This is a genomic window from Methyloceanibacter superfactus, assembly GCF_001723305.1.
GTDB lineage: Bacteria > Pseudomonadota > Alphaproteobacteria > Rhizobiales > Methyloligellaceae > Methyloceanibacter > Methyloceanibacter superfactus.
Map to the genome: position 1 here is coordinate 1 of NZ_LPWF01000030.1, position 112,451 is coordinate 112,451.

109 protein-coding genes, 2 tRNA genes and 18 pseudogenes (1 of these 129 running past the window's edge) are annotated in these 112,451 nt (G+C 64.9%); 62 read left to right on the forward strand and 67 right to left on the reverse strand.

The window, feature by feature from the left end; all coding sequences use genetic code 11:
* Positions 1–336 precede the first annotated feature (336 nt).
* Together AUC69_RS18655 and AUC69_RS17115 are read right to left on the reverse strand one after the other, a co-directional pair.
* Positions 337–855 (reverse strand): hypothetical protein, encoded by a 519-nt coding sequence (locus tag AUC69_RS18655; protein WP_425283539.1) that lies wholly within the window; start codon positions 853–855, stop codon positions 337–339.
* On the reverse strand, positions 806–1,753 hold the full coding sequence (locus tag AUC69_RS17115) for a hypothetical protein (RefSeq protein WP_069442409.1): 948 nt from the start codon (positions 1,751–1,753) through the stop codon (positions 806–808). The genes AUC69_RS18655 and AUC69_RS17115 overlap by 50 nt, the downstream gene beginning before the upstream one ends.
* Before the next feature lie 302 nt (positions 1,754–2,055).
* Between AUC69_RS17115 and AUC69_RS18660 the strand changes: the two genes are divergently transcribed.
* Complete coding sequence (locus AUC69_RS18660) at positions 2,056–3,039, forward strand: AraC-like ligand-binding domain-containing protein (RefSeq protein ID WP_280136651.1); 984 nt, start codon at positions 2,056–2,058, stop codon at positions 3,037–3,039.
* A gap of 360 nt (positions 3,040–3,399) precedes the next feature.
* Here AUC69_RS18660 and AUC69_RS12245 read toward each other — a convergent pair whose 3' ends face one another.
* A complete protein-coding gene (locus AUC69_RS12245) occupies positions 3,400–4,068 on the reverse strand; it encodes a class I SAM-dependent methyltransferase (RefSeq protein WP_342018587.1) in 669 nt (222 codons plus the stop codon).
* Complete coding sequence (locus AUC69_RS12250) at positions 4,065–5,348, reverse strand: BtaA family protein (RefSeq protein ID WP_083239404.1); 1,284 nt, start codon at positions 5,346–5,348, stop codon at positions 4,065–4,067. Before AUC69_RS12250 ends, AUC69_RS12245 begins: the two co-directional genes overlap by 4 nt.
* A 201-nt stretch (positions 5,349–5,549) precedes the next feature.
* On the opposite strand from AUC69_RS12250, the gene AUC69_RS12255 reads away from it, so the two are divergent.
* The gene (locus AUC69_RS12255) at positions 5,550–6,269 is read left to right on the forward strand and encodes a metallophosphoesterase family protein (RefSeq protein ID WP_158008106.1); all 720 of its coding nucleotides are present in this window, start codon (positions 5,550–5,552) and stop codon (positions 6,267–6,269) included.
* A 176-nt stretch (positions 6,270–6,445) separates the two neighbouring features.
* Here AUC69_RS12255 and AUC69_RS12260 read toward each other — a convergent pair whose 3' ends face one another.
* The 3 genes from AUC69_RS12260 to otsB form a co-directional block, all read right to left on the reverse strand.
* Complete coding sequence (locus AUC69_RS12260) at positions 6,446–7,009, reverse strand: hypothetical protein (RefSeq protein ID WP_069442515.1); 564 nt, start codon at positions 7,007–7,009, stop codon at positions 6,446–6,448.
* 205 nt (positions 7,010–7,214) lie between these two features.
* Positions 7,215–8,570, reverse strand: a complete 1,356-nt coding sequence (locus AUC69_RS12265; RefSeq protein ID WP_069442410.1) for a hypothetical protein — start codon at positions 8,568–8,570, stop codon at positions 7,215–7,217.
* A gap of 130 nt (positions 8,571–8,700) precedes the next feature.
* Positions 8,701–9,432, reverse strand: a complete 732-nt coding sequence (gene otsB, locus AUC69_RS12270) for a trehalose-phosphatase (RefSeq protein ID WP_141700767.1) — start codon at positions 9,430–9,432, stop codon at positions 8,701–8,703.
* Between the two features lie 261 nt (positions 9,433–9,693).
* Here otsB and AUC69_RS12275 point away from each other — a divergent pair, with 261 nt between their 5' ends.
* The 5 genes and pseudogenes from AUC69_RS12275 (at position 9,694) to AUC69_RS16535 (ending at position 18,680) form a co-directional block, all read left to right on the forward strand.
* Positions 9,694–11,115: an alpha,alpha-trehalose-phosphate synthase (UDP-forming) gene (locus AUC69_RS12275; RefSeq protein ID WP_069442516.1), complete on the forward strand. Its 1,422-nt coding sequence runs from the start codon at positions 9,694–9,696 to the stop codon at positions 11,113–11,115.
* Between the two features lie 167 nt (positions 11,116–11,282).
* Positions 11,283–14,585, forward strand: a complete 3,303-nt coding sequence (gene treS, locus AUC69_RS12280; protein WP_069442411.1) for a maltose alpha-D-glucosyltransferase — start codon at positions 11,283–11,285, stop codon at positions 14,583–14,585.
* A gap of 73 nt (positions 14,586–14,658) precedes the next feature.
* Positions 14,659–16,731, forward strand: coding sequence for a glycogen debranching protein GlgX (gene glgX, locus AUC69_RS12285; RefSeq protein ID WP_069442412.1), 2,073 nt, complete (start codon positions 14,659–14,661; stop codon positions 16,729–16,731).
* Between the two features lie 248 nt (positions 16,732–16,979).
* Positions 16,980–17,863: pseudogene (locus AUC69_RS16525) on the forward strand (4-alpha-glucanotransferase).
* A pseudogene (locus AUC69_RS16535) lies at positions 17,773–18,680 on the forward strand (4-alpha-glucanotransferase). The pseudogenes AUC69_RS16525 and AUC69_RS16535 overlap by 91 nt, the downstream one beginning before the upstream one ends.
* A 24-nt stretch (positions 18,681–18,704) precedes the next feature.
* Here AUC69_RS16535 and AUC69_RS12295 read toward each other — a convergent pair.
* Both AUC69_RS12295 and AUC69_RS12300 read right to left on the reverse strand, forming a co-directional pair.
* Positions 18,705–19,043 carry a P-II family nitrogen regulator gene (locus AUC69_RS12295; RefSeq protein WP_069442413.1) on the reverse strand — a complete coding sequence of 113 codons (339 nt, stop codon included), beginning with the start codon at positions 19,041–19,043 and terminating at the stop codon, positions 18,705–18,707.
* 15 nt (positions 19,044–19,058) lie between these two features.
* Complete coding sequence (locus tag AUC69_RS12300) at positions 19,059–20,276, reverse strand: ammonium transporter (protein ID WP_083239409.1); 1,218 nt, start codon at positions 20,274–20,276, stop codon at positions 19,059–19,061.
* 171 nt (positions 20,277–20,447) lie between these two features.
* Between AUC69_RS12300 and AUC69_RS12305 the strand changes: the two are divergent.
* Positions 20,448–20,819: pseudogene (locus AUC69_RS12305) on the forward strand (GreA/GreB family elongation factor); the annotation flags it as partial.
* A gap of 129 nt (positions 20,820–20,948) precedes the next feature.
* Here AUC69_RS12305 and AUC69_RS12310 read toward each other — a convergent pair.
* The 3 genes from AUC69_RS12310 to AUC69_RS12320 form a co-directional block, all read right to left on the reverse strand.
* Positions 20,949–21,332, reverse strand: a complete 384-nt coding sequence (locus tag AUC69_RS12310; protein WP_342018597.1) for a polyhydroxyalkanoic acid system family protein — start codon at positions 21,330–21,332, stop codon at positions 20,949–20,951.
* A 32-nt stretch (positions 21,333–21,364) separates the two neighbouring features.
* The gene (locus AUC69_RS12315; RefSeq protein ID WP_069442416.1) at positions 21,365–21,862 is read right to left on the reverse strand and encodes a hypothetical protein; all 498 of its coding nucleotides are present in this window, start codon (positions 21,860–21,862) and stop codon (positions 21,365–21,367) included.
* Between the two features lie 227 nt (positions 21,863–22,089).
* Positions 22,090–22,398 (reverse strand): Rdx family protein, encoded by a 309-nt coding sequence (locus AUC69_RS12320; protein WP_141700770.1) that lies wholly within the window; start codon positions 22,396–22,398, stop codon positions 22,090–22,092.
* A gap of 160 nt (positions 22,399–22,558) precedes the next feature.
* Between AUC69_RS12320 and AUC69_RS12325 the strand changes: the two genes are divergently transcribed.
* From AUC69_RS12325 to AUC69_RS12375, 12 genes and pseudogenes are all read left to right on the forward strand, one after another.
* Entirely contained in the window at positions 22,559–22,960 is a 402-nt protein-coding gene (locus AUC69_RS12325; RefSeq protein ID WP_141700771.1) for a hypothetical protein, read from the forward strand.
* 95 nt (positions 22,961–23,055) lie between these two features.
* The gene (locus AUC69_RS12330) at positions 23,056–23,532 is read left to right on the forward strand and encodes a hypothetical protein (protein WP_069442418.1); all 477 of its coding nucleotides are present in this window, start codon (positions 23,056–23,058) and stop codon (positions 23,530–23,532) included.
* 91 nt (positions 23,533–23,623) lie between these two features.
* Positions 23,624–24,762: pseudogene (locus AUC69_RS12335) on the forward strand (ABC transporter permease).
* A 7-nt stretch (positions 24,763–24,769) separates the two neighbouring features.
* Entirely contained in the window at positions 24,770–25,549 is a 780-nt protein-coding gene (locus AUC69_RS12340; RefSeq protein ID WP_069442419.1) for an ABC transporter ATP-binding protein, read from the forward strand.
* Positions 25,550–25,569: 20 nt separating this feature from the next.
* Entirely contained in the window at positions 25,570–25,809 is a 240-nt protein-coding gene (locus AUC69_RS12345; RefSeq protein WP_069442420.1) for an MlaD family protein, read from the forward strand.
* Positions 25,794–26,057: a hypothetical protein gene (locus AUC69_RS12350; RefSeq protein ID WP_141700772.1), complete on the forward strand. Its 264-nt coding sequence runs from the start codon at positions 25,794–25,796 to the stop codon at positions 26,055–26,057. Before AUC69_RS12345 ends, AUC69_RS12350 begins: the two co-directional genes overlap by 16 nt.
* 89 nt (positions 26,058–26,146) lie before the next feature.
* Positions 26,147–26,779: an ABC-type transport auxiliary lipoprotein family protein gene (locus AUC69_RS12355; protein ID WP_069442422.1), complete on the forward strand. Its 633-nt coding sequence runs from the start codon at positions 26,147–26,149 to the stop codon at positions 26,777–26,779.
* Between the two features lie 109 nt (positions 26,780–26,888).
* A pseudogene (locus AUC69_RS18665) lies at positions 26,889–27,212 on the forward strand (nitroreductase family protein); the annotation flags it as partial.
* Positions 27,213–27,603: 391 nt separating this feature from the next.
* The gene (locus AUC69_RS17125) at positions 27,604–29,133 is read left to right on the forward strand and encodes a cation-translocating P-type ATPase (RefSeq protein WP_158008107.1); all 1,530 of its coding nucleotides are present in this window, start codon (positions 27,604–27,606) and stop codon (positions 29,131–29,133) included.
* Entirely contained in the window at positions 29,130–30,212 is a 1,083-nt protein-coding gene (locus AUC69_RS19090; protein WP_204377326.1) for an HAD-IC family P-type ATPase, read from the forward strand. Before AUC69_RS17125 ends, AUC69_RS19090 begins: the two co-directional genes overlap by 4 nt.
* Complete coding sequence (locus tag AUC69_RS12370) at positions 30,205–30,438, forward strand: hypothetical protein (RefSeq protein WP_069442423.1); 234 nt, start codon at positions 30,205–30,207, stop codon at positions 30,436–30,438. The genes AUC69_RS19090 and AUC69_RS12370 overlap by 8 nt, the downstream gene beginning before the upstream one ends.
* A complete protein-coding gene (locus AUC69_RS12375) occupies positions 30,399–31,187 on the forward strand; it encodes a magnesium transporter (RefSeq protein ID WP_069442424.1) in 789 nt (262 codons plus the stop codon). The genes AUC69_RS12370 and AUC69_RS12375 overlap by 40 nt, the downstream gene beginning before the upstream one ends.
* On the opposite strand, the gene AUC69_RS12380 is transcribed toward AUC69_RS12375, so the two are convergent.
* The 4 genes from AUC69_RS12380 to AUC69_RS12395 form a co-directional block, all read right to left on the reverse strand.
* Complete coding sequence (locus AUC69_RS12380) at positions 31,184–31,603, reverse strand: DUF3775 domain-containing protein (protein ID WP_069442425.1); 420 nt, start codon at positions 31,601–31,603, stop codon at positions 31,184–31,186. The genes AUC69_RS12375 and AUC69_RS12380 overlap by 4 nt on opposite strands.
* Before the next feature lie 88 nt (positions 31,604–31,691).
* Positions 31,692–32,717: a class I fructose-bisphosphate aldolase gene (locus tag AUC69_RS12385; protein WP_069442426.1), complete on the reverse strand. Its 1,026-nt coding sequence runs from the start codon at positions 32,715–32,717 to the stop codon at positions 31,692–31,694.
* 126 nt (positions 32,718–32,843) lie between these two features.
* The gene (locus AUC69_RS12390) at positions 32,844–33,959 is read right to left on the reverse strand and encodes a patatin-like phospholipase family protein (RefSeq protein WP_083239411.1); all 1,116 of its coding nucleotides are present in this window, start codon (positions 33,957–33,959) and stop codon (positions 32,844–32,846) included.
* A gap of 186 nt (positions 33,960–34,145) precedes the next feature.
* Positions 34,146–34,961, reverse strand: coding sequence for a transporter (locus AUC69_RS12395; protein ID WP_069442428.1), 816 nt, complete (start codon positions 34,959–34,961; stop codon positions 34,146–34,148).
* A gap of 266 nt (positions 34,962–35,227) precedes the next feature.
* On the opposite strand from AUC69_RS12395, the gene AUC69_RS12400 reads away from it, so the two are divergent.
* Positions 35,228–35,563, forward strand: a complete 336-nt coding sequence (locus AUC69_RS12400) for a septal ring lytic transglycosylase RlpA family protein (RefSeq protein ID WP_069442429.1) — start codon at positions 35,228–35,230, stop codon at positions 35,561–35,563.
* Here AUC69_RS12400 and AUC69_RS12405 read toward each other — a convergent pair.
* The 3 genes and pseudogenes from AUC69_RS12405 to AUC69_RS19780 all read right to left on the reverse strand — a co-directional run.
* On the reverse strand, positions 35,560–35,937 hold the full coding sequence (locus AUC69_RS12405; RefSeq protein WP_069442430.1) for a hypothetical protein: 378 nt from the start codon (positions 35,935–35,937) through the stop codon (positions 35,560–35,562). The genes AUC69_RS12400 and AUC69_RS12405 overlap by 4 nt on opposite strands.
* 32 nt (positions 35,938–35,969) lie before the next feature.
* Entirely contained in the window at positions 35,970–36,986 is a 1,017-nt protein-coding gene (locus AUC69_RS12410) for an HAD family hydrolase (RefSeq protein WP_162273567.1), read from the reverse strand.
* A 121-nt stretch (positions 36,987–37,107) separates the two neighbouring features.
* Positions 37,108–37,985 (reverse strand): annotated as a pseudogene (locus AUC69_RS19780) (alpha/beta fold hydrolase); the annotation flags it as partial.
* 116 nt (positions 37,986–38,101) lie between these two features.
* Between AUC69_RS19780 and AUC69_RS12425 the strand changes: the two are divergent.
* The 4 genes from AUC69_RS12425 (at position 38,102) to AUC69_RS12440 (ending at position 41,377) form a co-directional block, all read left to right on the forward strand.
* A complete protein-coding gene (locus AUC69_RS12425; protein ID WP_083239412.1) occupies positions 38,102–39,070 on the forward strand; it encodes a SphA family protein in 969 nt (322 codons plus the stop codon).
* 145 nt (positions 39,071–39,215) lie between these two features.
* On the forward strand, positions 39,216–39,905 hold the full coding sequence (locus tag AUC69_RS12430; RefSeq protein WP_069442435.1) for a hypothetical protein: 690 nt from the start codon (positions 39,216–39,218) through the stop codon (positions 39,903–39,905).
* 127 nt (positions 39,906–40,032) lie between these two features.
* A complete protein-coding gene (locus tag AUC69_RS12435; protein WP_069442436.1) occupies positions 40,033–40,986 on the forward strand; it encodes an NAD-dependent epimerase/dehydratase family protein in 954 nt (317 codons plus the stop codon).
* A gap of 193 nt (positions 40,987–41,179) precedes the next feature.
* Positions 41,180–41,377, forward strand: coding sequence for a hypothetical protein (locus AUC69_RS12440; protein ID WP_069442518.1), 198 nt, complete (start codon positions 41,180–41,182; stop codon positions 41,375–41,377).
* Between the two features lie 54 nt (positions 41,378–41,431).
* Here AUC69_RS12440 and AUC69_RS12445 read toward each other — a convergent pair whose 3' ends face one another.
* Positions 41,432–42,412 carry a PQQ-dependent catabolism-associated beta-propeller protein gene (locus AUC69_RS12445; RefSeq protein WP_069442437.1) on the reverse strand — a complete coding sequence of 327 codons (981 nt, stop codon included), beginning with the start codon at positions 42,410–42,412 and terminating at the stop codon, positions 41,432–41,434.
* Between the two features lie 52 nt (positions 42,413–42,464).
* A complete protein-coding gene (locus AUC69_RS12450) occupies positions 42,465–43,700 on the reverse strand; it encodes an ABC transporter substrate-binding protein (protein WP_342018588.1) in 1,236 nt (411 codons plus the stop codon).
* Between the two features lie 369 nt (positions 43,701–44,069).
* On the opposite strand from AUC69_RS12450, the gene AUC69_RS12455 reads away from it, so the two are divergent.
* The 3 genes from AUC69_RS12455 (at position 44,070) to AUC69_RS12460 (ending at position 46,390) form a co-directional block, all read left to right on the forward strand.
* A complete protein-coding gene (locus AUC69_RS12455; protein WP_244500244.1) occupies positions 44,070–45,197 on the forward strand; it encodes a pyrroloquinoline quinone-dependent dehydrogenase in 1,128 nt (375 codons plus the stop codon).
* On the forward strand, positions 45,197–45,652 hold the full coding sequence (locus tag AUC69_RS18685) for an outer membrane protein assembly factor BamB family protein (RefSeq protein ID WP_244500245.1): 456 nt from the start codon (positions 45,197–45,199) through the stop codon (positions 45,650–45,652). Before AUC69_RS12455 ends, AUC69_RS18685 begins: the two co-directional genes overlap by 1 nt.
* 111 nt (positions 45,653–45,763) lie before the next feature.
* On the forward strand, positions 45,764–46,390 hold the full coding sequence (locus tag AUC69_RS12460) for a c-type cytochrome (protein WP_069442439.1): 627 nt from the start codon (positions 45,764–45,766) through the stop codon (positions 46,388–46,390).
* Positions 46,391–46,405: 15 nt separating this feature from the next.
* Here the strand turns inward: AUC69_RS12460 and AUC69_RS12465 are convergent, their stop codons facing one another.
* Together AUC69_RS12465 and AUC69_RS19785 are read right to left on the reverse strand one after the other, a co-directional pair.
* The gene (locus AUC69_RS12465; RefSeq protein ID WP_069442440.1) at positions 46,406–46,858 is read right to left on the reverse strand and encodes an ankyrin repeat domain-containing protein; all 453 of its coding nucleotides are present in this window, start codon (positions 46,856–46,858) and stop codon (positions 46,406–46,408) included.
* Positions 46,828–47,148, reverse strand: coding sequence for an ankyrin repeat domain-containing protein (locus AUC69_RS19785; RefSeq protein ID WP_083239415.1), 321 nt, complete (start codon positions 47,146–47,148; stop codon positions 46,828–46,830). Before AUC69_RS19785 ends, AUC69_RS12465 begins: the two co-directional genes overlap by 31 nt.
* A gap of 323 nt (positions 47,149–47,471) precedes the next feature.
* Here AUC69_RS19785 and AUC69_RS12475 point away from each other — a divergent pair, with 323 nt between their 5' ends.
* The 5 genes and pseudogenes from AUC69_RS12475 to lpxB all read left to right on the forward strand — a co-directional run bounded on the left by AUC69_RS12475 (position 47,472) and on the right by lpxB (position 51,695).
* The gene (locus AUC69_RS12475; RefSeq protein ID WP_069442442.1) at positions 47,472–48,497 is read left to right on the forward strand and encodes an agmatine deiminase family protein; all 1,026 of its coding nucleotides are present in this window, start codon (positions 47,472–47,474) and stop codon (positions 48,495–48,497) included.
* On the forward strand, positions 48,494–49,354 hold the full coding sequence (gene aguB, locus AUC69_RS12480) for an N-carbamoylputrescine amidase (RefSeq protein ID WP_069442443.1): 861 nt from the start codon (positions 48,494–48,496) through the stop codon (positions 49,352–49,354). The genes AUC69_RS12475 and aguB overlap by 4 nt, the downstream gene beginning before the upstream one ends.
* Positions 49,351–50,268 carry an aldose 1-epimerase gene (locus tag AUC69_RS12485; RefSeq protein WP_083239416.1) on the forward strand — a complete coding sequence of 306 codons (918 nt, stop codon included), beginning with the start codon at positions 49,351–49,353 and terminating at the stop codon, positions 50,266–50,268. The genes aguB and AUC69_RS12485 overlap by 4 nt, the downstream gene beginning before the upstream one ends.
* 244 nt (positions 50,269–50,512) lie before the next feature.
* Positions 50,513–50,647, forward strand: a complete 135-nt coding sequence (locus AUC69_RS19095; RefSeq protein WP_280136649.1) for a hypothetical protein — start codon at positions 50,513–50,515, stop codon at positions 50,645–50,647.
* 32 nt (positions 50,648–50,679) lie between these two features.
* Positions 50,680–51,695 (forward strand): annotated as a pseudogene (gene lpxB, locus AUC69_RS12490) (lipid-A-disaccharide synthase).
* Positions 51,696–51,717: 22 nt separating this feature from the next.
* Here lpxB and AUC69_RS12495 read toward each other — a convergent pair.
* The 3 genes and pseudogenes from AUC69_RS12495 to AUC69_RS12500 all read right to left on the reverse strand — a co-directional run bounded on the left by AUC69_RS12495 (position 51,718) and on the right by AUC69_RS12500 (position 54,004).
* The gene (locus AUC69_RS12495) at positions 51,718–52,410 is read right to left on the reverse strand and encodes a Gfo/Idh/MocA family protein (RefSeq protein ID WP_425283540.1); all 693 of its coding nucleotides are present in this window, start codon (positions 52,408–52,410) and stop codon (positions 51,718–51,720) included.
* A pseudogene (locus tag AUC69_RS17135) lies at positions 52,405–52,706 on the reverse strand (Gfo/Idh/MocA family protein); the annotation flags it as partial. The pseudogene AUC69_RS17135 and the gene AUC69_RS12495, both read right to left, overlap by 6 nt.
* Before the next feature lie 131 nt (positions 52,707–52,837).
* Entirely contained in the window at positions 52,838–54,004 is a 1,167-nt protein-coding gene (locus tag AUC69_RS12500; protein ID WP_069442444.1) for a DegT/DnrJ/EryC1/StrS family aminotransferase, read from the reverse strand.
* 288 nt (positions 54,005–54,292) lie between these two features.
* On the opposite strand from AUC69_RS12500, the gene AUC69_RS12505 reads away from it, so the two are divergent.
* Together AUC69_RS12505 and AUC69_RS12510 are read left to right on the forward strand one after the other, a co-directional pair.
* Positions 54,293–55,450, forward strand: coding sequence for an exo-beta-N-acetylmuramidase NamZ family protein (locus tag AUC69_RS12505; RefSeq protein WP_069442445.1), 1,158 nt, complete (start codon positions 54,293–54,295; stop codon positions 55,448–55,450).
* Between the two features lie 32 nt (positions 55,451–55,482).
* On the forward strand, positions 55,483–56,217 hold the full coding sequence (locus tag AUC69_RS12510) for a rhomboid family intramembrane serine protease (RefSeq protein WP_069442446.1): 735 nt from the start codon (positions 55,483–55,485) through the stop codon (positions 56,215–56,217).
* 9 nt (positions 56,218–56,226) lie between these two features.
* On the opposite strand, the gene AUC69_RS12515 is transcribed toward AUC69_RS12510, so the two are convergent.
* A complete protein-coding gene (locus AUC69_RS12515) occupies positions 56,227–57,018 on the reverse strand; it encodes a vWA domain-containing protein (protein ID WP_280136650.1) in 792 nt (263 codons plus the stop codon).
* Positions 57,019–57,024: 6 nt separating this feature from the next.
* On the reverse strand, positions 57,025–57,753 hold the full coding sequence (locus tag AUC69_RS12520; protein WP_083239418.1) for a vWA domain-containing protein: 729 nt from the start codon (positions 57,751–57,753) through the stop codon (positions 57,025–57,027).
* Positions 57,754–57,915: 162 nt separating this feature from the next.
* On the opposite strand from AUC69_RS12520, the gene AUC69_RS19415 reads away from it, so the two are divergent.
* The 4 genes and pseudogenes from AUC69_RS19415 to AUC69_RS12535 all read left to right on the forward strand — a co-directional run bounded on the left by AUC69_RS19415 (position 57,916) and on the right by AUC69_RS12535 (position 61,757).
* On the forward strand, positions 57,916–58,110 hold the full coding sequence (locus tag AUC69_RS19415) for a hypothetical protein (RefSeq protein WP_342018590.1): 195 nt from the start codon (positions 57,916–57,918) through the stop codon (positions 58,108–58,110).
* Between the two features lie 28 nt (positions 58,111–58,138).
* On the forward strand, positions 58,139–58,963 hold the full coding sequence (locus AUC69_RS12525) for an AI-2E family transporter (protein WP_342018591.1): 825 nt from the start codon (positions 58,139–58,141) through the stop codon (positions 58,961–58,963).
* On the forward strand, positions 58,960–60,732 hold the full coding sequence (locus tag AUC69_RS12530; RefSeq protein WP_069442448.1) for a metallophosphoesterase family protein: 1,773 nt from the start codon (positions 58,960–58,962) through the stop codon (positions 60,730–60,732). Before AUC69_RS12525 ends, AUC69_RS12530 begins: the two co-directional genes overlap by 4 nt.
* Positions 60,733–60,736: 4 nt before the next feature.
* Positions 60,737–61,757: pseudogene (locus tag AUC69_RS12535) on the forward strand (patatin-like phospholipase family protein).
* Positions 61,758–61,802: 45 nt separating this feature from the next.
* Here AUC69_RS12535 and AUC69_RS12540 read toward each other — a convergent pair.
* A complete protein-coding gene (locus AUC69_RS12540; RefSeq protein WP_141700777.1) occupies positions 61,803–62,222 on the reverse strand; it encodes an HdeD family acid-resistance protein in 420 nt (139 codons plus the stop codon).
* 365 nt (positions 62,223–62,587) lie between these two features.
* On the opposite strand from AUC69_RS12540, the gene fdhD reads away from it, so the two are divergent.
* On the forward strand, positions 62,588–63,406 hold the full coding sequence (gene fdhD / locus AUC69_RS12545) for a formate dehydrogenase accessory sulfurtransferase FdhD (RefSeq protein ID WP_069442449.1): 819 nt from the start codon (positions 62,588–62,590) through the stop codon (positions 63,404–63,406).
* Here the strand turns inward: fdhD and mobA are convergent.
* The 3 genes from mobA to AUC69_RS12555 form a co-directional block, all read right to left on the reverse strand.
* Positions 63,403–64,044: a molybdenum cofactor guanylyltransferase MobA gene (gene mobA / locus AUC69_RS12550; RefSeq protein ID WP_069442450.1), complete on the reverse strand. Its 642-nt coding sequence runs from the start codon at positions 64,042–64,044 to the stop codon at positions 63,403–63,405. The two genes, fdhD and mobA, sit on opposite strands and share 4 nt — an antisense overlap.
* A 112-nt stretch (positions 64,045–64,156) precedes the next feature.
* A complete protein-coding gene (locus tag AUC69_RS18695; protein WP_244500247.1) occupies positions 64,157–64,321 on the reverse strand; it encodes a hypothetical protein in 165 nt (54 codons plus the stop codon).
* Positions 64,318–64,899, reverse strand: a complete 582-nt coding sequence (locus AUC69_RS12555; RefSeq protein ID WP_069442451.1) for a transferase — start codon at positions 64,897–64,899, stop codon at positions 64,318–64,320. The genes AUC69_RS18695 and AUC69_RS12555 overlap by 4 nt, the downstream gene beginning before the upstream one ends.
* Before the next feature lie 393 nt (positions 64,900–65,292).
* Between AUC69_RS12555 and AUC69_RS19790 the strand changes: the two are divergent.
* From AUC69_RS19790 to AUC69_RS16565, 10 genes and pseudogenes are all read left to right on the forward strand, one after another.
* A pseudogene (locus AUC69_RS19790) lies at positions 65,293–66,564 on the forward strand (GGDEF domain-containing protein); the annotation flags it as partial.
* 85 nt (positions 66,565–66,649) lie between these two features.
* A complete protein-coding gene (locus AUC69_RS12570) occupies positions 66,650–67,501 on the forward strand; it encodes a putative bifunctional diguanylate cyclase/phosphodiesterase (RefSeq protein ID WP_141700778.1) in 852 nt (283 codons plus the stop codon).
* A gap of 122 nt (positions 67,502–67,623) precedes the next feature.
* Complete coding sequence (locus AUC69_RS12575) at positions 67,624–68,400, forward strand: class I SAM-dependent methyltransferase (RefSeq protein ID WP_069442521.1); 777 nt, start codon at positions 67,624–67,626, stop codon at positions 68,398–68,400.
* Positions 68,401–68,455: 55 nt separating this feature from the next.
* Positions 68,456–69,046: a lipid-binding SYLF domain-containing protein gene (locus AUC69_RS12580; protein ID WP_244500249.1), complete on the forward strand. Its 591-nt coding sequence runs from the start codon at positions 68,456–68,458 to the stop codon at positions 69,044–69,046.
* 231 nt (positions 69,047–69,277) lie between these two features.
* A complete protein-coding gene (locus AUC69_RS16555) occupies positions 69,278–69,964 on the forward strand; it encodes a response regulator (protein ID WP_083239420.1) in 687 nt (228 codons plus the stop codon).
* Entirely contained in the window at positions 69,961–70,119 is a 159-nt protein-coding gene (locus AUC69_RS17520) for a hypothetical protein (RefSeq protein ID WP_158008110.1), read from the forward strand. The genes AUC69_RS16555 and AUC69_RS17520 overlap by 4 nt, the downstream gene beginning before the upstream one ends.
* Entirely contained in the window at positions 70,116–70,958 is an 843-nt protein-coding gene (locus AUC69_RS12595) for a TackOD1 domain-containing metal-binding protein (protein WP_069442457.1), read from the forward strand. Before AUC69_RS17520 ends, AUC69_RS12595 begins: the two co-directional genes overlap by 4 nt.
* Positions 70,942–71,130, forward strand: coding sequence for a hypothetical protein (locus tag AUC69_RS12600; protein WP_141700779.1), 189 nt, complete (start codon positions 70,942–70,944; stop codon positions 71,128–71,130). Before AUC69_RS12595 ends, AUC69_RS12600 begins: the two co-directional genes overlap by 17 nt.
* Positions 71,130–72,020, forward strand: a complete 891-nt coding sequence (locus AUC69_RS12605; RefSeq protein ID WP_083239422.1) for a glycosyltransferase family 2 protein — start codon at positions 71,130–71,132, stop codon at positions 72,018–72,020. Before AUC69_RS12600 ends, AUC69_RS12605 begins: the two co-directional genes overlap by 1 nt.
* A complete protein-coding gene (locus tag AUC69_RS16565; protein WP_083239423.1) occupies positions 71,984–72,397 on the forward strand; it encodes a hypothetical protein in 414 nt (137 codons plus the stop codon). Before AUC69_RS12605 ends, AUC69_RS16565 begins: the two co-directional genes overlap by 37 nt.
* Here the strand turns inward: AUC69_RS16565 and AUC69_RS12610 are convergent.
* Positions 72,379–72,585 carry an energy transducer TonB gene (locus tag AUC69_RS12610; RefSeq protein ID WP_069442459.1) on the reverse strand — a complete coding sequence of 69 codons (207 nt, stop codon included), beginning with the start codon at positions 72,583–72,585 and terminating at the stop codon, positions 72,379–72,381. The two genes, AUC69_RS16565 and AUC69_RS12610, sit on opposite strands and share 19 nt — an antisense overlap.
* A 122-nt stretch (positions 72,586–72,707) precedes the next feature.
* Between AUC69_RS12610 and AUC69_RS12615 the strand changes: the two genes are divergently transcribed.
* Positions 72,708–73,256 (forward strand): HlyD family secretion protein, encoded by a 549-nt coding sequence (locus AUC69_RS12615; protein WP_069442460.1) that lies wholly within the window; start codon positions 72,708–72,710, stop codon positions 73,254–73,256.
* Entirely contained in the window at positions 73,196–73,459 is a 264-nt protein-coding gene (locus tag AUC69_RS12620; RefSeq protein WP_141700780.1) for a hypothetical protein, read from the forward strand. Before AUC69_RS12615 ends, AUC69_RS12620 begins: the two co-directional genes overlap by 61 nt.
* Before the next feature lie 14 nt (positions 73,460–73,473).
* On the opposite strand, the gene AUC69_RS12625 is transcribed toward AUC69_RS12620, so the two are convergent.
* From AUC69_RS12625 to AUC69_RS17525, 3 genes are all read right to left on the reverse strand, one after another.
* Entirely contained in the window at positions 73,474–74,988 is a 1,515-nt protein-coding gene (locus AUC69_RS12625) for an ATP-binding response regulator (RefSeq protein WP_069442462.1), read from the reverse strand.
* A 77-nt stretch (positions 74,989–75,065) separates the two neighbouring features.
* Positions 75,066–75,476 carry a hypothetical protein gene (locus AUC69_RS12630; RefSeq protein ID WP_141700781.1) on the reverse strand — a complete coding sequence of 137 codons (411 nt, stop codon included), beginning with the start codon at positions 75,474–75,476 and terminating at the stop codon, positions 75,066–75,068.
* Between the two features lie 198 nt (positions 75,477–75,674).
* Positions 75,675–75,833 (reverse strand): hypothetical protein, encoded by a 159-nt coding sequence (locus AUC69_RS17525; protein ID WP_158008111.1) that lies wholly within the window; start codon positions 75,831–75,833, stop codon positions 75,675–75,677.
* A 181-nt stretch (positions 75,834–76,014) separates the two neighbouring features.
* On the opposite strand from AUC69_RS17525, the gene AUC69_RS12635 reads away from it, so the two are divergent.
* Positions 76,015–76,422 carry a response regulator gene (locus AUC69_RS12635; protein WP_069442464.1) on the forward strand — a complete coding sequence of 136 codons (408 nt, stop codon included), beginning with the start codon at positions 76,015–76,017 and terminating at the stop codon, positions 76,420–76,422.
* Between the two features lie 11 nt (positions 76,423–76,433).
* On the opposite strand, the gene AUC69_RS12640 is transcribed toward AUC69_RS12635, so the two are convergent.
* From AUC69_RS12640 to AUC69_RS19800, 4 genes and pseudogenes are all read right to left on the reverse strand, one after another.
* Positions 76,434–76,510 (reverse strand) — tRNA-Met (locus AUC69_RS12640).
* Between the two features lie 47 nt (positions 76,511–76,557).
* Complete coding sequence (locus AUC69_RS12645; RefSeq protein WP_342018592.1) at positions 76,558–77,385, reverse strand: class I SAM-dependent methyltransferase; 828 nt, start codon at positions 77,383–77,385, stop codon at positions 76,558–76,560.
* A gap of 40 nt (positions 77,386–77,425) precedes the next feature.
* Complete coding sequence (locus tag AUC69_RS19795) at positions 77,426–78,004, reverse strand: tRNA methyl transferase PRC-barrel domain-containing protein (RefSeq protein ID WP_425283541.1); 579 nt, start codon at positions 78,002–78,004, stop codon at positions 77,426–77,428.
* A gap of 54 nt (positions 78,005–78,058) precedes the next feature.
* Positions 78,059–78,575: pseudogene (locus tag AUC69_RS19800) on the reverse strand (tRNA 2-thiouridine(34) synthase MnmA); the annotation flags it as partial.
* A 471-nt stretch (positions 78,576–79,046) separates the two neighbouring features.
* Here AUC69_RS19800 and sciP point away from each other — a divergent pair.
* Positions 79,047–79,325 (forward strand): CtrA inhibitor SciP, encoded by a 279-nt coding sequence (gene sciP / locus AUC69_RS12655; protein WP_069442466.1) that lies wholly within the window; start codon positions 79,047–79,049, stop codon positions 79,323–79,325.
* An 81-nt stretch (positions 79,326–79,406) separates the two neighbouring features.
* On the opposite strand, the gene AUC69_RS12660 is transcribed toward sciP, so the two are convergent.
* The 3 genes from AUC69_RS12660 to AUC69_RS12670 all read right to left on the reverse strand — a co-directional run bounded on the left by AUC69_RS12660 (position 79,407) and on the right by AUC69_RS12670 (position 81,006).
* Positions 79,407–79,898 (reverse strand): hypothetical protein, encoded by a 492-nt coding sequence (locus tag AUC69_RS12660; protein WP_069442467.1) that lies wholly within the window; start codon positions 79,896–79,898, stop codon positions 79,407–79,409.
* Positions 79,899–79,945: 47 nt separating this feature from the next.
* Positions 79,946–80,431, reverse strand: coding sequence for a YajQ family cyclic di-GMP-binding protein (locus AUC69_RS12665; RefSeq protein ID WP_069442468.1), 486 nt, complete (start codon positions 80,429–80,431; stop codon positions 79,946–79,948).
* 203 nt (positions 80,432–80,634) lie between these two features.
* Complete coding sequence (locus tag AUC69_RS12670) at positions 80,635–81,006, reverse strand: flagellar FliJ family protein (protein WP_069442469.1); 372 nt, start codon at positions 81,004–81,006, stop codon at positions 80,635–80,637.
* Between the two features lie 385 nt (positions 81,007–81,391).
* Between AUC69_RS12670 and ctrA the strand changes: the two are divergent.
* Positions 81,392–82,098, forward strand: a pseudogene (gene ctrA / locus AUC69_RS12675) (response regulator transcription factor CtrA).
* A gap of 102 nt (positions 82,099–82,200) precedes the next feature.
* Here the strand turns inward: ctrA and AUC69_RS17530 are convergent.
* From AUC69_RS17530 to chpT, 7 genes and pseudogenes are all read right to left on the reverse strand, one after another.
* A complete protein-coding gene (locus tag AUC69_RS17530) occupies positions 82,201–82,353 on the reverse strand; it encodes a hypothetical protein (RefSeq protein ID WP_158008112.1) in 153 nt (50 codons plus the stop codon).
* Positions 82,354–82,366: 13 nt separating this feature from the next.
* Positions 82,367–83,394, reverse strand: a pseudogene (locus AUC69_RS12680) (CheR family methyltransferase).
* Positions 83,322–84,415 (reverse strand): annotated as a pseudogene (gene cheB, locus AUC69_RS19805) (chemotaxis-specific protein-glutamate methyltransferase CheB). Before cheB ends, AUC69_RS12680 begins: the two co-directional pseudogenes overlap by 73 nt.
* A gap of 48 nt (positions 84,416–84,463) precedes the next feature.
* Positions 84,464–84,829, reverse strand: a complete 366-nt coding sequence (locus AUC69_RS12695) for a response regulator (protein ID WP_069442472.1) — start codon at positions 84,827–84,829, stop codon at positions 84,464–84,466.
* A 39-nt stretch (positions 84,830–84,868) separates the two neighbouring features.
* Positions 84,869–85,339 carry a chemotaxis protein CheW gene (locus AUC69_RS12700; RefSeq protein ID WP_069442473.1) on the reverse strand — a complete coding sequence of 157 codons (471 nt, stop codon included), beginning with the start codon at positions 85,337–85,339 and terminating at the stop codon, positions 84,869–84,871.
* Positions 85,336–87,971 (reverse strand): annotated as a pseudogene (locus AUC69_RS12705) (hybrid sensor histidine kinase/response regulator). Before AUC69_RS12705 ends, AUC69_RS12700 begins: the two are co-directional and overlap by 4 nt.
* Before the next feature lie 138 nt (positions 87,972–88,109).
* Positions 88,110–88,748: a histidine phosphotransferase ChpT gene (chpT, locus tag AUC69_RS12710; protein ID WP_069442474.1), complete on the reverse strand. Its 639-nt coding sequence runs from the start codon at positions 88,746–88,748 to the stop codon at positions 88,110–88,112.
* A gap of 261 nt (positions 88,749–89,009) precedes the next feature.
* On the opposite strand from chpT, the pseudogene cysQ reads away from it, so the two are divergent.
* Positions 89,010–89,755 (forward strand): annotated as a pseudogene (gene cysQ / locus AUC69_RS19810) (3'(2'),5'-bisphosphate nucleotidase CysQ).
* Here cysQ and AUC69_RS12720 read toward each other — a convergent pair.
* Positions 89,718–90,329 (reverse strand): DUF2239 family protein, encoded by a 612-nt coding sequence (locus AUC69_RS12720; RefSeq protein WP_069442475.1) that lies wholly within the window; start codon positions 90,327–90,329, stop codon positions 89,718–89,720. The pseudogene cysQ and the gene AUC69_RS12720 overlap by 38 nt on opposite strands.
* A gap of 262 nt (positions 90,330–90,591) precedes the next feature.
* Between AUC69_RS12720 and AUC69_RS12725 the strand changes: the two genes are divergently transcribed.
* Entirely contained in the window at positions 90,592–91,275 is a 684-nt protein-coding gene (locus AUC69_RS12725) for a DUF1134 domain-containing protein (protein ID WP_083239434.1), read from the forward strand.
* A gap of 187 nt (positions 91,276–91,462) precedes the next feature.
* The gene (locus AUC69_RS12730) at positions 91,463–92,542 is read left to right on the forward strand and encodes a hypothetical protein (protein ID WP_141700783.1); all 1,080 of its coding nucleotides are present in this window, start codon (positions 91,463–91,465) and stop codon (positions 92,540–92,542) included.
* Here AUC69_RS12730 and AUC69_RS12735 read toward each other — a convergent pair.
* From AUC69_RS12735 to AUC69_RS12750, 4 genes are all read right to left on the reverse strand, one after another.
* The gene (locus tag AUC69_RS12735; RefSeq protein ID WP_069442477.1) at positions 92,490–93,263 is read right to left on the reverse strand and encodes a metallophosphoesterase family protein; all 774 of its coding nucleotides are present in this window, start codon (positions 93,261–93,263) and stop codon (positions 92,490–92,492) included. The two genes, AUC69_RS12730 and AUC69_RS12735, sit on opposite strands and share 53 nt — an antisense overlap.
* A gap of 7 nt (positions 93,264–93,270) precedes the next feature.
* Positions 93,271–93,711: a hypothetical protein gene (locus tag AUC69_RS12740; RefSeq protein ID WP_141700784.1), complete on the reverse strand. Its 441-nt coding sequence runs from the start codon at positions 93,709–93,711 to the stop codon at positions 93,271–93,273.
* 28 nt (positions 93,712–93,739) lie between these two features.
* Positions 93,740–94,162 carry a hypothetical protein gene (locus AUC69_RS12745; RefSeq protein WP_069442479.1) on the reverse strand — a complete coding sequence of 141 codons (423 nt, stop codon included), beginning with the start codon at positions 94,160–94,162 and terminating at the stop codon, positions 93,740–93,742.
* Between the two features lie 625 nt (positions 94,163–94,787).
* Positions 94,788–95,180, reverse strand: a complete 393-nt coding sequence (locus tag AUC69_RS12750; RefSeq protein ID WP_069442480.1) for a hypothetical protein — start codon at positions 95,178–95,180, stop codon at positions 94,788–94,790.
* A gap of 252 nt (positions 95,181–95,432) precedes the next feature.
* Here AUC69_RS12750 and AUC69_RS12755 point away from each other — a divergent pair, with 252 nt between their 5' ends.
* A complete protein-coding gene (locus AUC69_RS12755; protein ID WP_069442481.1) occupies positions 95,433–96,053 on the forward strand; it encodes a DUF4396 domain-containing protein in 621 nt (206 codons plus the stop codon).
* 8 nt (positions 96,054–96,061) lie between these two features.
* Positions 96,062–96,265, forward strand: a complete 204-nt coding sequence (locus AUC69_RS18020; RefSeq protein WP_069442482.1) for a hypothetical protein — start codon at positions 96,062–96,064, stop codon at positions 96,263–96,265.
* A gap of 44 nt (positions 96,266–96,309) precedes the next feature.
* Here AUC69_RS18020 and AUC69_RS12765 read toward each other — a convergent pair whose 3' ends face one another.
* The 12 genes and pseudogenes from AUC69_RS12765 to AUC69_RS12805 form a co-directional block, all read right to left on the reverse strand.
* A complete protein-coding gene (locus AUC69_RS12765; RefSeq protein WP_069442483.1) occupies positions 96,310–96,789 on the reverse strand; it encodes a macro domain-containing protein in 480 nt (159 codons plus the stop codon).
* Positions 96,790–96,910: 121 nt separating this feature from the next.
* The gene (locus AUC69_RS17140; protein ID WP_141700785.1) at positions 96,911–97,867 is read right to left on the reverse strand and encodes a malto-oligosyltrehalose synthase; all 957 of its coding nucleotides are present in this window, start codon (positions 97,865–97,867) and stop codon (positions 96,911–96,913) included.
* Positions 97,868–97,935: 68 nt separating this feature from the next.
* Positions 97,936–98,646, reverse strand: a complete 711-nt coding sequence (locus tag AUC69_RS17535) for a malto-oligosyltrehalose synthase (RefSeq protein WP_158008114.1) — start codon at positions 98,644–98,646, stop codon at positions 97,936–97,938.
* The gene (locus AUC69_RS17145) at positions 98,552–99,631 is read right to left on the reverse strand and encodes an alpha-amylase family glycosyl hydrolase (RefSeq protein ID WP_244500250.1); all 1,080 of its coding nucleotides are present in this window, start codon (positions 99,629–99,631) and stop codon (positions 98,552–98,554) included. The genes AUC69_RS17535 and AUC69_RS17145 overlap by 95 nt, the downstream gene beginning before the upstream one ends.
* A complete protein-coding gene (gene treZ, locus AUC69_RS12775) occupies positions 99,618–101,282 on the reverse strand; it encodes a malto-oligosyltrehalose trehalohydrolase (protein ID WP_204377329.1) in 1,665 nt (554 codons plus the stop codon). The genes AUC69_RS17145 and treZ overlap by 14 nt, the downstream gene beginning before the upstream one ends.
* A gap of 173 nt (positions 101,283–101,455) precedes the next feature.
* Positions 101,456–103,685 (reverse strand): annotated as a pseudogene (glgB, locus tag AUC69_RS12780) (1,4-alpha-glucan branching protein GlgB).
* Positions 103,682–107,090 (reverse strand): annotated as a pseudogene (treS, locus tag AUC69_RS12785) (maltose alpha-D-glucosyltransferase). The pseudogenes glgB and treS (AUC69_RS12785) overlap by 4 nt, the downstream one beginning before the upstream one ends.
* Positions 107,087–107,482 carry a hypothetical protein gene (locus AUC69_RS19430; RefSeq protein ID WP_342018595.1) on the reverse strand — a complete coding sequence of 132 codons (396 nt, stop codon included), beginning with the start codon at positions 107,480–107,482 and terminating at the stop codon, positions 107,087–107,089. Before AUC69_RS19430 ends, treS (AUC69_RS12785) begins: the two are co-directional and overlap by 4 nt.
* Entirely contained in the window at positions 107,431–109,089 is a 1,659-nt protein-coding gene (locus AUC69_RS12790) for an alpha-1,4-glucan--maltose-1-phosphate maltosyltransferase (RefSeq protein ID WP_342018596.1), read from the reverse strand. The genes AUC69_RS19430 and AUC69_RS12790 overlap by 52 nt, the downstream gene beginning before the upstream one ends.
* 398 nt (positions 109,090–109,487) lie before the next feature.
* Positions 109,488–109,835, reverse strand: coding sequence for a hypothetical protein (locus AUC69_RS12795; protein WP_141700786.1), 348 nt, complete (start codon positions 109,833–109,835; stop codon positions 109,488–109,490).
* A gap of 188 nt (positions 109,836–110,023) precedes the next feature.
* Positions 110,024–110,099: transfer RNA gene (locus tag AUC69_RS12800), tRNA-Glu, on the reverse strand.
* Positions 110,100–110,152: 53 nt separating this feature from the next.
* Complete coding sequence (locus tag AUC69_RS12805; protein ID WP_069442485.1) at positions 110,153–110,542, reverse strand: hypothetical protein; 390 nt, start codon at positions 110,540–110,542, stop codon at positions 110,153–110,155.
* Positions 110,543–110,560: 18 nt separating this feature from the next.
* Between AUC69_RS12805 and AUC69_RS12810 the strand changes: the two genes are divergently transcribed.
* Both AUC69_RS12810 and rpoH read left to right on the forward strand, forming a co-directional pair.
* Positions 110,561–111,577, forward strand: coding sequence for an RluA family pseudouridine synthase (locus AUC69_RS12810; protein WP_069442486.1), 1,017 nt, complete (start codon positions 110,561–110,563; stop codon positions 111,575–111,577).
* Between the two features lie 107 nt (positions 111,578–111,684).
* A protein-coding gene (gene rpoH, locus AUC69_RS12815) for an RNA polymerase sigma factor RpoH (protein WP_069442487.1) crosses the window boundary here: on the forward strand, positions 111,685–112,451 show its 5' portion. 127 nt of this gene lie beyond the right edge of the window; the window shows 767 of its 894 coding nt (coding positions 1–767); the start codon lies at positions 111,685–111,687; its stop codon lies off the right edge, out of view.

The following is a 112,451-nucleotide window of genomic DNA, read 5'->3' on the forward strand; positions in this document are numbered from 1 at the left end:
CACCCGACGACCCACGCGTTACAGCGCAGGTGGGCGGAGCGGGGACCCCCGAGGCTGGTCCGTTAACCGTGGCGCGGTGGTCCGGGCCTATCGGGAATGTCGCATCCGAGATCAGCCCATCTTTACCGCGCCACCCCGGGCGCCGTGTCCCTCACCCCGAACGACAGACGGTCTGCAGCTCGCGTCCTCATGGACGAGGGATGGGGTGATTTTACCGCAGCTTCGGAGGGCGGGGATAAGCGTGCTCAACTCGGCCAGAGGCCGGTCGCGCACGACAAAGAGGACGGGGATAAGTCTGCGCTCAAGCCGCGCGAAACGCGGTAGCGCAAACGACCCCTACCAACCGAAGGTCAGTCCGGCGCGGCCGGCAACCTCTCCTTCATTCGTGCCGACACCCAAACCGGCGTCCGCCACCAAGGAGCCGAACCCGGAACTCAAAAGGTTGGTGGCGAGCACGCCCGCCGCGGTGAAGCTGACCGCGTTCGCATCGTCAAATCCGCCCCAGCCCGCGCGCACGGCAAAATGTTGACCCGGCAGCAGGATGGGCTGGGCCATCGAGGCCACCGCGGCGAGGCCCTCGGTCAGCGCCTGATCGCGGCGCCCCAACGCGTCGATCTGAGACTGCGTCGCCAGGCCAAGTTGGGACGGCGTATAGGCGGCGAGGTCACCGCTCGCATTCGAGGTGACGATATGCGTTGGCGATCCTTGCACCGATTTACTGTGGCTCGAGGTCAGGCCCGGCATGGTGTAGCTGTTCGAGGCCGTGCCGAAGACTTGCTGATTGGCGCGCGTGGTGGTGGCGCCGTTACCGAAGGCGGCGGCGTTGGCATGCGTCGCCGTCGCGTTCGGGCCGATGGCGGTGCTGTTCGTGCCCGTTGCGGTGGTGAAATCGCCGAAGGCAGCGCCGCCGTTGGAAGCGGCCGCCACATTGCCGACCGCGACTGCCGGTGGCGACCGCGCCCGAGCCGATGGCGATGGCGTTCGTGCCCGTGGCCTGGCTGTTCAGGCCAATGGCGGTGGCACCATCAGCGCTAGCGAGGGCGCCAGTGCCGATGGAAACCGTATTGGATGCGGTGATGTTGCTGCCGGCGGCAAGGCCCATGGCCACGTTGTTGCTGCCGGTCACGAACTGTCCGGCGCTGTCGCCGAAGGCTGCATTCGAGTTACCCATGACGACCCCGCCGCTGAGGTAGCCGCTTGCCGTGTTGCGGTCTCCCGTCACGAGCTCTCCGGCACTATGACCAAAGCCGGCGTTGGAACTCCCGGTCACGCTGCGGCCGCTCAGATAGCCGCTTGCCGTGTTGCTGTCGCCGAAGACCGTCGTGCCACTGCTCGCACCGTTGGCCGTATTGCGGCTGCCGAACACGTTCTGTCCGGCGACCTCGCCAAAGGCCGCGTTGGAATCGCCTTCGACGTTGAAGCCGCTGAAGAAGCCGCTTGCGGTGTTATTGTTTCCGTCGACCTGCTGCCCCGCTGATCTACCGGTCCAGGTATTGCGGGTGCCCGTAGAGCCTAAGCCACCTGCCTCGGAGCCGAGTGCAGTCGTTTGGTCACCCTGCGCACTTGCGTCCGTGCCGACTGCCAACGCGCCGCTTCCCGGCGCCGACGCCTCGCAATTTGCGCTGGAGAGCAGGTCGCTATCGGCGACATCACCGGAGTTGCATCCGGCCGCGGCGGGATCGCTTTGCAGGCCGAGCATCGCGAGTACGGCGGCGAGGAACGCCATGCGGCGCGCGATCAGGGGTCTGGCCATGGCGGTGCCTTTCAATTGGCGGGGCGGTCTATCCGCTTCTCCATCTCGCCTGAACCTTTGTCTCCGTCTTGTCCTCGTCCCTGTTCGAATTGAACATTTCCCGGCTCGCGTGATTTCCTCACGCTTGTTGCCGCAACGCCACAGCAACGGCATGGTGACTCGCTCGCCTCGCCAGCCTATCCTCGGCCAGGCGGCAGCCCCCGTCGCGAGGAGAAATCCAGCAAGATGAAGAAGCTTGTTTTCTCCTCGGGGGATCTCCCCGCCGAGCTCGCGACCGCGCCCGTTTCAATCTTTGGCGTGACATCTTTGCTTGGCGCTATGGCTCGGCGGATATCACGCGACGTGCCGATCAGCCATTCAGCGCACGATCCGAGTTCGTCCAACTCGACACGCTTGGGATTGTGAAATCGCAGTCGACGGTACGGCGCTTCCGGCGAAACGCGCAGCAAGCAGCCGACGGCACGGGGGCATGTCTGATTGCCTTCAACACGGGCGCGTCCACCACAGTCGTCAGACAACATGACCAAGAAGAAGTCTACGGAGCGGGGCAGATCTGGTTGGGCTCCACGGCGGACGCCCTCGATGTCGCGTCGGACACGGGGACAAATTGGGTCACGCTTCTCGTACCCGCTTCGCGCCTCCTCCAAGTGGTGCCGGGTGCGGAGGACATGGTCGCCAAGCCAATCGACGCAGGGCGACCGGCCGTTCGCCACCTTAGGCGCTATATGGAGTTTCTGCTTGAGACCGGCGGCACGGATGACGAGCACGCGCTGACCGGCCGTCTCGACGCCATGCTGCTCGATCTCGTCGCTCTGGCGCTAGGTGCCAATGGTGATGTGGCAGAGATTGCCGGCATGCGCGGATTGCGGGCCGCGCGAATTCGCGAAATTCTTGCGAAAATTCACCAGGGCTTCTCGAGCCCCGCCTTCTCGGCGCAGATTGTCGGTCAGTGGCTCGGGCTTTCACCACGCTACGTTCAGGAACTGATGCAGGAGACGGGCATTGGGTTTACGGCGCGCGTCCTCGAACTGCGTCTTCAGAGGCCCGCGCGATGCTCTCCGACCCGGTCTATGACGGCGTCAAGATCAGCGATCTCGCCTATGCCTGCGGGTTCAACGAGGTGTCCTACTTCAACCGCTGTTTCCGCCGCCGCTTCGGTGCCTCGCCCACGCAATTTCGCCGGTGACCTTGTGATTCCAGGGCATGAGCGGATTCGGCGCGCCCTCAGCCACTCGATGGCCCCCGACTGCCAGCCGAGCGCCAAAGCAGAAGAAGCCCCGCCCTGATAGGCGAGGCTTCCCCCGTTCCCCCGAAAATCTGATTGCCCATCTACGGGACCAAAAAGGGCAAATGTCGGGCTGCATTGACGAAATCGGAGGAAAAACGTCTTCTGTTGCCGACAGGTCACAGGCCCGACGGGTCAGCCACATGCGACAAAACGGACCGGAAGATTGCCGGCTTTTAATCTCCGGCGGATTGCCGCGGGTGTAGAGATGAGTTGTCCCCCGATGGGGATTCCCCCCTCCCCATCCCTAGGTTCCAGTCTTTCCCGGAACCCGAGAAGCCCCGTCCCCCCGTACGGGGCTTCTTATTTTCTCCACCCACGAAATTTTCGCGCCGGCCCGATTAGGCCGACTCGGCCTGGATCACACAGGCTTGGTGAGCACCGCGTAGTCGGCATAGCCGCGATACAAGCGCCGAAAGTCGAGCGCCGCACCGCTGTCGCGCGCCAAGACGGCGAGCGTCGGCTCGAGCTCCGCGCGCGGATACACCGAGAACCGGCGCAGCCAAGCGAACAGCGCCGCCTTGAACCACCGGGGCCAGCCCTCTTGCTGACCGAAATCCACGATGTGCAAGCGGCCGCCGGGACCGGCAGCCTGGAGCGCCTGCGGCAGCACCTGCCGCCATGGCGGGATCATCGACAGCGTGTAGGAGATGAACACGCGGCCCACCTGCGCCTGCCCACACAATACAGACAGATCGAACGCCGTCGCGTCCGCCTGATGCACCTCGATGCGGCTGGAGAGCCCCGCCCGCGCGATGGATGCGCGCGCCGTCTCGAGCATGGCGTGCGAAATATCGAGCCCGACGAAGCGCGCCCGCGGGTAGCGCCGTGCCGCCTGGATGAGATTCCGGCCGGTGCCGCAGCCAAGCTCGAGAATCGTCGACCCGTCCGCGGGCTGCAACTCGTCGAGCAAGCGATCGCGCCCGAGCAGATAATATTTGCGTGTCGCGTTGTAGATGTAGCGCTGATGCTTGTAGATGCCGTCCATGTGGCGGGCGGCATCCTGCGCCGCGGCGCTCACGCTGTTCACGCCCACGCCTCCGCCGGCTTGTGAACATAGAGGTGGAAGCCGCCATAGATGGACGACCGGTCCTTGGCCGCAAGCGCGCGGCACTGTTCCGCGTCATAGGTGAATTTCGCCAGGATCCGGTCCGGCACGCGCCCCGGTAGAATGCTCTCCTCTCCCGCGGTGCGGAAGATCACCCGCGCGCCCGGACGCGCCGTCCGCTCGATCTCGCGCCACAGCGCGTTCAGAATGCCGTCGTTCATCCAATCCTGCGCATCCAGCAGCACGTAGGCATCGAGCGACGCGGTGTCCTGCGAAGCGAGATATTCCGTGAGCGAGCGATGCTGCACCTCGACGTCGCCGATCCGCGACCGCAGCGTGTCGAAGTTCTCAGGCAGCAGATAAGGCGGTAGCGGGCCGGTCCCGCCCGTTGCATAGCGCCGGCCGAAGGCTTGCCACGCGAAATAATTGTCGGCGAGATCGAAACCGCAGGCGAGCCGCTCCAGCCGCTGATGCACCACGTTCGACATATGGGTCTCGTTGCCTTTCAAGGCCTCGAACTGCGACGGCGGAATTCCGAGCCCGAATAGAGCCGACGGCTTGTTGAGGAGCCAACGGATGTGCCGCTTCTCGAAGAGCGGCGAAAGCTCGCTCTCGAAAATCTTGCGTTGCTCCTCGAGACTCTTGGCCGCGAGGATCTTTTTTGGATTGCGGCCGTGCATCCGCGCCAGCAGATGGCTCGCGCCGATGAAATTGCCGAGCAGGCCGTGCCGGTAGAGATTGGTGCGGAAATAGCCGATGCGCCGCCGCCCGAGCAGATTGCGCGCGTCCCAGTAGCGCCGCGAGGTCTCGTCGAGATGCGGCCGGATATAGGACTCGTAGGCGCGCACATTCTCGCGCGTGTCGGCCTCGGCGAAAAAGCGGTGCAGCGCGCCGTGGTCCAGCAGATGACGGATCGCGGCATGCTTCAGCTTGTTCAGCGCCACATGCGCCGGGTTGAGGTCGACGGCCGTGATTCGGATCGGCGCCGTGGCGAGATAGCTCAGGATATTGCAGCCGCCGGACGCTATCGCCACAAGGTGCTCGCCCTCTTTAAGCGACAACGCTTCCAGATCCACGAGCGGGTCTTCCCAGATCTGCGGATAGACGAGACCGGAGAAGGCGAGCGTGAAAAGCCGTTCCTGAATGCCTCGCTTGGAAATCGGCTTGTGCCGGTGGACGGCCTGCCGAAGTCGTTTGTTCTGGTTGCGACGCCGCTGCTGCGTCCCCTCGCCGTGCATGGCCGGCTGCTCGATCAATGCCATTTCAGCCCCTTTGTGAGTCTCACCCACCGAGGATCACGACATTTCCATATCTGTATTATGACAGGGCGAGACTCCGGCCCGTTCCGGGAGGCCCTTGAGCCCGGAACAGCCGGGAACCGAAGCGCCCCCGGGCTTTTGCAACCAGGGCGCGGCCGTTCTAGTGTCCGGCCAAACCGTCAGCCAAGAAGTCACTCGAGCCCCGTGTTCACCCTCGCCCATCTGTCCGACATTCACCTGAGCCCGATGCCGCACGCCAAGCGCCGGCATCTCTTGTCGAAGCGAATCCTCGGCTATGTGAACTGGCATCGCGGGCGGAAGCTGGTCCATCGCCGCGAGTTCCTCGACGCGCTCACCCGGGATATCCTGGAGCGCAAGCCCGATCATGTCGCCGTCACCGGGGATCTGGTCAATCTCGGCCTGCCCGAGGAGTTCCTGCGCGCCGCCGACTGGCTGCACCATCTCGGGAAACCGGACCACGTCACCGTCATCCCCGGCAATCACGACGCTTATGTGCGGCTCCATCCCGACAAGAGCACGCGGCACTGGCATCCCTATATGCAGGCGAACGAGGCCGGCGCGGCCCTGTTCGCCACGCCCGAGACGGGCTTCCCCTTCGTCCGCCGCTTCGGCGATGTGGGCATCGTGGCGCTGTCCTCCGCCATTCCCACCATGCCCTTCGTCGCCGCCGGCAAGCTCGGCAAGCCGCAGCTCGCATATCTGGCGAGCGCACTGGACCGGCTCGGCCGCGAAGGCCTGTTCCGCGTGGTGCTCATCCACCATCCGCCGCTCCCCGGCCAATCGGGCTGGCAACGGGGCTTGCGCGACGCCAAGAAACTCCGCGACGTGTTGAAGGAGCAGGCGCCGAGCTCGTGCTCCATGGGCACCGGCACGAGCAAACCGTGCATGAGCTCGAAACCGTGAGCGGGCCGGCCATCGTCGTCGCCGGTGCCGTCGGCGTCGGAAGCTGTGGAAGGACGCGCGCCCGCCGCCCGCTACAACGAATACAACATCGAGAAGAACGGGAACGGCTGCGCGTGGAGATGTCGGACGCGCCGCAGCCAGCGCCGATCAAGTGTGGGAATGCGAGCGGCGCGTGCTTAGGGAACGCTGAGCCACGCGGCGGCGAGCAGGCCCGCGGCGCCGGTGAGCAAGCCGACGACGAAGGCGGCGAGCACCACGCCCATGCCCGATCCAGCGCCCTCCCGCTCCATCACGATCTTCTGACGCGGACCGGGCTCCACCAGCGCCGCCTCGAGCCGCTCCCGGCGCACGATCTCATGCGCCATGTGGCTGGTGATGCGGTCCACCATCTCCGCGACCGTGGTCGAGCTGAACAGCGTGCGCCGTCCGTTCTCGCTGTTGCGGATGAACAGATAGGCGCCCGCGCCGTCGTCGATGGCGACATAGGTGAACAGGTCGATCCACAGCCGCGCCGGGCGGCTCGGCACCAGCGTCAGGCTGAACCGGTCGTCATGCTTGGGGATCTCGGCAAACACCATCTCAAGCTCGGCCTTGAGCAGCTCGAGCCGCGCGATCTCGCCGTCACGCAGATCGGCGGTGACGTCGAGGCGTTCCGCCTCCTCGAGACGGGCCTTGCGGATCGCCTCGCGCAAGGAGCGGTTGGCCGCCGGCCGCGCGATCGCTTTGACGCTGTTCTCCATCCCCGTGACGCCCCTCGTCTCTTCCTTATTGGGCTCAGCATAGCCCGCCAAGCGGCGGAAATGCGACTGAAAATCCGACCCGGAATCCCGCCAAAATCCGGGCTTTCGGGGGGCCGAACCGGTCTCCGCGAGCCAGGGTGCGTGGGTGGTTTTGGAGGCGTCGCCCCAGGGCCGGGACGGCGGGGTGAGCGGAAAAGCTCCGCGCCTATTTGGAGGCGAGTACAACGGACGCCCGGGCGTCGTCGAACCACTTATCGATGGCCGTGTCGACGCTGTCTTCGAGGCCCGACTTCCACGCGGCGATGGTGGCGTCGAGCGCTTCCTCGTTGGCCGCGACGAAACTCTCGCGGTTGATCGCCTCGTTGGCCTCGTTGGCGAGATAGTCCACCGCCGTGCCGATCAAGACGCCAATGGCCGCGCCCACCACCTGGCCGCCCATCGGCTGGACGAAGGTGCCGGCGACCGCGCCGCCCTCAGCGTAAGCGATGCGCGTGCCGAGCGAGGCGGCCACGCGCTGCGACAAGCCGGAGAAGCTGCGCGCCAGCACGCCGTTGATGGCCGGACCCAGCGCCAGCGCGCCGACCGTGCCGCCGGCCGCCGCGGTGCCGACGCCGACCACGCCGTCGAACGCGCGGTCCTCCATGAGATAGACCGGCGCCTTCCATTTCTGAGCGTCCCAGTCGAGCGCGATATTGGTCATCGACGTCGTCGCCGGGATCTCCTGCATGTGGCTCGTATGCTGGGCGAGGAAGAGCTGCAGCCGCATATCACCATTGGCGATCACCCGCCGGTAGCTGTCATGAGCGTGGCGCACCGCCTGCTCCACGCCTTTGCCGATGGTCTCGTCGCGGATCTCGGGCTTCAGCACCTGCTCTTTGTAGTTGCGCATGAAATACTCCTTCACGTCGGCCTCAATGGCCTCGGTCACGGATTCGTATTTGCCGGTCTCGAAGAAGCGGGTCACCGCCGAGGAGATGGTTTCCTTCAGCACCACATAGGAGCGCTTCCAGGCGAAGAACCAATCGGCGTAGGCGGCGATGGTCTGCTCACGGTCCTGGAAGGCCAGCGCGAAGCTACGGTCGATATCCTGATGCGCCGCCTGCTTGATACGGGCGCGCTCGTCGTCGAGCATGAGGATGGTGTCGTTGACGAACTCGTCCGCCTCGGACTTGCTGGCCACCACTTTGTGCAGCGTGCCGTCCACATCCTTGACCACGAGGTCGACGGCGTCCGGCGGCAGCGTCCGGTCCCCGAAGAAGACGTCGAACATGCTCTTGTCGGGATGGACCGCGGCGGTGTGGTCGAGATGGCGGTAATAGCTGCGATAGAAGGTCGTGCCGAGCGACAGCAGCGCATAGGCGACGAGCACCAGGCCGACGGCGATGCCGATGGGCCGCAGCAGCATGCCGAGCGCGGACGGCTTCACCAGCTTCTGCTTGACGGCGCGCCCGCGGCGCGTCGCCCTCACCGGCGTGGGCGAAGGCGAATCGGCGATCTCGGCCACATCGCTACCTGATGATGCGACGAGGGCGGTGCTCTGCCGTGTCATGTCGTCCAGCATGTCGTTTGACCTCGGAGCGTAAAAGTTAACGGCTCCCCCGGCCCCCAGGCGAATATAGGGCCATTTCCCAACGGTTGTAAGGCTTGATCCCCGCTCAAGACTAACGCGCGAAGGCCAAAACGGTTCGTTTTCAAGCGGTCTCGGCCAAGCCCGAAAGCCACGCGAACAGGCCCGCCCGGTCCGTCCGGTACTGCGCCAGGGTATCCCCGTCGTCGATCTTGATGCTGATGCCGCCGCGCTCGTTGACCACGGCAAAGGCGTGCTCGTCGGTGACGTCGTCGCCCATATAGACCGGCACGCGGCCCTTGAACGGCGCCTCCGCGAGAAAGGCGCTCACCGCCACGCCCTTGTCGATGCCTTGCGGCCTGAGCTCGAAGATCATCTTGCCGGGCAGCACCACGATGCCCTCGGCCCCGTCCACCGCCTGGGCTACCGCCTCCCGGCATGTCTCGGCCAGCTCGGGGCGCTGCCGGAAATGCAGCGCCACCGAGGCCTGCTTGCGCTCCAGCAACAGGCCGGGATTGGCCTCCACCAAAGGCTGGAGCCGGCCGGCCGCGAGCTCGATGGCGTGGATCGTGCGCACGTCCTCATGCACGCGGCCCGAGGCGTCGCGCCGGATCGAGCCGTGCTCCGCCGCGGCCGGCAGCTTGAGCGGGGCGAGGAAGCCGTCCACCACATCGAGGGACCGCCCGGTCACCACGGCGACCGCGTGATCGAATCGCCCGGCGAGCGCACCGAGCAAATCGATCACCCGCGGCTCGACCTCGACCAGCTCCGGACGCGGGGCGATATCCACAAGCGTGCCGTCGAAGTCGATGAAAAAGGCGGTATTGGGCGAAACAGGCGGCAGAGACTCAGTCATTAATCCTCATCGGGCCATTCACGCGCTCATACGTTCTCGTCGTGATTCCAAGGCTCTACGTCGCACGCCCCAAGGGGTACTTCAATTCTGTGCATGTTAGGAACCCATTGTGACGTTTTCGGTTTAAACTGCGGGGCTTCAAGGCAGAGATGGTTGGGGACATGGGGACGTCATCGAAAGGGGCTATGAGCTATGACGTCGAGCGTAAGCGTCGGCATGCCCACCAATCCGATGCCGCCTGCCAATGCCGGGAGGCATGAGATGACAGCGAAGCCGCGGAGACTGGTCGTGGTCTCCAATCGCGTCGCCGACTTCAACGCCAAGTTCCAGACTGGCGGCTTGGCCGTCGCCTTGGGCGATACGCTGAAGGCCTCGCACGGCGTCTGGTTCGGCTGGAGCGGCGACGTGACGGAAGACGCCGTCAGCACGGCGCCGAAAGTCGAGAATGTCGAGGGGCTCACGGTCGCCACCATCGATCTCACCCCAGAGGAAGCCGAAGGCTATTATTACGGCTACGCCAACCGCTGCCTGTGGCCCGCCCTGCACTACCGGCTCGATCTGGCCAAGGGCAACGAGGCCCATAGCGAGATCTATTTCAATGTCAGCGCCCGATTTGCCGACGCCCTGATGCCTCTGGTCGGCCCGGACGACCTGATCTGGGTCCATGACTATCACCTGATTCCGCTGGCCGAGGAGCTGCGGGGCCGGGGCTGCACCGCCCGCATCGGCTTCTTCCTGCACACCCCCTTCCCCTCGCCCGAGATCTTCGCCGCCGTTCCCGGTCAGAAGCGGCTCGGCAACGCGCTCATGGTCTACGACGTGGTCGGCTTCCAGACTTGCTCGGACCGCGACAATTTCCGCCGCTACGTCGCCGCCAGTCTCGACGGCGAGCAGTTGCGCGGTGACCGCATCGCCGCCCAAGGCGAAACCACGCTGGCCTCGGTGTTCCCCATCGGCATCGACGCCACCGCCTTCCGCAAGCTCGCCGAGAGCGAAAGCGCCAAGGGACCGTTGCTTCCCGACCTCGGGGAGGACATGAAGACGATCATCGGCGTGGACCGGCTCGACTACACCAAGGGACTGCCCGAACGCCTACGCGCCTTCGAGACGCTGCTCGAGGATTTCCCCGAGCATCGCGGGCGCGTCCGGCTGGTGCAGGTCGCCCCGCCCACGCGCGAGACGCTGCCGGTCTATCAGGAGATCCGCGAGGAGGTGGAACGTCTGGTCGGCCGGATCAACGGCCGCTTCGGCGATCTGCGCTGGACGCCGGTCACCTATCTCCATCGCGGCGTGCCCCAGGACATCCTGACCCGCCTCTACCGGGAGAGCGCCGTCGGTCTCGTCACGCCGTTGCGCGACGGCATGAATCTGGTGGCCAAGGAATATGTCGCGGCCCAAGCGCCGCAAGACCCGGGCGTGCTGGTGCTGTCCCGCTTCGCCGGCGCCGCCGAGCAGCTTCGCGAGGCCCTGCTGATCAATCCGCACGACATCAACGAGATGGCGCGCGCGCTCGACCGCGCGCTGACCATGCCCCGCCAGGAGCGCTGGGCCCGTCACAACCGTCTCTGGCAGCGGATCGAGACCTATGATCTGGACACTTGGCGCGACAGCTTCATCCAGACCTTCGCCGCCTCCGATTCCGATCCGGTCAACCTGTTTCCCAAGAAATTAGGCGCCGCCTAGGCGCTGCCGGCAGGCTTTCGCGCCCCGCACGGGCGGGTTATCGAACCCCTGCGGGCCGATGAGCTCTGGCCTCGACAGACCAATCCCCTTACCTTTTCGCGCACTTGCGCCTATCAAGGCGCCCTTCAACACGTGATCGCCCGCCTCTCCAGCCCCTTCGAGCGTCCATGATCGATCGTAACGACCGGCTCTGGTACAAGAACGCCGTCATCTACGAGCTGCACATCAAGGCGTTCTTCGATTCCGACAATGACGGGATCGGGGATTTCGCCGGCCTGGTGCAGAAGCTCGATTATCTGCACGAGCTGGGCGTCACCGCCATCTGGCTATTGCCGTTCTACCCCTCGCCGCTGCGCGACGACGGCTACGACATCGCCGACTACACCGCGATCAATCCCACCTACGGCACCATGCGCGACTTCCGCCGCTTCGTGTCGGCGGCGCACGCCCGTGGCATCCGCGTCATCACCGAGCTCGTGGTCAACCACACCTCCGACCAGCACCCCTGGTTCCAGCGGGCGCGCACGGCCAAACCCGGCTCCGTGTGGCGCGATTATTATGTGTGGAGCGACACCGACCAGAAATATCCCGGCACGCGCATCATCTTTCTCGACACCGAGACCTCGAACTGGACCTGGGACCCGGTCGCCAAGGCTTATTTCTGGCACCGGTTCTATTCGCACCAGCCCGACCTCAACTACGACAACCCCCGCGTTCTCGCCGACATCGTGCGCGTCCTGCGCTTTTGGCTCGACATGGGCGTCGACGGGCTGAGGCTCGACGCGGTGCCTTATCTGGTCGAGCGCGACGGCACCAACAACGAGAACCTGCCCGAGAGCCACGAGATCCTGAAGCGCTTCCGCCAGGAGCTCGACGAGCGCTATCCGGACCGCATGCTGCTGGCCGAGGCCAATCAATGGCCCGAGGACACCCGCCCTTATTTCGGCGACGGCGACGAGTGCCACATGGCGTTCCACTTCCCGCTAATGCCGCGCATCTTCATGAGCCTGGCGCGCGAGGACCGCTATCCCATCACCGACATCATCAGCCAGACGCCGGCGATCCCCGAGGAATGCCAATGGGCGATCTTCCTGCGGAACCACGACGAGCTGACCCTCGAGATGGTGACCGACTCCGAGCGCGACTATTTGTGGGAGACCTACGCCACCGACCGCCGGGCGCGGCTCAATCTCGGCATCAGACGGCGCCTGGCGCCGCTGCTCGACAATGACCGCCGCAAGATCGAGCTGTTGACCGGCCTGGTGCTGTCCATGCCCGGCACGCCGGTGCTCTATTACGGCGACGAGCTCGGCATGGGTGACAATTTCTATCTCGGCGACCGCGACGGCGTGCGCACGCCCATGCAATGGTCCGCCGACCGCAATGGCGGCTTCTCCCGCGCCGATCCCCAGCGTCTCTTCCTGCCGCCGATCATGGACCCGATCTACGGCTACGAGACCGTCAACGTCGAAGCGCAACAGACTCACGCCAGCTCGCTGTTCAACTGGACCAAGCGCATGATCGCCGTGCGCCAGACCCATCACGCCTTCGGCAACGGCAACCTGTCCTTCCTGCGCCCGCGCAACCGCAAGGTGTTGGCCTATCTGCGCGAGCATAATGACGACGTGATGCTGTGCGTGTTCAACCTGTCGCGCTCGGCGCAGGCCGTCGAGCTCGACCTGTCGGCGCAGAAGGGCAAGGTCCCCGTCGAGCTCACCGGCGCCTCGCAGTTTCCGCCGATCGGCACCCTGCCCTATTTGCTGACCCTGCCGGCCTATGGATTTTATTGGTTCACCCTGGCAGATCCCGCGCGCCTCGCATCCTTGCCGGAGCCGTATCCGGAATCGCTCCCCGAGCTCGAGACCCTCGTGCTCGGCGACGGCTGGAACATCATCGAGAGCCAGCGCGGCGACCGCGAGCGGATCGACCGCATCGTCCACGAGACCTTGCCCGCCTATCTCCGCCATCAGCGCTGGTTCGGCGCCAAGGACGAGGCGATCGTGTCGGCCACGCCGGAGCGCATCGGCGAGCTGCCGCAAACCGGCAGTGAGAGCTTCCTGTTGCTCGCCACCAATGTCGCCTTGGAGGACGGCACCACCCAGCGCTATTTCCTGCCGCTGGCACTGTCTTGGGGCGAGGACGATCTCAAGGTCGACAGTCCGCTCTTGCCGTATCTGCTGGCCAAGATCCGGCGGGGCCCGCGGGCCGGCATCGTCTTCGACGCCGCCCATGGCGAGACCTTCCCCCGCGCCGTCCTCAAGGCGATGAAGGAGCGAGACCGGCTCCCGGCCAATCGTGGCGAGCTGCGTTTCGAGGCCAGCGACGCGCTTCGCGCGCTCGACCTTCACGAAGAGCTGAGTGTCCGCCGCATCGGCCTCGGCGAGCATGCCCATACCTCGCGCACACTCGGCGACCGCGTGAACCTGAAGATCGCGCGCCGGCTTCGGCCCGGCATCGACCCGGGCATCGAGATGGGCCGCTTTCTGGCCAAGGCGGGTTTCGCCAATTCGCCGCCTTATCTCGGCGCCATCGAGCATGTCGACGAGACCGGCACGCCCACGGCGCTGGCCGTGGCCTTCGAGCATGTCCGCAACCAGGGCGACGCCTGGACGGTCGTGGTCAACGCCCTCGACCGCGAGATCGAGGAAGCGAGCCTCGCCACCCCCGCGAGCGAGGGCGGCGAGCGCGGCATCCCCTATTCGCTGTCCCTGATCGAGACCATCGGACGACGCACCGGCGAGCTGCACCGTGCTTTCGCCAACGCCGATGCCGGCGACCCCGCTTTCGCGCCGGAACCGGTGACCGACGCCGATCTCAAGGAGTGGTGCGCCCGCACCGTGGCGCGCGCCGAGCAGGCCTTCGCCTATCTGGAGCACCTGCCGGAGACGGTGGACGAGGAGACCCGCGCGCTCGCCGCCAAACTGCTGGCCTTGCGCGACGTCATGCTGAAGCGCATCGACACGCTCGTGCCGAGGATCGCCCGCGGCAACAAGCTGCGCCTGCACAACGACTATCACCTGCCGAAGATTCTCGTCGCCGAGAACGACGTCTATATCGTCAACTTCGAAGGCGAGCCGGACCAACCGGTCGACGAACGCCGGCAGAAGGCGCCGCCGTCGCGCGACATCGCCACCATGCTGCGCTCCTTCGACTATGCCGTGCGGACCGCCGTCGACCGCCAAAAGCAGCGCGGCGCGAGCCAGCTCGACGAGATCGAAAATCTCGGCATGCAGTGGCGCTCGCAAGCCGAGCGGCGCTTCCTCAGGGCTTACGGCATGGCGCGTGACGATTCCGCGAGCGGCTCGCATCTCGCCGGCGGCGAGCTGCTGCCGCTGTTCCTCGCCGACAAGCTGTTTCACGAGATCGTCTATGAAGGCGCACACCGGCCCGTGCTGCTGTCCATCCCCTTGCGCGGGGCGCTCGAACTGGTCGAGCCCATGGATGACGGCGAAGAGGAAGAGGACGACTAACCGTGATGCCCTGGATATCGATGGAACGCGCCAACGCCCAGGCTGCCGCCTTGCGCCCGAGGACTCCGAGACCATGAAGCTCAGGCTCGATCCCGGCGCACCCTGGCCGCTCGGCGCGACCCATGACGGCCGCGGCGTGAATTTCGCGCTGTTCTCCGCCCACGCCACGCGGGTGGAGCTCTGCCTGTTCGACCCGGACGGCACCGAGACGGCGCGCATCACCCTGCCGGAATATTCCGACGAGGTGTGGCATGGCTATGTGCCGGACCTTCCCCCCGGCCAACTTTATGGCTACCGCGTGCACGGGCCCTACGCCCCGAAGGACGGCCACCGCTTCAACCCCTACAAGCTGCTGCTCGATCCCTATGCGCGGCGCTATGCGGGCCAGCTCGTTTGGGACGACGCCCTGTTCGGCTACCAGATCGGCAACAAGCGCGCCGACCTCGTCATGAGCAAGACCGACAGCGCGCCCTTCCTGCCGAAATGCGTGGTGGTCGGCGAGAGCGATCCGCCGCGCAGCCCCCGTCCCAATCGTCCGTGGCATGACACTGTCATCTACGAGGCGCACGTGAAGGGCATGACCGCGCGCCATCCCGACGTGCCGGAGCCGCTGCGCGGCACCTTCGCCGGCATCGCCGACCCCGCCGTGATCGACCATCTCGTCAAGCTCGGCGTCACCGCCATCGAGCTGCTGCCGGTCCATGCCTTCGTCAACGACCGCCATCTCGTGGAGCAGGGTCTCAGCAACTATTGGGGCTATAACAGCATCGGCTTCTTCGCGCCGGCCGAGCGCTATGTCTCTCCCGGCGCCGGGCTCGAGCAATTCCGCGCCATGGTCGATCGGCTGCACGAGGCCGGCATCGAGGTGCTTCTCGACGTGGTCTACAACCACACCGCCGAAGGCAACGCGCTCGGGCCCACGCTGTCGTTCCGCGGCATCGACAACGCCGCCTATTACAAGCTCGCCGAGGACAAGCGGCACTATTACGACACCACCGGGTGCGGCAACACGCTCAATATCGGCCAGCCGCGCGTGCTTCAGCTCGTCATGGACTCGCTGCGCTATTGGGTGGAGCAATGCGGCGTCGACGGCTTCCGTTTCGACCTCGCCTCGGCACTCGCCCGCGACGACAAGGACTTCAATCCCAGCGCCTCCTTCCTCGACGCCGTCGGCCAGGACCCCGTGCTGAGCCGCGTGAAGCTGATCGCCGAGCCGTGGGATCTCGGCGAGAACGGTTACCAGGTCGGCGCCTTCCCGCCGGGCTGGGCCGAGTGGAACGATTTGTGGCGCGACGGCTTGCGCTCCTATTGGAAGGGCGACATGGGCATGCTGCCGGCATTGGGCAGCAGAATTTCCGGGTCGGCCGAGATCTACGACCGCCGCGGACGGAAGCCCTGGGCGAGCGTCAATTTCATCGCCGCCCATGACGGCTTCACCTTGCGCGACGTCGTTTCCTACAACAAGAAGCACAACGCGGCGAACAAGGAAGACAACAAGGACGGCCACGACGACAACCGCAGCTACAACTGGGGCATCAAGGGACCGACCGACGATCCCGCCATTCTCGATCTTCGCGACAAGGTCCGCCGCTCCCTGATGGCGAGCCTGCTGTTCAGTCACGGCACGCCGATGCTGAACATGGGCGACGAGCTCGGCCGCACCCAAGGCGGCAACAACAACGCCTTCTGTCAGGACAACGAGATCTCCTGGGTGAACTGGACCGATCTCGGCGAGCGCGACCGCGCCTTCCTCGACTTCGTGCGCGGCCTTGCGAGCTTGCGGGCGGAGCAGGCGCTGCTGCGCAGCCCCCGCTTCCTCCATGGCGAGCCGGTGGCGCCACGCATCAAGAACGTCTCATGGTTCAAGCCGGACGGCGAGGAGAAGCAGTCCGAGCACTGGACGGACCCGGTCGCCAAATGCATCGGCGCGTCCTTCGCCGGCGATGGGCAGATCCTGCTGATGCTGTTCAACGCCGACGCCGAGCCGATCGATTTCATCTTCCCGTATTTCGGCAAGCGTCATTTGCGTTGGCGGCTGCTTTGCGATTCGGCCAAGGGTCTGATACGGCCGGAGCCGGTGGTCATCGCCACGGGCAAGACCACCATCGAGGGACGCGGGCTGTTGTTGTTCGAGAGGACGGATTGATGGCGGCGCGAGTCTCAGCCTCATCGCCGCTCATGGCCGCGCCCGTCGCGGGCGGCGCGGCCGGAACTTCAATGACCAGCCGGGAGTAACGCATGCCGGATCGGCTCGACGAATTGGCTGAGCGCTTCGGTATTGCCGAGGGCTACATCTCCGAGAAGGGCAACTGGATCACGACGCCCGCCGCAACCAAGGCCAAGGTGCTGGAGGCCATGGGCGTGCCGGTGGGCGCGGGCGCCGGCGACGCCGCCATGCCGGAGCCGCCGCCGGCCGACGACGTGGCCTCGCTGTCGGCAAGCGCCTTCTGGCCGCCTTTTCTGGTCGATCAACGCTCCTGGGGTCTGTCGGTGCAGGCCTATGCGCTGCGCTCGTCGCGCAACTGGGGCATCGGCGATTTCGAGGATCTGGCACGTCTGGCGGAATATGCCGCGAGCCTCGGCGCCGATTTCATCGGCGTCAGCCGCTGCACGCGCTGTTCATGGCCGACCCCTCGCGCATCAGCCCCTATAGCCCCTCGACCCGCGATTTTCTCAATCCGCTCCTGATCGCGCCGGACTGCGTGCCGGGCTTCGCCGATCTGCCCGATCGCGCCGAGCTGGAGGCCGCGCTCGCCGATCTCCGCGCCACCACGCTGATCGACTATCCGGCCGTCCATCGCGTCAAGCTCCGGGCGCTCGAGGCGCTGTTCGCCCATTTCGTTGCGCATGCCGACGCCGACGCCAAGGCGGCGTTCGAGCAATTCTGCCGCGACCACGGCAAGGCGCTCGAAGGCCACGCCCTATTCGAGGCGCTGTCGGAGCGCTTCATGGCCGAAGGCATGAACGCGGCGTGGGTGACCTGGCCGGAGCAATATCAAAATCCGGACAATCTCGCCGTGCGCGACTTCGCCCGCGCCGCCAAGCACCGCATCGCCTTTCATGCCTGGCTGCAATGGACCGCCGACACCCAAATCTCCAATGCGCGGGACCGCGCCAAGGCGGCCGGCATGCGCATCGGGCTCTATCTCGATCTCGCGGTCGGCATCTCGCCCGACGGCTCGCGCGCCTGGATCGGCGGACCGGCCATCGCCAATCATGCCGCGCATCGGGCTGCCCGCCCGACCCCTTCAGCGCCGCCGGCCAGGATTGGGGGCTAGTGCCCTTCTCGCCGGTCGGGCTGTCGGAGGAACGCTTCGAGCCCTATCGCGCGGTGCTCCGCGCCAACATGCACCACGCCGGCGCGCTGCGCATCGACCACGCCATGGGGCTACAGCGGCTCTATTGGATTCCCGAAGGCAACACGGCCACCGACGGCGCCTATGTGGCCTATCCCCTCCGCGAGCTGTTGGAAGGCGTGGTGGAGGAATCGTGGATCTCCCGCACCATCGTCATCGGCGAGGATCTCGGCACCGTGCGCCCGGCTTCACCGACACCATGGTGCGGGCCGGGCTGCTCAGCTACCAGGTCTTCTACTTCACGGACCGCGACGGCGTATGGATGCCGCCTCATGCCTACCGGCGCGAGGCCATGGTTTGCGCCTCGACCCATGACCTGCCGACGCTCAAGGGCTGGTGGATCGGCAACGACATCGAGCGGCGCATCGAAGCCGGCCGCACCACCGAGGTGGAGGCGGTGCTCCAGCGCGACGACCGCAAGAAAGACCGGCAACGTCTGCTCGACGCGCTGGTGAGCGCGCAAGCGCTGGCGCCCGGCGTGGCGCAAGCGGCGACGCCCAAGACGATGCCGGACGAGGTGCTCGTCGCCGTCCATCGCTTCCTGGCCATCACGCCGTGCCGCCTGCTCGCCGTGCAGCTCGACGATGCGCTCGGCGCCAGCGAGCAGGCGAACCTGCCGGGCACCGTCGACGAGCATCCCAACTGGCGACGCAAATCCGCCGTCACTCTCGAGGCGTTGGGCGAGAATTCCCTGTTCGGCGATGTGGTCCGCGCGGTCGCGGCCGAACGCCCGCGCTAGCAAGCCGCGGTCCAACCGAAACGACTAGAGCGCGTCGGTGCCCATCTCCCCGGTGCGCACCCGCATGGCGCCTTCAAGCGGCAGCACGAAGACCTTGCCGTCGCCGATACGCCCGGTGCGCGCCGCCTCGCCGATGGCTTCCACCACGGAGTCGGCGATGGCCGCGTCGACGGCGATTTCTATCTTCACCTTCGGCACGTAGTGGATGTTGTACTCGGCGCCCCGATAGATTTCGGTCTGCCCCTTCTGCCGGCCGAAGCCGCGCACCTCGGAGACCGTCAGGCCCTGCACGCCCCTGGCGGCGAGCGCCTCGCGCACGGCGTCGAGCCGGTGCGGCTGGATGACTGCGATGATGTATTTCATGCTGCGCGTCCTCGCTTACATGTTGTAGCCGCGTTCGCCGTGAATATTGAGGTCGAGACCTTGCTCTTCGATCTCGGCACTGACACGCAAGCCGACGAGCGCTTGCACGAGCTTGATGATGATGAAGCTGACCACCACCGACCATATCAAAACGGCGATGAGCCCGGTGAGCTGAATCAGGACCTGTCCGCCCATGGTCCGCCCTTCGGCCAGGCCGATGCCACCGAGCGCCGCGTCGGCGAACACCGCGGCGAGCAGAACGCCCACCGCGCCGCCGATGCCATGCACGGCGAGCACGTCGAGGGAGTCATCGATCCTGAACCGGTGCTTGACCACCATGACCATGAGATAGCAGACCGATCCACCGGCGAGCCCGATCACGAGCGCGGCCCCCGGTCCTACATAGCCGGACGCCGGCGTGATGGTGGCGAGCCCGGCGATCGCGCCGGTGACGGCGCCGACCATGCTCGGCTTGCCGAACTTCACCGTCTCGATGACGATCCACACCAGCGTCGCGGTCGCCGCCGAGATATGCGTCACGGTCATGGCCATGCCCGCATCGGCGCCGGCGGAGAGCGCGCTGCCGGCATTGAAACCGAACCAGCCGACCCACAGCATGCTGGCGCCCACCATGGTCATCCACGGCGCGTGCGGCGGCCGCACGTCATGGGGAAAGCCCAGGCGCGGTCGAGCACGATGGCGAGCAGGCAAGGCCGAGACGCCCGCGGTCAGATGGACCACGAGGCCGCCGGCGAAATCGAGCACGCCGCGCTCCGCCAGCCAGCCCCCGCCCCAGACCCAATGGGCCACCGGCACATAGACGAGGAACAGCCACAGCACGCTGAACATCACCACCGCGCCGAAGCGCATGCGCTCGACGAAGGCGCCGACGATCAGCGCCGGCGTGATGATGGCGAAGGTCATCTGGAACATGAAGAACACGGTCTCGGGGATCTTGGTGTTGGCGGCGGCGGCATCGCGCGGCACACCGATCAGGAGCACCTTGCTCAAATCCCCGATCCACGCGCCCGAGCCGGAGAAGGTCAGGCTGTAGGCCGCGAGTAGCCACAGCACCGTGACCACGGACGCGATGGTGAAGCACTGCATCAGAACCGAGAGCAGGTTCTCGGCGCGCACGAGCCCGCCATAGAACAAAGCCAACCCCGGCAACGTCATAAAGAGAACCAGCGCCGTGGCCGTGATGAGCCAGGCGGTATCCCCCGCATCGATCATGATATCCCCTCCCCCTAACGCCTGCTCAAATGCAGGTCTTTGCCTATTTATCTAGCACAAGGGTGCGGGTGCGGAGCAAGGCCGGCGCGCCAGCCCTGCCATTTGCCCAAAGAAAAGACTCGCCTCCCGGCGGAGCCACAATCCTGACGCCTCGCGTGCTATAATCTTCTGATGAGCAAGGCCTTTACCAAAGAGGCCGAAGGGGGGGACGTTTATGACGACCTTCCCGACCGGCCGATATCCCCACACAATCTCGTGACCGCGCGCGGGCTTGCGCTGATCGAGGCCGAGTTGGCCCGGCTCCACGAGGAGCATGCCGCGGCCCACGACGCCGACGACAAGCCGCTCTTGGCCAAGATCAACCGGGATTTGCGCTATTGGACCTCGCGCCGGGCCACCGCCCAGGTCATCGAGCCGCCCCACGACGCCACCGAGGTGCATTTCGGCTCCAAAGTCACCATCGAGCGCGAGGACGGGCGCCGTCAATCCTATCTCATCGTCGGCGAGGACGAGGCCGATCCCGCTCACGGCACGCTCTCTTACGTCTCGCCGGTGGCTCAGGCGATGATGGGCAAGCCGGTCGGCGAGACCGTGCCGGCCGCGCGGGCGAGCGACGATCATCGAGATCGCCTGACGCGCCGCGTCAGGGCCGAGCGGATCAAGCCGCGTGAATCAGGTCTTGGTGGTGGGCTTTTCCAGCATCAGCCGGCCCTGCTTCTCCACCAGCGCCTTCGCCTTGTTGGCGAGTACGGCGAGCACCCAAGGGAGCTGCACCTCCAGCCGCACATGATCGTCTGCCACGTCCACCTTGCCCTTGGTGGTCTGGCCGAGCAGGCTCGCCTGGAAGTCGAGATGCTCCCCGCTCCAGGCATCCTTGAGCACCACGAAGCTCTCGCCGACATTCGTCCGCACATTGTGGAAGCCCGCCTGGAGACGGCGCTTGGCTTCGGCCTTGCCGAGCGCATGCGGGATGGTGACGACGACGGGCTGGGTCATGACGCTAAACGCCCCTGAGGCACATTTCGGTTCCCAACTATATGGGAACCGGGGCGCCATCCGAACAGAGCCCCCGCGCGCCAGTTGGCCGCCTAACCCACTGGATTGCCAAACGTAAGAAGCGGATGGCTGAGGGGCTTGCCGATCCTGTGGAAGGCCCAAACCTGAGCATTCGACGTGGCGTCGCACAGAAACGTCTCGCCGGCCTCGGTCTCGATGAACACGAAAAAGCCGGGGAGCCAATCGTCGTTGAGGCCGTCCGCCCCTTTGCTGGAGATCGTCCCCACCACCGTGCCCGCCTCGCCGGCGAGATAAGCCTGGCAGGCGCGCTCGGCCACCGCCAGCGGATCCGCGACCCCGGCGACCGGCTTGCCCGCGCCGTCGATATAGAGCGGCTCGACGAAGCTCGCCCCCGCCCCTTGCAGAAGATCGTCGAAAATCATGCTGTAGGCGTAGACGCGGCCATCGGCGTCGGCGCTGCACAGAAACAGATTCGTATCCTCGTCGGTGAGCCAAACGAGGCTGCCGCCGCGCCCGTCGCAATGGCGGTGATCGGTCTCGCCGGGGCGCCGTCGCCTTGCACGGTACATGCCTGCACGGCCGCTTCATGGGGGCTTGCGGCGGCAAACACAGGCGCCGCGAAGCCCGCCGCGAGGCCCAGCGCGCCAAGTCTCAACAGATTGATAGCCATCATGGTTTTCTCCCGGTCTGTGGCGCCGCTACCGGCCGCTGCGCCCCGGGTCAAGTGGCACGGGACGCATGCGGTCATTGTGAGCCACCGCACAAAGGACGCCGGCCGGCTCAAGGCGTGCGCGCGTCAGGATGTCGTGTCTTTGCGGTCCACATGGCCGAGATCGCGGCCCGGCGCGATCCTGTCGCGCACCAGCTGCTTGAGCTCCTTCATCTCGGGAAAGCGCTCTTGCTCGGCGCGCGACCAGATCAGCGTGCCGTCGACGCGCACCTCGAAGACCCCGCCCGTATCGTCGGGAACGAGCGTGACCGAGCCGAGCTCCGCGCCGAATGTGGACAGCAGCTCCTGGCCCATCCAGCCGGCCCTGAGCAGCCAATTGCACAGCCGGCAATAAGTGATGGACACATTCGGGGACGGCGCGATGTCGGGACCCATCGATATTTCTCGAGAAATCGGGCTTTTGCGACCATAGACCACCCGCGATGCCTCATACCAGCCCTAGTCTGTTGAGCATAATCAAGGCGGGAAGGCCTCTCCTGGACCATACAGAGGTCGCCGGGCGCCAGCTAAGCGCTCCATCCCAACGGAGATGACGATGCCAGACTCTGGACCCACCGGCGGTGCCGCGCGCGCCCGCATCGCCAATCCCCTCCTCGATTTCGCCACGGCGGCCGCGGAGGCGCAGCTGAAATTCTGGCAGGCCTTTCATGTCGAGGGGTCGGCATTCGTCGCCAAGCGGTTGCGGGCCAATCTGGAATTCTTGCGCGAACTCGGCCATTGTGCCGATCCTCGGGCGATCGGCGACTGCCAATGGGCTTGGCTCGGCAATCTGCGCAAGGACTATGCCGAGGAATGGGCACGGCTCGCCGGGACCACCTTTGCCCTCGGCGTCTCGGAAATGTCTCCGATGAGCGGCTTTTACGCGCGTGCGGAACGTAAAGGTTCCAACGGCTTAGCACCAGGGCAGCGGCCCGCGCGCAACAGCGTGAGCCCATAATGCCCCTCGGGGGGTTGCAACGAGCGCGGGGTTTCATCACCTCGTAACAGCAAAGCCGCTTGTTTCAGACGCAAAATTGCGGGAAGAGAGAACTCATGAGACGATTGATTCGCCGCGCTGCGCCGCTTCTTCTTGTCACCGCAGCCCTTGTCGGGCTGTTCATGGTCACGCCGTCGAAAAAGGCCGAAGCGAGCCCGTTCGACACGCTTCTCGGCTCGTGGCGCGGAAGCGGCACGGTTCAGCTCAACAGCGGACGAGAACGCCTGAGCTGCAACGCTTACTACACGGGCGGGGGCTCCCAGCTCGGCATGGCCATCCGCTGCAAGAGCGACACCTCCAATGTGGAGATCAGGAGCAAGCTCAGTCTCAGCGGCAGCCGCATTACAGGCAACTGGGAAGAGCGCACCTATAACGCCGAGGGCAGCGCCAGCGGCACTGCCACGCCGGGCAAGATCAGCATCAGGGTCTCCGGCTCCATCACCGGCAGCATGATCGTCAACTTCAGCCGGTCCAGCCAAAGCGTGTCGATCTCGACTCGGGCAGTTCCCTGCAACGCGTGTCGATCAACCTGACTCGCAGCTAGTTCGCCGTTACTCTTAGGCCGGAATCACCGCCAGCCTCGGGGGGCGACCTCTCAGGCTGCACGTTGTGCCGCTAGGAGCGATGGCCATGGGCGAAGCGTTACTGACGCACAAATTGGAAGGGGAACGGCTCGAGCTCGCCGCCAGCGGCTCGTGGACCGCGCCCCATGCCGGCGAGCTTGAAGCGCTGATCGACCGCGTGACCGGCGAGGCGCCGGCGGCGAAGGACGTGTCCATCGATATGGCCGGCGTCCGCGAGTTCGACACGTTCGGCGCTTGGCTGCTGGAGCGCTTGACCCGGCAATGGTCGGCGGCGGGCCGTGAGGCGGTCGTTCTCGGCTTGCCCGAGCATGACCGCGGCCTGCTCGCGGAGATGCACGGCGTCAACCGCAAGCCGGCGGCGGCACCGGAACGCCAGAACCCGATTGTCTCCGGCCTCGCGGCGCTGGGGCGTGGCGGCGCCGACTTCGGCCGCAACCTCGTCGTATTCGCCGACATGCTCGGCGCCGTGGGCATGGCGCTCGGCCGCGTTCTGCTCCGCCCGCGCGAATACCGCCTCACCTCGACGGTGCATCAATTCGATCGCGTCGCCTGGCAGGCGGTGCCCATCATCCTTCTCATCACCTTCCTGATCGGCGGCATCATCTCGCAGCAGGGCATCTTCCACTTCCGCAAATTCGGCGCGGAGCTCTATTCCGTCGACCTCGTCGCCATTCTCGTTCTCCGCGAGATCGGCGTGCTCATCGTCGCCATCATGGTGGCCGGGCGCTCGGGTAGCTCCTACACCGCCGAGATCGGCTCCATGAAGATGCGCGAGGAGATCGACGCCTTGCGCACCATGGGCTTCGATCCGGTCGAGGTCCTGATCCTGCCGCGGATCCTCGTGCTGATCGTCGCCCTGCCCGTGCTCACCTTCATCGGCAGCATGGCGGCGTTGTATGGCGGCGCCTCGTCGCCTGGCTCTATGGCGGCATGAGCCTCGACATCTATATGGCGCGCCTGACCGACGCCATCTCGATCACCCATTTCAAGGTCGGCATGATCAAGGCGCCCTTCATGGGGCTCGTCATCGGCATCGTCGCCTGCGCCGAGGGCCTGCGCGTCAAGGGCAGCGCCGAGTCTCTCGGCATCCAGACCACCAACTCCGTGGTGGAGTCGATCTTCCTGGTCATCGTGCTCGACGGCCTGTTCGCCATCTTCTTTGCCTCGATTGGGATGTGAGCCGTCGATGACCAAGAAGACTGCCGTCATCAAAGTCCGCGACCTCGTGGTCGGCTTCGGCGATGAGAACGTGCTCGATCATCTCGATCTCGACGTGCGCGCGGCCGAGATTCTCGGCGTCGTCGGGGCCTCCGGCGCCGGCAAGTCGGTCCTGCTGCGCACCATCATCGGCCTGTTGCCGCGGCGGCACGGCACCATCGAGGTGCTCGGCATCGACCTGGCCGACGCCGGCGAGGAAGAGCGGCGCGCGCTGGAGCGCCGCTGGGGCGTCCTGTTCCAACAAGGGGCGCTGTTTTCCTCGCTCACCGTCCGCCAGAACGTGCAATTTCCCATGCGCGAGAATCTGGACATCTCCCAGAGGCTCATGGACGAGATGGCGCTTGCCAAGCTGGAGATGGTCGGGCTCGCGCCGCAGGACCTGGACAAATTCCCCTCCGAGCTGTCCGGCGGCATGACCAAGCGCGTGGCGCTGGCCCGGGCCCTGGCGCTCGATCCCGAGATCCTGTTTCTCGACGAGCCGACATCGGGCCTCGACCCGATCTCCGCCGGCGATTTCGACGAGTTGATCCGCACGCTGCAACAGACGTTGGAGATCACCGTATTCATGGTGACCCACGATCTGGAGAGCCTCTACACCGCTTGCGACCGGATTGCCGTGTTGGCCGACGGTAAGGTCGTGGCCGACGGACCGATTGCCACTATGCTTGAGTCCGAGCACCCCTGGGTGAAGACCTACTTCCAGGGCAAGCGCGGCGGCATGTTGGCGGAACGCCAGATAAGCGCTTAAAACCCGAGGGACGAGACGCGATGGAAACCCGTGCCCGCTATGCCTTGATCGGACTGTTCATGCTCGCCATTATCGTGGCGAGCTTCGGCTTCGTCTACTGGCTGGAGAATAAGGGCGGCTTCGGCGAACGCGAGACCTATCGCGTACGGTTCGAGAGTTCCGTATCGGGTCTGCTCGTCGGCTCCGCCGTCCTGTTCAACGGCATCCGCGTCGCGACGTCACCGGCATCGCCCTCAATCCCGACGTGCCGCAACAGGTGATCGCCACCATCGCCGTCGCCAAGAACACGCCCATCCGCGATGACACGCAGGTCAACGTGGAGCAGCAGGGCCTCACCGGCGGCATTGCCGTGACCCTGACCGGAGGCTTGTCCACCACGCCGCTTCCCACCGACGGCGGCGTGCCGACGCTGATCGCGCCGCCCGGCGCGGCCAGGACTGGACGCAAAGCGCGCGCGATGCGTTCCAGCAGGTCGAGACGATCCTCGATCAGAATGCCACGCCCCTGAACGAAGCGATCAACAACATCGAGGTCTTCACCGACGCGCTGGCGCGCAACGCCGACAAGGTCGACGGCATCCTCGCCGGCATCGAGAAGATGACCGGCGGCGGCAAGGGCAACAGTCCGCTCTATTCGCTCAAGGCCGCGACGGATTTGCCGGCACCGCCCGAGCAGGCGCCGACCTGGCAGCTTCTCATCTCCGAGCCGACCACCTTGCTCGCCTTCAACACCGACAAGATCCTGACCCAACCGGCGCCCGACGAGAGCCTTCCCATGGATAACGCCCGCTGGAGCGACAGCCTGCCCATCCTTGTCCAAGCCAAGCTGGTGCAGACCTTCGAGAATGCCGGCTACGCCCAGGCCGTGACCCGCACGCCCGGCGACTTCGCCAGCAATTTCCAGCTTCAGATCGACATCCGCCAGTTCCATGTGGTCACCACGGGCGAACCGACGGCCAAAATTGTGTTCCTGGCCAAGATTCTCAATCCGAACAACGAGATCATCGACACACGCCAGTTCGAAGCCTCCGCCCCGGCCGAGGGGAGCGACGCGCGGGCTTATGTGAACGCGCTCAGCGCGGCCTTCGACAAAATCGAGGTGGAGCTGTTGGACTGGGCCACGGCGCAGATCGATGCGGTCCCGGTGCCCCCGGTTGTCGTGGAGCCGCCCGCAATGCCGCCCCCGCCCGACGATATGCCGTCCGAGCCCGAGATGCCGCCCGCACCTTAGCCGGCAGCCATTGATCTGGCTCAACGACTGCGCCCCCAGACAGCGGAATCGTTCCGGGGAGGCCAGCCCGCGGTTCGGGGCTTGGCGCAAGCTGCCCGGGACGTCGGCCATGGACTTGCTGGAAGCCATCGACGGACGCAGATCCGTGCGCGAATACACCGAGGAGCCGGTCGACGACGCGATTCTGCGTGAGCTGATCGCCGCGGCGATCCAGGCGCCGAGCGCCATCAATCAGCAGCCCTGGGCCTTCATCGTCGTCAAGGACGCGGCGATCCTGTCGCGCATTTCCGATCAGGCCAAGGCCCACTTCCTCAAGGCATCGCTGGCGGCGCCGGCCCATCCGTTCCGCGATATGCTCAACGATCCGAAGTTTCACATTTTTTATCACGCGCCGGCCTTGGTGGTCATTGCCGCCGCCGAGCCGACCGACTGGGCCATCGAGGACTGCGCGCTCGCCGCGGAGAATTTGATGCTCGCGGCCTACGCCAAGGGCTCGGCACCTGCTGGATCGGCTTCGCCCAACATTGGCTGGCCACGGCCGACGGCAAGGCGGCCCTCGGCGTGCCGCCGTCCTTGTCGCCGATCGCGCCCATCATCGTCGGCCATCCCCGGCGCCAGCCCCCGCCCGTTCCCCGCAAACCCGCCGATATCCGCTGGGTCGGCAGCGGCACTTCGCGGGCGTGACCGGCCGGACGCTCTGCTCCATGATCGCCTGAGACGCACCCTCGCCCCGGAGCCACTGGTGAGACGAGACCTGACATCGCCGGACGCGGCCCTCGCCTATGCGCAAGCGGCCGAAACCGTGCTCTCAAGCCACGACGTGGATGATCGCGTCTGGCCTGACCGGGGCCGAGGCGGCATCGCGCCTGGAGCGCCACGGGCCGAACGCCCTCCTCACGCACCCGCAACAGACCGTGCTCGCCATTCTGCTCGACCAGATGCGCAGCCCCGTGGTCTGGCTTCTCGGCGCCGCCGCGGCCATCGCCGCCCTGTTCGGCGAGTGGACTGAGGCCATTGCCATCCTGGCGGTGCTCGTCATCAATACCCTGATTGGATTCGTCACCGAGCTTCGCGCCATCCGCTCCATGGAGGCCTTGCGCAAGCTCGGGACGCGGTCCACGCGCGTGCGCCGCGACGGCAAGATCAGGATCGTACCCGCCGAGCAAATCGTGCCCGGCGACATCGTCGTACTGGAGAGCGGCGACGTGGTCACCGCCGACATGCGCCTGGTCGAGGCCAAGAATTTGTTCGCCGACGAATCGACGCTGACCGGCGAATCCGTTCCCGTGGAGAAGGGCACGGCACCCGTCCCGGCCGACGCCATTATCGCCGAGCAGACCTCCATGGCGCATAAGGGCACCGCGATCACCCGCGGCGCCGGCGTCGGCGTCACCGTCGCCACCGGCATGGCGACGGAGCTTGGCCTGACCACCAAGCTCGTCATCGAAGCGGCGGACGACACCTCACCGCTCGAACGCAAGCTGGCGCAGCTCACCGGCCAACTCGTCAAGGCGACGATCGTCGTCACCGTCTTGATCGCCGTGGCCGGCATGGCCACCGGGCGGGATCTCGTGCTGATGATCGAGGCGGCCATCGCGCTCGCCGTCGCCGCCATTCCCGAAGGCCTGCCCATCGTGGCGACCATGGCGCTCGCGCGCGGCATGTGGCGCATGGCCCAGCGCAATGTCGTGGTCGAGCGCCTGGCCGCGGTCGAGACGCTCGGTGCCACCACCGTCATCTGCACCGACAAGACCGGCACGCTCACCGAGAATCGCATGACCGTGGAGCGGCTCTGGCTGCCTTCGGCCGACTATCGCCTCGATCATGCGCGCGGCAAGATCCTCGATAGCGCGGGCGCGGCGGCCGCGGTGGACGACCCCTTGCGGCGGACCATGGAGGTCGGCGTGCTGTGCGGCACCGCGACACTCAAGGCCGAGGACGAACGTGGCGCGGGCGATCCCATGGAGCTCGCGCTCCTTCGGTTGGGCGCGCTGGCCGGCCTCGACCGAGAGGCGATGCTCGACGCCTGGCCCGAGCGCGCCGAGATCGCCTTCGACACCGAGACCAAGATGATGGCGACCGCTCATGAGCGCGACGGCCGCCTCTTCGTCGCCGTCAAGGGCGCGCCCGAAGCCGTGCTGGACGCGGCCGCCACCATCGGCGCCGCGGCAAAGGCGCCCCTCACCCAGGAAGCCCGCGAGGACTGGCTGCGCCACGCGGAAACTCTCGCCGAGGACGGCTTGCGCGTTCTGGCTCTGGCCGAGACAGCGATCCCCCTGGGCGCCAAGCCGGCTTACGAGCACCTCACCTTTCTCGCCCTCGTGGGCTTCCGCGATCCGCCGCGCGTGAGGTGAAGGAGGCGATCGCCGATTGCCGCCAAGCCGGCATCCGCGTGGTCATGGTCACCGGCGACCATGCCATCACCGCCAAGAAGATCGCCGAGGGGCTCGGCATCGCCGACCCCGGCGCCGGTATCGTCGAGGGGCGTGAATTGGAGGCGCTGGGCGCGCTCGGCGAGCATGAGCGCCGCCGCGTGCTGGCGACTCCGGTGTTCGCCCGGGTGACGCCCGCGCAAAAGCTCGACCTCGTGCGGCTCTACCAGTCCGCCGGTGAGGTGGTGGCCATGACCGGCGACGGCGTCAACGACGCGCCGGCCTTGCAGAAGGCCGATATCGGCGTCGCCATGGGACTGCGCGGCACGGAGGTCGCCCGCGAGGCCGCCGACATCGTGCTGCGCGACGACTCCTTCGGCAGCATCGTCGCCGCCATCCGCGAGGGCCGCGTCATCTTCGGCAATCTCCGGCGCTTCCTGGTCTATCTCCTGTCCTGCAACATCTCCGAGGTCATGGTCGTGGCGCTTGCCGTCGTCGCCGGCCTACCGCTGCCGCTCCTGCCGCTGCAGATCCTGTTCCTCAACCTCGTCACCGACGTGTTCCCGGCCTTCGCGCTCGCCACCGGCGAAGGCGAGGCGGACATCTTGCGCCAGCCGCCGCGCAATCCGCGCGAGCCCCTGCTGGCACGGCCGCAATGGATTTTTATCGCGGTCTATGGCGTCCTACTCACGGCCGCGACCTTGAGCGCACTGGTGATCGGCCGAGAGAGCCTTGGGCTCGAGGGCGAGGCGCTCGTCACCGTGTCCTTCCTCACGCTCGCCTTCGGCCAGCTGATTCACGTCTTCAACATGCGCGGCGCGGGCTCGCCGGTTCTTCGCAACGCCGTCACCCGCAACCCGTATGTGTGGCTGGCCGTGATCTTCTGCACAGGGATCCTCTTGCTCGCCATGTATGTGCCGCCCGTGGCGGGCGCGCTGCAGATCGCGCCACCCGATTTGAACGGCTGGATGCTCGTGGCCGCCGCCAGCGCCGCCCCGCTCCTGCTCGGCACGCTGTTCGGCGCGGCGCGGCGGCTCATCGAGGACCGCAGCCATGGCTGAGACGGAATACCTCGCCCATAACGAGATCGCGGCGCATCTTGCAGTGCGCAATGTGCCCATGTTTCCCGGCACGCTCATGGGCGACGAGGTCAGGGCGCGGCTCGCGGGCGCGACTTACGGTGCGGTCGATGCGGTGCTCGTGCTCGACACGGACGCCGCTATGCGGGCACGGCCCATCTCAAGGACGTGCTCGCCGCCCCCAGCGCGGCCGCTTTGTCGTCCCTGATCGTCGAGGACTGGCCGGTGGTGCGGCCCGAGATCGACCAGGAGCACGCCGCCACCCTCGCCCACGACCACCGGGTGAGCGCCGTGCCCGTGGTTGCCGAGGACGGGCGGCCGCTCGGCCTAATCCCTGGCCTCGCGCTGCTCGACGTGTTGGCGCAGGAGCATCACGAGGACGTGCATCGTCTCGCCGGTATTCTCAAGATGGGCGCCAAGGACCGCCATGCGCTCGACGATCCGCCGATGCTCCGGGCCGGACGCCGCCTGCCCTGGCTTCTTGTCGGTCTCGTTCTGAGCACGGGGGTGACGGTCCTGATGGCGGGCTTCGAGCGGGCGCTCCAAGCCAATATCGTCATCGCCTTCTTCATCCCCGCCCTGGTCTATCTCGCCGACGCCGTCGGCACCCAGACCGAGGCCGTGGTCGTGCGCGGGCTGTCGCTGGAGATGCGGCCACTGCCTCCTCTGCTGCTGGGAGAGCTCGCCACCGGCGCGCTGATCGGGCTGCCGCTGGCGCTGATCGCCTTTCTCGGCATCTGGCTCGCTTATGACGATGCGAGTCTCGCCGGCGGCGTCGCCATCTCGCTCTTCGCCGCGAGCAGTATCGCCTCCGTGCTTGGCTTGCTGTTGCCTTGGCTCTTGGCGCGCATCGGCCTCGATCCGGCCTTCGGCTCCGGACCGGTCGCCACCATTCTGCAAGACCTGCTGACCATCGCCGTCTATTTCGCGGTCATGGCCATGGTGATCGGCCTCTAGAGGCGGTTCAGCTCGAAGCTCTCAAGCGAATAGCCGAGCTGCGACAGCCCCTCCTCCAAATAGTCGCCGAGGAGCGGTGTGCCGAGCAGATAGCGCGGAATATGCTTGGCGCTGACATCCACCGCCTCTTGGCGGGCTTGCGCGAACGAGCCGAAATCGCCGCGCCCGAGCCACATCAGCGCCAGCAGGTCGAGCTGCTCGTCGATATTGAGAACACCAAGCGCCGCCTGGAGCTCTTGCAGCACCGGATTGTCCGCCTGCTCCTCGAGCACGTCGACTTCGCGGTCGTCCGTGGGATTCGACCCCGAATCCGGGTCCGTGGGCGCTACCTGCTCGTCGAACTCGCGCGCCTTGACGATGATGAAGAACGCCTTCTCCGGCGAGATTGTCAGCTCGTCTGATGGGTCGTCGATCATGGCCAAACCTCTCTGTTGCGCGCCGTCAGTAACCGCCGTGCACACGGCGGCTACCTTGACGTGGCTCAAGTCCGAGGGAGCGGCCGGCTCAGGCCGCCTGCTTCTCGATATCGGCCGTCCATTTGCCGAGCGCGGCGAGACCGTTCATCTCGGCCCGGTGCGAGAAAGCGCTTTGCGCCGCCGTGACATTATCGGTCTTGCCGGACCATGCCACTTGCGGGGCGTGCTGCAGCGCGCGCCCATAAGAGAACGTCAGATGCCACGGCACACCGCCGAGCTTGTTCATGGCGTCGAGCCGCGCGGTGGCCTCCACGTCGGACTGGCCGCCCGACAGGAAGGCGATGCCCGGCACCGCCGACGGCACGCAATCCTTCAAGACCCGAATGGTTTTCTCGGCGATCTCCTCGTCCGGCACCTGCGTCGCGCATTTCGCGCCCGGAAGGACCATGTTGGGCTTGAGCACCATGCCCTCGAGATTGACCTTGGCGTAATAGAGCTCCTGGAACACGGTCTTCAGCGCCCACATGGTGACGGCCTCGCAGCGGTCGATGGTGTGGTCGCCGTCCATCAGCACTTCCGGCTCGACGATCGGCACGAGATCCTGCTCCTGGCAGAGCGCCGCGTAGCGGGCGAGCGCATGCGCGTTGGAATTGATGGCGTCGTGGCTCGGGATACCGGCGCCGATGTCGATCACCGCGCGCCACTTGCAGAACCGCGCGCCCAGCTCCCGATATTCGATCAGCCGCTCGCGCAAGCCGTCCAGCCCCTCGGTGATGGTCTCGCCGGGGCAGAAGGGGAGCGGCTTGGCGCCCTTATCCACCTTGATGCCCGGAATGGCGCCGGTCTGTTCGATCACCTTGACCAGCGGCGTGCCGTCCGCGGCCTTCTGGCGGATGGTCTCGTCGAACAGGATCACGCCCGAGATATGGTCGTGCATGGCCTTGGTCGTACGGAACAGAAGCTCGCGATAGTCCCGCCGGTTCTCCTCGGTGGATTCAACGCCGATGGCATCGAAGCGCTTCTTGATCGTGCCGCCCGACTCGTCGGCGGCCAGAAGGCCCTTGCCCGGCGCGACCATGGCGGTCGCCACTCTGTTGAGCTCAGCGAGGTTCATCAATCTCTCTCCCCTGATCCTGTTCCGCGATTGGTGGTTTTCCGGCTCTTATAAGCCAGGATCGTGCGGCTTTGCAGCCCCCACGATGGGCTTTCCGCTGATCCGACGCTTACTCTTTGGACTCGCTCAGTTTCCCATGCGCGGCGGAACTTTCTTCCACGCATAGCCGTCTTGGGCGAGCCGGTAGCCGAGATCGTAGAGCTTCGTCATATAGACCGGGTCGAAGGACTGGGTGCTGGTGTCGTGAAAATCGGCGGGGATATAGGCAAGGTTGTAGTCGATGCCGTTCCGCTTGGAGAAAAGGTAGAGCTCGTAGAGATCCCCGACACCCTGACTCTTGATCAGGCTCGACACGGCGCGGCCGGCAATGGACAGGGTCCTCGCCTTGACCACCTTGTATTCGGGCGCCACGTGGCCGTTGCGGATGATGTAAGCGCGCCTGATCGGATTGAAGCCAAGCGTGCGATCCGCCTTGCTCGCCATGAACTGTGTCGGCACGAGGAAGACTTCGCGGGTCGCTCCGCCATCCACGTGCATTTCCTCATAGGTTGAGCCATTGGCGGCGACCTTGATGAAGCCGGGCGGAAACACGGCGGGAATCGCCGCCGAGGCTAGCAGCACCGTGCGGAACAGATCCAACGCTTGCGGACTGCCGCTCGTGGCGATGCGGCCCATATCCCAGATCACCGGCCGCTCGGCGTCGAGATTCGTGGTGCCGATCAGCAGGCGGCGCCCTTTACGATGCTCGGCGGCGATTTCCTCGAGAAACGCCTCATCGACGTAATAGGCGACGATCTTGGCCAAGGGTGCGTTGCTTGAAAGCGAGTCCCCGCCGAGAAGCCCTCTGATCGGGCGGGCGATGGCGATGTCCTTGGTGTCGGACTGGGTAAAGACCTGCTTCAGCGCCTCGTCGTATTTCGGTCCTAAGAAGGCGAAGGGGGCGGTGAGCGCACCGGTCGAAACGCCGGTCACGAGTTCGAATTCGGGCCGCGTGCCGGCGGCGGTCCAACCGCCGAGCAGACCGGCCCCGAAGGCGCCGTCGCTGCCGCCACCGGACAGCGCGAGGAAATTGACGACGGGACGCCGTCCCTTGGCCACCAACTGAGGACGCTCCGCCCGAATCTGCGTCCACTTCTCCTTGACCATGTCCTCGGCATTGGGTGGGAGCTGGTCGCCCCAGAAGCGCACGGGCTCGGGTCCCATGCCGACGACCTCGGCCTGCGTCTCCAGACCCAGCGGCACCGGGTTGCGTGCGATCGCGGCAGCGCAACTCGCCAGCCCTACGGCCAGCGCAACGCCACAACCGGCTCGCAACGCCCAACGCCACCTATGCACGAAAGTCCCCCTTTCCCCGCCAATACCCGCGGGGAATTCCCTTTGAGCCCAGCAACCTAGCGCATTACCCAGGTCCGTGGCGAGCGCGGAGAATCAGCCCCCTTTTTGGGGAAACAGGAAGGTCGCCGTGGCGCGCAGGCCCCAATCAGAGCCGAAACGAGGGGTTTCCGGGTACCAGCGGCCGCCGACCTCCAGGCTGACCGGCTGCTCGCCAAGGTGGTAGATGTGGCTCACCATGAGGTTGAGAGGGATTTCCCACTGTTCCGCCGTCCAGTTGTAGCCCGCCTCCGAATTGAGCGTGAGCGTCGTGGAGTCCTTCCAGGTAAAGGCCAGGAAGGGCTGGAGATAGGTCTGATTGACCTCGGGCTGATCCTCGCCCCCGCCCGCGTCGGCGAAGGACCAAATGTGATGGGTGAGGATGCCGTAGGTCCAGCCTTTATCCTGCTTGAGCACCACGAAGGTCGGACCGATGCTCCATTTCTCGCTGTCGACGAGGGAGTCCGTTCCCGTCGGCAGACTGATTGCGGGGCCGATGCCCCAAGTGGTGCCGTCTCCTTCGGTATTCGGCGACAGGAAGAAACTCTGTAGCGTGTCGCCGAGCGCGAAGGTTTCGCCGAGCCCGGGAGCCGGCGAGCCCAGCGCCACGACGGGGAGGATGGTGCGGCTGATCAGATTCCACTCGGGATTCAGATGGAACGGAATGACCGGCTCGATTTCGAGCTGCCAGCGGCTGGCATCCGAGGGGCCGTAGCAGCAATCGTAGTCGTTCTCGAACGGCACGCTGATCAGGTCGGCAACCGGGTTGGCCAGTTTCTTGGCAAGGTCCGCGGAGCTAGCCACTTGCGCTATGCCCGAGCCTGGCGCCGCCGCCACGAACAGCCCAAGGGCGATCGCCAATCCCACCCGCATCGCCACTTCCCCGCTCGGTTGGCGCCTGCGCCGGAGTCTAGCTGAGTCGCTTGCGCGCCCGGCGGCGAATACCGGTCGAGCGTGGATAAGGTCCGGCCCGACCCGACCGAGGACCCGCCATACCGTCCGTTCCTACATCGCTAATGCGCGCTTAACCGGTCTCAGAATGGCCGCACGGTTCCCCAACTCCCGCCCAATGCTCTCCGAACTTCGGCCCCGGCCGCGCGTTACCCCCGCTCAAATCGCAACAGGAGAAGGTGGGATTCATGCGTTATTGGGCCTTGGCGGGACTGATCGTCCTCGCAACATCGTCAGCACAGGCAAGCCAGACCGTCGGTGCAACATGGTACGGCAATGAGCTGCGTGGCCATCGCACGGCCAATGGCGAGGTTTTCAACCCGGACGGGCACACGGCCGCTCACCGCAGCCTGCCCTTCGGCACTTGCCTGCTCGTCGGCAACCCGAACACCGGCAAGTCGGTGAAGGTTCGGGTCAACGACCGCGGCCCCTTCACCAAAGGCCTGACCCTCGACCTGTCGCATGGTGCGGCGCGCGCCATCGGCATGCGCTCGACCCAGAATGTGACGATGAAGAAGTGCTAGCGGCGCGCTAGAAACGCGTAGACGAATAAGGAGCCGATCACCGCGTGCAGGATGGCGCCGGGCCAAAGCCCGGCTCCCTCTGTACCCCACGCGGAAAACAGCACGAGAATTACGCCGCCGACAATGTTGTAGGTGCCGAGGCCATACGCCGCCGCGAGTCCGCCTTGAGTCTCCAGATGGTTGCGCCCGATCAACGCGCCCACGCCGAGTCCGAGGGTCGCGGCCCCGAGCAGGCTGACCAGAGCAAGCGTCGGCGTCTGCACACCGCCGCCCTTCCCGCCGGCCATCTCGATTACGCTGAGCGGGGCGACCAACGCCCAGGCGCCGAACAGGACCTCGATCCACCCGGATATCAGCATCAATAATTTCAGCATCGTCCCCTCCAGGGGCTCCCGAGCTCAAAGGCTCACGGCGTCGGCTTCTCCCAGGAGAAGATCACCTTCCAGTCATTCTTCATATTCACCACCGACCAGCCATTCGCCTCGGCATGTTCCAGCAGCTCGACGGGGAATTTGCCCACGTCGGAATCCGGGCCATAGGCATATTCGCGTTCGGCGTCGGTGTGATGCACGAGGCCCATGAAGCACAGGCCTTCGCAGTTGGCGGTCCATTCCAGCATCTCTTTGTCGCCGATCGAGTTGCCGAAAGCGAAGATCGGCTGCCGCCCCACATAATGATTGATGCCTTCCGCCTTGCCCGGCCCATCGTCGAAGAACAGAAGCTGCGGCAGCTTCACCAGCGCCGGGCTCGCGTCCCACATCCGAAATTGCGTCTGCCCGGCGGAGCCGACGACCTGCCAGGGCGGAATGCCGTAGCACTGCTCCGTATAGGCGCGCATGAACTCGACGCCGCCGCCCGAGACGATGAAGGTCATGAAGCCGTTGGCGCGCAAATAGTCGAGCAGCTCGATCATCGGCTTGTAGGTGAGATCGGTATAGGGGCGCTTGAAGCGCGGATGCTTGGCGGTCTTGAGCCAATTCGCGATGATGTCGTTGAACTCGACCGTGGTCATGCCGCTATGGGTTGCGGCGATGAGCTCCACCGCGCCCTTCTCGCCATAGGTCAGGAGCTTTTTGGTATTGCCGTCGAGCACCGACTTGAACGGCTCCTTGGTTTTCCAGTCGGGGTGCTTGTTCGACATCGCCTTCACCCGGTCGATGACGAAGACGAACTGGGTATAGAGCGGCTTCTCCAGCCACAGCGTGCCGTCATTGTCGAAGGTGGCGATGCGGTCTTGCGGCGCCACATAGTCGTCGCTCCCTTCCGTGGTCACGCGCTCGACGAAATCGATGATAGTCGCCTTGACGGGACTTTCGCTCCACGACGGCAGCGGATCGGGGCTCTGCGCTTGCGCCAGCGATGCCGGGCCAAGAACACCGAGCAGCGCGGCCACAAGCGCCTTCCGGAAAAACGCGACAATCATGGAGCCTCTCCACTGGATCATTGGGCTGGCGCATTGAGGAAGTCCCGGATCGCCGCCAGGGTCTCTCCGGCTTCTCCACCATGGGAGAATGCCCGGCGCCGTCGATCATGACAATCTTCGCGCCCGGCACGCTATCGAAGAGCTTGGCGCTTGCCGGTGAGATCAGCGCGTCTTCCGTGCCGAACAGAACCAGGAGCGGCGGCACCGGATCGATGGCCGCGAGCCGCGCGGGCGTGCCTTGCTCGGTGACATAGGCGATGCTGTCGTCGTGGGCGCGGCGGAACACGGTGTAAGTGAGCTGCCAAAGGTCGGCGACGAATTTATCGGGCACCGGAAATCCCGGCGCGAAACCTTGGGTCAGGGCCTGGCGCAGCATCGCGTCGGTGCGGACCCGCCACAGACCCTGGCCGATGAGCGGCATGAGTCCGAGCCGCGTCATGAGATCGAAGGCGGTTTCCGGCTTGGGCGGCGAATCGATCAGCACCAGGCGCTCGACTTGGCTCGGATTGGCCACGGCGAAGGCGGCCGCCACCTCGCCGCCCATGGAATGGCCGATCACCACGCACGCGCGACGCCGAGCTTGTCGAGCACCGCCTTGACCAGCGCCGCCTGGCGCGAAATGGCATAGCCGGATCCCGGCGCCTCCGTGCCGCCATGGCCGATCAGGTCGAAACGGATCACCTGATGATCGTTCGACAGTGCCGGCGCGATCGCATCCCACCAATCGAGTGCGGCGCCGAAGCCGTGGATCAGGACGATGGGCGGCCCCTCGCCCTCGACCTTGACGTTGGCGGTGACGACCGCCGTCTCCATCAGCTCGCCGCCGCTGCGCGCCATGGCAGGCCGCGTTTGCAGGCCAACCAGCATGGCATTGACGGCGAGCGCGGCGGCCAGGGTCAACACCACGACCACCGCGACGAGGAAGCGTGACATCACGCCTTCTATCGCAACACGTCCAAGCCATCCACGCCGGAAAACCGGCCTGTGGCAAATCTGCATCCCGGCGCCGCTTCTTGTCGGCGAGTGCCCCTCGCCAATAGCGATGACGGAACCGCCAGCGTAAGCTGGCACGCCCAGAATCAAGCTGGGGCAGATCGTCGGGGGGAGAGAACGGAATGGCACGGGGGAGAACAATCGCCGGCGGTCTTGCCGTGGCGCTGGCAGTCATGGGCAATGGTACCGGCCACGCTGCCGAGTTCGGCACCGGACCCTGGGTCAAAGGCTATACCGACATTTTCGGCGGCGTGCTTCCCTCCGCCCCCGGCGTCTATGTCCGCACCGACGCCTTCCATTATAGCGGCAGCGCCGACACGACCATCTTCGACGGCCGCATTGGGGTCTCCGTCGAGCAGGACTACACGGCCACGCTCGCCGCGCTCAACATCGTCACGCCGTGGAAGCTCTTCGGCGGCACCTACGCGCTCGCCGTGGTACCCAGCATGGTCGCCATGAGCGTCGACGTCGGTGTCGAGATCCCAGCCTTCACCGGCCCGCGCGGCAACAGCTTCGGGCCGTTTCAGCTCAATCGCGGCGACACCAATCTCACCCCGGGCGACACCGCCTTCTCGCCGTTCCTGCTCGGCTGGGACGCGGGCAAGTTTCATTGGAACGTCGGCGTGTTCGGCTTCGCCCCCACCGGCGACTACAGCACCAAGCAGCTCGCCAACACGAGCCTCAACCACTGGGCAGTGATGAGCCGTCTGGCGGCAACCTATTTCGATCCCCAGACCGGATGGCAGGCGACCGGCGCTGCGATCTACACGGTGAACTGGGAGAACCCCGACACCGATTACGAGACCGGCAATATTCTCAACCTCGAAGGCTCGATCACCAAGAATTTCGGGCCGCTCGGTCTCGGCGTGGTCAGCTATGCGATGATCCAGACCACCGGAGACAGTGGCGCAGGCGCCCGGCTCGGCTCGTTCGAGTCCCGGGTCTATGCCGTCGGCCCGATCGTGACCTTCACGACCAGCGCCGACCCGTCGAAGGCCCTCACCATCATCGTCAAGAGCTACCACGAGTTCGACGCCGAGAACACGTTCGAGGGCGACGTGGTCGATGCCGCGGTGAGTTTCAAGTTCTAGCGGCCAGTAGCTGGCCTGGTCGATATGGTTACGAGCGGCACACCAAACCGTTCGCGATGCGAAATTCTGTTCACGAATCTCCGCTAACGTCACGCCCTTCCCGGGAACGCATCCACGTTCCCCGTTCCCCAAGGAGGAGGCAAACATGACCCTTACCCGTAGCCTTTGCATGCTAACGGCCGTCGCCGCTCTGCTGGTCGCGCCCGGTCTGGCGCAGGCCGAAGACGCCATCAGCCACCCGGCCAAGAAGTCGATCGGCTCGCACAGCAATGAAATGGTCGCATCGCTCGCCGTGCTCAACGCGCGCGGCGCCAGCCTCGACGGCAACACGCTCACGCTCACCGGTGTGTCCCCCAATTCCATCGTCTTCGCCGACCGCCCGGTGCATGCCGCCGGCCATGTGCTGACCTCGCATTTCATCCGCGAATGGGATGAGGGCGTCGAGAGCTTCGCCAAGAGCCCGCCCAACGCCACCATCTCGGTGCTCGGCGAGGACGGCGGCTCGGTCAAGGACGCAGTCGTGGTCCTCAAGTCGCCGAAGCTCGACGGCGACAAGCTGACCTTCGACGTCTCCGTGCTCGAAGGCGACCTCAAGGGCGCGTCGGGCGCCGCGGCTTTGTTCATCGACCGGTTCGCCGCCCATATCAACGGGCCGCACGGCGGTCATGTGAATGTCGTCGGCGGCCGGCCGGCCTGGCATGGCGCCTGGTATGCCCGTCCGGGCGCGGCCTTCGGCGCCGGCGTCGCGGTGGGTGCCATCGGGGCCGCGGCGGCAGCGCCCTACCCCTATTACGGACCCCAGTGCGGCTACTACCCCTACCCGCCCTGCTACTAGGGCGCGTTTCGCCAGCGGCAAGCCGTCCCAGGCGGGAGGGCTTGCTCTGGCCCAAATGTGGTTGTGAACTCATGGGCTAACGCGATCGGGCTCGGGCATTGCCCCGGGCCCGGCCTTTCGGAGCCACATGACGGGAGCAACGGAAAAGACCCCGGATCGCAAGCCTCTCGTGGCGCTGACCGGCGCCACGGGCTTCATCGGCCAGCACTTGCTCAAAGCGCTGTCCGAGCGCGGCTACCGCCTGCGCGTGCTGCTCCGCCGCCCCACCATCCTGCCGCAAGGCTGCGCCAGCGTTCTCATCGGCGATCTGTCCCAGCCCTATAATATGTCGGAAGCCCTGGCGGACGTGGACGCGGTCATCCATACCGCCGGCACCGCCGGCTCGATGTCGGGCTTGCCCGAGGACGACTATCGCCTGCTGAACGCGGAAGCGACCGTGGCTTTCGCCAAGGCCGCCGAGCGGGCGCGCGTCAAACGCTTCATCTTCCTGTCGTCGATCCGGGCGCAGGCCGGCCCCACCGCCGAGGGCGTGCTCACCGAGGAGCGCGAACCGCACCCCACCGACGCCTATGGCCGCTCGAAGCTCGAGGCGGAGAAGGGTCTCGCCGAAACCGGGCTCGACTGGGCCGCGCTGCGCCTCGCCCTCGTCTACGGCCCCGGCGCCCAGGGCAATATCGCCCGGCTCCTCAAGCTGGCCCGCTCCCCCTACCCCCTGCCGCTGGCGGGGTTGCGCGCCCGGCACTCGCTTCTGGCGCTCGACAATCTAGCCGAAGCGGTCGATCGAATTCTCGCCGCGCCGGCCCCATTGCGTCGGCCTTTCATCGTCGCCGACCCCGAGCCGCTCACCATCGGCGAGATCGTTGCTGCATTGCGGCACGGTTTGGGCCGCCGCGCTGGCCTGTTCTACGTCCCGCGGGCAATGCTCAAAGCGGCTCTACGCGCGGGCGGACATGGCGGAAACTTAGAGCCTTTATTCGGTTCACTGGTGGCCGATCCGTCGGCACTCACGCGTCTCGACTGGCTGCCGCCTGTTGCAACGCAGCACGGACTCGCCGCGCTCGCGCGCGATGCCGCACACTGATGCTGCAACGCGCAACGTCTCGATTTTTATAGGCTTTCGAGACGCTGGTCTTACGATCGTCGCATTCAAACGCTATAAACTACCCATGGCTGACGTGGGGGTAGCCAAGTGCAACGACGGTCACGACGAGATCGAGACTCTGGCTTGGGACGCTACAGAGCGGATTTCTCGGGTGACGAACAAGGAGGCGTTCATGGCACTCCCCAAGATTGTCCTGCGCGGCAGGAAGGTGATCCTTCTGAGCGGCTACAAGGATGAAAATGCGAGCACGGGCGTTACGCGCCGTGGCGTCATCGTCGACGCCAAGGACAAGCTCCTGATCGCCGCCAAGCGGAACCCGGATGCGGTTGCCTTCGGCTTTGTCGCCGGTGAATGGGTCGCGTCCGCCTAAGGCGGACCCTCCAAGCGAACCCTTTTGGCTAAGCGAGCCCGTTTGCGCTTGAATTCAATTCTTCGAAATCGTCACGCCCCACGGCGCGGTCCCGGTTGCGATCGACTTGATGACCTTGAGGCGCGGCACGTCGATCACCGAGACGTCGTTGCTGTTGCCGTTGGTCGCGAATAGCAGCTTCTGGTCGGGCGTGAACGCGAGTTGCCACACGCGCTTGCCCACCAGCAGATAGTCCTCCACCTCGAACGTCTTCGCGTCGATGACCGCCACGCGGTTCGCCGGCCCCAGCGCCACGAACGCCTTCGTTCCGTCCTTGCTGACGCGCACGCCCACCGGCTGGATATATTCAGGCTGCACGCCCGGCACGTTGAAGCCGATGGTCTTGATGATCTTGCGCGTCTTGGCATCGATCACCGTGACATTGCCCGCGACCTCCGCCGTGACCCATAGCTGCGTGCCGTCGGCGGTGAACTCGGCAAAGCGCGGCCGCTGCCCCACCAGCACATTGTCGGTGATCTCGTAAGTCTGGCTGTCGATGAAATGCGCCATGTTGGTGGTTTCGGACGTCACCACCACGACCTTGCCGTCGGGGCTGATGCCGACGCCCTCCGGCTCGACCCCGACCTCAACCTCGGCCAGCCGTTCCCGCGTCTTGAGATCGATCACCGTCAGCAGGTCGTCGTCCTCGTTCGCGACGTAAACCGGGTTGCCGGACGGGTGGATGTTGAGGAGCTCCGGATCCGGCCCCGAAGGTAGATCGGCGACGATCTCGTGCGAGGCCACATCGAGCACTTGCACCGTGTCGGAGTCGCTGGCGCAGATGAGCACCTGCGAATCGTCCTTGGTCAGCATGATGCCGCGCGGCCGCTGGCCCACGGGGATGGTCGTTTGCACCTCGAGCGTGTCGCTGTCGATGACCGTAAGCGAGTTGCCCTTCTCGTTGGAGATGTAGACCGTATAGGCCTGGGCCGTGCCGGCCGAACCCCAGGCGAGTCCGACGACCGCGACGACCGCGGCAAGCCTCGATACGCTCATGTCTCTCTCCCCATTCTCATTTGTTTGGCGGCAGCCGAACACCGGCCCCTAATCAGAACTTGCACTTGCTTTCCGGCGCATCGATGCCCAGCGTGTCGACCTCCGCATGCTCGTGCAGGAATCCCGCTTGCGGCGACGTGGAGACCGGCAGATCCGGCCCGGCGATGATGATCGGCTGGCGCATCTGACCGTCCCATTTGCGGAAGGTCACCTTCTGGCCTTTGAACGCCGCGAGATCGAACTTGTCACCGCGCAGATAATCGTTGATCGCCGCGAAGTCGCCCGAGCCCGTGCGCGACGCCGCCTCACCGATGGCGCGCACCGCCACCCATGCCTGATAGTCCACCGGCCACATGAAACGCTTGGCGAAACGCTGGAAGCGGTTCTGCATCTGCGTCGCGCCCCATTGCTCATGCGCCGGGTGCCAGCTCATGGCGGTGAGCCCGGCGGTGCCGGCGACGGGCCGCGGGTCCCAGGTGCGATAGGGCAGATACGGGCCGAACACTTCTTTCCGGTCGGCGACCACCAAGACGTCGTAGTCGGGTGCGCCTTGGGTGAAGACCGGCATTTGCAGCTGGATCAACTGCTGGCCGCTATCGGAGCGGCGCGCTCCGGGCGTCTCCTTATATTCGCGCTCCTCGACGATCGTGGCGCCGAAGCGCTTGGCCGACCGGCGCAGAGCCGCGAGAAAAGCGCGATCCTCGGGATAGACGCCGGACACCACGAACCAGCGCTGCCACCGCTTCCACACGAGATATTGGGCCAACCCGTCGGCCAGCATGGCGAGATCCGGCGCCGTATGCAGCACGTTAGCCCGGCAATCCTCCTGACGCAGGTTAACCTCCGGCGCGCGCACGTTGAACAGGAGCACGTCCTGGCCCTTGACCGAGTCGGACAGCCGCAGCAGCGTCTCGGCCGGCGCGTCCACCAGGACAAAGCGGTGTCCGCTGGCCACCAGCCCCCGCAGCGCCGCCACGGCGTCGCCGTCGACCGGAACCTGCTCCACATCAAGCGTGAAAACCTGCTTGGTGAACTTCCCCGTGGTGTTGTCGTCCTTGAGCGCGATCTCGGCGCCGGCGATGCGAGATCCTCGGGCTCCACATTGAGCCGCGACAGCGGGATGAGCCGCGTCACCTCCTGCTTGAGATAGCCGATCGGGATTTGGGTGCGCGCATCGCCGGGCGGCGGTATCACCGCGGCAGTCTCGGCGATGGCCGGAAACGGCCCGATCGGGCCGGCCGCCAAGAAGCCGGACACAATAAGGGCCCAAAGTGGCCCTCTGACCCAAACAGTTCTGTCGTAGTATTTCATTTGAGCCAATTGTACCCGTCTAACGGCAGGTGCAGTAGCACGTCAAACGAGTGTAATTAGCAAGGTGATTGCGATCAGGCATTCTGGATGCCGCGTGCAATCAGCGGTTTTATTGACAAATGGCAAGGTGGCGCGCAGTCTCGCCGGTGCGAACCCGTCTGGAGCAGCCGGTACCAATCGGCTGGAATCGGGAGCACCCAAGGAGGAACACATGGGGAGCTGTAAGACAGCCGCCACAGTCGTCGGCGCGCTAGCGATGAGTTTTGTCGGAGCTAATCTGGCTTGGGCAGGCTCAGAAACGGAAACTGCCGCAACCAGCAAAGCCAAGGATGCGCCGGTTCCGTCCGTGTCGCAGGAGCAGCTCAGCGCTGCTGCCGGCGACGAGAACAACTTTCTTCATACCAACGGCAATTACGACCAGACCCGCTTTTATCCGGGCAAACAGGTCAACAAATCCAACGTCGGCAATCTTCGTCCCGCCTGGATTTTCCAGACCGAGGTGAAGGAGTCGCTTGAGACCACGCCGATCGTCGTCGATGGCGTCATGTACGTCACCACGTCGTTCAACCACGTCTACGCCATCGACGCCAAGACCGGCGAAGAGTTCTGGCACTACAAGCACAAGATGGGCCCGGTCACGACCTATTGCTGCGGTCCCAACAATCGCGGCGTCGCCATCTATAAAGACAAGGTCTATATGGGCACGCTCGATGCCAAACTCGTGGCGCTCGACGCCAAGACCGGCAGCCTCGTTTGGCAGACGCAGCTCGCCGATCCCGAGCTCGGCTACAGCGAGACCATGGCGCCCACGGCCGTGGACGGCAAGATCCTGATCGGCACCAACGGTGGCGAGTACGGTATCCGCGGTTTCGTGCGCGCCTATGATGCCGAGACGGGCAAGATGGTGTGGAACTTCCACACGACGCCCGAGGACTCGACCGGCGTGTGGGCCACCCACGACGCCACCGGCAAGGACATGCACCGCGACATCGAGGCGGAAAAAGCGGCGCTCAAGAAATTGGGCGACCCCTACAAGACCCTCGGCGGCGGCGTGTGGCAGAACCCGGCTGTCGATCTCAAGACGAAGCGCATCTACTTCGTCGTCGGCAACCCGTCACCCGATCTCGACGGCTCGATCCGTCCTGGTGACAACCTCTACACGGACTCGCTCGTCTCCGTCGATCTCGAGACGGGCAAGTATGTCTGCCACTTCCAATACATCGCCCATGACGTTTGGGATCTGGACTCGGTCAGCCCGCCGATCCTGGTCGATGTGAAGGATAAGGACGGCAAGACGGTTCCCGGCGTGATCCACGCGGGCAAGACCGGCAACGTGTATGTCCATAACCGCGACGATTGCAGCCTCATCCGCTTCTCCGATCCGATGGTCGATCAGACCGGGATGTGGACTCTGCCGACTCCCGAGGGCGCACCCATGCTCCCGGGCGCCAATGGCGGCGTCGAGTGTCGGTGATGGCCGTCAATCCGAACCTGAACCTGACCTATGCGGTCAATCTGCATCAGCCCATGACGTATCACGTCGAAAGCTCGCCCTATCCGGGCGGCAAGCTCTGGCTCGGTGGTGCCTTCAAGATCATCCCCGGCTCCGAGCAGTTCGGCAACGTCTCGGCCGTCGACTACAACACCGGCAAGATCAAGTGGCAGAAGAAGACGCCGCTGCCGATGATGGGCGGTGCGTTGGCCACGGCCGGCGGGCTCGTGTTTACCGGTGAAGGCGACGGCTGGTTCCGGGCCTATGACGCCGAGAACGGCGACGTGCTGTGGTCGTTCTTCGCGGGCGCGGGCGTGAATGCGCCGCCGGCTTCCTACTCGGTGGACGGCAAGCAGTACATCGTGGTCGGCGCGGGTGGTAACACCCAGATCGACTTCAAGCGTGGCAACAACATCATCGCCTTCACGGCCGACTGATCGCGTTCGACGTTTGACGGTTAGCAAGACCAAGAGGACGGGGCATAATCGTGCCCCGTCCTTTTCCATGACGGGGTCCTACCTTCGCCATCCCATGCCGGAGAAATAAGAATGTCGGTTTCAAACTGGGCGCTGCGCGCCGCCGCTCTGCTCGCCGCCCTGCTCTTGGGCGCCATCATCATGGGCGGCACCGCCTTCGCCGCCGACGATATCGAGCAGAAGGCGCAAATCTGCGCCGCTTGCCATGGCGCGAACGGCGTGCCGGTCAACAACACGACGCCGGTGATCTGGGGCCAGGACGAAGGCTATCTCTATCTGCAGCTCCGCGACTTCAAGAGCGGCATGCGCAAGAACCCGCTGATGGAGCCCATCGCGGCCCAGCTCGAGAAGTCGGACATGTTCGCGCTCGCAGCCTATTTCAAGAAAAAGGCCTGGCCGGATCTCAAGCAGCCGCCGGCGCCGGACGACGTGGCCGCCAAGGCCGAGTCGGCCGCCAAGTCCATCGGCTGCCGCGGCTGCCATCTCGATCACTTCCAAGGCGACGGCTCGACCGCGCGCCTTGCCGGCCAATGGCAGCCTTATCTCCTCAATACGATGATGGCGTTCCGCGACGGATCGCGCGGCAACAACCCGGGCATGTCGGATCTGATGAAGGCTACGCCGGCCGACGATCTCGAGGCCCTGTCAAAATATCTGGCCGGCCTCCAGATCGACGCCTATCTCGGCCATGGCCGCTAGCCGGACCCCGACGGACTAGTGCGTCGCCGCGAGCTTCTCGCGCAGCACCGTCAGCGAGGTGAGGTCACCGGCCTTCTTGCCCTGCTTGTCGCGCAGGCTGCTGTCGGCGCCGCGGGCGAGCAGGAGATCGACGATCGCCTCGTGGTCCTGCTCGGCGGCGATCATCAGGGCGGTCCGCCCCCGGTTATCCTGATCGTCGATCCGGGCGCCGCGATCGAGCAGCAGGTCTATGACGGTCATGACATCCTTCACGCCGGCTTCGCTCGAATAGCCCGAGGCCCACATCAGCGCCGTGAGATCGTTGCCATAGCGCGCATTGACGTCGACGCCCTTGTCCAGCAGCAGGCGGGTCACGGGCAGGAATCCGCGCCCGGCGGCATACACGATCGGCGCCTTCTGCGTCTTGTCGATGGCATTGAGGTCGGCGCCGTGGTCGATCAGGAAGGCGGCGATGGGCTCGCTGCCCATGAACGCCGCGCCGCAAGCGGACTGATATCGCTGCGGCCGGGTAGATTCACATCGGCGCCGCGCGCCACCAGCAACTCCACGATCTTCAGCCTGCCGGATTCCGCCGCCTTATAGAGGGCGGAGGAACCGTCGATATTGCGGGCGTCGATGGCCGCGCCGCGATCCAGGAACAGGGTGACGAGGTCGGCATGGCCGGCCGCGGCGGCATGGGCCAGCGGGTTGGCCCGAACCGGTCGCGCGCTTCGAGCGATGCCCCCTTTTCGAGCACGAGGACGGCGAGCGCCTCGCAGTCTTGGTCGGCGGCGGAGAACAGCACGTTGTTCACCTCGATGGGGCTCGCCCCCCGCTGGATCTGCTCATAGCCCTGCTCCAGGGCCTGACAGGCCTTGCGGTCGGCGCGTGCGTCCGGGGACAGGAGCGGCAGGCAGATAAGGGCCGCGGCGGCGGCGGCGGCGGCGGGCCGAAATGCGGCGGCAAGGAGGGATGGCTTCATGGTGACTTTCTCTTTACATCGAACGCTTACAGCGACCCTGTTAGGCTTAAACGCCTGGGGCGACGCCCTATATCCTCGAAGGCTATCACGACAGCCTCCTGACATGACAGTTTCCCCCTTATGACCGTGTCCCTGACCGAACAGACGATCGCCGTGCCCCCCGAATGGGCGCCGCAAAAGGCCATCTGGACCGCCTGGCCCGCCGACCCGGCCGAGTGGAACGATGACCTCGCGACGCCGCGCCGCGACGTGGCGGCGATGGTGCGCGCGCTGGCCGGGACCAACACCGTGAGAGTGCTGGTCAACGGCACGGAAGCCGAAGCCTCCGCCCGCGCCGCGCTTGGCGACAGCGCCGGCATCCTGCAAGCCGCATATGGGGACATCTGGCTGCGCGACACCGGCCCCATCTTCGCGCATGGGCCAAACGGTCCTGTCGCGCTGCGCTTCAAGACCAATGGCTGGGGCGGCAAGTTCGACCTCGCAGGGGACGACACGGTCGGCGACGAGATCGCGCTGGCCACCGGCACGCCGACCAAGAGCTTCGACTACGTGCTGGAGGGTGGCGCCATCGAGCAGGACGGCGAAGGCACCATTCTCACCACGCGGCAGACTTTGCTCAACGAGAACCGCAACGGCTGGAGCAAGCCCGACGCCGAAGCGGCATTGCGCACCGCCTTCGACGCCAAGACGATCGTCTGGATCGACGAGGGTCTCGCCGGCGATCATACGGACGGCCATGTCGACAACATCGCCCGCTTCTTCGCGCCCGGCCGCGTGGTCTGTCAGACACCCGCCGGACCCGACGATCCCAACGGCTCGGTGCTCGACGCCATCGCCAGCAGCCTCGAAGCCGCGACCGACGCCAAGGGGCGAAAGCTCGACGTCATCCGCGTGCCGGGCCCGGGCCGGGTGGTAAACGCCCATGGCGAGCTGGCGCCCGCCTCGCACATGAATTTCGTCATCGCCAACGGCGTCGTGGTGGTGCCGGTCTATGGCACGGCGACGCAAAGCGCCGCCCTCGATGCCCTGCAAGCCGTATTCCCGGACCGCAAGGTGATCGGCCTCCCCTCGCACGGCCTACTCGGCGCCGGCATCGCCGGCGGCGGCTCGTTCCACTGCATCACCCGCGAGGAACCCGCCCGATGACCGCGCGCAGCATCGCCGTGGCCGCCATCCAGTCGGCCTTCGGGCACGACATGAAGGCCAATCTCGATAAGGTCGAGGCGCTCGTGTGCGACGCCGCCGAGCAGGGCGCGCAAGTGATCCTGCCGCCCGAGCTGTTCCAGGGCATCTATTTCCCGACGCGCCAGGATCCGAAATGGTTCGAGACGGCCTACGGCGTCGGCGATCATCCTTGCGTGCGCGCGCTACAGAAGATCGCCAAGACGCTGAAAGTCGTCATCCCCGTCTCCTTCTTCGAGAAGGACGGGCCGCGCTATTACAACAGCGTGGCCATCGCCGATGCGGACGGCGAGATCCTCGGCGTCTACCGCAAGAGCCACATTCCGGACGGGCCCGGCTATCAGGAGAAGTATTATTTCCGGCCCGGCGATACCGGCTTCAAGACGTGGAAGACCAAGCACGGGCTGATCGGCGTCGGCATTTGCTGGGACCAGTGGTATCCGGAAGCCGCCCGCGCCATGATGCTCGAAGGCGCCGAGGTGCTGTTCTACCCGACAGCCATCGGCTCGGAGCCTTACGACGAGGCGCTCGACACCCATGACCGCTGGCAGCGCGCCATGCAGGGCCATGCGGTGGCCAATGCCGTTCCCATCGTCGCCGCCAACCGCATCGGCGTGGAGGACAATGACGGCTTCAGCCAAAAATATTACGGGCACTCCTTCATCGCCGACCATACCGGCGCGCTCATCGCCGAGATGGACGACACCAGCGAAGGCGTCATCGTGGCGCGCTTCGATGTCGAGGAGATCGCCCGCTACCGCGCCGACTGGGGATTCTTCCGCGACCGCCGCACCGATCTCTACGGCAAGAGCGTTTTATGAGCGGCGTCGCCAACGACCTCGACGATCCGACCGCGACGCGGATCGCCACGGGCGACACCGATGCGACCTTCCTCCCCGGCCACGGCATGCTCGGCATCTCGCTGCGTCACCAGGGCGTCGAATATCTGCGGCGCGTCGAAGAGCTGAAGATCTTCGCCGCGAAGAACCGGACCGCGGGCATCCCCTTCCTGTTTCCCTGGGCCAACCGGCTCGCCGGCTTTCAATACGAGGTCGCCGGACGCGGCGTGACTCTCAGCGCCCACTCGCCGGTGCTCCGCTATGACGACAACGGCCTGCCCATGCACGGCATGATGTGGCCGCACCTGTCCTGGAGCATCGTCGAGGCGAAAGCGGACACGTTGACCGCGAGCCTCGACTGGTCGCACCCGAAATGTCTCGTGGTCTTCCCCTATCCCTGCCGACTCTCCATGACGGCGACCGTTGCGCCCGCGAGCCTCACCATCGAGACGGCACTGACGCCGACCAGCGACATCGCCGTTCCGGTGAGCTTCGGCTTCCACCCCTATCTCGGGCTGCCCGACCTACCGCGCCAGGACTGGCGCGTGACCCTGCCGGCGATGCGTCACCTCACGCTCGATGCGCGGAACATCCCGACCGGCGCCGAGGCGCCCTTCCCCGGCCTCGACGCCCCGCTGGCGATGCGCGACTTCGACGATGGCTTCGCGTTGCTCGGCGATCAGGCGACCCTGTCGGTCTCGGGCGGCGGACATCGCATCTCGGTCGACCTGCTGGACGGCTACCCCTTCACACAAGTCTACGCGCCGCACGCGCACGACTATCTCGCCTTCGAGCCGATGACCGCGCCCACCAACGCGCTTATCAGCAAGACCAGCTTGCGCATGGTCGCGCCCGGCGAGACGTTCCGCGCCACGTTCCGCGTCCGGGCCGGATAGATATTTAATTATAACAATGACTTGCAGAAAGCGCGGGCGCCATCCCCAAGTCACCGGCGGGGCGCGATTGTCGGAGATCCAACAATCTGCGAGACAGACACTAAACCGCAACGCCCACCGCGAAATTTCCTGGCACAAGACAGGCCGCCAGGCCTAATTCGTGCCGCGTTAGCACGCGAGACCTGGCGACTGGGAACTCGGGGCACTTGGGGCACTTGGGAATAGCCATGATCGGGAGCGTTGTATGAGCCGGCAAGACCCGCTGATCTTTGTCGTCTCGGGCGAGGCCTCCGGCGACAACCTCGCCGGACGGCTCATGAGCGCGCTGGAAGCGCAGACCGACGGCCGCGTCCGCTTCGCCGGCGTCGGCGGCCCATGAGTGCGGCGCACGGCCTCGAAAGCCTGTTCCCCATGCACGACCTCTCGGTCATCGGCCTCGCCGAGGTGATCCCGCATCTGCCGCGGCTCATCAAACGACTCAACCAGACAGCCGCCGCCGCCCGCGAGCTCAATCCCGATGTCATCGTCACCGTGGACTCGCCGGGCTTTGTCTGCGGCTCGCTCATAAGATGCGCGGCTCCGGTGTTCCCATCGTGCATTACGTGGCGCCCCAGCTGTGGGCCTGGCGCCCCGGCCGCGCCCGCGAACTCGCCCAGCGCGTCGATCACCTGATGGCGCTACTGCCCTTCGAGGTGCCCTTCTTCGCCAATTACGGCATCCCGTGCACCTATGTCGGCCACTCGGCCATCGAGTCCGGCGCCACGCGCGGCGACGGCAAAGCCTTCCGGCAACGTCACGGCCTGCCGGCCGACGCGCCCGTCCTCTGCGTGGTCCCGGGCAGCCGCACCAGCGAGGTCCGGCGCATCCTGCCGATCTTTGGCCAATCGCTGCGAAAGCTGATCGAGACCAATCCCGACTTGCGCGTCGTCATCCCCGTGGCCGCCTCGGTTGCCGGAGAGGTCGAAGCCCTGACCAAGGATTGGCCGTTGCCGGTCACCCTGATCGCCGACGCGGACGAGCGCTTCGACGCCTTCGCTGCCTGCGACGCCGCTATGACCAAGTCAGGCACAGTGACTCTGGAACTCGCCCTCGCCCAGGTGCCCATGGTGGTGGCCTACCGGGTCACCGCTACGACAGCGTTTCTGGTTCGCCGCATGGGCGTCAATGTCGAATATGCATCGCTGGTGAACCTGCTTGCCGGCCACATGGTCGTGCCGGAGTTGATCCAGGAGGATTGCACCCCGGAGAAGGTCGCCGCGGCGGTCGAGGAATTATTTCGCTCGAAGGAAGCCCGCCAGGCCCAGCGCGCCGGCTTCCGCGAGGTCATCGCCATTCTCGGCGACGCCAATCCGCCGCCGAGCGAGCGCGCCGCCAAGGTGGTGCTCGACGCCATCCGCGTGCGGGACGCGGTGCAACGGCAAGGCTAACGAACAGGCTGGCGGAGAAGGGCTAGCCCCGGGGCGGGGCGACCGCGCCGAAGCGCTCTTGCACCATTTGAAGCTGCTCGTTGATGCTCTCGTTGATCAAGCTCGCCACGCGCAACGCTTCACATCCCGCGCGGCCGTCGACCATGGGCTTCTTGCCGCTAACGATGCATTCGAGGAAGGATTCGATCTCGTTGCCGAGGCTGTCCTCTTGCGGAATCTCGTATTTCTCCGCCGCGATGGCCGCCAGACCGTCGACCATGGGATCGCCGCGCAAGCGATAGCCGGAGATGCGCCGCTCGCCGAGATCGCAACTGAGATAGTGGTTACGGGCGAACACGCGCATGCGGCGCTCGGTCTTGTAGCTGACCCGGCTCGCGGTGACGTTGGCGATGCAGCCGGACTCGAAGCTGATCCTGGCATTGGCGAGGTCGATCCGCTGTCCGAGCACCGGCGTGCCCACCGCATCGACCTTGCTGACCGGCGAGCCGACCAGGCCGATGATCATGTCGATGTCGTGGATCATCAGGTCGAGAACCACGTCCACCTCGACCCCGCGCTCCTTCCATGGGGCGATGCGATAGCTCTCGAAATAGAGCGGATCGACGATGATCTCGGAGAGCGTACGATAGGCGGCCGAGAAGCGCTCGATATGGCCGACCTGGAGGACGGTGCCCTTCTGCTCCGCCAGATCCGTGATTGCGTTGGCACTGTCCACGCTGTCGGTGATCGGCTTCTCGATCAGCACATGCAGGCCGGCTTCGATCAGATCGCGGGCGATCGCGGCATGGGCCGGCGTCGGCACGGCGATGCTCACCGCATCCACCCGGCCGAGGATGTCACGATAATCGGTGACCGGCTCGGCCCGAATTCGGCTGCCATCTCGGCCGCCCGCGCCGCGTTCGTGTCGACCACGGCGACGAGCTGAGCGCGCGGGTTCTTCGTGTAATGGTTGGCATGGAAACGGCCGAAATAGCCCGTCCCCACCACGGCCGTGCGAATTAGCTCTGCCATTGCCCCCTACCGCCTCATGTCCTCGCCGGTTTGTGTCCCAGAATCCGGCGCTCCGCCAGCCCTAAGCTGTATTCGGCGGCTGATGGTATCAGGAATCCGGCGGTCCGACAGGGCCCGCCGCCGTCCCGGCCCTATTCGGCGGCGACGCTGCCGGCGCCCGAGCCCAGGGCGCCCAGCACCGTGTCGATCACCGTGTCCTGCCCCGCCTCGCTGAGATAGCCGTGCATGGGGAGGCTGATCACGCGCTCGGAAAGCCATTCCGCCTGGGGCAAGCCGTCCGGCGCGGTCGGAAACTCGCGATAAGGCGTGAGCTTGTGCAGCGCGCTCGTATAGTGGATGGCCGTGGGCACGCCCGCCTGGCGGCATGCCGTGGCCAGCGCGTCGCGGCGATCGGTGACGATGGTGTATTGCGCCCAGACGGAGCTCGCCCCCGCCATCAGCTCCGGCACCTTCGCCGCGGCGCCGAGCCTGGCGCTATAGCGGTCCGCCGCGACCTGGCGCGCGGCGATCTCCGCCGGAAACAGCTTCAGCTTCTCCAAAAGGACAACAGCCTGGAAGGAATCGAGCCGGCTGTTGAGACCGATCTCCTCGGTCTCCTTCTGCCCCGGTCCCTTGCCGTGATTGCGCAAGGACAGCAGCAGCTCGGCCTTGGCGTCGTTATCGGTAAAGATGGCGCCGCCGTCGCCATAGCCGCCGAGCGGCTTGGACGGATAGAAGCTCGTCGCCGTATAAGCGCCAAGCGTGCCGACCTTCTTGCCGTTGAGCGCCGCGCCGAAGCTTTGGGCCGCGTCGTCGATGACCACCAAGCCATGCGCCTCGGCGATCTCGTTGATGCGCGCATAGTCGGCCGGCTGCCCGAACAGATCGACCGCGATGATGGCGCGCGGCTTGAGCCCGTTCGCATTCGCCACGCCGATCGCGCCCTCGAGGCTGTCCGTATCCATATTGAACGTGTCGCGCCTGACATCGACGAACACCGGCGTCGCGCCCACGAGCACGGCGACCTCGGCCGTGGCGACGAAGGTGAAGGCCGGCACGAACACCGCATCGCCGGCGCCGATACCCTCGGCCATGAGCGCCAGCAGCAGCGCATCCGTGCCATTGGCGCAGGAGATGCAATGCTTGGCGCCACAGAATGCGGCGAGCTGCTGTTCGATCTCGGTGACCTGCGGCCCCAGCACATACTGTCCGCTTTCCAGCACGGCGATGAGTGCCTTGGCGAGGCCGTCGCCCATCTTCTCGCGCTGCGCGCCCAAATCGATAAAGGCCGGGATCGGCCGCGTCGTGTCCTTGCTCATGCGTTCTCCACCAAGCGCCTCTGCGACCGTCACGGTCGAAGGCGGAACGTCAATCGGCTTTGGCGGGCCTTTCGGACCTCCTGGCCTAACCATATGATTTTGGGGAATCCCCTCAGGCTTCCTGTCAGCCCCGTCGCCGACTACCATAGCACTGAAATTCGCAGGTGAAACCCGCCGCGATTGCGGCTAAGCCCTTGCTATCCTTAGCCAAGGGGAGGGACCTAATGCCGCAAGACCCAACGCCCGAGGGGGCATTCCGCCTCCCTTACGCCCGCGCGCGCTGACGCCATGCTGCTCGGTTCCGAACGGCTGATCGCCTCCCCGCGCCTCGACGGGCTGCGCGTCGGCATCCTGGCCAACCCCGCGTCCGTCGATCACGCCTTCCGCCATGTGGTGGATCAATTCGCCGAAGCGCCGGCCTTCAAACTCGCCGCGATCTTCGGGCCGCAGCACGGCTTCCGCTCCGATCTCCAGGACAACATGATCGAGACGCCGCACGGCACCGACCCCCGCCGTGGCGTCCCGATCTTCTCGCTGTATAGCGAGACCCGCGAGCCGACGCCCGAGATGCTCGACCTCATCGACGTGCTCGTCATCGACCTGCAAGACGTCGGCGCCCGCATCTACACCTACATCTACACCATGGCCAATTGCCTGCGCGCCGCAGGCAAGGCCGGCATCCCCGTCATCGTCTGCGACCGTCCCAACCCGATCGGCGGCATCCAGGTCGAAGGCCCGATGCTGGAGCCCGGCTTCGAATCTTTCGTCGGGCTCTATCCCATCCCCATGCGCCACGGCATGACGGTGGCGGAGCTGGCGCAGATGTTCAACGAGCAGTATTGGCTCGGCGCCGCGCTGGAGATCGTGCCCATGGAGGGCTGGTCGCGCGAGATGTATTTCGACGACACCGAGATCCCGTGGATCATCCCCTCGCCCAACATGCCGACCCTCGACACGGCCATCGTCTATCCGGGCACGGTCCTGTTCGAAGGCACCATGGTGTCGGAGGGCCGGGGCACCACGCGCCCGTTCGAGCTTATCGGCGCGCCGTGGCTCGACGGCGCGGCACTCACCGCCCGATTGAACCAAGCCGGCCTCGCCGGCGTTCATTTCCGTGAGGTGGTGTTCGAGCCGACATTCCAGAAACACGCCAAGGTGCCGTGCGGCGGCTGCCAGATTCACGTGACGTCGCGCTGGGACTTCGAGCCGGTCAAGGTCGGCGTGGCGGTGATGCGCGAGTGCTACGGGTTGGGCCTCGATCAGTTCAAATGGCGCGACCCGCCTTACGAGTATGAGCACGACAAGATGCCGATCGACATTCTCGCCGGCTCCACTCAGTTGCGCGAGCAGATCGAGCAGCAGGTGCCCATCGAGGAGATCGCCGCGAGCTGGCGCGACGGCGTGAAGGCATTCGAGGAAACGCGTAAGCCGTATCTGCTTTATTGAGCGCGCACCCGGCCTAGGCCGTACGAGGGCACATGTTCCCCATCGCCGACGACAATCCGCGCATCAATACGCCCTATGTCACCTGGTCGCTCATCGGCGCCTGCGTGCTGGTCTATCTCTGGCAATTCTCTCTCGGCGCCAATAGCGGCGAGATCGCCGTCTACCAATACGGCATGATCCCGGCGCGGCTGTTCGGCGGGGCCACGCTCGATCCCGAGCTCGCCACCGTGCCGGCTTGGGCGACGGTGTTCACCTCCATGTTCATGCATGGCGGCTGGATGCATCTCGGTTTCAACATGCTGTTCCTATGGATCTTCGGCGACAACATCGAGGATTCCATGGGACATGTCCGCTACCTGGTCTTCTACCTGACCTGCGGCGTGGCGGCGGCGCTGGCGCAAGCCGTCGTCAATCCCGGCTCGACCATTCCCATGGTGGGCGCGAGCGGCGCCATCTCCGGCGTGCTCGGCGCCTATCTGCTGCTGCACCCTCGGGCCACCGTGCGCACGATGATCTTTCTCGGCATCTTCGTCACCATGGTGCATCTGCCGGCGCTGATCGTGCTCGGTCTGTGGTTCCTGATGCAGCTCGTCAGCGCCACGCTTTCGAGCTCGGGCGAGGCCGGCGTCGCCTTCTGGGCGCATATCGGCGGCTTCGTCGCCGGCATGGTGCTGGTGCCGCTGTTCAAGAAGGCGAACGTGCCCCTGCTGCAGGCCGCCCAATACCGGCCGTTCCAGATCGAGCGCCGCCGAGGTCCTTGGGGCTAGGGGTTTAGGCTAGTTTTTTGCGACGGTCTTCGCCGCGGGAAGCTCCGACATCATCGGACAGCCGAGCGTCTTCTTGAATGCGGCGACGAGCTCGTCCTGATCGTCCGCGCTGATATAGAGCCCGTTATTGGTCTCGGCGAGGCACTGCACGTCGAGAATGCTCTGCGCGCCCGTCCACAAGAAATTCTTCATGCGGAAGCCGATCACATGGATAGTGAGCTGCTGCGCCTGGGAATGCAGCAACTTGCCGAGAGCGCACGGGGCGCCGTCGCAAGTCTCCTCGCCGTCGGTGAGCACCAGGATGACCCCCGGCTTGTTGCGGAAATCGAGAACGTCCGCGGCACCGCGAACGGCGGCAGATAACGGCGTCTTGCCGGCCGGGTTCAACGCGTTCACGTCATGCATGATCTGTGGGCCGGCATCCGGGGCCGGCCGCAGATTGAGCTCGACATTGCATTGCTCATACGGGCCTGGCCCATAGGTGATGAGGCCGACGCGCCGGTGATGCGTCACCGAAGGCAGCGCCCTGGCGAGCGCCGCGCGCACCTCGTTGATGCGCGGCTTGGTGGTGGCGATGCCTGATTCATGTTGCCGGCCATGGACCCCGACGCATCGAAGACGATCATGGCGTCCTCGGTGCAGGGGGGCGGGTCCTCGACGGCCGCCGCGGCGCAGGGAGCGGCAAGCAGTGCCATCATGGCGATGGCCGCTCGTCGTGCGGGTCGGCAAAGCAGGGTCATCATCCGGCGCCTCCGCGCAGGTGAGCCTAAGTCTACTGCAAAACTCGCGGCCCGTGGGCACTATCGGCTAGTTCTTGAAGAAGGCGTGCGGGTCGGGCAGTTGCGACATCATCGGACAGCCGAGCGTCTTCTCGAACGCATCGACGAGCTCTTCCTGGCTCTCCGCGGTGATGTAGAGGCCGCCCGTCGCCTCGGCGAGACATTTGACGTCGAGCGCGCTCTGCGCTCCCGTCCAAAAGGCCGTCATGCGGAAACCGATGACGTGGACGGTCAGTTGCGCGCCCTCTTTGTCGAGCATCTTTCCCAGAGCACAGGGGGCGCCGTCGCAGGTCTCCTCCCCGTCGGTCAGCAGGACGATGACCCCGGGTTTCGCCTTGTAGTCCAAAACTTCCGCCGCCTGCTCGACGGCCGCCGTCAACGGCGTCTTGCCCGACGGATTCAAGCCGCTCACCTTTTCCATGATGGGCTTGGCCGCGTCGGGGATCGGCCGCAGGTTGAGCTCCACATTGCATTGCCGGTAGGAGCCCGGGCCATAGGTGATGAGCCCGATGCGCCGGAAATGCGTCACGCGGGGTAACGCCTGCGCCAGCGCCTTGCGCACTTCGTCGATGCGCCGGATCTTGGCGCCGATGCCTTCGGCCAGACTGCCGGCCATGGAGCCGGAGGCATCGAAGACGATCATCGCATCCTCGGTGCATGGCTTCACGTCATCCGCCGCGAGTGCAGCGCCGGAGCCGGCCAGCAGCACGATCAGCGCGATCGCGCCCCGCCGTACCTGGTTGATGAGCCTGTTCATGGGCGGGACACTAGCCGAAAAAATGGCGCCGCGTGCAAGCTTTTGGCACAAGCTCACGCGCCGAGCGGTGAAAAATTCCTGGCGCCCATGAACGCCATCGGCGAAGCTGGAACACGAGTTTGGTCGGCCAAATTAAGAACTTGACCCGTGGGAGCGATGCCGGTGGCGGACACCAGAGTTCTAACCGTGCTGGTGCTGTGCACGATCGTGATACTTGTCACGGCGCTCTATTTCGCGGCCTCCATCTTCGCACCGCTGACCTTCAGCCTATTCATCCTGGCGCTCGTCTGGCCGATGCACAAGCGCTTCAGGATCACCTGCCTAGAGGCTTGGCGCTGTTCGTCACCCTGTGCGTGACGGTCATCGTCTTCCTGGCTTTCGCTCGATGATCGCCTGGGCGCTAAGCGGCATCGCCGAATGGCTGGTGAGCAACATCCAGCGATTTCAGACTCTCTATGTGCAGTTCACCGATTGGCTCGAAGACCATGGCATCTTCGTCGCCGGCACGCTGGCCGACACGTTCGACGTGCCTTGGCTCATTCGCATGTTCCAGGAGGCCGCGCGCCGGCTTAACCGGCTGACCGGCTTCGGCATCCTCGTCTTCGTGTTTCTGATGCTGGCGCTCCTCGAGACCGAAGAGTTTCGGCAACGCCTGGCGGCACTCGGCAAGCACGGCAACGGCACCAAGCTCATCGGCGCCGCCAAAGAGATCGCCGCGAAGTTTCGCAAATACATGATCGTGCGCACGCAGCTCAGCGTTCTCACCGGACTGCTCGTCTGGGGTTTCGCCATGCTGGCGGGCGTCGAGCCCGCGGCCGCTTGGGGCCTGCTTGCCTTCGCCCTCAACTACATCCCGTTCATCGGTTCGTTCGTCGCCACCATTCTCCCGGGCGTATTCGCCATGGTCCAGTTGGACACATGGCAGGGCATCATTCTCGTTTTCGCCGGGCTGGGGGTCATCCAGTTCTTGATCGGCAACTATCTGGAGCCGCTCGTTGCCGGGGCCGCCTTGTCCATCTCGCCCTTCGCCGTGGTGTTCGCCGTGTTCTTCTGGGGATTCCTGTGGGGCATTCCCGGCGCCTTCATCGGCGTGCCGATCCTCATCGTCCTGATCGCCATCTGCGCGCAATATCCATCGAGCCGGTGGATCGCCGATCTTCTGTCGGGCAACGCGCCGCTGCCGCCGAAAAGGACTAGAGCGCCCCCATGACGCGCAAACGCCCGACCACCAAGACGAGCGCGCCGCCGATCCTCGATCCGCGCCAGGGCGACATCGAGGACGACGCCTCGAGCACCAAGCGCCGTTCGATGCTGTCTCTTCTCGGCAGCCTCCTCGTCGAGATCAGCCTGCCCAAGCTGATCTTCGCCTGGATTCTGCTGATGGTGGTTCCCGGCCTGCTGCTCGGCGTGGCGCCGCTCGTGCTCACCTCCTGGCTCGGCCTCGTCGCCGACAAGATCACCTCGGCTTTCATCGGCATCTGGTCGGCGCTCCTGTTCATTGGCGTCATTGCGTTCGGCTGGTACGGCTGGCGGTCGCTGTTCCGCATGGTGGAGAAGAATTTCTGGGCGCTGAACTCCATCGTCGTCGAGCCCGGCTATGCCGCGGCGCGGGAGATCCTGCGCCATCTGGTGGAAAAGCTCTTCGCCAAGCACGCCAATGAGGCGACCCGCGCCAAGCTGCGCGCCGTTTCGGCGGCGGTGGCCGGCGTCATCGTCTCCGCCCTCGCCCTCCTGGTGCTGTGGTGGATCTGGCCCAGCGCCCATCTATTCGGCCAGGCCTCGGAAGTTAGGAGCTGGCGCGACCTCGTGCCGGTGGCGCTCGCCAACAGCATCACTCTCATCGCCGGCTATTTCGCCGTCGCCGCGCTGATCTGGGGTCTCGCCGATGCCACCATGGCGGAGCCGCGCAGCCTCAAGACCTTCCACACGGGCAAGACCAAAGGGCGCAAATGGCGCATCGTCCATTTGTCGGACATTCATCTCGTGGCGGAGCGTTACGGCTTTCGCGTCGAGAGCGGCCGCTCGGGCGCCCGCGGCAACGACCGGGTGCGGCGGCTCTTCGATCAGCTCGAGGCAATCGACGCCAAGGCCCCGCTCGATACTATCCTGATTACCGGCGACATGACCGACGCCGGCATCTCGACCGAGTGGGTCGAGTTCTTCGACATCCTCGCGCACCATCCCAGCCTTGCCGCGCGCGTGCTGATCATCCCCGGCAATCACGACCTGAACATCATCGACCGCGCAAATCCCGCGCGCATGGACTTGCCGACGTCGCCCGACCGGCGCTTGCGTCAGATCCGGACGCTGTCCGCCATGAACGTCGTGCAAGGTCCGCGCGTTCGCACCGTCGACCTCGATAGCGATGGCCTGGGCGCGACGTTGGCGGAGTCGCTTGCGCCGCATGTCGACGAGATCAAGCGCTTCGCCGATGTGGCGCGGCCGCTCTTCTCGACCACGCTGCAGGATTTATGGGCAAAGTCCTTTCCCATGGTGGTTCCGCCCGACCAAGACGACGGCCTCGGCATCATTCTGCTGAATTCGAACGCCGACACGCATTTCTCTTTCACCAACGCGCTCGGCATGGTGTCCGCGGCCCAGGTGCACGGCATCGAGATCGCGCGACAGACCTATCCCAAGGCCTGCTGGATCATTGCCCTGCATCATCACGTGATCGAATATCCCTGGGCCGCCAAGAAATTGTCGGAGCGCATCGGCACTGCGCTGATCAACGGCAACTGGTTCATTCGTAGCCTGAAGCCGCTGGTCGGCCGCAGCGTGCTGATGCACGGCCACCGGCATATCGACTGGATCGGCGAATGTGCCGGCCTGCCGATTGTCTCGGCCCCCTCCCCGGTGATGGAGGCGACCAACGACATGCCGACCGCCTTCTACATTCACACGCTGGCAATCGGCGACGGGGGACGACTCCAGTTGCTACCGCCCGAGCGCATCGTCGTCGAGGGCGAAGCAGGGTGAACCGATGACAAGCCGCGAGCCAGTGCTCGTCGATCTCGCGTTGCAAGGCGGCGGCGCGCACGGTGCCTTCACCTGGGGCGTGCTCGACCGTCTGTTGGAAGAGGATTGGCTGACCATCGAAGGCATCTCCGGGACGTCGGCCGGGGCGATGAACGCCGCCGTGCTCGCCGATGCTTTGGCGCGAGACGGCGTCGACGGCGCGCGCACCGCGCTCGAAGCGTTCTGGCGGAAGGTCTCTGACGCCGCCAGGCTGAGCCCGTTCCAGCGCACGCCGCTGGACATCCTTCTCGGCCGCTGGACGCTCGACTATTCGCCCGCCTTCGTCGCCATGGATGTCATGTCGCGGCTGTTCTCGCCTTACGAACTCAATCCGCACGGCGAGAACCCTTTGCGTGAGATCCTCGATCAATGCGTGGACTTCGAGCATCTGACGGGCAGCCCTATCAAGCTGTTCGTGACCACCACCAACGTCCATACGGGGCGGCCGCGAATTTTTCGCAACGACGACATCACGCCTGACGCCTTGCTTGCCTCGGCATGCCTCCCCACCCTGTTTCAAGCGATCGAGATCGACGGCGAGAGCTATTGGGACGGAGGCTATTCCGGCAATCCCACCATCACGCCGCTCATCCGCGAATGCCGGTCGCAGGACACGATCCTCGTGCAGATCAACCCCATCGAGCGTGCGGAAACGCCGCGGTCGGCGCGCAATATTCTGAACCGGTTGAACGAGATCTCGTTCAACAGCGTGCTCCTGAAAGAACTGCGGATGATCGCCCTGCTTCGCCAAGTCTCCGATCCAGGCAACACGGAAGGCACGCTGGGCCAATATGCGCATGCATCGCATTTCGAGCGCGGCATTGCTAGCGCTCGGCTACTCCTCGAAGCTCAATGCCGAATGGCCGTTTCTATGCCTGCTGCGCGATCAGGGCCGCGAGGCGGCGGACGCTTTCCTCGCCGCAAGCAGCGGCGACCTTGGCCACCGCTCATCGCTCGACCTCGACGTCCTGCTGCAGGGCGTTTGAGGATGAGGGTCGCCTGCCACCGGCATGACGACCCTCATGCCATTGTTAGCGCCGGACGCGGAAAGCCCAGATGATGAGGATGACGCCCTCCACCAGCAGCAGAATGCCGAATACCAGGGGAACGGCGAGCGCCGCCATCATGGGCGAGGCGAGCAGCAGCAGGCCGATGAGGAAGTTGACGAGGCCGAAGATGAAGGAGCCCACGCCGCCGCCGGTAAACCCGCCGATCATGCCGAACACGCCGATGACGAGGCCGAGCACACCGAGCCAGACCACGATGGCCGTCGGCAGCACGATGGCGGCGAAGATCGGATGCCGCAGCACGATGATGCCGGCGATGATGCCGACGACGCCGATCAGCAGCGACCAGTACCAAGGCACGGAGCTGTCGACGAACACGCGCACCAACTCCAGAACGCCGACGAACAGCCAATAGAAACCGAGAAAGATGACCAGTGCGACCAAGGTCGCGCCGGATTGGTGATGAGCAAGATGCCGAAGATGATCGCCGCGATCCCTTCGAGCAGAAATACCCACCAGACGTCCGACTGGTCTTTATGTGCCAACGCGGCCATGATGATGCCTCCCTTAGCCACCCCTGATGAAGAGCCAGCGAGCGGGCGGCCACCTCGCCTGGCGACGCGCTTACGAGACGTGCCCGGACTATACCCTTCTTGTTACAGCCATGCTGCATGGCTCTTTCTTTCCCTTGCTTTTGCGCGGTTTTTTGCGAAAGGGAGATCGGGGTGGCAGCTTCTGCCGGGTTGACCTATCTAAGAGTGATTCTCCCGAGCGCGCGCTCGGGAGCCACGCCACGAGGCGGAGCATCCATGCCGCGACCCACGATCCGTGTTCCCTGTTCCATCTGGCGTGCCACCGGCACGACCGAAGGCGAGCGCGCGATCCCGCAAGAGACCGCGATCGCCTTCACCTTCAACACCGCCTCCTACGCGGTGATGATGGCGACCCCCCAGGATCTCGAGGACTTCGCCGTGGGCTTCGCCTTGACCGAAGGCGTGGTCCCGTCCATCGACGCCATCGACGAGATCGAGGTGGTCGAGGAAGCGGTCGGCATCGAGCTGCGCGTCTGGCTCAAGGCGAAGGACGCCACGGAGTTCCTGGGACGCCGGCGCAAGATGGCGGGACCCACAGGCTGCGGCCTATGCGGCGTGGAAAGCCTCTCCGAGGCCATGCGTCCGCCGCCGAAGGTCGGCGAAGGCCGCGTGCTCACGCCCAATCAGATCATGACGGCCGTCGAGTCGCTCGCGCCCCGGCAAGAACTCAACCGCGAGACGCGCGCCGTGCATGCCGCGGGCTTCTGGGATCCGGAGCGCGGCCTGGTCGCGGTGCGTGAGGATGTCGGCCGCCACAATGCGCTCGACAAGCTCGCCGGTGCCCTGGCGCGCGACGGCGCCACTGCCGAGCAAGGCGTCGTGGTACTGACGAGCCGCGTCTCCATCGAGATGGTGCAGAAGTCGGCCGCCATCGGCGCGGCCATCGTCGCCGCGGTGTCGGCGCCGACGGCGCTCGCGGTGCGCATGGCCGATGAATGCGGCATGACGCTGGTGGCCATCGCCCGCAAGGACGGCTTCGAGGTCTTCACCCATCCCCATCGCGTGAAGGGCAAGCTCGAAAGCGACGTCGCCTAAGCCGCGCCGGGCTCCCACGCCAGCAGAAGCTCGGCCGCGGCGAGATCCTCCGGGTGATTGATGTTGAAGAACGGATCGACCCTGCGCTTATCGATCTCGACCGGCGCGAAGAACGCCTCCGCCGCGCCCTGCATCTCCGCCCAACGGCTCACTTTGCGAAAAACCTCCGCCAGGGCCGTTTTGAGATCGCCGGCCATGCCGACAGGCCACAGCCCGACCACCGGATGCACGCCGGTTTCCGAGCGCGCCACCACCATTTTGCCCGTGTCACCGCCCGCATCGACGAGCCGGGCGACAAGATCGTGGGGGATGAACGGCGTATCGCCGGGGACGGTGACGACCCAAGAGACCCCTGGCCGGTTCGCGGCCGTCCACGCAAGCCCCGCCTCGACGCCGGCGAGCGGGCCGGCGAATTGCGGCTCGCTGTCGGCGACGACCGGTAGCCCGAAGGAGGCAAAGCGCGCGGGATCGCCATTGGCGCTGATGATCATGCTGGCGACCTGCGGTCTCAGCCGGGCGAGGACGTGACCGAGGAGCGGCCGGCCCCGCAGCGGCTCCAGGCACTTGTCGCCGCCGCCCATGCGGCTCGACCGGCCGCCGGCCAGCACTAGTCCGATGATGTCACGGGTCACTGCCATCGCCGCACTCTAGAGCGAGCCGGCAGGAGCCGTCACGGCCTACGCGGCGCAATGGGGGAAGGGAAATGTCTCGGGAAGCTTAGGCGGATCTCCCCGCCGAAGCGCAAACGGGTCAGGAATAGGCGATCCAGACATTGGGCTCTTCGTAGGTGCCCGTCTGCCGGTCCACATCGATATCGACTGGCGCGATGCCGCCTTTGAGCGCGTAGCGCCCTGTTTCCTGGAAGCGCTTCTGCGACCAGTTCTCCCAGAACCCGAGCGGCTCGTGCACGGTCATCGAGCGCTCGCAAGGCCCGACGATCTTGCCGCCGGAGGCAGATGGCTGCGCAGCCAAGGATCGTAGGGCCGCCCTTTGTCGTCTTTCCAGGTCATATAGTCCGCGATGGGCACCCAAGGGTGGCGCACCTTGCCCGTCGGGCGCACCGGCACCACCACACCATTGAGCTTCTTGGACTCCGCGAGGTTCAGCAGAGACCGAATGATCAGCCGGGCATAGCCCTTGGAGCGATGAACGGCCGGTACCGAAACGGCCAGGGCCCCGAGCATATTGGCCTTCGTGTGCTTGGTGCGCGCCGCGGTCTCGACCACCCAGTCCCAGCCTTCCGCCGGCAGGTCGTCGGGACCCGAACAAACGAACGGGACACTGTTGGCGACGGCCACCGGATAGCCGGTCTCCTCGTCGACGAGGCAAAGCTGATATTCGGGATACTCGTCTAGGAGCCCCTCGTAATGCTCATAATGAGCTCTAGTATAGTTGAGATAGCCGAGCTCGGTCCAGGCGGCCTGCTCAATCGAGCTCGCCGCCTTCTTTAACTCCGGGCTCTCCGCCCTGGAACGTACGACGAGACGTGCCATTCTGGGCTCGAAATCCTAACGAGTATCGAGTCGGCCACGCCGCTCAGCAGCACCGCCGGCCCAAGGGATGTCCCTGGGGCATGTAGTTAATAAACTGTAAACGGACAACCTGCAATTCGTTAATCAGTCCACGGTATGAATTATTCCGTAGCCGGACGATTGCGGCATGGGGCTCGTCGCCTGGCCCGCGGCAAGACAGAAATAAGAAGGAGACGTAAAGCCTTCGCGGGCGCTGCAACGAGGGCTTAACCCCTCGCAGCTATAAGAAGAATGCTTCGAGGCTCGTAGGCTATTTGCGGTTATCTGGTGTCCTTAATTGATCGAGAACATCCCTTTCGCGGGGACCTTCGCCGGCTAACCACCCTCATCGGGGTGGCGATTGCTTTTTTCGGCGTGCTTCTGCTCGCGATCATCGCTTATGCCGGCTGGTCGGCGAACCAGACCGCGGTCGAGCGAGAGCGCATCCTTCTCGACAACGCGTTCAACGAAAGCATCTTGCGCGTTCTGAACGAGCAGAAGAGCATCGCCTGGTGGGACGACCCCGTCATCAAGATCACCGATGACGCAATCGACCTCGAATTCACCGACGCCAATTTTGGTATTTTCCTGACCGAGACCTACGGGCAGGACGAGGTTTACATCCTCAACGGCCAGAACAAGCCGCTCTTCTCTTGGCTTGAGGCACAGCGCGAGGAGCCCTCTGCGTTCGAGGCCCGCCGCCCCGCCCTCGAGTCGTTGATCAAAGAGATCAGGGTCGGTGACAACTCGCTGCTCAGAGCGCGCCCTGACATGTTCAGCGAAACCAAGAATCGCTACGACGTGCTGATTGGCGTGCAGGTCGCGCGCTGGGCCGGGCACATCGTATCGGTAGACGGGCGCCCGGCCGTCGTTGCCGGGATGACGATCGTCCCCAATATCGACATGAGCCTGTTGACGGGCACGCCCAACCTTCTGCTCAGCGTGACTTATATCGACGAGGAGTTCGTCTCCCAGATTGGACGCTCGCTGCTTCTTCCCGACTTGGCGCTAGGCGCGAAGCCGGAGGGGGACGGATCCGTGGTCTCCGAGCCCTTCGTCAGCGATGACGGAGTGTCGGCCGGCTATTTGAGCTGGACCACGCGCCAGCCGGGGCGCGTGCTGCTGACGATCATCCTGCCACTGGTTGCCTTTGGCGTTCTGCTGACGGGCCTGTTGTCCAAGACCATGCTCGGCCGCCTCAAGCGGGCTTCGGCCGCTCTGTCACAGCGCGAATACGAGGCCCGGCACGAGGCCAAGCACGACGCTTTGTCGGGCCTGCCGAACCGCGTCCACATGATCGAGAGGATCGAGAAGTTCCTCAATAGCTACATCGCCAGACGCAACGGCCAGCGGGCGCTTGCCGCCTATATCGACATCGACCGCTTCAAGGACATCAACGACACGCTGGGTCACGAGACGGGCGACCAATTGATCAAAGCCGTCGCCCAGCGCCTCGACTCCCGGCTCCGCCCCCACGACTTCCTCGCGCGCTTCGGCGGCGACGAGTTCGTCATTCTCTGCGCCCCCGCGGGCCCCGAGGCCGGTCCCGCCCTCGCCGAGCGCATCGACCAGACCTTCGCCTCGCCCTTCGCCATCAGGGGGCAGTCCATCCGCGTAACCGCATCCGTCGGCTTGGCCGTCGCCCCGGACAACGGCACCACGGCCGACGAGCTGATGCGCCACGCCGACATCGCGCTCTACGAGGGCCAAGAGCCAAGGCCGCGACCGCGCCGTGTTCTTCTCCAACGAGATGGCCGAGCAGGTGGAGCATCGCCGTTCAGTCGAACTGGACCTGCGCGCTGCCTTGGAAAACCAGGAACTCGACCTCCACTACCAGCCGATCATCGCTTGCGACACGGGCGCCGTCATGGGCGTGGAGGCTCTCCTCCGCTGGCATCACCCGCTCTACGGCAGCATGCCGCCGGCGGAGTTCATCCCCATCGCCGAGAACGCCGGACTTCTGCCCGAGATCGGCGAATGGGTCCTCGGCCGCGCCATGACGGATTCGAAGCGCTGGCCCCAGTTGCAAGTGGCCGTGAACCTGTCACCGGTTCAGTTCCGCCATGTCGACATCGAGACGATGCTCCGCCAGCTGATCGTCAAGCACGCCATCGACCCGAGCCGCTTCGTGCTGGAAATCACCGAAGGCGTCCTGCTGGAATCGACCGACCGGGTCAGCAAGGTCCTCGCAGCTATTCGCGATATGGGGTTCAGGACGGCGCTCGACGATTTCGGCACCGGCTACTCGAGCCTGTCCTATCTCTGCAACTTCCAGTTCGACACCATCAAGATCGACCGCTCGTTCATCAGCAACATGTCGAAGGTCGATAGCTCGAAGACGATTGTGAAGTCCGTGGTGACCCTTGGACGGGGACTAGGCATGGACATCGTCGCCGAGGGCATCGAGACCGAGTTCGAGGCCATCATGATGGCCCGGTTCGGCTGCACCGAGATGCAAGGCTTCTATTTCTCGCGACCGCTCCCGGTGACGCAGCTGATCGATTTCCTCAAGACCTACGAGCCGAAGCCCATGCAACCGGCGCTCGAGCCGATCAAAGCTGTCGGCGGTAGCCTGGCCGGCTGAGCCGGCACGATCGGCACTCTCCCGGTAGACTTGCCTCGATAGAGACTTGTCTCGATCTTGACTTGCCTTCGGCCCCCACCTCCGCGAAACCTAACAACACGACCTCGCGAAAGGTGGCATCGGTGACTCACGACAAGATCCAACAGACCTCGTCCGCCCCGGCCGGCAACGCCGACTATGAGTGGGGCACATTCGATTCCGAGGCATATTTCCAGCACTATTACGGTGAGCCGCACCCCGACGACGACGCCGTCATCCGCTGCGCGGTCCAGGCCATCAAGGCGGCGCCGCCGCTCGGCGCCAGCCTCGACATTGTCGATGTGGGCACCGGCCCCAATCTCATTCCCTTCTTCTGCGCGTTGCCCCGCGCCGCCCAGCTGACGGCCTGGGAGTATGCGCAGAGCAATGTCGACTGGCTCAAGACCGAGCTCGCATCCGACGCAATGCGCCCCCAATGGCGGCACTTCTGGGCGACGACGCGCGAGGCCTATGGGCCCGGCCACGACCTCCCCGAGAACCCCATGCCTCTCCTGCGGACCAAGGCCATGATCGAGCAAGGCTCGATCTTCGATCTCCCGCGCGCCCATTGGGACGCCGCCACCATGTTCTTCTGTGCGGAATCGATCACCGAGCGCCAGGACGAGTTCGAGGCGGCCTGCGCCGCGTTCGCCCGCTGCGTGAAGCCTGGTGGCGCCTTGATCGCCGCCTTTCTCGTGCGTTCGGCCGGCTATGTGGTGGCGGACCGCCCCTTCCCGGTCCTCAGCCTGTCGCCGGAATCGATCGAGACGGTCTTCGCCGCCCATGCCGGCCACGTCGCCGCCGAAAAGATCGGCATCGTCGAGCGCGAGATTCGCAGCGGTTACTCCGGCTTCATCTTCCTGACCGGCATCGCCCGCTGATGATTTTAGCCCTATAGCGGGCTCGCAACCGCCACAATGCGCGTCTAGGTGGAACTTGCGGGTCGGGGGGCCAATCGGGAGGACGTCTGCGCATGAAAACCCTGTTCGCCAATCTGTTCGTCGCCATCCTCGCCGCCGGAGCGCTCGCCGCGGTGCCGTCGGCGGCCGTGCGGCCTCAGGTCCCGAGATCGATCACGATGCCAACGCGACGCTGCACAGCTTTGTCCGCCAGATCGGCGGCGCGAAGGAGCTCGCCAACAAGGCCGCCGGCATCCTGGTGTTTCCGTCCGTGGTGAAAGCGGGTTTCGGTTTGGGCGGCGAGTATGGCGAGGGCCTGCTGATCGTCGATAAGCGCCCGGCCGGCTACTACAACCTGATCTCCGCCTCGTTCGGCTTCCAGCTCGGAGTCCAGGAACGTTCCGTCATCATCATGTTCATGACCCAAAGCGCCCTCGACAGCTTCCACCGGCGGGCCGGCTGGAAGGTCGGCGTGGACGGATCGGTGGCCATCATCACCGTCGGCGTCGGCGGCTCAATCGACACCGACAAGGTTACGCAGCCGGTCATCGGCTTCGTTCTCGATCCGAAGGGCCTGATGTACAATCTGACCCTCGAGGGATCGAAAATCAGTCAAATCGAACGCTGAGAGGCCGATCTCGGCCTCCGCGGGAAGAGCGGTCCAATCGGGCCATTTGGACGCGCGTCTCTTGCGACGGCACGGCGCTTCTTGCTGACCTAAGTCTACCTTTTTGCCCCCGAACCGGCCTGTCCGGCGATATCCGGCCGCCTGCAACCGCAAGGCTTCCGCCATTTACGACATGTTGTCCATTCGCTTCTATTTTTCCGGGCAGGGCAACAACTTAAGGGCGAAGCGACGATGACCGCTGCCATGCCTAGCAGCCTGGAGGCGAGCCCGCTGGAAACCGAGATTCAGCGGGCACCGGCGCCGGACCAGCCGGGAGAGCAAGAACCGGTCCTCGATCCCGTCGGGGGACCGGGGCGCCGCGTGCTGCTGGCGGAAGACAGCCCCATCACCCAGGACCTGCTGAAGCTGCTGCTGAACCAGCGCGGCCACCAGGTCGACGTCGCCATGGACGGGGAGCAGGCCTTGGAAGCCCTGCGCCGCAATACCTACGACGTGGCCCTGCTGGACTTCCACCTTCCCAAGATGGATGGCCTGCAAGTCGCCGCCGCGGTCCGGAGCCAAACGGACGGCCGCCCACTGCCGCGATTGATCGCCATCACCGCCGACGTCGAAGGGTTGCTCGCCCATGCGGAAGGCTGTGACAATTTCGATCTCGTCATGCCGAAGCCGCTCGATATCTATCAGGTCGGCGCGTGGTCGAAGAGCAAGGCGAGCCCGCCGATCTCAGGACCGAAGCACAGCCCGCGCCGCCGACGGCTCACCCCGCCGCAGCGAGCCGGCCGCCCGAGCCGAAATCGCCGTTCGAGACTTTGGGCTTCACCTTGCTCACGTGGCCGGGCGACATCGACACCAAGCGCCTCTCCGCCCGGGCCATGCAAGCCACGCTTGGCGACCCCCGCTTCGACGGCATTCTGGTGAAGGTTCACCCCTCCCCTGACGCGCTCGGCGCGATCTGGCGGGCCAAGGCTCTGTATGTTCTGCCGATCATCGACCTCCGCGGCACTCTTGGCCGGTTCGCCGACATCGACGGTTCGAAGCTCGCCTCCACCGGCGCGACCAAGTCGGAAAGGTGATCCGCGAATTCCAAGACCGCCGCGAGCGGCTCGATCGGGATCTGCTCTTCAGCGAGGATCTCGGCGAGCAGCTCATCGGCCGCCTCTTCGTGTCCAATCGCCCGCTGACCGCCGGCTACGACCCGCGGTCTCGCAATCTGGTGGCCTACGACGTGCCGCTAGCGGCCAATATCGTGATCCGCGAGGCCGAAGCGCTCTGCAGCCATGGTCTGCTGAAGCGGGAATTTTTCGACCGGTTTCATGTCTGTCCCCGCTGCGAATCGTTCCGCCTGCACGTGCGGGAGGAATGCGTGAAGTGCCGCTCGTCGCATTTGAAGGACGAGCAGTATCTGCATCACTTCAGTTGCGCCTTTCAGGGACCCGAGGACGACTTCCGGCAAGAAGACAGCTTGATCTGCCCGAAATGCCGTCAAGAGCTCACCCATTTCGGCTTCGATTACGATCGCCCGGGCACCATGGTCGTCTGCCAAGATTGCGCCCACGCCGTTTCGGATCCGACGATCGGTTTCGTGTGCGTGGACTGCGGTGGACATGTCGACTCCGATGCGGCCAGCACCCGCGATGTCTACACCTATCACCTCACCGACCAGGGCAAGGGCTTTGCCGAGCATGGCCGCTCCTTCCTCGGATATGCGCGCCACGCGCTGCGTTTCGCCGAGCTGCCGCTCGAGCTCGTCTGCCCTCAACGCCGAGGCGAAGAGGTTCAACGACGAGAAAGTCCCTTTCACCCTTCTGAATATTCTCTATCGGAACGAATTGGAGATCATCTCGGAGCATGGCGCGCGAACCTTCGCGCAAGTGCGCGACCTCTTCCTCGAGACGTTGCGCACCCTGCTTGACCCGACTGATCTCGTCGTCAAGGGGCAGACCTACGACTTCGCGTTGCTCGCGGGTCTCAGCCTGGACCAAGCACGGGCCGACTTCGATCTGTTGGCCGAGCGTGCCAGCGAGACGCTTCGCTACGATCTCGGCGTCAAGTTTCAGGGCTTCGGTCCGGAGGACTTCTCCTAATGTGGCAGGTCGCGTCCGACGGCATCACCTATCTGACCTCACAGAGCGGCGACAGCCTGCTGCATCTGTTTTGGTTCGTCGCCCTTTTTGAGATCCCCCGGTATCTGTTCGCGTTCCTCGCCGTAGCGGCATTGAGTTTCCGGACGGCGCGGGAGCCAACACAACTCGCGCCGAATATCGGCCGCGTGACCGTCGTGATCGCCGGCCACAACGAGCAGGACTCCATCGACCGCTGTGTTCGCTCGGTCTACGAGCAAAGCCTGACGCCCGACGAGATCATCGTCATCAGCGACGGCTCCACCGACCGCATGCCGGCAAAGCTGCGCGAGCTGCAGGAGGAAGGTCTGATCAAGGAGGGCCACTGCACCCAGCTCCGCGCCGGCAAGTCCGCCGGATTCAACCTCGCCCTCGGACGAGCGACCGGCGACATCATCGTCAATCTCGACTGCGACTGCACTTTCGACCGCCACGCCCTCAAGCAGATCGTGGCCACGTTCGCCGATCCGCGGGTTGGCGGCGTTGCGGGAAATATCGTGCCGCGCAACGCCTCGCGCAGCCTGATCACCGAGTTTCAGGCCATCGAGTATCTGATCAGCATTTCCCAGGGCAAACAGGCCGCCAATATAACGGACCTGATGACATGCGTCTCCGGCGGCTTCGGGGCGTTTCGGCGTTCGGCCATCGCACGGGTCGGGGGGCTCGACGCGGGCGGCGGCGAAGACCTCGACGTGACGCTTCGCTTACGCGAAGCCGGCTGGAAAACGCTCTTTGCCCCCGATGCGATCTGTTACACCGACGTTCCCGAGACGCTCGGCGCTCTGACGCGCAGCGCTTCCGCTGGGAGCGCGACGCCGTGCGCCTTCGCTATCGCAAGCACGGCGCCTTGCTGAACCCCTTCAGTCGCAGATTCCGCCTCATCGAGCTCGCCCACGAGCTCGACTTCATCATCTTCAGCATTCTGTCGGCCGTCGTTTTTCCGTTCTACATCCTGTGGCTGTTCGCGACCTACGGCGATCTGGCGATCATGATCCTGATCGGCGCCCAAGTCGGCATGCTGGCGCTCGACGTCGTGAGCTTCATCCTGGCCGCCCTCACCTCGCCGCGGCTGAGAAGTTGGCCGCTCCTGCCCTACGTTCCCGGCTACAGCCTTTTCAACGGGCTGGTCATGCGCTTCATCCGGCTTGCCGCCTATCTACAAGAATGGATCTTCGACGCCTCCTACCGCGATGCCTACGTGCCCCAGAAAGTTCATAGGGTGCGAAGATAGCCATGCAGCCCCTTCGGAAGCGTCTCCGTCCCGACAACATCCCGAACGAGAAGCGCGTCGAGCGCGGCCGAACCGGACGGACGATCTATCTTGTCTTGCTCGGCCTGTTCTCCATCACCGTTGCCAACTATCTGCTCGGCGACTTCTTTCTGCTCGACGCGGACGGGCTGGTGCTGCGCGACCAGCATGTCGTCGCCACCACCTATGTCGCGCGCGCGAGGATGTCGATGTCAGAGAAGGCCAGGAGGTCAAGGAAGGGGCCGCCCTGCTCAAGCTCCAATCGACCGAAATTCTCGAGCGCCTCGCCGATTTGTCGACAAAGCAGGCCGACATCATCGCCAAGATCACCGACTTCAAGGTCCGGGCCGAGAGCGTCTCGAAATTGCTGCCGCTGGCCGAACGCCGCGAGGCGGAGGCCGCACAGGCGATCCGCCAATTCGATACTCTACTGGAAGGCAAATACGTCACCTCGGTGCGCTACGAGGAGGCGCTGCGCGCGAACTATGAGGCCACCCGCGAGCGCGTTACCCTCCTCACCCAAGGCAACGTGCTGAAAGAAGAGCTGACCTCGCTCGACCGGGCGCGCGACGACGCCGACGACGCCTTATCCAAGCTGCAGGCCATCTATGCCGACGGGCTGGTGCACTCGCCCGTCAACGGATCCATTGGCTCGACGATTCCCTCGGTCGGCACCGTCTACCGTCCGGGCGATCCCATTCTGTCGATCTACTCGGGCGAGCCTATGTGCTCGTCTACTTGCCGCGCCGCTATCTCTTCACGATCCGCACCGGCATGGAGGTGCGCATCACCGACGGGCGCGAGGTCGCCGACGGCGTGGTCACCGAGATCTTGCCGCTGACCGATACGTTGCCGAAGGAGTTTCAGAACACCTTCAAGCCCTCTGATCGCAACCAGCTCGCCAAGATCAAGATCTCGGCGCCGTCGCCCTTTCCGCTCAATCAGAAGGTCAGCGTGTCGCGCCATATGCCGCTCGGCGGCCTCGTCGAGATTCGCAAGCTCCTGGGGCTGAGCGACGCGCAAGTCGCCACGCGCGCGCCCTAGACAGCGGCCGCAGATCAGGAGGCGCGGCGCGTCTTCTCCGTTGCGGGTGCCTTCTCCGTCGCAGGCACCTTGGCCAGCGGAAGCCTCACGGTGAAGATCGTGCCCCCCTCCGGCGGGCATTTAAATTCCACGCGGCCATCGAGGTGATCCAGGATCTGCTTGACGATGGCGAGGCCGAGACCGGTGCCACCCTTCTGCCGGGAGTCGCTGGCATCGACCTGGAAGAATTTCTCGAAGATGCGGCCTCTGGCGGACTCCGGAATGCCGGGACCCTGGTCGCGGACCGAGATGCTCACCGTGCCGTTGCCGGTCGCCAAGGCAATCGTCACCTCGCTCCCGCGCGGCGAGAACTTGATGGCGTTGGACAGCAGGTTGGTGATCACCTGAATCAGCCGGTCCGGATTAGCATTCACGTACGCCCGTTTGGCATTGCCCTCGAGACGGACCTCGACGCCGTAGGTTTCGGCATAGCCCTTGTTCGCTTCGACGGCCTTCTCGACAAGCGCATGGACCTTGATCGGCTCATTCTGCGGATCCATCGCCTCGCGGTCGATATGCTGGAGGTCGAGGATGTCGTTGGTGAGACGGACGAGACGCTCGCAGTTGCCGTGGGCGATCTTGATCAGATGGACGGCATTGGCCGGCAACGTGCCGGCGGCGCCCGCCGCCAGGAGGCCGAGCGAGCCCGCGATCGAGGTCAGCGGCGTGCGCAGCTCATGGCTTACGGTGGAGACGAACTCGTCCCTGACTTGCTCGTTGAGCTGACGCTCGGTGACGTCCCGGGAGATGCCGACCAGGCCCCTGATCTCGCCGTCGCGGTTGCGCAGCGGCGCCTTGGTCATGGAGAACCATTGAACGCTTTGATCCCGCCGCACCATGCGCTCTATCGAATCGATCAGCGGCTCGCCCGTGGCCAGCACATGCTCCTCTTCCTCGCGCCACCGCCGTGCGCGTTCGGGCGAGAGAAATTCATCGGCCGTCCGGCCGAGAACGTCGCCCACTTGATCGGCGTTCAGCACCCGGCATTCGGCTTCGTTGAGGCCGAGATAGCGAAGCTGCAAATCCTTGAAATAGATCGCATCCGGAGCGCTTGCCATGAGTTGATGAAGCAGCCGATTCTGGTCGTCGATCCGCTCGTCCGCCAGCTTCTTCGCGCGCCGCGTCTGCGCCGCATCCAATTCGCGTTTGATCGCCAACCGCAGCCGGTCGGGATTGGTCTTCAGCACGTAATCCTGGGCGCCGGCCCGCATGAGCTCGACGGCCGTCTCCTCGCCGATGCCGCTGGAGATGAAGATGACGGGCGTATCCAGCGACAGCTCGTGGCGGACGCTGCGAAGAAGCTCGTGGCCGTTGAGCTGTAACGACGTATCGCCGCAGAGAATCACGTCCCAAGGCTGCTCCAAGAGCGCGCTCTTGAGCTCCGGCATGGTCTCCACACGGATCGCCTTCGGCCGGTAACTGTTTTGCTTCAACTCGGCGATGATGAAATCGGCATCGCTCTGGTCGTCCACCGCCAGAAGAACGTTCAACGTTATCTTGTTCAAGCTGCCCCCATATGCCGCTCAATGATGTGCTACCGCCGGACGACACGCCCCCACGCAGTCTCTTACCGGCGAGAGAGATCGGCGTTGTAGAGGGTCGAGGATTCCGGCGTGGTGTCCCTGGCAATCCGCTGCAGGTCGTCGAACAGCGCGATCGCGGGCTCGATATGACCGGCAGTCACAGTCCCGCCCAGGGCGACAAGGCTCTTGAGTTGGTCGTCCAGGATGGTCGCGGCGTGGCTAATATCGGCGAAGCCGATCGAGCCGCCGGCACCCTTGATCTGATGGCAAAGCCCCTCGGTCTCGGCAACGGCTTCCGCGCATGCCGGATCCGCCGCGTCGAGGCCGGCGATCATCTGACCGAGCTTGTCGATTTGCGCCAACAGGCTGACATGATGAGTCCGCACCAGAGTCCGGAGCTGGTCCTGCATCTGATCGCCCCGATCTGCCGGCTGCGCCGCCGCTGCGTTCTCCATGCAGGCCTCCTTCGTGTGAGCCCTATCCATAAGGCCCCAAGGTTGACGAAGGATTGAGGGAAACTGGGGCGCCACAGGCCTAAATCGGCCTAGCGAAGACAATGGGGAGCGGACTTGAGCCAGCCCGCAAGGGGCAAGGCTTCCAAGGGCTGCCTTGAGATCAAGCGTCGGCGAACTGGTCGGCGGAACCGTCGTCCGCTAGTGGCGCTGCGGGGCGCTCGGCTCGGTCTTGCCGGCCTGGTCCGGGGGCGCCAGACGGAACCCGCCAAGGGCCGAGCCCGGCAGCTCGACGGCACAGCCGGCGGCGGACAGGGCGAGGAGGCAGACAAGAGCAGTCTGGGCAGTGATTCGAATCATGAGATCAGTGGCTTCCTTCTTTGATGACACTGTCACAAACAAAGGCGGCCAAAATTTGGAGGCCACAACGAACCATGGCCAATACATTGATTTACCTCAGATTAGCATCGCTGATGTGGGATCGACAGAAGCTGCTATAGGCACACCACCCAGGCCGTCAGCGCTTCCCCAGGAGGGGTCAATGTCTTCTCGGATTCTTGTCATCGACGATAGCGGTACGATGCGAGCGATCCTCAGTCACCTCCTGCGAGATCTCGGACACGATATCATCACGGCCAGAGATGGCGTTGAGGGTATCGAAGCGGCGGCAAACAAGAAGCCACGCTTGATTCTGTGTGACATCACGATGCCAGGAATGGATGGCTTTGAAGTTGTTCGGCGATTAGCAGCAAACGTGGCAACCAGGGAAATACCGGTCATTGCCCTGACCGCCCTGACGAGCACCGCAGAACTCAAGCAGATCGAGTCCGCAGGCTTTGCGGGCTCCCTCTCCAAGACCACCGATCCGACACAACTCGCTACGCTCATAGAAGCGACTCTCGCGTCCTGCGCAGCCAGTCTGCCGCGCGCCCTCGGCGGAGAAATCTAATTGACGAGAAATGGTAGCGGAGGAGGGACTCGAACCCCCGACACGCGGATTATGATTCCGCTGCTCTAACCAGCTGAGCTACTCCGCCCCAACCTTGCGGCTCACCCATATATATGGGGCGAGCCTGACGACGGGCTATTCCGCCAATTGGCTCTGAAGTCGGCGATATAGGGACCGCCAGTAATTGGTGTCAAGCAAACGGCGGGCATGGACGAGACCGCGGCCCACCGACCACTTGATCCGCACCCGCATCGGCTCGGCTGCGCGCCCGCGCGCCTTGGCGCCGGACAGCATCTCGCGCGCCGCTTGCGGCGCCATGCCGAAGCCCGGCTCCTTGACGAAGCGGAGCATGGTGAAAAGGCCGAAGGGCCACATCCCGCGGCGCTCGGCGAGCCTGAGATCCTCGCAGATCAGAACGCGGTCGACCTCGAACACCGCATGCCAGCCGATCAGGTCGGCGAAGGGGGCGAGCTTCCGCTCGAAGAACCCGCGAACGCCGTCTTCCTGGCTGAAATGATTCACCAAAATCACCTCGCCGCCCGGCGCGCAGACCCGCTCCAACTCCCGCATCACCTTGTCGGGATCGGGCACCACGGTCATCACATACATGGCGACCACGGTGTCGAAGCTCTCGTCCGGAAAGGCGAGCGCGCTCGCATCCATCTCATGCAGGCCGTCCACATTGGCGAGCTTTTGTCGCGTGACCTTGTCTTGCGCCTTCTCCAGCATCTCCGGAGACAGATCGATGCCGGTGATGGTGAGATGGTCGCCGTAGCAGGGCAGCGACAGGCCGGTGCCGACACCGACCTCGAGCACGCGGCCCTTGCGCGTATTGATGATCTTGACCGCGTGCCGGCGGCCCGCCTCGGCGACTTTGCCGAATGTGTAATCGTAGACCGGCGCCCAGCGGCGATATGCGTGGCGCACGGAAGCCGTGTCCATGACCAGTGACTTTGATGCCAACGCTACCTCCCCGACTTTAAAGCCGCTTGTCCGCCGCGGCTTAACGCGATCCGGCCGCGAGCGCTTCCGCAGACCCGCGCGATGCAGGCGCCGCAAAACCGTTCTCGGCCAACCAGGCTCCACCGTCGGCGGACTTGATCCATCCGCCGCCGAGCAGCCGCTCCCCGCCGCCTGTCGCGGCATAAAACACACAAGCCTGTCCCGGCGATACGCCCTCCTCGCCCTGGGCAAGGTCCACGATCACCTCGTCGCCGTCCAGGCTGACCGTCGCCGGCTGCAGGGGGCCAGTCGAGCGAATCCGCGCCAGCACGTCGATGCCGTTTCGCGCCGCCGTCTCGAAAGGCTCATCGCCAAGCCAGTTCACGTCGCGCAAAGTCAGCGTCCGCGTCCGCAAGGCATCCCGCGGGCCGACCACCACCTCGCGCCGCGCCGCGTCGAGGCGCACCACATAGAGCGGGTCGGGTGCAGCCACGCCGATGCCTTTGCGCTGGCCGATCGTATAATTGATGATGCCGCTGTGGCGGCCGAGCACGCGGCCGTCCACATGCACGATATGGCCCGGCTCCGCCGCGCCTGGGCGCAGACGCTCGATCACTTGCGTGTAGCGCCCCGTGGGCACGAAGCAGATGTCCTGGCTGTCCGACTTCTCGGCGACCGCAAGCCCGAACTCGCGCGCGAATTTCCGCGTCTCTTCCTTCGGCCGGTCGCGAGCGGGAAGCGCAGGTACGAGAGCTGCTTCTGCGTGGTGGCGAACAGGAAATAGCTCTGGTCGCGCTCCTTGTCTTGGGCGCGATGCAGCTCCCACCCGGTCTCGCCGGGGCGGCTCTTGACATAATGTCCGGTCGCCAGCGCCGCGGCGCCGAGCCCTTCGGCCGTCTCCAGCAGATCGTGGAACTTGATCTTCTGGTTGCAGGCGACGCACGGTACCGGCGTCTCGCCGTTGACATAGCTGTCGGCGAACTCGCCGATCACGGCCTTCGCGAAGCGCGCCTCGTAGTCGAGCACGTAATGGGGAATGCCAAGCGTCTCGGCCACGCGGCGGGCGCGTGAATATCCTGCCCTGCGCAGCACGCGCCCTTCCGTCCCACGGCTTGGCCGTGGTCGTAGAGCTGAAGCGTGATGCCGACCACGTCATAGCCCTCGGCCTTGAGCAGAGCCGCGACGACGGAGGAGTCGACCCCGCCCGACATGGCCACGACCACTCTCGTATCGGCGGGGCGCCTGGTAGCTGCAGACTATTAAGCATTCTCGGCTTCAATGATGGCGACGAAAGTCGTTGCTCGAATTTCTGAAAGGCATGCCCGCGAAAAGGGCCTCGGGCGGAAGCGCATTATAAACGGTCCAGGACGGTCCCGGGCCAGTTTCTTGGGCACCCTCTTCGGGCGCCTACTTGGGGCCGTCTTGGGGGCCTCGAGCGGCCTGAACATAGGGACCGGGCCCCTAGGACGCAAGACGCCCTAGGGCCCACGAGACCTCGGGAAGCCTTGTAAGGGCCTAGGATAGTCGAGTGAATTCAGCAAGTTTGGGCTATTTCCTTGCGGGTTCTTTTACCTGACAGCTTAGGCAAATCTTAAATGGCGCTTGCTAGCGTCCAAGTCGAAATTGGCTCTTCGAGCCAAGTCTAGAAGTAGGCTCATCGAGCAGGTGTGGTGTTGAGTACGATGACCGAGCATTACAGGCCGCGTGTCAGATACGTGATTGGCCCCGACGGCAGTCCGCTGACCGTGGCCGATCTTCCTCCCAAGGATACCAAGCGGTGGGTGATCCGCCGCAAGGCCGAGGTCGTGGCTGCCGTGCGCGGCGGCCTGATCAGCCTCGAAGAAGCTTGCGAGCGCTATACGCTGACTGTGGACGAGTTCCTCAGCTGGCAGCGTTCGATCGACAAGCACGGCCTCCCGGGTCTGCGCGCGACGCGCATCCAGGACTATCGCGGCGGCTAGCCGCCTCCCCTAGATCAGATTTCGCGATGGCCGGGCTCGTCCCGGCCATTTGCATTTCTTGGGGTCCAGTCTTGGAGTCAGCTACTGCGCGGCGGGTTGCGCAGCCACTTTCGGCATTTCCTTGCTGCAATTCGTCTGACCGGCCTTCCAGCGGTCGATGTCGAACTGCATCTTGGCGGCCTGCTCCGGTGTCATCGTCCGGTTCTGGGTGGTCACCACCGTGCGGGCGCCTTCCTGGACGAAATCGATCGCATAGGCCGATTTGCCGGCGCGCCCGAGATTGCGCCTGTCGTGGATGGTGATCTTCACCTTGCCGCCGTCCGGCTGCACGTCCGCGCGGTAGACATGCTCGGGGAAGAGCGGATCGTTCGGGTTGAACCAGCAGGTCTTGATCTTGCCGCCGAGCAGCACATAGGCGTCGACCGGCTTGGCGGTCGCGATCGACATGCGGGTCGTATTGTAGGCCGGCACCGTGCCGACGCTCTCGTCCGAGGCCACGCTCGCGCTGCCGGTCGAGCGCCCGCAGGCGGACAGGCTCAACGCCACGCACACGGCCATCGCGGCAAGCGCCATGAAGCTTCCTGATCTCGGCAAGACGTCTCCCTGCAGCATGCCCGCACTCAGTCGCGAAAATTCACGTATTGCAGCGGCTGCTCGATCGGAAGCCCTTTGACGTACTCGATCACCGCCTGCAAGTCGTCACGCTTCTTGCCGGTGACCCTGAGCTCGTCGCCCTGGATAGCGACCTGGACCTTGAACTTCCCGTCCTTGATCTCTTTGACGAGGCGCTTGGCCACGTCTTTGTCGATCCCTTGTCGGACCACCGCCTTCTGCCGCACGGACTGGCCGGCGGCCTTCTCCACGGTCTTATAGTCGATGGCGCCTGCGTCGATTTTGCGGCGTGCCAGATGGCCCTGGAACAGCTCGTGCATCTGCTTAAGCTTCAGGTCGTCATCGGCGTGGATGGTGATCTCCGCCTCTTTCCGCTCGATCTTGGCCTGCGACCCCTTGAAGTCGTAGCGCTGGCTCATCTCGCGCGTCATGTTGGCGAGCGCGTTGTCGACCTCTTCCAGCTCGGTCTTGGAGACGATATCGAAAGACGGCATGACCCCGTTCCCGTCCTTTGCAAGAAAAATCGCTGGGATATTAGCACCGGGAGCGCGCGCGGTCTGCCCGCCTTCGCCCCAGCTTGGCCCCTGCACTTAAATCCGAGCACAGCCCATACGGGATGCCGAGCGGCCTAAAAAACGCCGCTCACGCCGGTGGCCCGAATTGGCTTAGCTGGCGGCGCGATGGGCGCCGACGGCAATCAGCTCCGCCGCCGCCGGGGCCGGTCTACCCGGAGCCGCTCCGCGTCGCGCTCTTGCAGGAGCTCGATCTTCTTCAGATCTTCGCTCGCCTCATCCAGCTCGCCGCGGGCCACCGCCAATTTAGCCTCGAGCCCAGCGACCGAGTTCGACAGATTGTCCCGCCGCTGGATCGCCGCCTTGGCGAAGGTCGGATAGGCGTAGTGATTGACGTCCGAAACGCCGGCGCGCTCCTGCTCGATAGCGATCTGCCGGTCGAGATCGGTGGCCATATGATTGAACTCGCCGATCATGGATTCGATCTCTTCGACCTTGCGGCGCTTCTCGTCGACCTCGAAGCGCTTCAAGCGGATGACTGCGTCGCGTGACTTCATGACTCAATACCCTCAGCCTGCTCGGATCCTCCTCTACGGAGGATTCAATAACCATGCCAGCAGCGCGCTTCAGCCGAGCCATTGCCGGAATTCGGCAACACCCCCTTAAAAGCGAACCTAGGCCAAATTCAGGACCGGACCCCCTTCCCCTCACCTCTGATCATGGGCGACAGGGCTTAAGGGGCGGTAAACCATATGGGTTGCATTTAAGGGATGCCCGGACCCCCTCGGTGTAGAGATGGTTAGCGGGCTTGGTTAGCGCTCGCCAGAAGCTTAGCTTTTGTTAACTATTGGCCATTAATTTGTTGATTCGAATTAACCAATCTGCGTCCGACGTATTGGGTCAGGGGATAGCCAGGAATACGGAGATTACGGGGGATTTAAAATGCGGGTTCTTCTGATCGAGGACGACAGCGCGACCGCTCAGAGCATTGAACTGATGCTCCAGTCGGAAGGCTTTAACGTCTACAAAACCGATCTGGGCGAAGAGGGTGTCGATCTCGGCAAGATCTACGACTACGACATCATTCTCCTCGACCTAAACTTGCCTGATATGAGCGGTTACGAGGTCTTGAAGACTTTGCGCGTGAGCAAGGTTCAGACCCCGATCCTAATCCTCTCAGCCTTGCCGGCATCGAGGATAAGGTGCGGGGCCTCGGCTTCGGCGCCGACGACTACATGACCAAGCCTTTCCATAAGGACGAGCTCGTCGCCCGCATCCACGCGATCGTGCGCCGCTCGAAGGGCCATGCCCAGTCCGTCATCCAGACGGGCGGCCTCAAGGTCAATCTGGACACCAAGACGGTGGATGTTAACGGACAGCGCGTGCATCTGACCGGTAAGGAATATCAGATGCTTGAGCTGCTCTCCCTGCGCAAGGGCACGACCCTGACTAAGGAGATGTTCCTGAACCACCTCTATGGCGGCATGGACGAGCCGGAGCTCAAGATCATCGACGTCTTCATCTGCAAGCTGCGCAAGAAGCTCGCGGCGGCGACCGGCGGCAAGCACTATATCGAGACCGTCTGGGGGCGCGGCTATGTGCTGCGCAATCCCGACGACGAGACGGAGTCGGACGAAGCCGCCGCTTAAAAGCGGGACAGATCCGCAAGACGTTTCAAAGTTTCAGAGACTTAAGGTGGCCGGGCTTGTCCCGGCCACTTTCATTTTGGGACATCTCCAGCGCCGGCGGCGCTATCCCCTCACCACCTTCAGGGGCGGGGCCAGGCCGGCTTCGGAACCAGACCGTTCATCCTGCGCAAACTCGGCCAGGAGCCGGGCCACGCTCACGCCGCGGGCCTTGGCGCGCGCCTCGAGCCGCTCGGCGGTTTCCCTGTCGAGTTCCACCGTCCGGATCGCATTATCCGCAGCCGGGACACTCTTGGGACCGCCAACGGCCGGTTTTCCGTGGCCCACCATGCAGCCGGATCGGCACCGGGAGGAGGCCCGTCCACCGGCTTTGGCCGGCGGCGCTGCCTGGCCCTCTCCTCCGCCCGCGCCGCGCCTCCGGCGTGAAGCAGAAGATGCCGTGATGGGGTTCGGGCACCGGCATGAAGTCGGCCGACACCCGCGTCGTGGTCTCCGCCGAGCCGAGGACGAGATAGCCGTCGCCAGCGAGCTGTCCCGAGACGCGCCCGAGCACGGCTTTCCTCAGGCGTTCGTCGAAATAGATCAGCACGTTGCGGCAGAAGATGATGTCGAACGTGCCGAGCTCCTGGCAATCGTCCAGGAGATTGTGCTCGTGGAAGGTGACCATCGCGCGGATCTCTGGTTTGATCTGCCAACCCTTGCCCGCCTTGCGGAAATATTTGATCAGCATCGACACCGGGAGGCCGCGCTGCACCTCGAACTGGCTGTAGACCCCGGTGTGAGCCTTGAGCAACGCTGCTTCGGCGAAGTCCGTCGCACGATCTCGACCTTCCAGCCGTCGAGCTTCTGGCTGGCTTCGTCGAGGAGCATGGCGAGGGAATAGGGCTCCTGGCCGGTCGCCGCGGCGGCGCACCAGATCCTGATGCGGCGCGACGCCCGCCGCCGCGCCATCAGCCGCGGCAGCATGACCTCGCTGAAATAGTTGAACGGCGTCTTGTCGCGGAAGAAATAGGACTCCAGCACCGCGATGGTTTGGGCCACGCGCGAGCGCAAGCGGTCGGCACCGGGCTTGGTCAGCGCCAGGGTCAGATGGGCGAAGGACGGGAACTCGAACTCGTTCAGCAACGGCCGCAGCTTCACCTCGACAAGGTCCATCTTGTCCTCGCTGAGCTCGATGCCGGAGCGCTCCTTCAGGATGCGACGCAGCAGACTGAACTCGTGCGCCATCATGGTCGCTGCCCCTCGATGAGCTTGGCGACGACCCTTGCGATCCCCAATGGAGGCAAAACCGCGGCGCATGCGCCTGTCGCCGCGGCGGCGCCCGGCATCCCCCACACCACGCTCGACATCTCGTCCTGGGCAATCACGCTGCCACCCGCATCGGCGATCGAGCGCACACCGGCCGCGCCGTCCTGGCCCATGCCGGTCAGCACGATGCCAAGCGCCGCCGGGCCGAAATTGGCGGCGACGCTCGTGAATAAAGGATCGACCGAGGGCCGGCAGAAATTCACCGGCGGTCCGCCGCTGATACCGAGCCGCGACGGCCGCGAACCATGCACGGTCATATGGTGGTTGCCCGGGGCCACGTAGATCGTGCCTGGGTGCAGGATTTCGCCATCCACGCCTTCCTTGGTCTGGCGCCCCGCATCCCGCGCCAGGCGTTCGGCCAGGATCGCGGTGAACATCGGCGGCATATGCTGCACCACGAGAACCGGAATGCGGTCGAGCGCCGGCGACAGCGCTTCGAACAGGTTGGCCAGGGCCTGCGGCCCGCCGGTGGAGCTGCCGATGGCTATCACTCGCGCGGCACCAGGGAAAAGGCCCGCTGCCTGAATTGCGCCGGCGGCCTTACCGTCTCAGCGAGCGGAAAGCCGGGTCGATGCGCCCCGGCCAGCGCCCTGACTTTGCGGATTACCTCGACGCGGAATTCGGGGAGCGTCGTGATCTCACGATTGGTTCCGGGCTTCGGCACGTAGTCCACCGCGCCGAGCGCCATCGCCTTGAAGCTGATCTCCGCGTTCCGTTGGGTCAGCGTGGAGACCATCACCACGCGAACCTCGGGGCGCGCGGCGAGCAGCAGGGGCAACGCCTCCAGCCCGTCCATCACCGGCATCTCGATATCGAGCAGGACGACGTCCGGTGCGCTTCGGCCGATATCCTCGACGGCGAGCTGGCCGTTGGCATGGCGGGCCACGACTTCGATCCGGGGCCCCGGCTCCTCCTCGAGCCAACGCGCGACGAGCCCGCGCACGACGGCCGAGTCGTCGACGACCATGACCCTGATCGGTTGGTCGGCAGACGCTTGTGCCACCGGAGCCATCGGTGTCTGGAGGAGCGCGCCCTGGCGGTCGCTAATCATGCGCCCGGGCTAGAGCAGCCCGACCTCGTGGAACTTGGCCTCGACGATGTCACGGTCGAAGGGCTTCATGATGTACTCGTTGGCGCCGGCCGTGATGGCGCGCGTGATGTGCTCCACGTCATTCTCGGTCGTACAGAAGATCACGGTGGGCTCGTCGCCGCCGCGCTCCTTGCGCAGTGCGACGAGAAAGGCGATGCCGTCCATCACCGGCATGTTCCAGTCGAGCAGCACGGCATCGGGCATCGACTCACGACATTTATCGAGAGCCTCGCGCCCGTTCTCGGCTTCCGACGTCGAGAAGCTGAGCTCATCGAGGATGCGCCGCGCCACCTTGCGTATGACGGCGCTGTCGTCCACGACCAAACAATGTTTCATAAATCCTCCTCCGCGAAACCGTCCGCTTGAGCCCTGCCCCTAGGCGGCGGCCGCGCCGAACTGACTGAAGTCGAGCACCTTGTCGATGTCGAGAACCACCATGATGTCGCCGTCGAGCCGGTAGACGCCCGCGCAGACTTGCGCCCAACGCGGGTCGAGATTGACCGGATTGTTTTCGAAGCTCGACGCTTTGAGCCACAACACGTCGCCGGCACGGTCGGCAATGAGTCCATACAGCTCGCCGCGATCCTCGATGCCGACGGCGATCATCGGCTTTCCGCTGTCGCGGGGCGGCAACCCGAGCCGCCGGCGAAGATCCAGCGCCGTGACGATGCGGCCGCGCAAATTGAGAAGTCCGGCGACCTCCGGCGGCGCGAGCGGCACGGCGGAAAGGCCCTGGGGCACAAACACGTCGCGCACGCGATCGAGCCCGAGACCGAACAACTGCCCGGCGGTCGTCACCGTGACGAACCCTTGGACCGTTTGTTCTTGAGTGTCGTCGGGACTCATGCGGCCTCTCCCCATCCCTTGAGACATTCCTGGAGCGCGTGCATCAGACTGTGCCGGTCGAACTTACCCACATAGCTTTCGAAACCCGCCGTGTGACACTTCTCGATGAGCCGGGGGTTCGAGTAGGAAGAGAGCGCGACCATCGGCACGTCACCCCATTCGGTATCGGCCTTGATGCGCTTGGCCATGTCGATCCCGTCCATGCCGGGCATGTCGATGTCGCTGACGATCAGATCGAAACGCTCGCCCTTGTCCTTCAGCGCCAGGGCCTCCGCGGCGGACGCAGCGAGCGTCACTTCATAGCCGGCGGCCGTCAGGAGCGGCGCCAGCATGTCGCGGAAGAATTGGCTGTCGTCGACGAGCAACAGCTTGAGGCCGCGCGCCGTTTCTTCCGGCCCGCGCGCCCGATGCCGGTCGAAAATCTCTCCGAGGTAATGCGACACGTCGATCATCTCGACCGCCTGATCGCGCACGATGGCGGCGCCGATCACTCCTGGCGTGTCCGCCTGGAGATCGATCGACAAAGGCTCTTCGACGATATCGACGATCTCGTCGATGGCGAGTCCGGCCGGATGGCGCGCCTCGGTGAAGACCAGCACCGGCTGCACGCCTTTCGGGAGCGGTGCGCGCTCAGTCTGCATATAGACGAGCGGCATCAACGCCCCGCGATACTGCACGACGTCTCCCCCATTACAGCGCTCGATGGCCTCGACCGAGATCTCCTCGAGCCGCGTGATCAGGGACAGCGGCACGGCCTTCAGGGTCTGAGAGCCCGCGCGGAACAGGAGCAGCGCCGTCCGCGCCTCATTGGCCTCCGCCTTGTCCACGGTGGCGTGCGCCAGTTCGGCCTCGGCATCGACCGGGCTCACCCTCGCGCCCACCGCATTCGGGTCGATGATCATGATGACGCTACCGTCGCCGAGAATCGTGTTGCCGGAGAACATGGTCACATGGCGCAGCACGCTCGACAGCGGCTTGACGACGATCTCCTCGGTGCGGAACACCTTGTCGACCAGCACGCCGAACAGGTTCGTACCGACCTGGATCACCACGGCGGTCAGTGCCGTGTCCCGCAGAAGATCAGGGTTCGGGCTAGTCGCCTTGAGGCCGAGCAATTGCGCGAAGTCGATCAACGGCAAGAGCTTGTCGCGCAAGCGCAACACCGCCGTGTCGTTGATCATCTCGACGGGATGGCCGGCGGCCTCTCCGGCACGGACCAGCTCGACCACGCTGAACTGCGGAATGGCAAAACGCTCGCCGGCGACCTCGACGATGAGCGCCGCCATGATCGCCAGCGTCAGCGGGATCTTGATCAGGAAGGTGGAACCGTCCGGCGAGGTCGATCTCAATTCGACCGTGCCGCCGATCAGCTCGATATTGTTGCGGACGACGTCCATGCCGACGCCGCGGCCGGAGATCTCGCTGACGCCGCTCGCGGTCGAGAAGCCCGGCTTGAAAATAAACTTGCAGATGTCGAGATCGCTCATGCGGTCGAGCTCGGCCAAGGTGGTGAGACCGGTCTCCAGCGCCTTGGCGCGGATTTTCTGCACGTCGAGTCCGCGCCCGTCGTCATGCACCTCGATGACGATATAGCCGCCCTGCTGATAGGCGCTGAGCGCGATCCGCCCGAGTGGGGCCTTGCCGGCCCGCGCCCGGTCGATCGGATCTTCCAGCCCGTGATCGGCCGCGTTGCGGATCATGTGGGTGAGCGGGTCCTTGATCATCTCGAGGACCTGGCGGTCGAGCTCCGTCTCGCCGCCGCTCATGTCGAGCTCGATCTTCTTGCCGAGATGGAGCGACAGCTCCCGCACCAGCCGCGGCAGCTTCTGCCAGGCGTTGGCGATCGGCTGCATCCGGGCTTTCATCACGCCCTCTTGCAGCTCCATCGTGACGTTGGAGAGCCGCTGCAGAGGCGTCTTGAATTCGCTTTCGTCGGTTCGCCGCACGATATCTAGAAGCTGATTGCGGGTGAGCACGAGCTCGCTCACCGTCGTCATCAAATGCTCGAGCGTGTCGACGGAGACCCGCACGGTCTGCGCCCGGGCCACCAAGCTCCGGCCGCCGGCTTCGGTTGCCGTTTCGCCCTCGGCGGCGACAGATGTCTCTGAAGGAGCGGGCTCGGGGTCCGGCCCCGGCGCTTCGCGCCAAGCGCGCTCCAACTCGTCGAGCGTGGCCTGCATCGGAGGCCCGCTTCCGGCCGCGACACCGGCGGAGTCGCCTTCGTCACTCGTGGACTGCCCGGCAAGCTGAGCGGGTCCGCCCGCATCGGCCAAGGTTTGCAGCGCGCCGATCAGATCGCGTCCGATCCCGGCGGCTCCAACCCGACGCGCTCGATCCCGGCCAGAATCTCCTTGATGCGGTCGATGCTGGCCAAGATGACGCTGACGCCCTCGACCGTGACGGACGCGCCGTCGCGATATTGGCCCATGAGCGTCTCGGCCGCATGGGTGAGCTTGGCGAGCCGGTCCAGACCGAGAAAGCCGCACGTCCCCTTGACCGTATGAACCAGACGGAAGATGGCGTTGAGCATATCGGCGTCGTTGGGCTCTTGCTCGAAACGCACGAGCCCAGCGTCGATTTGGTCGAGACTCTCGCCCGTCTCGGTCAGGAATTCAGACAGCAGCTCGTCCATCACCCACCCTCGACGCGAATCGGATCATTCGCGCCTTATGTCCCCCGCACGTGTTGGGTGGGGATTGTCGGCGAATTGTGGTTTACGTTCCGTTGACCAGCCGGAGGATTCCGCCTTGGAGCGGCGGAATTTCAACGATTAGGCGGCCCTGAACACGACCTCTTCGTCTTTCGACTCGGTCGTGACGGTCATGCCCGCCGCCGTCGCCACCCGCCTGGCGTAATAGGGCTGGATCGAGTGGGCATCGACGTCGCCCCCATCCGCCCCTGCCAGCAGGCTCTCGGTCTGCTCGCCGAGCTTGGCCCTGGGGCCCTTGGAAACCACGGCGAAACTCACCGCGGGAGGCTCGCCGGCGATCTCGACGCTCACGGTGCCCCCGCGCGGCAGCGCGACGACGCCGAGGGCAACGAGATTGAGCAGGAGCTTCACTTTGTTCTTCGGCAGCGTGACCGGCGGCCCTTGCCACACGACCTCGTGCTTGCCGGTGCCTTGCACGAAATCGCGCGCCACCTTCTCGGCATCGCGCAGATCGACCTCGGCGCCCGCCGACCCGGCCGCGCCAAAGGCGAGACGGGCGAATTGCAGCTTGGCGGAGGCCTGGAACGCGCTCTTGCGGATGAGGTCCATGGCCGCCTCGCGCATCTCGTCGTCGGGCTCCTCGGCCAGCATTTCGAGGCCGTTGGAGATCGCCGAGACCGGATTGATGACGTCGTGACAGATACGGCTGGAAACAAGCGCCGCGAGATCAAGATCGCCGAGTGCCGTCGGCTCGGTCATAGCCTCCTCCTTCGCTTCCGCATCTTTCCGCGGAGTTGACGTGGCCCGTGCACGAATTTCTGTTACAGGAGGGGCGCATCGTCACGAACACCCGAGCTGTCGCGAAAGCGCAAAAACGAATCAGCATCCCCTTTGGAGCATCTTGCCTTGTCAGCACCACGACACACAACCGCGCCGGTGGCGGACACCCGCGGCGACTTCGACCTCGGCCGCGCCGCCGACGTGCTTACCAATGCCGCCGCCAAGGCCGGCGCCGCCATCATGGCGCACTATGCCGGGCCCCTCGAGATTGAGGTCAAGGATGACGACTCCCCCGTGACCAAGGCCGATCGGGACGCCGAGGCGATCCTGCTCGAAGCGTTGCACGCGCTGGCGCCCAGCATCCCGGTGGTCTCCGAGGAAACCGCCGCCGACCGGACGGCGCCCTTAGGCCCACTGTTCTTTCTGGTCGACCCGCTCGATGGCACCAAGGAATTCATAAAGAAGCGCACGGACTTCACCGTGAACGTCGCCCTGATCGAAGAAGGCCGCCCGCGCTTCGGCCTGGTCTATGCCCCGGCGCGCTCCTTGTTGGCGGTGACCACCGCCGATGGCGTCGCCTTCGAGGCCGAGCTCGCTCCCGATACGGCGGGCGCGGATCTCGCCAGCCTTCCCAAGACCCGCCTGCACGCGCGCGCCGGCGACGACGCGGGGCTGACGGCCCTCGTGAGCCTGTCTCATCTCGACCCCGAGACAGAGAAATTCCTGGAAGGCCTCAACATCGCCGAGCGGACCGCGCCGGTTCCTCGGTCAAGTTCCTCGAGGTCGCCAGAGGTAAGGCGGATGTCTATCCCCGATTCGGGCCCACCATGGAGTGGGACACCGCGGCCGGCCAGGCCGTGCTCGAGGCCGCCGGCGGCCATGTGGTCGACGCCAAGGGCGCGCGGCTTCTCTATGGCAAGACGTCGGAGGGATTGCGCAATCCGAGCTTCATTGCCTGGGGCCGTCAGATTCGCCTGACTCTCTGAACACCGGCCCGGCCAGGCGTTGTGCGTGGGCGCGGACATCAGGCGGCCACGCGGCGATCTCCCTATCGAAGCGCGCCTCATCGCGGGCGAACAGCGCCCGCGACGCCTCCTCGAAACCGGCCTCGTCGCCGGCCATGGCCACCATGAACCGGTACGCCACGTCTTGTGCCTGACGAACGTCCCCGCCTTTGCCGCGCCGCGCCGCTTCGACCAGTTTGCGCAAAGCCACAGAGGCACCGCCGGGCTGCTTGCCGAGCCAGTCCCAATGCCGCGGCAGCAAGGTCACCTCCCGTGCCACCACACCGAGCTTGGGCCGCCCCGGACCGCGGCGAACCCCGCTACCCGGGCTTACGGCGGCCGCGCCTTGGCTCCGCTCCAGCCGGCGGCGCATCTCGGCCTCCGTGCCGCGAAAATCGACCTCGACCGTGTGGGCGCTGGCATCGTCGAAGATCAGGATCTGCGCGGTCTCGTCCGTATCGAGAACCGCCTTCGCCTTCGCGGCGACCTCGGTCAAAGGACCCGAGGCGATGCGCACCGGTCCCCGAAAGGCCGTGACGATCTGCTGCTCTGCCATGGTTTTTAGACCCTCCCATCCGATGGGAAGGTTATACCCGGATAAAAACTGGCCCGTCAATATAACCCGGGTAAAATAAGCGCTGCCGGGCCGCCCGTCGCGTTCCGCGTCTCTTAACGGCGCGGTAACCCAACCACAGTTTGGTAACGCTTTAGGTAAATTATCGGGGTCTTGGGGCCCTACCCTCGCTTGGCGGGCAGACATGCCGGCCGCGAGCCCAAAGGCCATCCGTCAAGGGGCACTCGTCATGCGTATGAGCTACATCACGATGGCCGCGGCTGCGGCGATCCTCGCTTCCGCCGCTTCCATCGCCTCGGCCCAAGAGGCGCCGATGGTGATCAGTCCGCAGCCCCAGGGCGATGCGCCCTACGGCGAATACAGCCCGGGCCAAGCGGACCAAGCCAACCCGAGCCAGACCTACGAGGCGCAAGGCTATGCCTCCGAGAAGCTGGACAGCGGCGACGGCACCTTCTCCATGGAGGAGATCAAGGGCACGGGCCATCGCTTCTTCGGCAAGGTGTCCGTCGGCTTCGCCAAGGTCGTGGAACACGCCTTTTCCCGCTCCGGCAGGCCGAACGGCTACATTCTGGGCGAGGAAGCGGGCGGCGCCTTCGTTGCCGGTCTGCGCTACGGCGAAGGGGTGCTCTACACCAAGGACGCCGGCGAGCATCGCGTCTATTGGCAGGGGCCGTCCATCGGCTACGACTTTGGCGCCGAGGGCTCCAAGACCATGGTGCTAGTCTATGACCTCCGCAACCCCGGACAGATCTTCAACACCTTTGCCGGGGTAGACGGATCGGCCTATTTCATCGGCGGCGTGGGTATCACCTATTTGGCCCGCGACGACGTGGTTTTGGCCCCGATCCGCTCCGGCGTCGGCCTTAGGCTGGGCGCAAATATCGGCTACCTAAAATATACCCGCCAGCCGACCTGGAATCCGTTCTAGATTGGGGCTAAGGAAGCTCAGGCTGAACGGCCTGGCGGGTGCGCTCAATTGGCGCCCAAATTCGCTCAGGCCTGCCCGCGACGCGTCGGATAGTGTGACGCGCGGGCGCTAGTTTCGGGAAGCACCGATGATCGAGTGGTTCATGTTTGGGGCGTTAGGCTTCTTCCTAGGATGCCTGCTCGCTCTCATGCTCGCCCCGCCGCTGTGGAACCGCGCCGTCAAGCTCACCACCCGCAAGCTTGAAGCGACCATGCCCATGACGCTCGCCGACATTCAAGCCGACAAGGATCAGTTGCGCGCCGAATTCGCCATCGAGCTGCGCAAGGTCGAGGTCGCGCTCGACAAGTCCAAGGAAAAGGCGGCGCGCGAGCTGATCGAGGCCAACAAGCGCCGCGTCCAAATTCAAGTGCTGAACACCGAGCTTGGCGGCCTCAAGGGGCAGCTCACCGAAAGCGAGAACGCGAATCGCGTTCTGCAGCAGACCATCAAGCGGCGCCTGCCGGATCTCGACGCGCGCCTGAAGGCGGCGAAGAAGGCTTTGACCGAGCTCGAGACCGTCAATGCCGAGCTCCGTAACACGGTGGCCTCCCAGTCCGAGGCGCTCAAGATCGCGCGCGGCACCGTGCACAATCAGCGCGCCGACATCGATCGCTTGCGCATGACGCTGGAAAGCGGCGGCGGCGCGCCCGGACGCGGGTCGGCGAAGTCCGACGGCCGGGCGCTGGCCGAGAGCCAACGCCTCGCCGCCGAGCTATCGCGCGTGCATGAGGAGCTAGACCGCGCCAAGACCGGCGCGCAAGAGAACGCCTTCCTGCGCCGGGAGCTGACCCGCCTCGCCTCGCAGATTCTCACCGCGACGCGCGCGCAAGGCATGCAAGGACAACCCGCAGCCGCCATGCCGCAGATGGCCGCCAACTACGACGAGACCGAGATGGCGGAGGAGGCCTACCCGCAGGAGGCCGATTGGCGCGACGCGCATAACGGCAACGGCGCCGCGGCCGAGCCCGAGATGGAAGAAGAGTATGTCGAGGAAGCCGTCGCGGTAGAGACGGTCGAGATGGAATATGCCGAGGCCGAAGCGCCGGCGACCGTCGAGGAAGACTACATCGAGGAAGAGGTCGCGCCGGAAGAGGCCGAAGAGGAGCCGAAGGGCGGCCTCGCCAGACGCTTCGCCGCCCGCAGGGCAAAGCGCGACGGCAAGTCCGGCGGCAGTCTCACCAGCCGCTTGCGCGGGCTGGTCTCCGACTCGCCCGAGACCCGGACCTGATCTCAGGTCTGCAAGAAACCCTGTTCCCCATTCTGAAGCCGTACGCCGTCAGCCGGCCGGTAAACACCGCGCCAGTGTCGATGCCGATACGGTTCGGCTTCACGACCGGCGCGTCCGTCGGGGTATGGCCATGCACCACCACTGGGCCGAACGGCTCGCGGGAGTCGAGAAATTCATGCCGGATCCAGATGAGATCCGTCTCGTCTTGCGCGTCGAACGGCACGCCGGGCCGGATGCCCGCATGGACGAAAAGATAGTCACCGGTGGAGACGCGCAGGCGAAGCGACTCGTAAAAGGCGAGATGCGGCTCGGGCAGCTTGGCGGTAAAGACCGCGTGCCAAACCACGGGTGACGCCTTGGCGGCGAGGAGGCCGGCAACATCGACCCCGTAGGACTCCATGGTCGCGCCGCCTCCATTCATCCGCCAATGATTGAGCATGTCCGGATCGGCGACGAAGTCGAGCAGCAGCGCCTCGTGATTGCCTTTGAGAAACAGCGCGTCGAATCCTTCGGGCAGATCGTGGAGCAGCATCTCCACGACGCCGCGAGAATCCGGGCCGCGATCCACATAGTCGCCGACAAAGACGAGCGTCGTTTTGGACGCGTTCCGTCCCGCGGCATCAATCTCGATTTGGCGGAGAAGGTCGGCCAATAAATCGGCCCTGCCGTGGATGTCGCCCACGGCGTAAAGAAGCTCGCCTTCTGGCAGTTTCGGGATCACGGCCCCGCTAAGCGGCTCCTGACGAGAGGGTAAGCTCCCGATAGAGCCGTGTCGGGAAGCTGAACACCGTGCTCACGCAGTTCGCTCTCAGCCCGATGAACAGCACCATCCTACCGTCGCGGAGCTGGTCGTCCTCGGTGATGACATAGAGCTTTTCGATCCGAAGCGGCGGCAAGCCCTTCAGATAGGTGGCCCGCTGCTCGAACGCTTGAAGGCCGTCGCCTTCGAAATGGTCGTATTTCGCGTGCACCCGGGCGATTGCGCTCAGGATCTCGCCTTCGGACTTGCACGGCACCGGCGCCGAGGGCGGACCCTCGCCGTTGAAATAAGTGGTGCCGTAGGCTTGGACGAGCGGACCCAGCTTCTCCGAATAGGCCTTGAAGCCGGCGAATCCGAGCAAGGTGACGGCAAGGACGAGTCCCGCCGCAATTCGCGACCAGACTGGCATGGCCAAATCCTCCAGAGATCCGAGGAAACTAGGGCGTTTCTGCCCTAGATCTCAGCATCGACCTCACAGCGCACTGTATCACGATGCCCGCATTCAGGCATCTTCCAAGCGATGATATCCTCGCTCCCGTCCGGGTTCTCCGCACGATGGGCACCGGGCAGGCCACCCGCCAGAAGCGGTATTTGGAGCCGCGATGACCGGCGTCCCATTGGCTTCCAAGCATGATGGCGGAGCGCTGGCACCGCTGGACGTTGAAGGGCTGGGCCTGAGCGCCCATGGCTTCGGCCTGATCGAACAGTTGGACCTCCTGACGGCGGCACACCATCATGGAGTTCTCCGTCGCCCATTCCCGGTTCTCATATCCGGTAAAGGCCGAATTCTGGTCTTCCGGCCCGACGACGACGGTCTTGCAGACGATCAGGACGACCGCGGCTGGCATGGGGACTGGCATGGCTATGCCCTCCCGGCCGGTGCGGCGCCGTCGACCGGGCAGGCCCGATCCGAGGTCCGGAATGGATTGTCAGCGTAGGATGGCGCTTTTCGTGGCTGCTTCACAGCGTGCACAGGGAGGAGCAGTCTAGCCATCGCGGCTAGGGTAAGAGTTGTCGGCATGGTCGTGCCCCCTCTTAATAAAGTTGCTCTGTCAGCACCCCTTGGAGTCCCCTTAGGGACCTACTGCCTCCACTAATTCCCTAGACCGTTTGGAACATTGTCTTGCGGACCGGACTATGCTGCACCGCAGCATCGGCCCGAGCGGTTCCATAACTCAAGTATGGCACCTGCAACTTTCATGCAAGGTTAACGCCCCTGCGGCAGAATGCCCTTAAGTCCGTGCTTTTACGCCTCATTTCGAGGTCCCATTCTCCGATTTCGACGGTCAGGACACGGCACTAAACGCCTTGATCCACCCTCGTAACGAGAATGCTGCACTGCGAAAAAGTGATTCGCAAGACTGACATAAGCCTACGCCTAACGATCCCTCGCCGGTAGAGCAGGACGGCAACAGCTTCCAGACATTTGGTATGGCCTTCGCCAATTGCCGAGCCGATTGCCTAAGATTCAGGCAATCCCGGGATCTAGGTTCCGCGCGCCAGGCCGAGGCTATTGAACGGCGCGACCCAATCCGCCGTCCAGCCGAGCCGGCCGTCCTCGGCGAAGCGCAAGCCGGCCAGCATGAACAGGCCGCCATTGCGGTTCGTGGTCTTCTCGATCTCGACCACCGCATAGCCGATATAGCGGCCGCAAACCTCCGCACCCGCCGCCTTGTTGACCCGATTGATCGCCATGGGCTCGGTCTGGCCGGAGGCCAAGGTCGAGGCCAGCGTCATGGCCTGGTCCTCCGTCTCGCACAAGATGGCGTTGAGCTTCTGGGGCACGGCACCCGGAACCAGCGCGGCGGCGCGGTCCGCGAAAGAATGGGTCGCGAACAACAGACCCGCGATGGCGGCAAGGATGAGCTTTGTCGGCATCGTGAGGCCTCCTCATGGCAACCTACGGGCGCGGACTTGCCATCGAAGTGTCAACGCTGTCCCGGGCTCGCGTCAACAATTCCCAGGCTCTTGGTAGGAAAGTTTGCCACTCTCTTCATGCTTTGTTTGCCCTGAGCCGCCAGCGGCGGCATGCCGGGGAGATTTTCGGAGCCATTCGCGGGATTCGCAGACCGGCCACCGCTACACTGGCCCCGGTCGCGACGATTCGCGGGAAAGTGCCGAGGGGATTCGATGCTCATCGATGGCGTGATGCTGCTCTGGTTCGCTTTGACCGCGCTGGCCGTGGCCTTTGTCGCCATCGACATCCGCTCGACGCCCGAGCACCCGGTGATGAAATGGGCCTTCGTCCTGTTCACCGCCTATTCGGGGCCGTTCGGCGCGTTTCTCTACGTGCTTGGCTGCCGCGAGCCCGTGCCCGGCCTGCACGAGCAATATGTCGCCGCGCGCTGGCGCCAGGCCCTCGGCTCGACCATGCATTGCGTGGCCGGCGACGGCATCGGCATCCTGGTGGGCGCGGTCATCGGCGCGCTGATCGCGCTGCCCATGGCGGCGGACCTCGTGCTCGAATATGTGCTCGGCTTCGCCTTCGGCTGGACCATCTTCCAAGCCTTGTTCATGGGCGAGATGTTCGGCTCCTACGCCAAATCGCTCAAAGGCACCTTCACCTCCGAGCTCCTGTCCATGAACTGCCTCATGGGCGGCATGATGCCGGTCTCGGCCCTCGCCTTCGCCGGCAACCCGGCCGCGCACGACCCCACCGAGCCGCTGTTCTGGTTCCGCATGTCATGCGCGCTCATGGTCGGCGCCGCCTTCGCCTATCCGATGATTGGTGGCTCGTCGCCCATCACCTGAAGCACGGCATGCTGACCGTGCGGCCCAAGGACGAGACCGCCGCCGCGCCTGGCGCGATGCCCGGCATGGACATGAAGAAGAAGATGGATATGGCGGCGAGCGGCACGGCCATCCATGACCCCTCCCCGCCGGTCTGGGTCATGGGCGCGGTATCCTTCGCGGTGCTCGCCATCGGCGCCACCATCGCCCTCACCTTCGGCAAGGCGCATTAGGCCGGCAGATTTCCGTCTTTCAGTCAGCCTGGAAAAGTGCCGGATTACTCGGCCGCTTTCACGCCCGGCTCGTAGGCCTCGTAGACGATCACCGGAATATTCAGGTCGCCGAGATGGCTGTCGATGAGCGGCTCCACCTCGTTCCAAGAAAGACCGCCGACACCAGTCGCAAGCTTTGGCAAGGCAACCGAACTGATGCCCTGCTCTTCGACGATGCGGCGCAGTTCCTTCAAGGCATGGGTGACGTTGTGGGCACTGGCCTTGCCGGGATGGGCATGGTTGTCGGGCGCCGGATCCTGCGTCATCAGGTTGATGATGACCCGCTCGGGGCCGGCCCAGAGCCAAGCGTGGCCGGCGCTCGGATTTTCCTGATGGCAGTAGTGGCGGAAATCCTTCGCCATCGCCGGGTGGCGTTCCCGCAAGGCGAGCGCAAGACCCTGGTTAAAGTGATCATGCGGGGCCACGCCGTGGGCGATCGCCTGCGCGTCAGTCAAAAGAATATCACCACGAACCTTCGTAATCACCGCGTCACCTCACGTTATGGGGAAGAATCAAGGGCTGAACTTATGTCTGACCTAGAGCAGCGACTTTGATCTAGGGCAAAGCCATCGGGGAGCATCGCCGCGCCGGGCGCTCACGCATGGGTCACTCTTGCAGGCTCTGGTTCGCCAGCAGCGCCACAGGAAAGCGTCCGAGCACCTCGCCCACCGCAAGGCGTGCTTGGCCTGCGTGAACTTGGCCGGTGACCACGTCCCGCCAACGCTGCCCGGCGAGATGATCCGGCAGCATCGCGACGGTGTCGCCCCAGCGCTCGGTGGGCACGAGTGGAGTGCTCTCCCCCGAAAGCAAGCCCAAGGGCATTCGCGGTACGATGGTGACGACCGCCTGCCCGTCCGCGATGCGCGCGAAGGCCAGAACATGCTCGGCTGCATCGCCTTCCACGGAGAGCGGCACATACGCGCCGCCGGCAAACAGGTCCCTGCCGCGCGCGCGCAAGGCCAGGCCCGCCTGGAGCAGCCGCAGCTTGAGCGCGCCGGAACGCCAATCGGCAAGGAGCGCCTCGGGCGCCGCGTCGCCGACACTCGCCTGTAGCGCCCGGCAAGTGTCGTAATCGACGGCACGCCGGTTGTCGGGATCGACCAGGCTCAGCTCCCACAGCTCCGAGCCTTGGTAGATGTCCGGCACGCCCGGCGCGGTCAGCTTGATCGCCGTCTGGGACAGGCTGTTGAGAGCCCCGGCGAGGAAGACCGGCCCGCACATAGCGGCGAAATTCTGCAAGAACGCTGGCGCCTTCGCCGGATCGAGGGCATCGCGCGTGAAGCGCTCCACCGCCGACTCGTAGTCCGCATTTTGCGCCGTCCAGCTCGTATGCGCTTTGGCCTCGCGCACCGCCTTCAACATGAACTGGGCCATGCGGTCGGCAAGCGCGGCCAAGCCGTCGGCATCGTCACACGCCAGATCGGCGGGCCATGCGCCGGCGAGCGCCTGATAGAACATCCACTCGACCTCGGGCTCCGGCATCGTCAGACCATCGGCCTCACGGCGGAACTCTGCGTTCTGCGCGGTCCAGCGATGAACCGCCGCGGCCCAGGCCTCGGGCATCTCGCTCAAGCTGTAGAGACGCGCACGCGAGTCCTCGCCGCGCTTGGTGTCGTGGGTCGACGTGGCACTCAGGCCCGCCGCTGATGGTGCAGGCGCAGCACCATGGCCGCATGAAACGCGTCCACCGGCGCACCGAAGCGATCGGGCTCGCCGCCCACTTCGTTGAGCGCGATCAGCCGGTTGTAGCGGTAAAAGGCGGTGTCCTCGAGCGCCTTGGCCATAACCGGCCCGGTCGTCTGTTGGAAGCGCACGGCAAATTCGAGCGCCGATGCCTGCTCCTCCGGCGACTCCAGATCGAGCTCCAGTACGCGGCGCAGGAAGTCGATGGCCTCCTCGTCCTCGACTTGGCGTGCCGCCTTGGCCTTCTCCGCCGCGGCCGCGAGGATGGCACGGTCCTCGTCCTGCGCGCCGGCGACATCCACATAGGTGCGATAGACCGGCAGCGCCGCAGCCAGCTCGATGATCGCCCGACGCAGCGTGTCGTTGCCGAAGTCGCGGGTCGCCAATTGGCGTAAAGCGAGCGCGCCCGCCATGTCCTTGAGATGCTCGAGTTCGCCCGCTAGGTTGCGGATCAGCATCATCCGCTTGGCGCCGATGATCAGCGCCTCGTAATCGACCTCCTCTTGGAGAAAGTCGCAATAGGCGCGGCTCATGCTGCTCTCGCCGCGCGGATCGGTGAACAGCTCAGCGAGCGCGCGGATGAACTCGTAGCCGGTGGTGCCGGCGACCGGCCAATCGGCGCGCAGCTCCTCCCCCGGCCCCAAGATCTTCTCGACCACGAGATAGAACGGGTCGTCCTCGCCGACGGTCTTCTGCAGCCGCTCCAGATAGGCTTTGGGATCGGCGAGACCATCGATGTGATCGAGCCGGATGCCGTCGATCTTGCCCGCTTCGACCAGATCGAACAGCCGCGCATGCATCTCGTCGAGGACGCGCAGGCCGCTCCTCCTGCATCCCCACCAAATCGGTGATCTCGAAGAAGCGCCGATAGGTCAACGTCTCGCGCGCCGCACGCCAATGGGTGAGCCGCCAGATCTGCATTTCGTGCAGCTCATGCAGCGCGTCGGCGTCTGCGGCGACCGCCGCCATAGCCTGCTCGATGGCCCGATGGGTCGCGGGGTCGCGTGCCGCCTCGGCCAGCTCGGCCTTGAGCTCGGCCGAGGTCTGGGGCGTCGCCACAGCGAACCGCCGAGCCCATTCGGCGAAGTCCTCGCCGTCGGCCCGCATGAGCACTTGTGCGTAGGAGGTCGGCGTCAGCGGCAGCTTGAGCCCGTAATAGGTGAAGGTCATGCCGCCGTCGCGGGCATCGAAGTGAAGGCCAAACCTGCCTTCCCCCAGCGCCGCGCCGTAGCTGCTGCCAAGCGCCGGCACCAGCAGCTTGGGTGCCGACCAGTCGATGTCGAAGAATTGCGCGCAATCGCTCGCCTCGCCCCATTCGAGCACGTCGCGCCAATAGGGATTGTAGGTCGAGGCGCTCATGTGATTGGGGACGAAATCGAGCACGATGCCCATGCCTTCGGCGCGGAACGCCGCCGCCATGCGCTGGAAGGCTTCGTCCCCGCCGAGACTGGAATCGATCACCCGATTGTCGACCACGTCATAGCCGTGGGTCGAACCCGGCTCGGCCTCGAAGATCGGCGCGGCATAGAGATGGCTGATGCCGAGGCGCGCCAGATACGGCGCGAGCTCGGCGCACGATCGAAGGTCATGCCGTTGCGGAACTGCAGACGGTAGGTGGCGGTGGGCGTGATCATCGCGGCGCACTGATACGGACGACCACCGACCAGGGCGGCAGGGTGCCCGCTTGCAGACCGGCATCGCCGCCCCCCGTCTCATATATATGTGTGCCCGCCGCCGCGCGGTCTCTCAAATCGGACGGCACGGACCAGTCCTCGTCGCTGAGATTGGCGATCATCGTCAGAGACCCGCCATCGCCGAGCCGCCATGCCACGCCGAGACCGCTCTTGTCCGCGGCGAGCACGGCCCCGGCATGACCGGCGATTCCGGCGATCAACGGCACGATCGCCTCGCGCCGAAGTTCGAGCAGTCGCGACACCAGCGCGAGACGTTCCCGATGGGGCGAGCGCGCGATCTCGCTCCAGTCGAGCTTGGACGCCTCGAACGTGCTCAGGGCATTGGGATCGGGAATGCGCTCCCGGGTCTTGGGATCGGCGAAGACGCGCCATTTGCGAAACTCGTTGCGCCGCCCCTCGCGCACATTCTGCGCCAGCTCCCCGTGAAAGTCGGTGAAGAACAGGAAGGGCCGCGTCTCCCCCCACTCCTCGCCCATGAACAGGAGCGGCGTCTGCGGCCCAAGCAACAACACGGCGGTCAGCGCCTCGATGGCCTCCGGCTCGGCGAGAACAGACAGGCGTTCGCCGAAGGCGCGGTTTCCGGCCTGGTCGTGATTTTGCAGACAATCCACGAAGGCCGAAGGCGGCAGCCCGGCGCTCGGCTCGCCGCGCTTCTCGCCGTCGCGGAATGCCGACGGCTCACCCTGGTAGATAAAGCCTTCGGCCAGCGACCGGGCGAGCTTGGCGACCGGCCCATCGGTGTAGTCGCGATAATAGCCGTCGGATTCGCCGACCGCGATGACATGGGCCGCGTGATGGAAATCGTCGTTCCATTCGCCGGAGTAGAGTTTCGGAGCGCCGTCCACCCGCTCGGTCAGGAAGGTGACGTTGCGGTCGTCCTCGGTGGTGAGGTGCACCTGGCGATCGGTGATCCGCTGCCGCACCGTCGTGGCGATGTCGGCGAGCAGACTGTCGTCGCGGATCTGGTCGACGGCATCGAGGCGCAGGCCGTCGAAGCGATATTCCTCGAGCCAGTATAGCGCGTTCTCGATGAAGTAGGCGCGCACGGGATCGCGCCCGTAAGCGATGGCAGCACCCCAGGGCGTGTGGCGGCTGGGATCGAAGAAGTCCGGCGCGTAGCAGTTGAGATAGTTCCCGTCCGGCCCGAAGTGATTATAGACCACGTCGAGAAAGACCATCAGCCCACGCGCATGGGCCGCGTCGACGAGACACTTGAGCGCGTCGGGTCCGCCATAGGCCACATGCGGCGCAAACATCAGCACGCCGTCATAGCCCCAGCCGCGATTGCCGGAGAATTGCGCGACGGGCATGAGCTCGACCACCGTCACGCCAAGCCGGACCAGATCGTCGAGCCGACTCTCGATAGCGGCGAAAGTTCCTTCGGGCGAGAACGTGCCCGGATGCAGCTCGTAGATCACCGCCTCTTCCCATGGCCGGCCGCGCCAGTTCCCCGTCTGCCAGTCATAGGCGCGCGGATCGATAAGCTGCGAGGGACCATGAACATCGGCGATTTGTGCCCGCGCCGCCGGGTCCGGTACGCGCATGCCGTCGGGGAGCTGGAACAGGTAGCCGTCGCCGGGCTCACCAGGTCCGTGACGCACTCGAACCACCCGTCCTCGGTGCGAGACATCGCTTGCGTCACGCCGCCCGCCATGGCGACCAGCGACACCGTCTTATGCGCCGGTGCCCATAGGCGAAACCGCGCATCGCCATCGGGCAGGATTTCGGCGCCCCAGCTTCGCTCCAGGGCAAATAGCCTGCTCATGGCGCGCCTTTAGTCATCGGCATGCTCGAACACGACTGTCGCCAGCGGCGGCACGGTGATGTCGATGGAGAACGGCCGTCCATGCGCGCTCTCTTTACGCGCCTCGATCTCACCGAGATTGCCGACATTCGAGCCGCCATAGCCGGCGCTGTCGGAGTTGAGTTTCTCGATCCAGCGGCCGCCTTTCGGTACGCCGAGACGGAAGCCATGATGGACCTGCGGGGTGAAATTGCACACGACCACGGCGGGCGCGGTCCCCGGCTTGCCGTAGCGGGTGTAGGACAACAGGCTCTGGGCCGTGTTGCCGCCGTCGATCCATTCGAACCCCTCGGGCTCGCAATCGAGCTGATGGAGCGAAGGCGTCGACCGGTAGAGATGGTTGAGGTCGCGCACCAGCGACTGGACGCCGCGATGGGACTCGTCGGCGAGCAGATGCCAATCGAGCGAGTGATCGTGATTCCACTCACGCTCCTGGCCGAACTCACCGCCCATGAACAGCAGCTTCTTGCCGGGATGCGTCCACATGAACGCCAGATACGCGCGCAGGTTGGCGAATTTCTGCCAGCGGTCTCCCGGCATCTTGCCGAGCAGCGATCCCTTGCCGTGAACGACCTCGTCGTGGCTGAGCGGCAGGATGAAGTTCTCCGAGTAGGCATAGACGAGACCGAACGTCATCTCGTTGTGATGGTAAGTGCGGTGGATCGGATCGCGGGCCATGTAGGACAGCGTGTCGTGCATCCAGCCCATGTTCCACTTGTAGCCGAAGCCGAGGCCGCCGGCGTCAACGGGGCGCGGACACGCCGGGCCACGCCGTCGATTCCTCGGCGACGGTGATCGACCCCGGGAAATCGCCGTAAGCATGCGTGTTCATCTCGCGCAGAAAGCTCACCGCCTCGAGATTCTCCCGGCCGCCATGCACGTTCGGCACCCACTCCCCGGGGTCGCGGCTGTAATCGAGATAGAGCATGGAGGCCACCGCATCGACCCTGAGGCCGTCGATATGATAGCGGTCGAGCCAGAATAACGCGTTTGATTCCAAGAAGTTGGCAACTTCCCGCCGGCCGAAATTATAGATCAGCGTGTTCCAGTCCTTGTGGAAGCCGAGGCGCGGATCGGCATGCTCATAGAGGGCCGTGCCGTCGAAGCGGACGAGGCCGTGCGGATCGCTCGGAAAATGCGCCGGCACCCAATCGATCAGCACGCCGATGCCGGCGGCATGGCAGCGATCGACGAAACGCGCGAAAGCGTTCGGATCGCCGAACCGGGCCGTTGGCGCGAACAGGCCGATCGGCTGATAGCCCCAGGAGCCGGAGAAAGGATGCTCGCTGATCGGCAGGAGCTCGATATGGGTAAAGCCGAGATCGCGGACATAGGGGATGAGCTCGTCGGCCAGGCGGTCGTAGTCGAGGAAGCTGTTGCCTTCCCCGCGGCGCCACGAGCCGAGATGAACCTCGTAGATCGAGATCGGCGCCGAGCGATCCTGCAAGCCGGCTCTCGTCGAGATCCAATCGCCGTCGCCCCAATCATGGGCAACGAGCCCGTTGACGCGGGACGCGGTCGACGGCGGCGCCTCCGCGGCAAAGCCGACGGGATCGGACTTCAACGGCAACTGGGTGCCGTCGACGCCGACAATCTCGTATTTGTAATAGGCGCCGCGATGAACGCCGGGAATGAACAGCTCCCACACGCCGGCATCGTGCCGCTTGCGCATGGGATGGCGGCGGCCGTCCCATCCGTTGAAATCGCCCACGACGCTGACGCGCTGCGCGTTCGGTGCCCAGAGCGCGAACACCACGCCTTCGGTGCCCGCCAAGGTGATGGGATGCGCGCCGAGCTTTTCATAGAGGCGGCGATGGGTGCCTTCCGCCAGCAGATAGACATCCATCTCGCCGAGAAAGAGCGGGAAACGATAGGCGTCGTCCTCTTCCCACTGGGCGTCGCCGCGTTTGAACCGCAGCCGGTAGACGGGCGACTCCGCCTCAGCATCGATCACCCCGGCGAAGAAGCCCGCATCGTGCAGCTTCTCGAGCGTGCCGAGGACCTGGCCTTGCCCGTCGATCGCCTCGACGGTTTCAGCCGCGGGCGCCATGACCCTGATTGAGACGCCGCCGGCGCAAGGATGCGGCCCGAGAATGGCGAAGGGATCGCCGTGCCGGCCGGCGACGAGCGCCGCGACGGCATCTTTCCCGGGTCGCCAATCAGGCTCGGTTGCGGCGGCTTTGCTCGAAAACTTGGTCATGCTTGATATGCTCTCGTTCCCGTCAATAGATCGATTACGTTGCGCAAAGGTATCGACAGCCAATGGGGGCGGTTGGCCGCCTCGTAGGCGATCTCATAGAACCCCTTTTGCAACAGAAACAGGTCGAGCAGGCTCTGGGCGGCCTGCTCATCCGCCGGATAGATCGGCGTGCCCTGCACGGCCTCAGTATAAGCGCCGAGAAAATCGCGGCTGGCGCGGTTGCGCCACGCGGTCGCCACCGCCATGACGCGGTCTGGTAACTCGCCCTTGCGCGTGGCAAAGCGGTCCACCGCGGCCGACGCCGCGTAGTCGAGCGAGCGCAGCATGCCGGCCGCGTCCCGCAAGGGAGAGCTCTTCTCACGACGCTCGGCGAGCGAGCGGCGCGGCTCGCCCTCGAAATCGATGATGATCACGTCGTCCTTGGAGACCAGCACCTGGCCGAGATGATAGTCGCCGTGGATGCGTGTCTTCAGCCCCGACGGCGGCGTGCCGGCGATCGCATCGATCCGATCGCTGAGCGCCTGCCGCGCACCGAGCAACGTCGCGGCGTGATGGCGCGCCGTCTCCGATAGCGAGCCGATCATCTTTTCCAGCTCGCCGAGAACGCGGTCGGACTCCTCGCGGAGCGCCTGCGTCCATCGCGCGATGTCGTCTTGGGTGATCGGTTCCGCCGCGAAGGCGGCATCGTCGGTCGCGGTCGTGAATGCCCGATGAAGCTCACCCGTGCGCGTGCCGAGCCGCGCGGCGAGATCGAGCGGGAATCCATAAAGCCCTTCGAGGTCGCTCTCGACGCTCGCCTCCTCGTCTTGACGGAGCGCGAGATCCTCCAAGGCCCGATCCAGGCCCTCGACCACCGCGGTCCACGCATCGCCCTGGTTCGTTACGAAGGCGAACGCGATGGCGAGCGCCGTGTGCTCGCCGGTCTCCGCGACATATTCCACCGCGCCGAGATATTCCGGCGTATTTGCGTAGCGCGCGACCTCGGTGAGAAAGCGGGCAATCTCCAGCTCCGGCTGAATGCCGGCGCGAACCCGCCGGTAGATCTTCAGCATGATGCGCTCGTCGACGATGATCGACACGTTGCTCTGCTCGGCACCGACGCCGCGGATCGGCGCCTCTTCCGCCACATGCGCCCAACTCGGGCTGGCGGAGAACACAACCCGGCCGTTGGCGGCATCGATGCTCTTGTTCTCGCCGATGGCTTTCGTCACGTCGCGAATGAAGTTGTGATCGTTGGCGGCGTCGAGCAAGGCGCCCACGCGCGAGCCCGATCTCAGCTTGGCGAGCGTAAAGGGAAGATGCGGGGCGCCTGCCCGCACATGCTCGCTTCCCCATTTGGCGGCGAATGGCAGGAAATAGCTCTGGCTGTCGCGGCCAAGCATCGACGCCTCGCAAACGGCGAGCGGATAGGTGCCGTGCATGCCTTCGAGCGTGGCGAGCGGCGTCATCGAGAACTGAACGTGAGAAGCATCCTTGGCCCCGAACCAGCGTTGGCGAAGGACGAAGTCCGGCAGGACCTCTTGCTCCATGATCCGCTTCTGACGGTCCGTGAACACGCTGTGCCAGCCGTCCGAAGCGATCAGCGTGATGTAATCCGGCGCGGCCTCGGGCGGCGCCACATGCCATTTCGGCTCCTCCTCCTCACCCGCCAGGATGAACCAATAAAAGCCGTAGGCCGGCAGGGTCAGCATGTAGGTGAGCTCACCGATGGGCGGAAAGGCCGAGCTGCCCGTGAGCTCGACCGGCACCGCACCGGCATAGTCGTGCAGATCGAGCTCCACGGGCTTGCGCCGAGCGCGCCAGGTTGAACACGCAGAGCAGCGTCTGCCCTTCATGCTTACGTAGAAAGGCCAAGATCTTGCGGTTGCGCGGATAGAGGAAGCTCAACGAGCCGCGCCCGAACGCGGCGTGGGTCTTGCGGACCTGAATCATCCGCCGCGTCCAGTTCAGCAGGGAGGATGGGTCCCGCTGCTGCGCCTCCACATTGACGGTCTGATAGCCGTAATTGGCGTCCATGATCGGCGGCAGATAGAGCTTTTGCGGGTCGGCCTTCGAGAAGCCGCCATTGCGGTCGGCGGACCATTGCATCGGCGTGCGCACGCCGTCGCGGTCGCCGAGATAGAAATTGTCGCCCATGCCGAGCTCGTCGCCGTAATAGAGTACCGGCGTGCCGGGCATCGACAGCAGCAGCGCGTTCAGAAGCTCGATCTTGCGCCGGTCGTTCTCCAACAGCGGCGCGAGGCGCCGGCGAATGCCGAGATTGATGGGGGCGCGGGCGTCGTTAGCGTAGGTGCGCCACAGATAGTCGCGCTCGTCGTCGGTTACCATCTCCAGCGTGAGCTCGTCGTGGTTCCGCAAGAACAGCGCCCATTGCGCGCTGTCGGGAATTTCCGGCGTCTGCCGCAGAATGTCGGTGATCGGGTGACGGTCTTCCTGCGCCAGCGACATATACATGCGCGGCATCAGCGGGAAGTGGAACGCCATGTGACATTCGTCGCCGTCGCCGAAATAGGGCCGTGTGTCCTCGGGCCATTGATTGGCCTCGGCCAGGAGCATGCGGTCGGGATATTGGGCGTCGACCTCCTGGCGGATACGCTTCAGGATCGCATGGGTCTCGGGCAGGTTCTCGTTATTGGTCCCCTCGCGCTCGCAGAGATACGGCACCGCGTCGAGACGCAAGCCGTCGACGCCAAGGTCGAGCCAGAAGCGCATGACATCGATGATCTCCGCGAGAACCTTCGGATTGTCGAAATTGAGATCGGGCTGATGCGAATAGAAGCGGTGCCAGTAATAGGCTTCCGCCACCGGGTCCCACGCCCAGTTCGATGTCTCCGTGTCGAGGAAGATGATCCGCGTGCCGTCGTAGCGCTTGTCCGTATCGCTCCACACATAGAAGTCGCGCTCGGGCGATCCCGGCGGCGCCTTCCTTGCCGCCTGGAACCACGGATGCTGGTCGGAGGTGTGATTGACCACCAGCTCGGTGATGACGCGGATGCCGCGGCGATGGGCCTCTTTGATGAAGGCCTTGAAGCCATCCATGTCGCCGTAGGACGGATTGACGTGCCGGTAATCGGAGATGTCGTAGCCGTCGTCCCGCAGCGGCGACGGATAGAAGGGCAGCAGCCAGATCGCGGTGACGCCGAGCGCCTCCACATGATCGAGCCGCTGCATCAGTCCTTCGAAATCGCCGATGCCGTCGCCGCTTGCGTCCTGGAACGCCTTGACATGCAGCTGATAGACGATGGCGTCCTTGTACCAATCGGCGGCGCTGCGATCGATCGCGGCCTGTTCGTCGCGGTCGGGCTCGGGCGCCGACGGCACCTCGATGGGTGCCTCGTGCGGCGCCTCGATCGGCGCTTCGGACGGAACGTGCGCCGAGACTTGGGTTGCTTCGATCGAGCTCATCCGGCAGCAGCCTCCTTCGGCAAGAGCCGCCAGATCGCATAAGGCCGGTCGGCCGGGTCGAGCAGCATGTGCTGCACCTTGCCGGACCAGGTGAAGCGCTTGCCGGTCACCAGATCCTCGACGCCGATGTCGGCGCTGTCCGGCAGGCCGAACTCCCACAGCGGCACCTCGAAATGGCCGCCTTGGGCATTGTGCGGATCGAGATTGACCGCAAACAGCAGGAAGTCCGACAGGTCCGCGGTTGCCTTGCCGTAATACAGAACCTGATCGTTCCAGAAATTGTAGAAGCTGAGATCGGTAAGCTGCTGCAGCGCCGGATGGTCGTTGCGCAGCCGGTTGATCAGGGCGATGTCCGCGCGGATATGGTCCTCGCGGTCCCAATCCCACGCCACGATCTCGTATTTCTCGGAGTCGAGATACTCCTCCTTGCCGGGGATGGCGCGCGCTCGCAGATCTCGACGCCGTTATAGATGCCGTAATTGCCGGCAAGTGTCGCCGCCAGGACGAGCCGGGCCTGGAAGCCGGGACGGCCGCTCGTCTGTAGATAGGGCGGATTGATGTCGGGCGTGTTGACGAAGAAGTTCGGCCGGAAATATTCGCGCATGTCGCTTCTGGTCAGCTCGGTCGCGTACTCGGTCAGCTCCTGCTTCGTGTTGCGCCAGGTGAAGTAGGTATAGGACTGGGTAAAGCCGAGCTTGGCGAGCCGCTTCATGGGCGCCGGCCGGGTGAAGGCCTCCGCCAGGAAGATCACGTCCGGGTATCGGTTCTGAACCTCGCGGATCATCCACTCCCAAAACGGAAACGGCTTGGTGTGTGGATTATCGACGCGGAAAATGCGCACGCCCTTCTCGGCCCAGAACAGGACGACGTCGCGCAAGGCCAACCAGATCGACGGGAAGGCGTCTCCATAGAAATGAACGTTGACGATGTCCTCGTATTTCTTTGGCGGGTTTTCCGCGAATTTGATGCTGCCGTCGGGGCGCCAGTCGAACCACTCTTTGTGCTCCTTGATCCACGGGTGATCGGGTGAGCACTGAATGGCGAAGTCGAGCGCGATCTCGAGACCTTCTTTCTTGGCCGCCTTGATGAGACGTTCGAACGCCGCGAATGTTCCAAGCTCCGGGTGGATCGCGTCATGGCCGCCCTCCTCCGAGCCGATGGCATAGGGGCTTCCGGGATCGTCCGCCACCGGCGTGAGCGAATTGTTGCGGCCTTTGCGGTTGGTCTTGCCGATCGGATGGATCGGCGGAAAATAGAGCACGTCGAAGCCGAGCGCGCGCACGTAAGGCAGCCGCGCGATGACATCGTCGAAGGTCCCGTGCCGCCTCGCGTCACCCGACTGCGAGCGCGGAAACATCTCGTACCAGGCGCTGAAGGCCGCGCGCTTGCGGTCGACCCAAACGGAAAGCACCTTGCTGTAACCGGTCACGTTGGCGCGCGGTCCGGCCTGCGCGAACAGCATTTGCGCGGGCTCCGCCATCAGGCACGCGAGCTTGGCGGCGTCGCCCTTCGCTTGGCCGAGCGCCTTGAGCAGGCTCTGGAAGCTGCGCCGGTCCGCCCCCGAACCGCGCCCGCCCGTCACCATCTCCTCGATCAGGTGGCGGGCCTCCGTCAATTCGAGCGTGATCGCTTGGCCGGCCGCATGTTTCTTGCCGGCCTCGTCGCACCATGTGGCATAGAGATCCCGCCAAGCGACGATCGTGTAGAAATAGCGCGCATTCGCGCTGAGCGGCAGTTCGGCCCGCCAGCGGTCGTTACCGAGGAAGCGCATCGGAAGCTCGTGCCAGTCCGTCTCGGCCTCGCAGCGATAGCGCAGCACCGCGTCGATCTTGTCATGGCCGTCGCAAAAGATGTCCGCCTCGACCGCGAGCACGTCGCCGACCACGCGCTTGACCGGGAACCGGCCGCTGTCGATCTCGGGCGAAACGCCCTCGATGGCGATCCGGTCGCTGGCGGCCTGACGCAAGGCGTCGTCATTTGGCGTGGGCGTCGATGTCATCGGCGTTGCTCGCAAAGGTCGGGGCGTCCACTCAGCCATGTTGCCTCAAGATTGGTGTTCAGTGCCAGGCGGGCCGATGTCTCAACACGATCGGGCCGCAGTCCTGCGTCGCGGGCCGATACCGTCGCGGCTTCGGCAGGCTTTGTCTCGGGCAGACAAGCGACAGTGGCGTAACGCTTCGATGAAGGGAAAGGGTCCGTTAGCTCGGCACGTTACGCCGGCAATCCTGGAAGCAGGATGCGAAATCCGTCCCAAGATTCGATTAAGCCCGGGACTAATAATGTGGCCCCGCGCGATTTTCGCACCCCCATTTCCGGATTGGGAGAGCTTAGATTCTATCAGTAAAACAACCGCTTATTTCAGGCAGCGCGGGCTGTCCCCCTGCAACGTGATGGGCCCTAGTTGCCCCACTGGAAGTGATATGTCTCGACGCAGAGTTCGCGGGCTTTTGGGTCGGATCCCGCTTCTTTCATACAGGCGCGGAACGAAGCGCCTGTCACCTGGCACATCTTGATGCATTCCTTGATGGTGGTGCTGCTACCACCATACCTCTGGCAACTCTGTTCGCAGGCCTCGTTCTGCGCGTACCCGTGGTTCGTTGCCACCGCCAGCAGCAGCAGAACCATGAACCCGATCTTCGATGGACTTGACATCGCAGCACCTTCTTCTGCCTGACGCTGGAGCCTTCTCAGGATAGATATCCGTCGAAAATTGCCTTGATTTGCATCAACCAGGCCAGCCAGCATGTGCCCGTGCCAAAACGCAGACACATGCCCTGGTCGGAGCGCTGCTCGCCGCCCCGCAGCGTGACCGTCAATTTTTTGGCAAGCAGAAAATTGGAACCAACGCCCGCTTTTCAAAGCGTTCGGGGAGAACGCTGACCGCAAAAGTTGGAACTCCCGCCGGCGAAAGGGCCTAAGCCCTTGATTTAAAATGGCGCCCCGTAGGGGTTTCGAACCCCTGTTTCCGGCGTGAGAGGCCAGCGTCCTAGGCCACTAGACGAACGGGGCGTGGGCCAGACAGGTCCAAACCTATAGCTTGGGCCCGCGAACCGGATCAAGGATTATTGAGACTTGAGCCTAATGCGCGAGATCACCTTGCCGGTCGTAATGTCGATGACGGCGATCTCCGGTCCGGCGCTGGAATTGAAATGGAGCGCCAGCCGGTCGCCATCGAGAGCCATCGACGTGACGGTGGCGTCCGGCGGGATCGCAAAGCTGGTTTCCGGCCCCGGCACGGCGACCGGGGCGACCGGCACGGCCTTCTCAGGCGTTCCGGACTTGCCCTGCCCCAAATGCGAGGCTTGATAGACGATCGCCGCCATCACGAAGGCGAAGCCGCCGACCAGCAGGACCCCCATGACGATCACGGCGATCTTGAGCACCCGGACCTGACGCGGCGTGAACACCGTGCCCGGTAAAGGCGTATTGTCTGGCTCGCTCGTCGCCGCCATCGTTTACAAAGACCCCAAATGCCGCATTCGAATCAGCCACCCGCCGAACGCCTGACCGCCGACGTGGACGAAACCCACGCGGGCCAGCGGCTCGACCTGTTCTTGACCGGGGCCCTGCCGCAACTGAGCCGCACCCGCGTGCAGGCCCTGATCCGCGAAGGCCAAGTGGCTTCAAGCGGCGCGACCATAGAGGACGTCAAATATAGGGTCAAACCGGGCGATCGCTTCGAGGTCGCCGTGCCACCGCCCATCGACATCACGTTGCAGGGCGAGAACATTCCCCTCGACGTGGTCTATGAGGATGACGCGCTCATCGTCATCGACAAGCCGGCGGGCCTCGTGGTGCACCCCGGCGCCGGCCAGCCCGACGGCACCCTCGTCAATGCTCTCATCGCTCATTGCGGCAAATCCCTGTCGGGCATCGGCGGCGTGGCGCGGCCGGGCATCGTTCACCGCCTCGATCAGAAGACCAGCGGCCTTCTCGTCGTGGCCAAGACGGACCAGGCACACCGGGCGCTTGCCGCGCAATTCGCCGATCATGGGCGGACCGGCGATCTCGAACGAGGCTATCTGGCGCTCGTCTGGGGCGCGCCGCAGCGCACCCACGGCAGTATCGACGCCCCGATCGGCCGTCACCCGACGAGCCGCACCAAGATGGCGGTGCTGAAACCCGATAAGGGACGCCACGCGGTGACCCATTGGCAGGTGGTGGAGACCTACGGCCAGGACAAGGACGGCCCGATCGCCGCGCTGCTGGCCTGCACGCTCGAGACCGGGCGCACGCACCAGGTCCGCGTGCATTTGGCCCATATCGGCCACCCGCTGATCGGCGATCCCCTCTATGGGCTTGGGTTTAAGTCAAAGGTTAAGAAGCTGCCGCCCGCCGCTCAGGCCAAGCTGGCAACGCTCGACCGGCAAGCTCTTCATGCCGAACACCTTGCGTTTGAGCACCCGGTAACCGGCACCTTACTGGAATTTAATAGTCCACTCCCCGCCGATCTCGCCGAGATTGCTGATACACTCAAGCAACTGTGATGCCCTCTGAGTCTTTTATGCCTAGTGCAAAAGTTCTATAGAGGGGATCGCCGGGGGGCGGTTAAACGGGAAGATCGCGACCATTTGTGGTCGCTGGAGACGGGTCCATGGCCGCCAAAAGTTTGCCGAGTGTGAGTGCGCATGGCGGACTCACACGCTACCTCGAAGAAATCAGACAGTTCCCGATGCTGGAGCCGCAGGAGGAGTACATGCTCGCCAAGAGTTGGGCCGAGCATGGCGACCGCGACGCCGCGCACCAGCTCGTCACCTCGCATCTCCGCCTCGTGGCCCGCATCGCCATGGGCTATCGCGGGTATGGCCTGCCCGTGGGCGAGGTCATCTCCGAAGGCAATGTCGGCCTGATGCAAGCGGTCAAGCGCTTCGACCCCGACAAGGGCTTCCGGCTCGCCACCTACGCCATGTGGTGGATTCGCGCGGCGATCCAGGAATACATCCTGCGCTCGTGGAGCCTCGTGAAGATGGGGACCACCGCGGCGCAGAAGAAGCTGTTCTTCAACCTGCGCAAGATCAAGGGTCAGTTGAAGGCGCTGGAGGAAGGCGACTTGCGGCCCGATCAGGTGGAGCAGATCGCCACCCGTCTCGGCGTCAGCGAGGACGACGTTGTTTCCATGAACCGGCGGCTTGCCGGCGACTCGTCGTTGAACGCACCCGTGCGCAACGACGCGGAGAGCGGCGAGTGGATGGACTGGCTGGTCGATGACGGCATCGATCAGGAGACGGCGCTCGCCGAGTCCGAGGAGCGCGATCAGCGCCATGACATGCTGCAGGATGCACTGAAGGGTCTGAACGAACGCGAGCGCCGCGTATTCGAGGCTCGCCGTCTCGCCGAGGACCCGCTGACGCTGGAGCAGCT

Bases quoted from the DNA above. Each gene is read 5' to 3' on its own strand.
- AUC69_RS12440 (WP_069442518.1), top strand. From the start codon at position 41,180: ATGGCACTCCCCAAGATTGTCCTGCGCGGCAGGAAGGTGATCCTTCTG.
- AUC69_RS12740 (WP_141700784.1), bottom strand. From the start codon at position 93,711: ATGCCAGTCTGGTCGCGAATTGCGGCGGGACTCGTCCTTGCCGTCACC.
- AUC69_RS12700 (WP_069442473.1), bottom strand. From the start codon at position 85,339: ATGAGTCCCGACGACACTCAAGAACAAACGGTCCAAGGGTTCGTCACG.
- AUC69_RS12730 (WP_141700783.1), top strand. From the start codon at position 91,463: ATGCTCGCCCCGCCGCTGTGGAACCGCGCCGTCAAGCTCACCACCCGC.
- otsB (WP_141700767.1), bottom strand. From the start codon at position 9,432: ATGACTGAGTCTCTGCCGCCTGTTTCGCCCAATACCGCCTTTTTCATC.
- AUC69_RS17115 (WP_069442409.1), bottom strand. From the start codon at position 1,753: ATGGCCAGACCCCTGATCGCGCGCCGCATGGCGTTCCTCGCCGCCGTA.
- treS (WP_069442411.1), top strand. From the start codon at position 11,283: ATGATCGATCGTAACGACCGGCTCTGGTACAAGAACGCCGTCATCTAC.
- AUC69_RS18685 (WP_244500245.1), top strand. From the start codon at position 45,197: ATGGCCGTCAATCCGAACCTGAACCTGACCTATGCGGTCAATCTGCAT.
- AUC69_RS12755 (WP_069442481.1), top strand. From the start codon at position 95,433: ATGCTCATCGATGGCGTGATGCTGCTCTGGTTCGCTTTGACCGCGCTG.
- AUC69_RS12670 (WP_069442469.1), bottom strand. From the start codon at position 81,006: ATGAAGTCACGCGACGCAGTCATCCGCTTGAAGCGCTTCGAGGTCGAC.
- AUC69_RS12265 (WP_069442410.1), bottom strand. From the start codon at position 8,570: ATGCTGGACGACATGACACGGCAGAGCACCGCCCTCGTCGCATCATCA.
- AUC69_RS18695 (WP_244500247.1), bottom strand. From the start codon at position 64,321: ATGACCGTGCACGAGCCGCTCGGGTTCTGGGAGAACTGGTCGCAGAAG.
- AUC69_RS12720 (WP_069442475.1), bottom strand. From the start codon at position 90,329: ATGGCAGAGCAGCAGATCGTCACGGCCTTTCGGGGACCGGTGCGCATC.
- AUC69_RS17125 (WP_158008107.1), top strand. From the start codon at position 27,604: ATGATCGCGTCTGGCCTGACCGGGGCCGAGGCGGCATCGCGCCTGGAG.
- AUC69_RS12555 (WP_069442451.1), bottom strand. From the start codon at position 64,899: ATGGCACGTCTCGTCGTACGTTCCAGGGCGGAGAGCCCGGAGTTAAAG.
- AUC69_RS12405 (WP_069442430.1), bottom strand. From the start codon at position 35,937: ATGCTGAAATTATTGATGCTGATATCCGGGTGGATCGAGGTCCTGTTC.
- AUC69_RS12465 (WP_069442440.1), bottom strand. From the start codon at position 46,858: ATGGGCAGCGAGCCCATCGCCGCCTTCCTGATCGACCACGGCGCCGAC.
- AUC69_RS12410 (WP_162273567.1), bottom strand. From the start codon at position 36,986: ATGATTGTCGCGTTTTTCCGGAAGGCGCTTGTGGCCGCGCTGCTCGGT.
- AUC69_RS12460 (WP_069442439.1), top strand. From the start codon at position 45,764: ATGTCGGTTTCAAACTGGGCGCTGCGCGCCGCCGCTCTGCTCGCCGCC.
- AUC69_RS12430 (WP_069442435.1), top strand. From the start codon at position 39,216: ATGACCCTTACCCGTAGCCTTTGCATGCTAACGGCCGTCGCCGCTCTG.
- AUC69_RS12250 (WP_083239404.1), bottom strand. From the start codon at position 5,348: ATGGCATTGATCGAGCAGCCGGCCATGCACGGCGAGGGGACGCAGCAG.
- AUC69_RS12340 (WP_069442419.1), top strand. From the start codon at position 24,770: ATGACCAAGAAGACTGCCGTCATCAAAGTCCGCGACCTCGTGGTCGGC.
- AUC69_RS17525 (WP_158008111.1), bottom strand. From the start codon at position 75,833: ATGATTCGAATCACTGCCCAGACTGCTCTTGTCTGCCTCCTCGCCCTG.
- AUC69_RS12435 (WP_069442436.1), top strand. From the start codon at position 40,033: ATGACGGGAGCAACGGAAAAGACCCCGGATCGCAAGCCTCTCGTGGCG.
- fdhD (WP_069442449.1), top strand. From the start codon at position 62,588: ATGCCGCGACCCACGATCCGTGTTCCCTGTTCCATCTGGCGTGCCACC.
- AUC69_RS12635 (WP_069442464.1), top strand. From the start codon at position 76,015: ATGTCTTCTCGGATTCTTGTCATCGACGATAGCGGTACGATGCGAGCG.
- glgX (WP_069442412.1), top strand. From the start codon at position 14,659: ATGAAGCTCAGGCTCGATCCCGGCGCACCCTGGCCGCTCGGCGCGACC.
- AUC69_RS19095 (WP_280136649.1), top strand. From the start codon at position 50,513: ATGAGCCGGCAAGACCCGCTGATCTTTGTCGTCTCGGGCGAGGCCTCC.
- AUC69_RS12660 (WP_069442467.1), bottom strand. From the start codon at position 79,898: ATGGCGCTTGCCGCGATGGCCGTGTGCGTGGCGTTGAGCCTGTCCGCC.
- AUC69_RS12605 (WP_083239422.1), top strand. From the start codon at position 71,130: ATGTGGCAGGTCGCGTCCGACGGCATCACCTATCTGACCTCACAGAGC.
- AUC69_RS12795 (WP_141700786.1), bottom strand. From the start codon at position 109,835: ATGCTGGCTGGCCTGGTTGATGCAAATCAAGGCAATTTTCGACGGATA.
- AUC69_RS12805 (WP_069442485.1), bottom strand. From the start codon at position 110,542: ATGGCGGCGACGAGCGAGCCAGACAATACGCCTTTACCGGGCACGGTG.
- AUC69_RS12385 (WP_069442426.1), bottom strand. From the start codon at position 32,717: ATGAACCTCGCTGAGCTCAACAGAGTGGCGACCGCCATGGTCGCGCCG.
- AUC69_RS12315 (WP_069442416.1), bottom strand. From the start codon at position 21,862: ATGTACCGTGCAAGGCGACGGCGCCCCGGCGAGACCGATCACCGCCAT.
- AUC69_RS12530 (WP_069442448.1), top strand. From the start codon at position 58,960: ATGACGCGCAAACGCCCGACCACCAAGACGAGCGCGCCGCCGATCCTC.
- AUC69_RS12320 (WP_141700770.1), bottom strand. From the start codon at position 22,398: ATGGGTCCCGACATCGCGCCGTCCCCGAATGTGTCCATCACTTATTGC.
- AUC69_RS12370 (WP_069442423.1), top strand. From the start codon at position 30,205: ATGGCTGAGACGGAATACCTCGCCCATAACGAGATCGCGGCGCATCTT.
- AUC69_RS12810 (WP_069442486.1), top strand. From the start codon at position 110,561: ATGCCGCATTCGAATCAGCCACCCGCCGAACGCCTGACCGCCGACGTG.
- AUC69_RS12790 (WP_342018596.1), bottom strand. From the start codon at position 109,089: ATGACATCGACGCCCACGCCAAATGACGACGCCTTGCGTCAGGCCGCC.
- aguB (WP_069442443.1), top strand. From the start codon at position 48,494: ATGACCGCGCGCAGCATCGCCGTGGCCGCCATCCAGTCGGCCTTCGGG.
- AUC69_RS12310 (WP_342018597.1), bottom strand. From the start codon at position 21,332: ATGGCGCCCCGGTTCCCATATAGTTGGGAACCGAAATGTGCCTCAGGG.
- AUC69_RS12475 (WP_069442442.1), top strand. From the start codon at position 47,472: ATGACCGTGTCCCTGACCGAACAGACGATCGCCGTGCCCCCCGAATGG.
- AUC69_RS12445 (WP_069442437.1), bottom strand. From the start codon at position 42,412: ATGAGCGTATCGAGGCTTGCCGCGGTCGTCGCGGTCGTCGGACTCGCC.
- sciP (WP_069442466.1), top strand. From the start codon at position 79,047: ATGACCGAGCATTACAGGCCGCGTGTCAGATACGTGATTGGCCCCGAC.
- AUC69_RS16555 (WP_083239420.1), top strand. From the start codon at position 69,278: ATGACCGCTGCCATGCCTAGCAGCCTGGAGGCGAGCCCGCTGGAAACC.
- AUC69_RS12610 (WP_069442459.1), bottom strand. From the start codon at position 72,585: ATGCTGGTCGCGCAGCACCAGCCCGTCCGCGTCGAGCAGAAAGAAGTC.
- AUC69_RS12355 (WP_069442422.1), top strand. From the start codon at position 26,147: ATGACCGGCGGCGGCAAGGGCAACAGTCCGCTCTATTCGCTCAAGGCC.
- AUC69_RS12665 (WP_069442468.1), bottom strand. From the start codon at position 80,431: ATGCCGTCTTTCGATATCGTCTCCAAGACCGAGCTGGAAGAGGTCGAC.
- AUC69_RS12330 (WP_069442418.1), top strand. From the start codon at position 23,056: ATGAGACGATTGATTCGCCGCGCTGCGCCGCTTCTTCTTGTCACCGCA.
- AUC69_RS12345 (WP_069442420.1), top strand. From the start codon at position 25,570: ATGGAAACCCGTGCCCGCTATGCCTTGATCGGACTGTTCATGCTCGCC.
- AUC69_RS12510 (WP_069442446.1), top strand. From the start codon at position 55,483: ATGTTCCCCATCGCCGACGACAATCCGCGCATCAATACGCCCTATGTC.
- AUC69_RS12505 (WP_069442445.1), top strand. From the start codon at position 54,293: ATGCTGCTCGGTTCCGAACGGCTGATCGCCTCCCCGCGCCTCGACGGG.
- AUC69_RS12525 (WP_342018591.1), top strand. From the start codon at position 58,139: ATGATCGCCTGGGCGCTAAGCGGCATCGCCGAATGGCTGGTGAGCAAC.
- AUC69_RS12745 (WP_069442479.1), bottom strand. From the start codon at position 94,162: ATGCCAGTCCCCATGCCAGCCGCGGTCGTCCTGATCGTCTGCAAGACC.
- AUC69_RS12300 (WP_083239409.1), bottom strand. From the start codon at position 20,276: ATGATCGATGCGGGGGATACCGCCTGGCTCATCACGGCCACGGCGCTG.
- AUC69_RS17140 (WP_141700785.1), bottom strand. From the start codon at position 97,867: ATGCCCGAGGCCTGGGCCGCGGCGGTTCATCGCTGGACCGCGCAGAAC.
- AUC69_RS12425 (WP_083239412.1), top strand. From the start codon at position 38,102: ATGGCACGGGGGAGAACAATCGCCGGCGGTCTTGCCGTGGCGCTGGCA.
- AUC69_RS12485 (WP_083239416.1), top strand. From the start codon at position 49,351: ATGAGCGGCGTCGCCAACGACCTCGACGATCCGACCGCGACGCGGATC.
- mobA (WP_069442450.1), bottom strand. From the start codon at position 64,044: ATGGCAGTGACCCGTGACATCATCGGACTAGTGCTGGCCGGCGGCCGG.
- AUC69_RS12520 (WP_083239418.1), bottom strand. From the start codon at position 57,753: ATGAACAGGCTCATCAACCAGGTACGGCGGGGCGCGATCGCGCTGATC.
- chpT (WP_069442474.1), bottom strand. From the start codon at position 88,748: ATGACCGAGCCGACGGCACTCGGCGATCTTGATCTCGCGGCGCTTGTT.
- AUC69_RS12295 (WP_069442413.1), bottom strand. From the start codon at position 19,043: ATGAAATACATCATCGCAGTCATCCAGCCGCACCGGCTCGACGCCGTG.
- AUC69_RS12380 (WP_069442425.1), bottom strand. From the start codon at position 31,603: ATGATCGACGACCCATCAGACGAGCTGACAATCTCGCCGGAGAAGGCG.
- AUC69_RS12395 (WP_069442428.1), bottom strand. From the start codon at position 34,961: ATGCGGGTGGGATTGGCGATCGCCCTTGGGCTGTTCGTGGCGGCGGCG.
- AUC69_RS12400 (WP_069442429.1), top strand. From the start codon at position 35,228: ATGCGTTATTGGGCCTTGGCGGGACTGATCGTCCTCGCAACATCGTCA.
- AUC69_RS12695 (WP_069442472.1), bottom strand. From the start codon at position 84,829: ATGAAACATTGTTTGGTCGTGGACGACAGCGCCGTCATACGCAAGGTG.
- AUC69_RS18020 (WP_069442482.1), top strand. From the start codon at position 96,062: ATGCTGACCGTGCGGCCCAAGGACGAGACCGCCGCCGCGCCTGGCGCG.
- AUC69_RS12630 (WP_141700781.1), bottom strand. From the start codon at position 75,476: ATGGAGAACGCAGCGGCGGCGCAGCCGGCAGATCGGGGCGATCAGATG.
- AUC69_RS12500 (WP_069442444.1), bottom strand. From the start codon at position 54,004: ATGAGCAAGGACACGACGCGGCCGATCCCGGCCTTTATCGATTTGGGC.
- AUC69_RS12325 (WP_141700771.1), top strand. From the start codon at position 22,559: ATGCCAGACTCTGGACCCACCGGCGGTGCCGCGCGCGCCCGCATCGCC.
- AUC69_RS12750 (WP_069442480.1), bottom strand. From the start codon at position 95,180: ATGCCGACAAAGCTCATCCTTGCCGCCATCGCGGGTCTGTTGTTCGCG.
- AUC69_RS12260 (WP_069442515.1), bottom strand. From the start codon at position 7,009: ATGGAGAACAGCGTCAAAGCGATCGCGCGGCCGGCGGCCAACCGCTCC.
- AUC69_RS12275 (WP_069442516.1), top strand. From the start codon at position 9,694: ATGACAGCGAAGCCGCGGAGACTGGTCGTGGTCTCCAATCGCGTCGCC.